At 61.1% G+C, this 88,645-nt stretch carries 81 protein-coding genes and 4 pseudogenes; 40 read left to right on the plus strand and 45 right to left on the minus strand.

Translation table 11 applies throughout. The annotated features are described in order from the left end of the window. Positions 1 to 218 precede the first annotated feature (218 nt). The 3 genes from OS035_RS28035 (at position 219) to OS035_RS28045 (ending at position 3,563) form a co-directional block, all read left to right on the plus strand. Positions 219 to 1,040 carry a DUF1206 domain-containing protein gene (locus OS035_RS28035; protein WP_331814272.1) on the plus strand — a complete coding sequence of 274 codons (822 nt, stop codon included), beginning with the start codon at positions 219 to 221 and terminating at the stop codon, positions 1,038 to 1,040. A 199-nt stretch (positions 1,041 to 1,239) separates the two neighbouring features. Next, positions 1,240 to 1,923, plus strand: coding sequence for an MHYT domain-containing protein (locus OS035_RS28040; protein WP_331814274.1), 684 nt, complete (start codon positions 1,240 to 1,242; stop codon positions 1,921 to 1,923). Beyond that, the gene (locus OS035_RS28045; protein ID WP_331814276.1) at positions 1,854 to 3,563 is read left to right on the plus strand and encodes a putative bifunctional diguanylate cyclase/phosphodiesterase; all 1,710 of its coding nucleotides are present in this window, start codon (positions 1,854 to 1,856) and stop codon (positions 3,561 to 3,563) included. The genes OS035_RS28040 and OS035_RS28045 overlap by 70 nt, the downstream gene beginning before the upstream one ends. A gap of 40 nt (positions 3,564 to 3,603) precedes the next feature. On the opposite strand, the gene OS035_RS28050 is transcribed toward OS035_RS28045, so the two are convergent. Then, the gene (locus OS035_RS28050) at positions 3,604 to 4,326 is read right to left on the minus strand and encodes a response regulator transcription factor (RefSeq protein WP_183778158.1); all 723 of its coding nucleotides are present in this window, start codon (positions 4,324 to 4,326) and stop codon (positions 3,604 to 3,606) included. A 13-nt stretch (positions 4,327 to 4,339) separates the two neighbouring features. After that, positions 4,340 to 5,578 carry a GAF domain-containing sensor histidine kinase gene (locus OS035_RS28055; RefSeq protein ID WP_183778160.1) on the minus strand — a complete coding sequence of 413 codons (1,239 nt, stop codon included), beginning with the start codon at positions 5,576 to 5,578 and terminating at the stop codon, positions 4,340 to 4,342. A gap of 279 nt (positions 5,579 to 5,857) precedes the next feature. Here OS035_RS28055 and OS035_RS28060 point away from each other — a divergent pair, with 279 nt between their 5' ends. The 9 genes and pseudogenes from OS035_RS28060 (at position 5,858) to ligD (OS035_RS28105) (ending at position 15,659) form a co-directional block, all read left to right on the plus strand. Next, positions 5,858 to 6,874 (plus strand): ABC transporter substrate-binding protein, encoded by a 1,017-nt coding sequence (locus OS035_RS28060; protein WP_183778162.1) that lies wholly within the window; start codon positions 5,858 to 5,860, stop codon positions 6,872 to 6,874. A 72-nt stretch (positions 6,875 to 6,946) separates the two neighbouring features. Then, positions 6,947 to 8,398 carry a sugar ABC transporter ATP-binding protein gene (locus OS035_RS28065; RefSeq protein ID WP_183778164.1) on the plus strand — a complete coding sequence of 484 codons (1,452 nt, stop codon included), beginning with the start codon at positions 6,947 to 6,949 and terminating at the stop codon, positions 8,396 to 8,398. Then, on the plus strand, positions 8,395 to 9,342 hold the full coding sequence (locus OS035_RS28070) for an ABC transporter permease (protein ID WP_183778166.1): 948 nt from the start codon (positions 8,395 to 8,397) through the stop codon (positions 9,340 to 9,342). Before OS035_RS28065 ends, OS035_RS28070 begins: the two co-directional genes overlap by 4 nt. After that, positions 9,339 to 10,286, plus strand: a complete 948-nt coding sequence (locus OS035_RS28075) for an ABC transporter permease (protein ID WP_183778168.1) — start codon at positions 9,339 to 9,341, stop codon at positions 10,284 to 10,286. Before OS035_RS28070 ends, OS035_RS28075 begins: the two co-directional genes overlap by 4 nt. Positions 10,287 to 10,303: 17 nt before the next feature. Then, positions 10,304 to 11,218 (plus strand): SMP-30/gluconolactonase/LRE family protein, encoded by a 915-nt coding sequence (locus OS035_RS28080; RefSeq protein ID WP_183778170.1) that lies wholly within the window; start codon positions 10,304 to 10,306, stop codon positions 11,216 to 11,218. Between the two features lie 332 nt (positions 11,219 to 11,550). Continuing rightward, positions 11,551 to 12,735: an MFS transporter gene (locus OS035_RS28085; RefSeq protein ID WP_331814279.1), complete on the plus strand. Its 1,185-nt coding sequence runs from the start codon at positions 11,551 to 11,553 to the stop codon at positions 12,733 to 12,735. 203 nt (positions 12,736 to 12,938) lie between these two features. Then, positions 12,939 to 14,144 (plus strand): MFS transporter, encoded by a 1,206-nt coding sequence (locus OS035_RS28090; protein WP_183778174.1) that lies wholly within the window; start codon positions 12,939 to 12,941, stop codon positions 14,142 to 14,144. 247 nt (positions 14,145 to 14,391) lie between these two features. After that, positions 14,392 to 14,538, plus strand: a pseudogene (locus OS035_RS28100) (transposase); the annotation flags it as partial. A 68-nt stretch (positions 14,539 to 14,606) separates the two neighbouring features. After that, positions 14,607 to 15,659, plus strand: a complete 1,053-nt coding sequence (ligD, locus tag OS035_RS28105) for a non-homologous end-joining DNA ligase (protein WP_183778176.1) — start codon at positions 14,607 to 14,609, stop codon at positions 15,657 to 15,659. Positions 15,660 to 15,679: 20 nt separating this feature from the next. Here the strand turns inward: ligD (OS035_RS28105) and OS035_RS28110 are convergent, their stop codons facing one another. The 6 genes from OS035_RS28110 to OS035_RS28135 are packed head-to-tail and all read right to left on the minus strand — an operon-like array spanning position 15,680 to position 20,722. Then, positions 15,680 to 15,988, minus strand: a complete 309-nt coding sequence (locus OS035_RS28110; protein WP_331814282.1) for a YciI family protein — start codon at positions 15,986 to 15,988, stop codon at positions 15,680 to 15,682. Continuing rightward, positions 15,985 to 16,833 (minus strand): dioxygenase family protein, encoded by an 849-nt coding sequence (locus tag OS035_RS28115; protein ID WP_183778180.1) that lies wholly within the window; start codon positions 16,831 to 16,833, stop codon positions 15,985 to 15,987. Before OS035_RS28115 ends, OS035_RS28110 begins: the two co-directional genes overlap by 4 nt. A gap of 21 nt (positions 16,834 to 16,854) precedes the next feature. Next, a complete protein-coding gene (locus tag OS035_RS28120; RefSeq protein ID WP_183778181.1) occupies positions 16,855 to 17,913 on the minus strand; it encodes a maleylacetate reductase in 1,059 nt (352 codons plus the stop codon). Between the two features lies 1 nt (position 17,914). After that, entirely contained in the window at positions 17,915 to 18,895 is a 981-nt protein-coding gene (gene tsdA, locus OS035_RS28125; RefSeq protein ID WP_183778190.1) for a gamma-resorcylate decarboxylase, read from the minus strand. Positions 18,896 to 18,939: 44 nt separating this feature from the next. After that, the gene (locus tag OS035_RS28130) at positions 18,940 to 20,172 is read right to left on the minus strand and encodes a flavin-dependent monooxygenase (RefSeq protein ID WP_331814286.1); all 1,233 of its coding nucleotides are present in this window, start codon (positions 20,170 to 20,172) and stop codon (positions 18,940 to 18,942) included. A gap of 10 nt (positions 20,173 to 20,182) precedes the next feature. Beyond that, positions 20,183 to 20,722, minus strand: coding sequence for a flavin reductase family protein (locus tag OS035_RS28135; RefSeq protein WP_183778194.1), 540 nt, complete (start codon positions 20,720 to 20,722; stop codon positions 20,183 to 20,185). Positions 20,723 to 20,923: 201 nt separating this feature from the next. Between OS035_RS28135 and OS035_RS28140 the strand changes: the two genes are divergently transcribed. From OS035_RS28140 to OS035_RS28155, 4 genes are all read left to right on the plus strand, one after another. Then, on the plus strand, positions 20,924 to 21,376 hold the full coding sequence (locus OS035_RS28140) for a MarR family winged helix-turn-helix transcriptional regulator (RefSeq protein ID WP_183778196.1): 453 nt from the start codon (positions 20,924 to 20,926) through the stop codon (positions 21,374 to 21,376). Positions 21,377 to 21,558: 182 nt separating this feature from the next. Then, positions 21,559 to 22,854 carry an MFS transporter gene (locus OS035_RS28145; RefSeq protein WP_183778198.1) on the plus strand — a complete coding sequence of 432 codons (1,296 nt, stop codon included), beginning with the start codon at positions 21,559 to 21,561 and terminating at the stop codon, positions 22,852 to 22,854. Beyond that, on the plus strand, positions 22,854 to 23,156 hold the full coding sequence (locus tag OS035_RS28150) for a hypothetical protein (protein WP_183778200.1): 303 nt from the start codon (positions 22,854 to 22,856) through the stop codon (positions 23,154 to 23,156). Before OS035_RS28145 ends, OS035_RS28150 begins: the two co-directional genes overlap by 1 nt. A 195-nt stretch (positions 23,157 to 23,351) precedes the next feature. Then, a complete protein-coding gene (locus OS035_RS28155) occupies positions 23,352 to 25,397 on the plus strand; it encodes an SPFH domain-containing protein (protein ID WP_183778202.1) in 2,046 nt (681 codons plus the stop codon). Between the two features lie 42 nt (positions 25,398 to 25,439). Here OS035_RS28155 and OS035_RS28160 read toward each other — a convergent pair whose 3' ends face one another. The 3 genes from OS035_RS28160 to OS035_RS28170 form a co-directional block, all read right to left on the minus strand. Beyond that, positions 25,440 to 25,721, minus strand: coding sequence for a hypothetical protein (locus tag OS035_RS28160; RefSeq protein ID WP_054184529.1), 282 nt, complete (start codon positions 25,719 to 25,721; stop codon positions 25,440 to 25,442). A gap of 173 nt (positions 25,722 to 25,894) precedes the next feature. Then, complete coding sequence (locus OS035_RS28165; RefSeq protein WP_331814292.1) at positions 25,895 to 26,359, minus strand: NUDIX domain-containing protein; 465 nt, start codon at positions 26,357 to 26,359, stop codon at positions 25,895 to 25,897. Between the two features lie 327 nt (positions 26,360 to 26,686). Further along, entirely contained in the window at positions 26,687 to 27,085 is a 399-nt protein-coding gene (locus OS035_RS28170; protein ID WP_179612893.1) for a RidA family protein, read from the minus strand. A gap of 157 nt (positions 27,086 to 27,242) precedes the next feature. Here OS035_RS28170 and OS035_RS28175 point away from each other — a divergent pair, with 157 nt between their 5' ends. Further along, positions 27,243 to 27,836, plus strand: coding sequence for a TetR/AcrR family transcriptional regulator (locus OS035_RS28175; protein WP_183778205.1), 594 nt, complete (start codon positions 27,243 to 27,245; stop codon positions 27,834 to 27,836). Between the two features lie 36 nt (positions 27,837 to 27,872). Here the strand turns inward: OS035_RS28175 and OS035_RS28180 are convergent, their stop codons facing one another. The 8 genes from OS035_RS28180 to ligD (OS035_RS28215) all read right to left on the minus strand — a co-directional run bounded on the left by OS035_RS28180 (position 27,873) and on the right by ligD (OS035_RS28215) (position 37,942). Then, entirely contained in the window at positions 27,873 to 28,553 is a 681-nt protein-coding gene (locus OS035_RS28180) for a redoxin domain-containing protein (RefSeq protein ID WP_183778207.1), read from the minus strand. 123 nt (positions 28,554 to 28,676) lie between these two features. Next, a complete protein-coding gene (locus tag OS035_RS28185) occupies positions 28,677 to 29,576 on the minus strand; it encodes a carbohydrate ABC transporter permease (protein ID WP_183778209.1) in 900 nt (299 codons plus the stop codon). A gap of 10 nt (positions 29,577 to 29,586) precedes the next feature. Beyond that, entirely contained in the window at positions 29,587 to 30,519 is a 933-nt protein-coding gene (locus tag OS035_RS28190) for a carbohydrate ABC transporter permease (RefSeq protein ID WP_097629031.1), read from the minus strand. A gap of 143 nt (positions 30,520 to 30,662) precedes the next feature. Next, positions 30,663 to 31,967, minus strand: a complete 1,305-nt coding sequence (locus OS035_RS28195) for an ABC transporter substrate-binding protein (RefSeq protein WP_183778213.1) — start codon at positions 31,965 to 31,967, stop codon at positions 30,663 to 30,665. A 157-nt stretch (positions 31,968 to 32,124) separates the two neighbouring features. Further along, complete coding sequence (locus tag OS035_RS28200; protein WP_183778215.1) at positions 32,125 to 33,192, minus strand: ABC transporter ATP-binding protein; 1,068 nt, start codon at positions 33,190 to 33,192, stop codon at positions 32,125 to 32,127. Positions 33,193 to 33,338: 146 nt separating this feature from the next. After that, positions 33,339 to 34,328, minus strand: coding sequence for a D-erythronate dehydrogenase (gene denD / locus OS035_RS28205; RefSeq protein WP_183778217.1), 990 nt, complete (start codon positions 34,326 to 34,328; stop codon positions 33,339 to 33,341). Between the two features lie 50 nt (positions 34,329 to 34,378). Beyond that, positions 34,379 to 35,104: a FadR/GntR family transcriptional regulator gene (locus OS035_RS28210; RefSeq protein ID WP_331814298.1), complete on the minus strand. Its 726-nt coding sequence runs from the start codon at positions 35,102 to 35,104 to the stop codon at positions 34,379 to 34,381. Positions 35,105 to 35,299: 195 nt separating this feature from the next. Next, positions 35,300 to 37,942, minus strand: a complete 2,643-nt coding sequence (ligD, locus tag OS035_RS28215) for a DNA ligase D (RefSeq protein WP_331814299.1) — start codon at positions 37,940 to 37,942, stop codon at positions 35,300 to 35,302. A 192-nt stretch (positions 37,943 to 38,134) separates the two neighbouring features. On the opposite strand from ligD (OS035_RS28215), the gene OS035_RS28220 reads away from it, so the two are divergent. Then, positions 38,135 to 39,901 carry an SLC13 family permease gene (locus OS035_RS28220; protein WP_183778223.1) on the plus strand — a complete coding sequence of 589 codons (1,767 nt, stop codon included), beginning with the start codon at positions 38,135 to 38,137 and terminating at the stop codon, positions 39,899 to 39,901. 66 nt (positions 39,902 to 39,967) lie between these two features. On the opposite strand, the gene OS035_RS28225 is transcribed toward OS035_RS28220, so the two are convergent. After that, positions 39,968 to 40,207, minus strand: coding sequence for a hypothetical protein (locus OS035_RS28225; RefSeq protein WP_183778225.1), 240 nt, complete (start codon positions 40,205 to 40,207; stop codon positions 39,968 to 39,970). Between the two features lie 179 nt (positions 40,208 to 40,386). Here OS035_RS28225 and OS035_RS28230 point away from each other — a divergent pair, with 179 nt between their 5' ends. Then, positions 40,387 to 40,872 carry a DMT family transporter gene (locus OS035_RS28230; protein WP_183778227.1) on the plus strand — a complete coding sequence of 162 codons (486 nt, stop codon included), beginning with the start codon at positions 40,387 to 40,389 and terminating at the stop codon, positions 40,870 to 40,872. Continuing rightward, positions 40,869 to 41,309, plus strand: a complete 441-nt coding sequence (locus OS035_RS28235) for a DMT family transporter (protein WP_183778229.1) — start codon at positions 40,869 to 40,871, stop codon at positions 41,307 to 41,309. The genes OS035_RS28230 and OS035_RS28235 overlap by 4 nt, the downstream gene beginning before the upstream one ends. 42 nt (positions 41,310 to 41,351) lie before the next feature. On the opposite strand, the gene OS035_RS28240 is transcribed toward OS035_RS28235, so the two are convergent. From OS035_RS28240 to OS035_RS28290, 11 genes and pseudogenes are all read right to left on the minus strand, one after another. Beyond that, positions 41,352 to 41,570 (minus strand): hypothetical protein, encoded by a 219-nt coding sequence (locus tag OS035_RS28240; protein ID WP_097629041.1) that lies wholly within the window; start codon positions 41,568 to 41,570, stop codon positions 41,352 to 41,354. Positions 41,571 to 41,641: 71 nt separating this feature from the next. Then, positions 41,642 to 42,487 (minus strand): pirin family protein, encoded by an 846-nt coding sequence (locus OS035_RS28245; protein WP_183778230.1) that lies wholly within the window; start codon positions 42,485 to 42,487, stop codon positions 41,642 to 41,644. A gap of 179 nt (positions 42,488 to 42,666) precedes the next feature. After that, entirely contained in the window at positions 42,667 to 43,827 is a 1,161-nt protein-coding gene (locus tag OS035_RS28250; RefSeq protein WP_183778232.1) for an amidase family protein, read from the minus strand. Positions 43,828 to 43,837: 10 nt separating this feature from the next. Continuing rightward, complete coding sequence (locus tag OS035_RS28255) at positions 43,838 to 44,545, minus strand: ABC transporter ATP-binding protein (protein ID WP_183778234.1); 708 nt, start codon at positions 44,543 to 44,545, stop codon at positions 43,838 to 43,840. Then, the gene (locus OS035_RS28260) at positions 44,538 to 46,295 is read right to left on the minus strand and encodes an ABC transporter permease subunit (RefSeq protein WP_425517700.1); all 1,758 of its coding nucleotides are present in this window, start codon (positions 46,293 to 46,295) and stop codon (positions 44,538 to 44,540) included. The genes OS035_RS28255 and OS035_RS28260 overlap by 8 nt, the downstream gene beginning before the upstream one ends. Continuing rightward, entirely contained in the window at positions 46,288 to 47,121 is an 834-nt protein-coding gene (locus OS035_RS28265) for a branched-chain amino acid ABC transporter permease (RefSeq protein ID WP_131710811.1), read from the minus strand. The genes OS035_RS28260 and OS035_RS28265 overlap by 8 nt, the downstream gene beginning before the upstream one ends. 51 nt (positions 47,122 to 47,172) lie before the next feature. Continuing rightward, complete coding sequence (locus OS035_RS28270; protein ID WP_131710810.1) at positions 47,173 to 48,321, minus strand: substrate-binding protein; 1,149 nt, start codon at positions 48,319 to 48,321, stop codon at positions 47,173 to 47,175. Between the two features lie 30 nt (positions 48,322 to 48,351). Beyond that, positions 48,352 to 49,197 (minus strand): nitrilase family protein, encoded by an 846-nt coding sequence (locus tag OS035_RS28275; protein WP_097629047.1) that lies wholly within the window; start codon positions 49,195 to 49,197, stop codon positions 48,352 to 48,354. Positions 49,198 to 49,391: 194 nt separating this feature from the next. Beyond that, on the minus strand, positions 49,392 to 50,015 hold the full coding sequence (locus OS035_RS28280) for an ANTAR domain-containing response regulator (protein ID WP_097629048.1): 624 nt from the start codon (positions 50,013 to 50,015) through the stop codon (positions 49,392 to 49,394). Position 50,016: 1 nt separating this feature from the next. Next, positions 50,017 to 51,150 carry a transporter substrate-binding domain-containing protein gene (locus tag OS035_RS28285; RefSeq protein ID WP_097629049.1) on the minus strand — a complete coding sequence of 378 codons (1,134 nt, stop codon included), beginning with the start codon at positions 51,148 to 51,150 and terminating at the stop codon, positions 50,017 to 50,019. A 142-nt stretch (positions 51,151 to 51,292) separates the two neighbouring features. Continuing rightward, positions 51,293 to 52,165 (minus strand): annotated as a pseudogene (locus OS035_RS28290) (amidohydrolase); the annotation flags it as partial. Here OS035_RS28290 and OS035_RS28295 point away from each other — a divergent pair. Further along, positions 52,145 to 52,714: pseudogene (locus OS035_RS28295) on the plus strand (MmgE/PrpD family protein); the annotation flags it as partial. The pseudogenes OS035_RS28290 and OS035_RS28295 overlap by 21 nt on opposite strands. A 68-nt stretch (positions 52,715 to 52,782) precedes the next feature. Here the strand turns inward: OS035_RS28295 and yghX are convergent. Next, positions 52,783 to 53,670 (minus strand): YghX family hydrolase, encoded by an 888-nt coding sequence (gene yghX, locus OS035_RS28300; RefSeq protein WP_097629058.1) that lies wholly within the window; start codon positions 53,668 to 53,670, stop codon positions 52,783 to 52,785. Positions 53,671 to 54,000: 330 nt separating this feature from the next. On the opposite strand from yghX, the gene OS035_RS28305 reads away from it, so the two are divergent. The 5 genes from OS035_RS28305 to OS035_RS28325 all read left to right on the plus strand — a co-directional run bounded on the left by OS035_RS28305 (position 54,001) and on the right by OS035_RS28325 (position 59,414). Next, positions 54,001 to 55,158 (plus strand): Gfo/Idh/MocA family protein, encoded by a 1,158-nt coding sequence (locus OS035_RS28305; RefSeq protein WP_116409423.1) that lies wholly within the window; start codon positions 54,001 to 54,003, stop codon positions 55,156 to 55,158. A 13-nt stretch (positions 55,159 to 55,171) separates the two neighbouring features. Then, positions 55,172 to 56,056, plus strand: a complete 885-nt coding sequence (locus tag OS035_RS28310) for a carbohydrate ABC transporter permease (protein ID WP_049735830.1) — start codon at positions 55,172 to 55,174, stop codon at positions 56,054 to 56,056. Continuing rightward, on the plus strand, positions 56,053 to 56,910 hold the full coding sequence (locus tag OS035_RS28315; RefSeq protein ID WP_003594798.1) for a carbohydrate ABC transporter permease: 858 nt from the start codon (positions 56,053 to 56,055) through the stop codon (positions 56,908 to 56,910). The genes OS035_RS28310 and OS035_RS28315 overlap by 4 nt, the downstream gene beginning before the upstream one ends. A gap of 73 nt (positions 56,911 to 56,983) precedes the next feature. Further along, on the plus strand, positions 56,984 to 58,189 hold the full coding sequence (locus OS035_RS28320; protein ID WP_097629061.1) for an ABC transporter substrate-binding protein: 1,206 nt from the start codon (positions 56,984 to 56,986) through the stop codon (positions 58,187 to 58,189). 91 nt (positions 58,190 to 58,280) lie between these two features. After that, positions 58,281 to 59,414, plus strand: coding sequence for an ABC transporter ATP-binding protein (locus OS035_RS28325; RefSeq protein ID WP_331814308.1), 1,134 nt, complete (start codon positions 58,281 to 58,283; stop codon positions 59,412 to 59,414). A gap of 364 nt (positions 59,415 to 59,778) precedes the next feature. Here OS035_RS28325 and OS035_RS28330 read toward each other — a convergent pair whose 3' ends face one another. From OS035_RS28330 to OS035_RS28355, 6 genes are all read right to left on the minus strand, one after another. Then, positions 59,779 to 60,570, minus strand: coding sequence for an SDR family NAD(P)-dependent oxidoreductase (locus tag OS035_RS28330; RefSeq protein ID WP_097629063.1), 792 nt, complete (start codon positions 60,568 to 60,570; stop codon positions 59,779 to 59,781). Between the two features lie 156 nt (positions 60,571 to 60,726). Continuing rightward, positions 60,727 to 61,836, minus strand: a complete 1,110-nt coding sequence (locus tag OS035_RS28335; RefSeq protein ID WP_331814309.1) for a sulfite oxidase — start codon at positions 61,834 to 61,836, stop codon at positions 60,727 to 60,729. Between the two features lie 190 nt (positions 61,837 to 62,026). Then, complete coding sequence (locus tag OS035_RS28340; RefSeq protein WP_183778248.1) at positions 62,027 to 62,698, minus strand: DUF938 domain-containing protein; 672 nt, start codon at positions 62,696 to 62,698, stop codon at positions 62,027 to 62,029. A 254-nt stretch (positions 62,699 to 62,952) separates the two neighbouring features. Then, the gene (locus tag OS035_RS28345; protein ID WP_183778250.1) at positions 62,953 to 64,053 is read right to left on the minus strand and encodes a D-TA family PLP-dependent enzyme; all 1,101 of its coding nucleotides are present in this window, start codon (positions 64,051 to 64,053) and stop codon (positions 62,953 to 62,955) included. After that, a complete protein-coding gene (locus OS035_RS28350) occupies positions 64,054 to 65,529 on the minus strand; it encodes a M81 family metallopeptidase (protein WP_097629739.1) in 1,476 nt (491 codons plus the stop codon). It abuts the gene before it with no gap. 30 nt (positions 65,530 to 65,559) lie between these two features. Further along, a complete protein-coding gene (locus OS035_RS28355; RefSeq protein WP_183778252.1) occupies positions 65,560 to 66,042 on the minus strand; it encodes a hypothetical protein in 483 nt (160 codons plus the stop codon). A gap of 111 nt (positions 66,043 to 66,153) precedes the next feature. Here OS035_RS28355 and OS035_RS28360 point away from each other — a divergent pair, with 111 nt between their 5' ends. The 5 genes from OS035_RS28360 to OS035_RS28380 all read left to right on the plus strand — a co-directional run bounded on the left by OS035_RS28360 (position 66,154) and on the right by OS035_RS28380 (position 70,937). Further along, complete coding sequence (locus OS035_RS28360) at positions 66,154 to 66,543, plus strand: RidA family protein (RefSeq protein WP_054184612.1); 390 nt, start codon at positions 66,154 to 66,156, stop codon at positions 66,541 to 66,543. Positions 66,544 to 66,564: 21 nt separating this feature from the next. Then, complete coding sequence (locus tag OS035_RS28365) at positions 66,565 to 67,428, plus strand: MurR/RpiR family transcriptional regulator (protein WP_097629737.1); 864 nt, start codon at positions 66,565 to 66,567, stop codon at positions 67,426 to 67,428. Positions 67,429 to 67,453: 25 nt separating this feature from the next. Beyond that, complete coding sequence (locus tag OS035_RS28370) at positions 67,454 to 68,230, plus strand: SDR family oxidoreductase (protein ID WP_183778254.1); 777 nt, start codon at positions 67,454 to 67,456, stop codon at positions 68,228 to 68,230. Between the two features lie 205 nt (positions 68,231 to 68,435). Then, on the plus strand, positions 68,436 to 69,659 hold the full coding sequence (locus OS035_RS28375) for an MFS transporter (RefSeq protein ID WP_183778256.1): 1,224 nt from the start codon (positions 68,436 to 68,438) through the stop codon (positions 69,657 to 69,659). Between the two features lie 75 nt (positions 69,660 to 69,734). Next, the gene (locus OS035_RS28380) at positions 69,735 to 70,937 is read left to right on the plus strand and encodes an ROK family transcriptional regulator (RefSeq protein ID WP_097629734.1); all 1,203 of its coding nucleotides are present in this window, start codon (positions 69,735 to 69,737) and stop codon (positions 70,935 to 70,937) included. Between the two features lie 13 nt (positions 70,938 to 70,950). On the opposite strand, the gene OS035_RS28385 is transcribed toward OS035_RS28380, so the two are convergent. Further along, a complete protein-coding gene (locus tag OS035_RS28385; protein WP_183778258.1) occupies positions 70,951 to 71,973 on the minus strand; it encodes an SAM-dependent methyltransferase in 1,023 nt (340 codons plus the stop codon). A 304-nt stretch (positions 71,974 to 72,277) separates the two neighbouring features. On the opposite strand from OS035_RS28385, the gene OS035_RS28390 reads away from it, so the two are divergent. After that, complete coding sequence (locus tag OS035_RS28390) at positions 72,278 to 72,946, plus strand: haloacid dehalogenase type II (protein ID WP_183778260.1); 669 nt, start codon at positions 72,278 to 72,280, stop codon at positions 72,944 to 72,946. Between the two features lie 174 nt (positions 72,947 to 73,120). On the opposite strand, the gene OS035_RS28395 is transcribed toward OS035_RS28390, so the two are convergent. Genes OS035_RS28395 through OS035_RS28420 form a run of 6 tightly spaced genes read right to left on the minus strand, consistent with a single transcriptional unit; the run spans position 73,121 to position 80,540 of the window. Further along, the gene (locus OS035_RS28395) at positions 73,121 to 75,142 is read right to left on the minus strand and encodes a beta-N-acetylhexosaminidase (protein WP_183778261.1); all 2,022 of its coding nucleotides are present in this window, start codon (positions 75,140 to 75,142) and stop codon (positions 73,121 to 73,123) included. Between the two features lie 52 nt (positions 75,143 to 75,194). Further along, the gene (locus OS035_RS28400) at positions 75,195 to 76,139 is read right to left on the minus strand and encodes an ABC transporter ATP-binding protein (RefSeq protein ID WP_131710797.1); all 945 of its coding nucleotides are present in this window, start codon (positions 76,137 to 76,139) and stop codon (positions 75,195 to 75,197) included. Next, a complete protein-coding gene (locus OS035_RS28405; RefSeq protein ID WP_131710796.1) occupies positions 76,136 to 76,951 on the minus strand; it encodes an ABC transporter ATP-binding protein in 816 nt (271 codons plus the stop codon). Before OS035_RS28405 ends, OS035_RS28400 begins: the two co-directional genes overlap by 4 nt. After that, on the minus strand, positions 76,948 to 77,850 hold the full coding sequence (locus OS035_RS28410) for an ABC transporter permease (RefSeq protein ID WP_097629729.1): 903 nt from the start codon (positions 77,848 to 77,850) through the stop codon (positions 76,948 to 76,950). The genes OS035_RS28405 and OS035_RS28410 overlap by 4 nt, the downstream gene beginning before the upstream one ends. Beyond that, positions 77,850 to 78,830, minus strand: a complete 981-nt coding sequence (locus tag OS035_RS28415) for an ABC transporter permease (RefSeq protein ID WP_097629728.1) — start codon at positions 78,828 to 78,830, stop codon at positions 77,850 to 77,852. The genes OS035_RS28410 and OS035_RS28415 overlap by 1 nt, the downstream gene beginning before the upstream one ends. An 18-nt stretch (positions 78,831 to 78,848) precedes the next feature. Beyond that, positions 78,849 to 80,540 (minus strand): ABC transporter substrate-binding protein, encoded by a 1,692-nt coding sequence (locus tag OS035_RS28420; protein WP_331814313.1) that lies wholly within the window; start codon positions 80,538 to 80,540, stop codon positions 78,849 to 78,851. 337 nt (positions 80,541 to 80,877) lie between these two features. Here OS035_RS28420 and OS035_RS28425 point away from each other — a divergent pair, with 337 nt between their 5' ends. The 8 genes and pseudogenes from OS035_RS28425 to OS035_RS28460 all read left to right on the plus strand — a co-directional run. Next, a complete protein-coding gene (locus OS035_RS28425) occupies positions 80,878 to 81,786 on the plus strand; it encodes a flagellin N-terminal helical domain-containing protein (RefSeq protein WP_183854434.1) in 909 nt (302 codons plus the stop codon). A gap of 211 nt (positions 81,787 to 81,997) precedes the next feature. Continuing rightward, the gene (locus OS035_RS28430) at positions 81,998 to 83,530 is read left to right on the plus strand and encodes a DHA2 family efflux MFS transporter permease subunit (protein WP_331814315.1); all 1,533 of its coding nucleotides are present in this window, start codon (positions 81,998 to 82,000) and stop codon (positions 83,528 to 83,530) included. A 430-nt stretch (positions 83,531 to 83,960) separates the two neighbouring features. Then, positions 83,961 to 84,521, plus strand: coding sequence for an ABC-three component system protein (locus tag OS035_RS28435; RefSeq protein WP_331814317.1), 561 nt, complete (start codon positions 83,961 to 83,963; stop codon positions 84,519 to 84,521). Beyond that, positions 84,522 to 85,046 carry an ABC-three component system middle component 5 gene (locus tag OS035_RS28440; RefSeq protein WP_331814319.1) on the plus strand — a complete coding sequence of 175 codons (525 nt, stop codon included), beginning with the start codon at positions 84,522 to 84,524 and terminating at the stop codon, positions 85,044 to 85,046. It begins immediately after the preceding gene. Beyond that, positions 85,030 to 86,955, plus strand: a complete 1,926-nt coding sequence (locus OS035_RS28445; protein ID WP_331814321.1) for an AAA family ATPase — start codon at positions 85,030 to 85,032, stop codon at positions 86,953 to 86,955. Before OS035_RS28440 ends, OS035_RS28445 begins: the two co-directional genes overlap by 17 nt. 198 nt (positions 86,956 to 87,153) lie before the next feature. Beyond that, positions 87,154 to 87,810: a hypothetical protein gene (locus OS035_RS28450; RefSeq protein ID WP_331814323.1), complete on the plus strand. Its 657-nt coding sequence runs from the start codon at positions 87,154 to 87,156 to the stop codon at positions 87,808 to 87,810. Then, complete coding sequence (locus tag OS035_RS28455) at positions 87,807 to 88,418, plus strand: GIY-YIG nuclease family protein (RefSeq protein ID WP_331814325.1); 612 nt, start codon at positions 87,807 to 87,809, stop codon at positions 88,416 to 88,418. Before OS035_RS28450 ends, OS035_RS28455 begins: the two co-directional genes overlap by 4 nt. Then, a pseudogene (locus OS035_RS28460) lies at positions 88,415 to 88,519 on the plus strand (cupin); the annotation flags it as partial. The gene OS035_RS28455 and the pseudogene OS035_RS28460, both read left to right, overlap by 4 nt. Positions 88,520 to 88,645 lie beyond the last annotated feature (126 nt).

Genomic DNA, 88,645 nt, shown 5'->3' on the forward strand with positions numbered 1-88,645 from the left:
ATCAAACCATGGCTCCCGAAAAGCAGGCAGCTTAGCGCCTTTGTTGCAGTTCGAGATAGAATGTACCGCGGCTCCGCACAAATGTGGCGTAATCTATCTTATGGAACCAGCTTTATGGAACTGGTCCCTGGTAGCCACCACGCCCCCGAACCCTTTCAGCAAACTTTCGGAAGGCTGGCGCGTTAATCTCGCGCGGTGGCGACGGAGAGGAAATGCTGATGAGCAAAGGCTTTCGATTTGATGTGCTCGCCAAGGGCGGCTACACGGCGCGGGGTGTCGTTTTCCTGCTGATAGCCGGGCTCGCGCTCTTCTCCGGCGTCGCCGGCGGCCGGCCGGAAACGAAGTCGGCGCTCTCGACGCTGCTGGCGCAGCCGTTCGGTCGGATCTGGGTCGGAATGATCGGTCTTGGACTTCTCGGATTTGTCGCCTGGAGGCTGGCCCAGTCCTTGGCGGATAGCGACGGCCACGGCCGGGACGGAAAGGCTTTGGCGATCCGGGCGGCACTGCTTGGCAGCGCCATCACCTATCTCGGGCTTGCCGGATATGCCCTCGGTGGTGCCATCTTCCTCGGTGGAGGGAGCGAAGGCTCGGGTGAAAAGGGGTTGGCTGGATGGATCATGTCGCAGCCGTTCGGATCCTACCTTGCGATCGCCGTTGGGGCTGGCTTTGTCATCGGCGGCATCGTGACGGTCGCAAAGGGCATCACCCGGAAGTTCGAGCGCTACGTTAAGATACCGGACAGCAAGGGTATCGTGACCTTGATATGCGTTTACGGTCTCGTCGCCCGTGGCATAGTGTTTGCGATCACCGGGATACTGTTCGCCTATGCCGGCTTCCGGGTGGATCCGCAACAGGCCGGCAGCATGGGCGACGCCCTGGAATGGGTCCGCCAGCTTCCGTTCGGATCCTTCCTCTACATCGCCGTCGCCGCCGGATTGGCAGCCTTCGGAATATACAACCTTGTCGAGGCACGGTACCGCGTCATTTCCAACCCGTCATTGGCAGGCGCCAGGCGTTCGATCCCGCTGGCGGGCTCCTGATACGCTTTGTCAGAAGCCGGCTTTCTTCGGTTGAAGCAGCAGAACTGCGGTCGCGGCCGCCTCCATCCGCGGTTTGTCGAGCGATATTTTATTTCGTCTTTTCGTTGTGGTTTTTCCCTGGATAACTGGCATTTTAACGAAGCCCGTATGATTTCGTTAGGCCCGCTTTGGCACCCTCCCCGCACCTTCGGGAGATGCCATGTTCACTGTGCTTTCATGTATCGCCGACCAGCATGACTGGACGTTGCTTTTCGTCGCCCTGTCGATCTGCTGCTTCGGCAGCCTGACGGCGGTTTTCATGCTGACACGTGCGCAGGAATGCGTGCGGCAGCATCACCACTCCTGGCTCATCGCCGCTGCCGTCGTTCTCGGCGCCAGCACCTGGGCAACCCATTTTATCGCGATGCTGGCTTATGCCGGTCCGGTGCCGATCGGCTACGACGGTCCCCTGATCATTCTGTCGATCATCGCCGCCGTCGTACTGTTTGCAGTGGCGGTTGAAATCGCTTTTATGGAAGGCGGCCAGCTTGTCCAGGCATCCGGCGGGGTCCTGTTCGGCGTTGCGATTGCGGCAATGCATTTCGTGGGGTTGCTCGCCATCACGCCGTTCAGCATGGTTTCGCTTGTCCCGGACAAATCGATCGTCGCCTGTGCGTTGGCAATCGGCTTCGGCATCGTTGCGGTTGCGGCCCTGCGGCACAGCGCCAGCAGGCGTTTTCATATTTTCGCCGGCGCGGCCTGCATCGTCCTGGCGATCTGCAGCCTCCACACCGTGTCGATGAGGGGGTCCAGATTACCCCTTCCGCCGAGCCCGTGCATGCCGATCTCTCCTCCGTCGATCGGATCGCCATCGCCATCGCCGTCTCGGTCATCTCCACCTTGATCCTGCTCGGAGCGGCCGCAGCGCTGTTCCTCGATCGTCATTTGACCGATCTGCGCGGGCTGGCGAATGCCTCGTTCGAGGGGCTTGTCATCGCCCAGGAGAATGTCGTCATCGATCTTAACGAGAAATTCGCTGCGATGGCCGGTAAGGCAGCCGCGTTTCTGAAAGGGCAACCGGTCGAGGCGGTGCTTGCGATCGAAAGGCGCCTCGGCATCGACACTTGCCAGGGAGCGGTGTGGCGCGACGGCCAGGACATGATTCCGGTCGAGATCCTGGCTCGAACGATCGAATATCGCGGGCGCGAGTGCCAGGTGATTGCCGTACGCGATCTGACGGAGCGCCATGAGGCGAGCCGCAGGATCGAGCATATGGCGCGCCACGACCCACTGACCGGTCTGGCGAACCGCCGCGAGTTCGACCGGCGTTTCGAAATGGCGATCGCCGGCGCTGCCGAAACCCCAAGCGGCCTGGCGCTGTTTGCCCTCGATCTCGACCGTTTCAAACTCGTCAACGACACATTCGGCCACGCCGCGGGGGACGCGGTTCTGCAGCGTGTCGCCCAGGTCTTGGTCCGGACTTTGCCGGCCGATGTTACGATCGCCCGCATGGGAGGAGACGAATTCTGCATCATCCTGGAAAACGCGTCCCGCCAACAGACGGAAGCGTTGTCGGCCGATCTGCAGCACGCCTTCGCGCAGGAGTTCGCAGATCTCGCCACCTCTTCGGGATTCGGTGCCAGCATCGGCATTGCGTTGTACCCGGAGCATGGCGTCACCGATCGGCGCCTGCGAAACAACGCCGATATGGCTCTCTACCGGGCCAAGAGCGGCGGCCGCGGCAGAGCCTGCACATTCGAGGCGGCGATGGACATTGAACTGCATGCCAAGCGGCAGCTCGAGCACGATCTGCGGCACGCAGTCGCCAAAGGAGAGCTGTTCCTGGTCTATCAGAGGATCGTCGACACCTCCTCGCAAGAACCGTGCGGCTACGAGGCGCTGTTGCGCTGGCGCCATGCAAGCCGAGGCGTCCTTGCACCGGCGGATTTCATCGCTGCCGCCGAAGAAACCGGCTGCATCATTCCCATCGGGATCTGGGTTCTGGAAGAAGCCTGCAGCGAGGCAGCGTCGTGGAAGGCCCCGCTGACGATCGCGGTCAACATCTCGCCGGTTCAGTTCCTGATGCCGAACCTGGTGGAGCAGTTCTCGCAAATTCTTGCGAAAACCGGGCTGCAGCCGGACCGCCTGGAGCTTGAGATCACCGAGACGGCGCTGTTCCGCGATCGGGCCGCCGTGCTTTCCACGCTTGGTCAACTGCGGGCGATGGGAATCCGGGTAGTGCTGGACGACTTCGGGACCGGTTATTCCTCGCTCGCCCATCTGCGGGATTTTCCGTTCGACAAGCTGAAGATCGACAGACGTTTCCTTGCCGGCATCGGCGTCGATCCCACCATCAGGGCACTGTTCGAGAATGTCATCGAGATGGCGTCGACGCTCAACCTGCCGGTGATTGCCGAAGGGGTCGAGACGCAGGAACAGCTTTCGATACTTCATGCAAGCCAGCCGGCGCAGATGCAGGGCTTCCTGTTCGGCAAGCCTGAGGCCGCGCCAAGCAGCCGGGCGCCGTTGAAAGCGATCGCCTGACCCGCCTGGGCAGAATTGTGGGTTTTCCAGCCGCTCCGGACTACTTTCCGTCGAGCCATTCTTGCAGTTCCGCCTCTGCCCGCTCCAGTGCGCTGTAGTTCAAGAGCTTGCGCAGGAAAGCCACGGTGACGGCGCGGGCGCGGAGATTGAAGCGGCCGTCCTCGTGATCGTCACCGGCGCTCTGGTAGACGTCGAGCTTGTCGTAGAGCTGCTGCAGGCGGTTCTGCACGCTGCGCAGCGACAGGCCCCGGCGTTTGGCGATCGCCCTGTCCGTCAGGCCGAGCGCGATATCGACGAGGACCTCGTATTCGGAATCGGTAAAACCGTTGGTCTGGCCGAGACTTTTCTGCTGCAGGCCGCGCACCTCGCGGTCGATGACGCACTGGCTCTCGATGAAGATCGAGCGCAGCGCCAGCTTCAGCCGCTCGTCCGAGGCGGATTTCAGCACATAGCCATAGGCGGCGCCATCCGGCACGATGCGCGAGACGCCGCGCACATAGGCCTCGTCGGAATAATTCGACCAGAACAGGATGCGGGTCTCGGGCCGCTCCTTCCAGATGGTGCGCGCCGCCTCGATGCCATTGCGGCTCGCCATTTGCAGGTCCATGACGATATGCGCCGACTTGTGGTCGCGGGCGAGCTTCTCGCCGACCGTTCCGTTCTCGGCCTCGATCACCGTGTCGCATTCCGGCAGGGCGGCGTTGACCGCCTCGTGCAGGTAGGAGCGGTGCAGCGGGTCGTCCTCGACGATCAGAACCTTCATTGCGCGTTTCTCCTCAGTCCGGCCCGCTTGCCGGGTTGTGCGGGGTCAGCGGCAGCACGACGCGCACCACGGTCCCGCGATTGTTGTGGCCGGGCCCGGTGGTGAAGCGCGCCGAGATCAGCCGCGCACGGGTCTTCATATTGTCGATGCCGCCGCCGATCCGTCCCCGCGCCTTGGCAAGCCCCGTTCCGTCGTCGAAAATTTCGATCGACAGCCGTTCCTCATCGGCCTCGAGCCGCACCGTCACGGCGAGGGGCGCGGCATGGCGCACCGCATTGTTGATCGCCTCCTGCGCGATCCGGAACAGCGCGACGCTGACGGTCGGTTCCAGCCGCTCCAATGCGCCGTGCGTTTCGTCGACCAGACCCCATTCGATGGCCGATCCCGTGTCGCGGGTCGAGCGGTCGAGATGATGCTCGATTGCCTGCGCGAGACCGAAGAGCTGGAGCACAGATGGTTTTGCCTGTTCGATGATTTGCCGCAGATCCTGCATGCAATGCTGCAGCGAACGCGAGACCGGCTCCAGCGCCTCCGGTGTCACCTCGCCGTTGCGCGACAGCCGATCGATCCGGCGGGCGAGCCGCGTCAGGTCGGCAAGCGTCTGGTCGTGCAGGTCCATGCCGATCCGCTGGCGTTCCTGCTCCAGCGCCTCGGTCAGCTTCAGCGCGCCCTGCCGCAGCCCCTCCTCGCGGGCGCGGGCCTCGGCCTCGACGATCGCCGAGCGTTGCGCCTGTTCGGCAGCCTGCAGCGCGAAGAAATAGGGCGTCAGCAGGTCGGCGATGATGCGGGCGCGTTCGATATCCTCCATCGTATAGACACCAGCCGTTCGCGATGAACAGGAGAGCGCCGCGATGATCGTGCCCTGCACCTTCATCGGCACATGCAGACGGCTTCTCAGCGACTCCTCGACGATCGGCCGCTTGAACGCACCCTCGAAATGGAAACGCGGGTCCGTCATGGCGTCTTCCGCCAGCAGAAAGTCCACCTCGCCCCAGAGCAGCGAACGGATCGGGCTGTTGACCACCGGCGCGCCGGCAAGATCGCCCCAGGCGGTTTCGATGCCCGTCTCGTAGGCCGTGTGGTAGTTGCCGCCCTCCAAGAGCACGCAGACATCGAGGTGGTCGTGCGGGATGATATGGGCGACCTCGGCCGCAACCGAACGGATGGCCGAGCGGAAGTCGAGCTGGCCCGCGAGCAGCCGGGAAATACCGAGATAGTGGTCGAACATCGCTGCGGGTGTGAGATGCAGCATTGTGATTCCTCCCTGAGACGGCACAGGCTCCTCAACCCGCCGCGATCCCTTCGCAGTAAGCGCCCGCGGAAGCGCCGCCGTCTTGCGTAAACCCGCAGCTAATTGCGCAAAACCCGCAAACGACTTGCTGCCTTGCCCCTGTACAGGCCGGTCGATCTCCCGCATCCTGCCCTTACTGAGAGGAGGAAGCTCAGTGCAAGAACAATTTTCACTCGGCCCCGATTGGGCAGGCAGGAGTGAAGCGATCCGCCGACCGGCGCGATCATCAGGGAGGAAGACATGACAATCCGCAAGATGCTTTTGGCATCGGCCGCTATTGCTTGCGCCGCGATGCCCGTTTCTGCCTTTGCCGACACGTCGGCCAAGAAAATCGCTCTTTCCAACAACTATGCCGGCAACTCATGGCGCCAGGCCATGCTGACGAGCTGGGGCAAGGTGACGGGCGAGGCCGTCAAGGCCGGCACCGTTGCCGCAGCCGACCCTTTCACCACCGCCGAGAACCAGGCAACGGAACAGGCCGCGCAGATCCAGAACATGATCCTGCAGGGTTATGACGCAATCGTGCTCAACGCCGCCTCGCCGACGGCGCTGAACGGCGCGGTCAAGGAAGCCTGCGACGCCGGCATCACCGTGGTGTCCTTCGACGGCATCGTCACCGAACCTTGCGCCTGGCGCATCGCCGTCAACTTCAAGGAAATGGGCCGCAGCGAAGTGGAGTACCTGTCGCAGAAACTCCCGCAGGGCGGCAACCTGCTCGAGATCCGCGGTCTTGCTGGTGTCTTCGTCGATGACGAGATCTCGGCCGGCATTCACGACGGCGTCAAGCAGTACCCGCAGTTCAAGGTCGTCGGCTCCGTTCACGGAGACTGGGCGCAGGACGTGGCGCAGAAGGCGGTTGCCGGCATCCTGCCGAGCCTGCCCGACATCGTCGGCGTGGTGACGCAGGGCGGCGACGGTTATGGCGCCGCGCAGGCGATTGCGGCGACCGACCGGAAGATGCCGACCATCATCATGGGCAACCGCGAAGACGAACTGAAGTGGTGGAAGGAGCAGAAGGACGGCAAGGGCTACGAGACCATGTCCGTGTCGATCGCGCCCGGCGTCTCCACGCTCGCCTTCTGGGTCGCTCAGCAGATCCTCGACGGCAAGGAAGTCAAGAAGGACCTCGTCGTGCCCTTCCTGCGCATCGACCAGGACAATCTCGAAACCAACCTCGCCAATACCCAGGCCGGCGGCGTCGCCAACGTGGAATACACGCAGGCAGACGCAATCAAGGTCATCGAGTCGGCAAAGTAACTCTCCCGGCGACTGCCGCGCGGCCGCACATGGCCGCGCGACATTCTTTGTGAAGCGGATCTGGCGGGCAGGATGAATGAGGTTTTGAAGGCGGTGATCGCCGTCGATGACGCCAAGGTGAGCTTCGGCGCGGTCAAGGCGCTCGACGGCGTCACGCTCCGCGTCATGCCGGGCGAATGCGTCGGGCTCGTCGGCCACAATGGCGCCGGCAAATCGACGATTGTCAGCGTGATCAACGGCGGTCTCACCCCGCACGAAGGAAGCGTTGCGAGCGACGGCGAACGGCTGGAACGCTATGGCATCAATGCCGCGCGTGCCCGCGGCGTGCGCTGCGTCTTCCAGGAGCTTTCGCTCTGCCCCAACCTTTCCATCGTCGAGAACACGCGCATCATGCATCGCCATCTCGGTGGCTTCGGCTGGCGGCGGCGCGCCGCAAAAATCATCGAGACGAGCCTCGACGCCGTCTTTCCCGGCCACGGCATCGACAGCGGCCGGGCCGTGGGCGATCTGTCGATTGCCGAGCGGCAGATGGTCGAGATTTCAATGGCCTTTTCCAACGCCGGCGTGGCGCCGCGCCTGGTGATCCTCGACGAGCCGACCTCGTCGCTCGACGCAAGCCTTGCCCGCCAGATGCTCGATCATGTCCGCCGCTTCGTCGCCGCCGGCGGCTCGGTCATCTTCATCTCGCATATCCTGCACGAGATCCTCGAAACCTCCGACCGCATCGTCGTCATGAAGGACGGCCGCGTCGTTGCCGAGCGTCCGGCGCCGGGCTTCGACCATCATGGTCTCGTCGAAGCGATGGGGACCGTTGCGAAGGAGGAGACCGCGCAGCGCTCGACGCGCGAACAATCCACCGCTCCGCTCATTCTGTCCCATCAGACGAAAGGCCTTCCCTTCACGGCGCTGAAGGGTGAGATCATCGCACTGGCGGGACTGGCCGGCCACGGGCAGACCGAATTGCTGCTCGCCCTGCATGCCGCCCAGTCCGGCAACTGGCTGCCCGAGCGCGATCCGCTCGTCACCTTCGTCGCCGGCGACCGCCGCCTCAATGGCGTCTTCGAACTCTGGAGCATCCTGCGCAACTTCTCCATCGCCTCGCTCGGTGACCTTACCCGGCACGGCCTTATCCTCGCCGATGAAGAGCAGACGAAGGGCGTCGATTGGAAGCGGCGGATCGAGATCCGCACACCCGATATGGCCAACCGCATCCTGTCGCTTTCCGGCGGCAACCAGCAGAAGGTGCTGTTTGCCCGCGCGCTGGCGACGCGCGCGCCTGTCGTCCTGATGGACGATCCGATGCGCGGCGTCGATGTCGGAACCAAGCAGGAGGTCTACGCGATCATCCGCGAGGAAGCGGCGCACGGCCGCACCTTCATCTGGTACTCCACTGAGATGGACGAGGTCCGCCTCTGCGACCGCGTCTATGTCTTCCGCGAAGGCCGCATCACCGCCGAACTCGCCGGCGACGCCGTCAACGAGACGAATATCATCGCCGCTTCCTTCGAAGGGGTCGCCGCATGACGTTCCGGATTTCGTCCGACGCCTTGCGTCTTACCATCCCCGCTCTGTCGCTGACGCTGCTGCTTGCCGCCGTCTTCTGGCTGCAGCCGCGCGCCATGAGCTATGTCGGGCTCAACCTGCTGTTCAACCTGGCTGTGCCCATCGCGCTTGCGACAATCGCCCAGATGCTGGTGATGGCGGTCAACGATCTCGATCTGTCGATGGGCACCTTCGTCAGCTTCGTCGCCTGCGTCACCGCGACCTTTCTCCGCGATGCCCCGGCGGTCGGCATCCTGATCCTTGCCGGCGCAATCGCCATCTATGCGGGCCTTGGCGTCGTCATCCATCTGCGCAACCTGCCCTCCATCGTCGTGACCCTCGGCATGAGCTTTGTCTGGGGCGGCCTTGCCGTGCTGCTGCTGCCGGCACCGGGCGGCCAGGCGCCGGATTGGGTACGCTGGCTTATGACCGTCAAGCCGCCGCTGGCGCCGATGGCGATCGTCGCCAGCATCGCCATCGCCGCCGTCGCCCATCTCCTCGTCATGCGCTCTTCGCTCGGCGTGCTGATCCGCGGCATCGGCGGCAACCAGCGCTCGGTCGAGCGCGCCGGCTGGTCGATCGTCGCTGCACGCGCCGGCGCCTACGGCCTTGCCGGCCTGTTCGCGGTGCTTGCTGGCATCGCCCTCGTCGGCCTGACGACCTCGGCCGATGCCAATATCGCGCTGCGCTACACGCTGCTGTCGATTGCCGGCGTGATCCTCGGCGGCGGCGAGTTCATCGGCGGCCGCGTCTCCCCTGTCGGCGCCGTCATCGGCGCGCTGACCCTGACGCTCGCCGGCTCGTTCCTGTCCTTCCTGCGCATCTCGCCGGACTGGCAGATCGGGGCGCAAGGCGCGATCCTGATCGTCGTGCTCGCACTTCGCCTGATGCTCAACCGCCTGGAGAAGCGGGAGAAACGCCGATGACCCCGCTGTTCGGTCTGTTCGGCAAACCCTGGATATGGTCGTGGCTTGCCGCCTTCACCGTCTGGTTCCTGACGATCATGGTGACACTCGGCGCCAGCACGCTTGGTCTGTCGCAGGCAGCCCTCACCTTCGCCGCCTTCTCGGTCATCGTCGGCATCGGCCAGATGTTCGTCATCACGCTGGGCCCCGGCAACATCGACCTCTCGGTTCCCGCCACCATGACGCTGGCCGGCACGGTGGCGCTGAAGCTGATGAATGTCGAAAACGGCATGATCCTGCCCGGTCTTCTCATTGCCATCGTCCTCGGCCTTGTTGTCGGCCTCGGCAATTATGCGCTGATCAAGGTCCTGCGCATTCCGCCGATCATCGCCACGCTGTCGATGAGCTTCATCGTCCAGTCCGCGGCGATCTGGACGAACCGCGGATTGCGCATCAAGCCTCCGACCATGCTGGCGGAGTTCACCACGTTGAACACGCTCGGTGTGCCGAATGTGGCGATCGTAGCACTCCTCATCTCGCTGCTTGCCTGGTTCCTGCTCGAAAAGACGATCTACGGGCGCTGGATCTCGGCGATCGGCCAGAGCATGCCGGCGGCGCGCATGGCCGGCATACCGGTCGACGGCACGCGCTTCGTCACCTACCTGTTCTGCGCCGTGCTTGCCGCGGTCGCGGGCTATCTGCTCGCCTGTTTCTCCGGCGGCGCGGCGCTCAACATGGGCTCCGAATATCTCTTGATGTCGATCGCCGTCGTCGTGATCGGCGGCACCGCCGTCGCCGGCGGCGATTCCAACGTGCCGGGCATCTGGGGCGCATCGCTCTTCATGTTCCTGGTCGTCTCCATGCTCAACACCTACGGGGTCGGCGCGGGCATCCGCCTCATCATGACCGGCCTCATCATCATCAGCGTCATCATGCTCGCCGGCGGCCGCCGGGCCGGCATGTGATAAACGGGAAGACCGCCATGGCCGAGGCCAGCATCTACGAAATCCACGACCCGCGCTTCCGGCAGATGATCGTAACAAGCGCCGGCCTCGACGAACTCTATTCCGGCTGCCGCTGGGCCGAGGGTCCCGTTTGGTTCAACGATGCGAACCAGCTGCTCTGGAGTGATATTCCCAACCAGCGTATGATGCGATGGACGCCCGAGAGCGGCGTCTCCGTCTATCGGCAACCGTCCAACTTCACCAACGGCCATGCGCGCGACCGGCAGGGTCGGCTGATCTCCTGCGAGCACGGGACGCGCCGCATCACCCGCACCGAGATCGACGGCTCGATTACCGTGCTCGCCGACCGTTTCGAGGGCGCAAGGCTCAATTCGCCGAACGACGTGGTGGTGAAATCCGACGGCACGATCTGGTTCACCGACCCGACCTACGGCATCATGTCGGATTATGAAGGCTACCGCGCCGTGCCGGAGCAGCCGACCCGAAACGTCTACCGGCTCGATCCGGCGACCGGGGGGCTTGCGGCTGTCGTCACCGATTTCATCCAGCCGAACGGCCTTGCGTTCTCCCCCGACGAGACCATTCTATACGTGGCGGATTCGGCGGCAAGCCACGATGAAAGCCTGCCGCGCCACATAAGGGCTTTCGACGTGGCCGACGGCCTCAGGCTTGAAAACGGCCGCGTCTTCTGCCTCATCGACAACGGCATTCCGGACGGCATCCGCACCGACGTGAACGGAAACCTCTGGTCGAGTGCCGGTGATGGCGTGCATTGCTTCGATCCGGCCGGCAAACTGATCGGCAAGATCCGCGTGCCGCAAACCGTCGCCAACCTCACCTTCGGTGGTCCCAAGCGCAACCGGCTGTTCATTGCGGCGACGCGTTCGATCTATTCGGTCTATGTCGCCGTCAGCGGTGCTCAGATGCCGTGAGAGCGTGATTCTACTCGGCGTCTCGCTATCGTCGGTGGAACGGCGGGCCGCTAAAATGGAGCCGCGGTTGCGGTTGGCGCTTTAGACCGCCAGCATCGGCCAGGCAGAAGCGCCCGCATGGCGCTTGATCCGGAACGTCCCCGCCGGCAGCGGTCGAGAAAGCCAGCCGCCCTCCCTATGGTTTGGCAGCCCAGGCAAATCGCCGGTCCCCAAAATCGCTTGCTCCGTCGCATCTCCTCAGAAAAAAGTTTTGATCTCCGGCCCTGTGAGTTAGATATCACAAGTCCAAAAGCGCGCGTTCGGCTTCGAGCGTCAATTCCCGGAGTTGCATCATGAAAATCGCGCCGCAGCAGCGGATCTATGTCTGCTTCTTTCTCTTCGCCGTGTCGCTGGGGGCGCTGTTGTCGAGGATGCCGGATTTGCAGGTTGCGCTTGACGTCGACAAGTCGGAGCTTGGGTTGACATTGATAGCGGCTGCGATCGGCGCCTTGATTTCGTTGGCTTTGTCTTCGCCCGTGATCGCCCGGCTTGGCGCGCGGACAACGGCATTCATTACTGTTCTCGGCACGTCTGCGCTGCTGTCGCTGGTGCCGTGGATTGGTGCGGCGCCGGTCGTGTTCTGTGTGCTTTTCGTCGAGGGGATGCTCGCTGGGGCGCTGGAGATCAATCTCAATGTCGAGATTGATCGCATCGAAGCACAGTTAGGACGCGGCGTGATGAACAGGGCGCATGGTTTCTGGAGCCTCGGCTTCTTCGTCACGGCGCTTGTCTCCTCGGTCGTCCGCCAAGCCGGTATTTCGATGCAACTCCATCTCGCCGTGACCTTTGCAGCGGTACTTGTGCTCGGCGTCTGGGCGATTTCAGGTATGCGCAATGCGCCCGCGCGGACCCCGTTGAATGAAGGCAAGGCGCCACTGGTGGCGCTTCCCACCCGGAGCCTCATGCCGCTCTGCGTGATCGGCATCGCGGCCTTTCTCGTCGAAGGTGCCGGGATCGACTGGTCGGCGATCTATATGCGCGACGTGTTTTCAGTCGAGCCCTTCATTGGCGGACTAGGATTGACCCTCTTTACTTTCTGCATGGCACTGGCGCGCCTGTTCGTCGATCCGCTGGTCGATCGGTTTGGCCCGCGGGCCGTCGCCACGATGTTGCTTGTCCTTTCGGCTATTGGCATTTGCGCTGTCTGGGGCGCTCCGCATGCCTATGTGGCACTGGCGGGCTTTGCCGCGATGGGCGCGGGCTGCAGCGCGGTCTATCCTCTCGCCGTCTCGGCGGCGGCCCAGCGCACAGATCGCGCGGCGCATCTCAACGTCGCCGCCCTTGGCCAGATGACCTTCGTCGTCTTCTTCCTGGCGCCGCCGCTGCTCGGTTTCATTGCCGAACATGCGGGCATCAGGACATCCTATCTCGTCTGCCTTCCGTTGATCGTCTACGCGCTCTTTTCGGTTAAGGTGCTTGCTCAGCGCCGGGCGGCCTGCGGCGGCAGCGTTGCGAGCGTTCGGAGCGTCAACGGGTGATCGATCGAGCTGGCTGTTTCGGCGGCTTGATTGGTTCGGCGAAAAGCATAGGCCAGCACGCCGTAGCGCATGCTCGGCGCTCCCATTTGTATGCGTTTTAGGCCGCCGGCGTCGCAGATCCGACAGTCCGCCGACTGCTCATGCTAGATGATCATCGCGTCGAGCCGGAGCGCGAACACGGTTGCCAACAGAGGTCGATCATCATGACTAGCGTGCGTATCCATGATAACGTCCTCCTAGCCGTCATGATCGCCTGCGTCGGCACGTGTTACGGATTCGGCCTCAGCCTTTTTCCTCAGATCATCCCCGACATGCGGAAAGATCTTGCCTTCGACTATTCCTTCGTCGGCACGGTCACCGGCCTGGTGCAGTTTTCCACAGTGGCATTCGCCGTGCTCGGTACCTGGCTCGTCCATCGCATCGGCGCCGCACGGACGGTGGTGGCGTCCGTGTCGCTCTGCGGGCTCTGCCTGTCGAGCATCCCCATTAGTGACAATCTCTATGTGGTTGCCGGCCTGCTGATGGTCGCCGGCGCGACTGGCGCATCGACTTTCGTGCCGATGATTAATCTTGCCTCGCGGGTGGTAAGAGCAGACCAGCGCGGCTTTGCCATGAGCCTGATCTCCAGCGCCCCGGCCTTTGGCGTCCTCATCAACAGCGCACTCGTGGCGGCATACGCCGGAAGCGGTCACTGGCAGATGGTCTGGTTCCTCACAGGCGCGGCCACGATCGCACTGGCGGTTGTCACTCACATTCTCTTCGGGCGGGCCGGCCTCTTCGACAGCGGGACAAGTCACCAAACGCTGGCGCCAACTGCTGGCGGTTCAGCAAGCCTGCGCTCCATCATGCCATGGGTGACGCTGATCTTCGCGCTCGGCTTCATCAACGGGCTGATGCCATATCCCTATCTCACCTATCTCTCGCCGTTCCTGCGCGAGGAACTCGGCTACTCCGTCGGCTTTGCCTCATGGCTCTGGGCAACGATCGGGGCGGTGGGGATAAGCGCAGGCTTCGCCATTGGCACGATATCGTCGCGTCTCGGATCGCGCTATGCCATGCTTACCTGTTACTCAAGCTTCCTCGCCGCCGGCGCCCTCGTCGTCCTCGATCCCTCGATGGAACTCTCGACTCTGTCCGGCATCTTCTTTTCGCTGGGCTTTTATCCGATCTATGGCTTGCTGCCGGCCTACGTCTCACATCGCGCCACGCCCCGCGTCGCGGTCACTGTCTTAGGCATCTGCACCGTGCTCCAAGGCATCGGCGGCACTGCTGGGAACTTCTTTGGCGGCGTGATCCAGACCTCGACTGAGAGTTTCAGCGGCATCTATCTCGCCGTTGCAGTTACGGCCGCCGTCGCCGCGGCGATGACGATCTCGCTGCCGAAGGACCAGAGTGTGCAGGCCGTATAGCGTCTGCCGATGCTGCCTTTGCCCGGCGCAAAGGCTATTCTATGTTGGCATCCTGGCAGCACTCGCCAACTGATTTTTTGCCGGGCAGGGCTTTTCGAAGAGCGGCGAGATTACCATTTCCGGCATCTGGCGCGAAATGCTGGAAGTCCGGCAGGCCTTCACCAAGCTGACGACGGAGCCGGGGCCGGACATCGCGCCACACCCCGACCGGCAGATCGTCGTCCTCGAGCGCAAGGCTTGGGCCGACTTGATCCCAACCCTCAGGCCCGGCGACATCGTCATTCTCGACAATCTCGGTTCTCACAAACAAGGCCATCCGCGATGCCATCAAAGCGCCGGCGCCAGGCTATGGTTCTTGCCGAAATACTTGCCGGACCTAAATCCGATTGAGCAGAGTGGGAAAGGCGACATCGTGTTTGGAGAAGACCCTGAAAACCAGTCCGGGAAGGACAGACAACGATCATGACACGCTCGCGCCGCCCCTCATTGCCATTCCTCAACGAGTCCAATGCAACGCTGCAGTCTCGTCCGATCCGCAAGCGCGATCCCGACCAGCCAAGCCTTCCGTTCGATCCAATGCCGGCGAGGGTCGAGCCATGCCTCGCACTGCTGAAGCCCCGCGTGCCGATCGGGCCGGATTGGCTCTACGAGGCGAAGTGGGATGGCTACCGGCTTGCGATCCACATCGAGCCGAAGGGCGTTCGTGTCATCACCCGCGGCGGCCATGACTGGACGCATCGTTTTCCCACCATCGCCGCGGCCGCCAAGGAACTCGGTGTGGCCACCGCCATACTGGATGGAGAAGCCGTGGTTATGGATGATCACGGCCGGTCGGATTTCGGCGCGCTGCAACGTTCGCTCGGCGGTCGCGGCGGCAAGCGGGCCTCGAACGAGTCCATTCTCTACGCCTTCGACCTTTTGTATCTTGACGGGCATGACCTCACAGGCACCGAGCTCGCCGTGCGCCGGCACCTTCTTGAAGACCTGATACCGGAAGGTAGTGGGACGATCCGCTTTTCCGAAGAAATAGACCTGCCGGGTGACGAGCTCCTCGATCACGCCTGCCATCATGGGCTGGAAGGCATCATCGCCAAGCATCGCGATCAGCCCTACCGCAGTGGCCGCACGGGCGACTGGCTGAAGATCAAGTGCGTCGAGAGCGAGAGCTTTATGATCGTCGGCTACGAACAATCGGCGGCCGCCCGCGGCGGCATCGGCAGCCTGCTGCTCGCCGGCAAGAAGGGTTTCGACTGGGTTTCCGTGGGGGCGGTCGGAACTGGTTTCAGTGCCAGCGATGCCGAAGACCTGAAAAAAACGCTCGACCGGTTGAAGACGAACCGGCCGGCCGTCCCCTTGAGGGGCAAACGCTACGTCTTCGTGCAGCCGACCCTCATCGCCGAGATCGAGTTTCGCGGCTGGACGGATGACGGCAGCCTCCGTCATGCGTCGTATAAGGGGCTGCGCGAAGTTCAGGACAACGCCGCCGTGTTCGATATGACCGGCTTTGGCAGTTGAGGTCGGCGATCGTCAGGTTTTCAGCTGCCGTCGGAGAGTCTCTCCAGAAGAAGCCCAAGCGTGGGGCGCCATTCGAAGATCTCGACGCTCGCGTAAACACCGGAGCGGACGAAGGGGTCTCCTGCGCTGAACGCCTCGAACTCGGCGAGCGTCTCGACCTCCGCGATCACGAGGGCGGTTGAACCCCCGCCCGCCGCCGGCGGCGCGGAAGGGCCGGAAAGCAGGATGCGGATCGCTGTGCCCTGCAGATAGGCCTTGCGTTTCTCCAGCAATCGCGAGCGCTCGGCGCGCTTGCCAGGGTCGGATACCGCATAGCGGGCAACGATCATCGTCCGTCCTCGATCGGCGTCAGCACGAAATCGAAATCGGAGCGCCAGATGGTTGGACGATCTATGCGCTCGAAAGGTGCGACAAGGCTGTGTTTGACGCCAAATACCGTATCGGATTCCAGGTAGGGATCGTCGCCGACGAAAGTGTGGGTTACGAGCTTCTGATAACCCGGAGCCGTGATCAGGTAATGGGTGTGGGCGGGACGATAGGGATGGCGGCCGAGGGATGCCAGCATCTGGCCGACCGGGCCGTCATCCGGGATCGGATAGGAGACCGGCTTGATGCCGACGAAACTATAAGCGCCATCGGCGCCGGTGACGAAAATGCCCCGGTTGTTCCATTTCGGCTGGATATCCGGCTGCTGGACGTCGTAGAACCCATCGGCATTATCCGACCAGACATCGATCCGGGCTCCCTCGATCGGATTGCCGTTAAGATCGAGCACCCGCCCGATGAACAGACAACTCTCGCCCTTGCCGTCGAGCGAGATGTTTTCACCCATATGCCGTATGGGCGCCCCTTCGACATGGAACGGCCCGAACACGGTATTCTCCGTGGCGCCCGGCGGACGCCGGTTGTTGATCGCATCCACCAGCATCGAGAAACCCAGCGTATCGCTGAGCAGGATGAACTCCTGTCGCTCGTCATGACAGAGATGGCCGGTTCGGGTCAGGAAGCCGATGGCCAACGCCCATTCCTCCTGGCTCAGGCTGACATCCCTGGCAAAAGCATGCAGATGCTTGACCAGCGACGACATGATTTCGGCCAGGCGCGGATTAATGTCCCGCCCCATGCGCGCGTTGACGGCTTCCACGGATCTCTCTTCGCTGAAATATTCAGGCACGTGGCCATCCCTCCTGAGGCGTTAACGCGGCCGCGCGCCCTCCCAGGCGCTCTGCAACAAAGCCCGGATCGCTTTTCCTTCGATCGGACGCGGGTTCCAATAGGGATTCCGAGCGGCGATTTCGGCCGCGCGGTCCAAATCGGCCTCCTTCATGCCGAGATCTCGCAGCGCCAGGGGGGCGCCGATTGAAGCGGCAAAATCATAAAGACCGCGGCCGAGCGAGCCGCCGAAAAGCTCGGCGGCAGGCCTTAACGCATCCGTTGCGGCTGCGGCGTTATAGTCGGCGGAATGGGGAAGAACGACCGCATGGGTTTCGGCGTGCGGCAGATCGAAGCTGCCGCCGAGCGTGTGGCAAAGTTTGTGATGCAGGGCCATCCCGACCGTTCCGAGTACCGTGCCGCACAGCCAGGACCCGTAAAGCGCTTCGCTTCGCGCTTCGATGTCCCGAGGGGCTTGGACGATCTGAGGCAGAGCGTGCTTCAGCGCCCGCAGGCCCTCGATCGCCATCATCGACGAGATTGGATTGCGGTCCTCTGCGTAGAGACCTTCGACCGCATGCGCCATTGCATTGAGCCCGCTGCTGACGCTGATCTCGACCGGCAGGCTCAATGTCAATTCAGGATCGTAGATCACCACCTCGGGCAGGATGCCCGCTCCACGCACTGTCGTCTTCTGGCCGTTCTCCGTCTGGCCGAGGATCGGTGTGACCTCCGAGCCCGCATAGGTCGTCGCCACCACGATTTGCGGTGCGTCGTTGCGATAGGCGATCGCCTTGCCGAGCCCGATCGTCGATCCGCCGCCGATTGCGACGACGCAATCGGCGCCGGCTTGGTTGTATCTAGCCATTGCACGTTCGGTCACATCGACCGGCGTATGCATTGCCGCCTCGTGAAACAGTCCCGCCGCGAGCGGGCCGAGGGAGGCGGCGATCCGTTCTGCCTCTTGCTTCTGGTGCCGGGTCGAAAGGATCAGGGCGCGTTTGCCGCCCTGCCCTGCAACCGCCTCGGCGAGACGGCTCAGTGAACCGCTCCCGAAGATGATCTCAGCCGCGCTGGCCGTGTATCTGAAAGGTGCGACCATGCTATCGATCGAGTTTGAATAGTGAAACCGCATTGGTGCGACCGATCTTCAGCCGATCGGCTTCGGAAATGGTGGCGCTGTCGAACCAGTTTGCAGCATGGTCGATGTTTTCGAATGGCCAGTCTGTCGAAAACAGAATTCTGTCCGCGCCGATTTCCAGCATAGCATCGATCAGTGATTGCGTGCGGAAATTCCCCGACGTCGTGATGTAGAAATTCTGGTTGAAATAATCGGCGATCGGGCGTTTGGCCGGATAGTTCTTTTCCACCTTGACCCAGGCATTCCGGTTGTCGATGCGCCACATCATGAAGGGCAGCCCCTCCCCCATGTGACCGACGATGATCCGCAAAGCCGGATGTTCGTCGAATAGGCCGGATCCCATCAGGCGCAGCGCATGAACTGCGGTCTCCTGCGCGAACGCCCATGTCGGACCCATCAGCCAGGAGTGGCCGGCATAGATGCGGCTATCCTGCGGCAGCGGGTTGCGCGGGTGCAGATAGAAGGGAATGTTGAGTTTTTCGACTTCGGCCCAGAACGAACGGTATTGCGGCAGATCGTAATAGAGCGGCGTCGTTCCGTCGCCCTCCTGCGAGAAGCCGTTGACCAGTGCGCCGACGAAGCCCAGCGTCGTTACGCAGCGCTGCAGTTCCTGCGTCGCCGCATCCGGATCCTGCAGGGGTAAAGCGGCAAATCCCAGAAAACGGTTGGGGTTCTTGACGCATTGCTCCGCCAGAAAGTCGTTGGCGCGCCGGGAAATCTCCAGGGCCTTGGCCTTGTCCGGGATTGCCTGCACGGCCGGAGCGTTCAGCGACAGGATCATTTTTTCGATGCCGTGGGCATCCATCAGCCGCAAACGCTTGTCCTGGATATCGAGAAGGCGGGCGGATAGTTCAGTCCAGTAGTCGCCCGGCACGAATCCAGCCGAATCCTGCAACGTCTCGGGAATGGCGAAATGTTCTTCAAGCGCGATCTTGCCTTGCACGATATGCTCTCTTTCCTGTCTTTCGAAACAATGACGGTGGCGGGTCAGAATTGTCCCTTGGGCGGAAGACCGAGCAGCTGCTGGCCGACCATGGTGCCGACGGCATCCCAGTTCATGGAAATGTGGCGCCCGACGGCATTGGTATCTCGCCATGCGCGCTGGACGGGATTGGACATCTGCAGGCCAAGGCCGCCTGTCGACGCGTTGAGTGCCTCCACGGCCCGAAGCGCCAAGCTGACCGCAAAGGACTGGCTGCGGCGGGCGAGTATCCGATCTTCCCCAGTGATCTCGGCGGCGCCATCCTCGCGGGCCTGGGCCAATTGCTGCGCCCGGGCAATATCGCGCAGAAGGATTTCGCGGGCGGCATCGACGGATGCGGAGGCTTCCGCCACGCGAAGCTGGATCGTCGGAAATTCCGCGATCTTGTTGTTGCCGCCGGCAACCGCACCCCGCGTCACACGGGTCCCGATGTGGTCGATATAGCTATCCAATGCGCCCTTCGCCGCACCGACGGCGGCGCTGCCGAGGCAGAAGGGAATGCCCATGAGGAGCGGAATGTTGAAAAGGCCGATGCCCTGGTAGCCACGCCCGCCCGGTGTTCTGCCGGAGGTCGCATCCGCAAAGCTCAGCATGCGGTATTCCGGAACGAAGACCTCCTTGAGGATCAGGCTCTTCGAGCCGGTGCCGGCGAGGCCGACGACATCCCAGGTCTCGGCAATGGTATAATCGCCGGCCGGAACCAGAAGAAACGCCGGCACCGGACGCTCGCCCTCGCCTTTTGGCGGAATGATCGCCGCACAGAGCGCCCATCCTGCATTTTCGCATCCACTGGCAAAGGCCCAGTCGCCGGATAGCCGGAAACCACCGTGGACGCGCTCAGCCATGCGGACCGGCGCATAGGAACCGCAGAGCAGCGCATCCGGATTGTCGCCCCATACTTCCTGCTGAACCCGTTCGTCGAACATGGCAAGCAGCCATTGATGCGCGGAAAGCAGGCCGGCAACCCAGCCGGTGGAGGCACAGGCCGACGACAGTTCGATATTGGCATCGACAAGCTCCGCAAACGATCCTTCGGCGCCGCCGAAACGGCCAGGCTTGACGATGTCGAAGTAGCCGGCCGAGCGTAGCAGATCGATATTGCGCGCCGGCACTCGGCCCGATTTTTCCGTATCGCGCGCACCGGCACGGATTTCATTCAGCATCGGGGCGATGCGGTCTGCAAGACATGCGGTCTCGACCCGCGCCGAGGCGGGAAACAGGGCGGCTGTATTGTTCATGGAACGACCTTCAGTTCTGGGATGCGGGAAGTGCGTGCTGTGGCGCGCAATATTTCGAGTTCTCGTACATCAATGCGACGGTGTCGTTGGAAACGCGTGTATCCACCACCTGCCCGATGAAGATCGTGTGCGTGCCATAGGGAACGACGCCCATGCGGCGGCAGACGACCGAGGCATGGGCGGTGCCCAGCACCATCATTCCACGCTCATGGCGAACCCAATCGGCAGCGTCGAAGCGGCGCTCGGGCGCAATCTTGCCGCTGAAACCTTCCGATACGGCGGCCTGCCTGTCGGTCAGAATGCTGACCGCGAATTCCGGCACCTCGAGCAGCATGTCATGCAGATAGGTGCGATTGTTCAGGCAGATGAGAAGAGAGGGCGGATCCATTGAAAGTGATGTGACGGCCGTTGCCGTCATTCCATGATCCGCACCGTTGCGGCAGGCGGAAATGACCGTCACCGTCGCAGGGAAACGGCGCATGGTCGATCGAAACGCATCGCTGATCGGTGCGGGGGCCGGCGATATGCCGAGGGCAGCAGTGGCAGACATGATTTCCTCCCGTGTCTCCTCGGGCTTCAAATTATTGCATATGCAACTATTGTCAATGCAAATTTATAATTCAGGCGGAAAAATGTTTGTTCTGCCAAGCCGTTCTCAACGGCTGAAAGCCTATCATGTTGTCATCCCGGCAATTTAGGTGCATGTCGGAGGAAGCCTTCAGGAAGCCGAATCCCGCCAGCAGACAGAGACATGTACAAACTTACCGATTCCGTTCCTTACCTTCTCAACCGCGCCGGCGTGCGGATAGCCGAGGTGTTCTCGCAGAGAATTGCCGAAGACAATCTCAGCGTGGCGATGTACCGGGTTCTGGCCATGCTCAAGGAGCGCCGGGAGAGCACGCTTGGAGATCTCGCCGACGTCGTCTCCGTCGAGATCTCGACGCTGTCACGCCTCGTCGGCACGTTGGCCAAGCGCAAGCTGGTGTCGAGAACACGCCCGGAAGACAATGGCCGTATCGTCATCGTCAGGCTGACCCCGCAGGGCGAGGCGCTGACGGAAAGGCTGATGCCGCTTGCCGTGGAGCTTGAACGCACTGCGGTTCAGGGCATGTCGGACGAGGAGGTAGCAGCCCTGAAGAATGCGCTGCGCCGCATGCACGCCAACCTGCCGGCAATATCCCAAAAGGGAAAAGCTGCCGGCTGAGAAGTTTGCAGTTGCAAATATTTTATTCGCAAGTATTTAATAGCGTGTCGTCATTGTCTTGGCATCGCCCGCTCGTGGGTGAGTCTGGCGCTGGGAGGAACCACGCCGGCAATGATCGAGGAGGATTTGTACATGGATTGACGCGGACCTGCCGTTGGCAGGAGCGGACTTCCTGTACTCAAATGTATGGGGAGGGAAAATTGGCCATACAAGATCTCGCTATTTTCAAGGAACGCGTTCGCAGCCCGAATATCATCATCGTGCTTTGCGGTCTGCTGATCCTGTTCGACGGCTATGACCTGATCGTTTACGGCGCAGTAGCCCCGGCATTGCTCGCCGAAGCCAGTTGGGGCCTGACGCCCGGCATGGTCGGACGCGCTGCCGCCATCACCCTGTTCGGCATGCTGCTCGGGGCTCTCGTTGCGGGAACGCTCGCTGACAGGATCGGACGCCGCAAGGTCATCATCGGCAGTCTGCTGAGCTTCTCGATCATGATGATCGGCAGCGGGCTGGCGCCGAACTTTTCCGTTTTCGAGGGCACACGCTTTCTTGCCGGTCTGGGCCTTGGCGCTCTTTTTCCGACGGTAACCGCGTTGATCATCGAGTTTTCTCCGCCGAAGCGGAAGGCGATGGCCTATTCGATTGCGCTTCTCGGTTATCTCGCCGGCGGCATCATTTCGGGCATCCTCGGAATGCTGCTGATACAGAAATACGGATGGCGTCCGCTGATGATCATCGGCGGCGCACCGATCCTGCTTCTGCCTTTCTTCATCCGCCTCATCCCTGAATCTCCCGAATGGCTGGCAACGAAGAACCGCCAGAGCGAAGCCAACCAGATCGCAGACCAGTACGGGCTGCCCAATCCTATCGCCAAGCCTATTGTACAGGTCGGCATCCGGTCGCTGTTCTCCGAAGGTCGCCTGCTGCCGACCTTGAACGCATGGGGCATCCACTTTTGTTCGCTGCTGCTGACATTCGGTATGGTCAACTGGCTTCCGACCATCATGAACAAGATGGGCTATGACCTCGGTTCCGCCCTGCTGTTCTCGGTAACCCTCAATCTCGGAGCCGCAGTCGGTCTGCTGATCGGCGCGAGGATTGCCGACCGCGGCAATGTCAAAATTGTCGTCGCAGGCATGTTTCTGCTCGGAGCCTGCTCGATCTGGCTGCTGACGCAAGTGGATCAGGGCCTGCAGGTCTACGGCCTCGTCGCACTTGCGGGTACGGGAACGATCGGCACGCAAATCCTCGCCAATATTCTCGTTGGAAACCTCTATCCGGTCGAGATCCGTGGAACCGGCCTTGGCTTCTCGCTCGGCATCGGCCGTATCGGCGGCATGATAGGACCGGCCATCGGCGGTGCTGTTCTGGGTGCAGGCCTGGCTCCGCAGTGGAATTTCTACATCTTCGCAACTGTCGGAGCCGTAGGATGCGTCCTCGCACTCCTGACAATGCTCTATCGCAAAAAGGCTGCCTGATGGCCGGATTGCCGGCAGGTGTGGAATCCAAACCTGCCGGCAATGCAAATTTCGAAAAGCCAGTTGATCTTGATCAGCGAGGTCGCTCAAGTCGCGTTGCTGCAACGTCGGACAGGTTCATCTCAAGCAAAACGCTGGCCGAAACAAACAGGCTGACCCAGCTTAATTCAGTAGAATTGAATGCTCGAAATATCGAAATCGTTGGAAGTACTTGCCTGATTTCCCCATCGAGCATCTTTAAACCTCAAGGCGCAATCCTTACGTCCCCTATCGTCATGTCTATCAAGGCGACACCGATGTGAGATCACTCACGACCACGCCGCCCCTCATCGGGGACTCGGGACGCGCGGTCGTTTTTCCCAGACAATGAGCAGCCCAGGTTAGATACACCTTTAGTGCGTCGAACGAGCAGGCGCGCCATCTCCCCGTCTTATCAACCAAACACCAACCGGCGGCCATCGGGTGGAACGAACCCGTGCGCCCATATGAGAAAAAAGATGGAAACCCTACAATATCTGAGCCCGATGGGATGGAAGGCGATCGAAATCTCCGTCACGCTCATCGTGCTGGCAATCCTGTTCCGGTGGAGCGGCGTGATCCGCTATATCCCCAACGACAGGCTCGGCATTCTCGAAAAGCTCTGGAGTTTTCGCGGCTCTGTCGATAACGGCTTCATTGCGCTCTATGGCGAGGCCGGCTTCCAGCCAGAAGTCGTGCGCGGTGGCCTGCATTTCTTCATGCCGTTCAAGTATGCGATGCATCGCGCCAATCTCGTGACCATTCCACAGGGCCAGATCGGCTATGTCTTCGCCCGTGACGGCGAGCCGCTGCCGCCGACCCAGACGCTTGCCTCGAATGTCGACGCCGATGATTTTCAGGATGTGCGCGGCTTTCTGACAAAGGGCGGCCAGAAGGGGCCGCAGCGCAAGATCCTGCGCGAAGGCACCTATGCCATCAATCTGGCGCAGTTCATCGTGCTGACCGCACAATCGACCTATGCCGTCAACTTGAACGCGTCGGAACAAGGACTGTTTGCCGACATGTCGACGCTGATCAGTGAGCGGAACGGTTTCGAGCCCGTCGTCATCCACGACGCCGAGGACCTGATCGGCGTCGTCACCATCCATGACGGTCCGGCGCTGCCGGATGGCGAGATCATCGCGCCGACCGTTGCCAACAACCCCAAAGATCCGAACTTCCACAACAACTTCCAGGATCCGGAGAAGTTTCTCAATGCCGGCGGTTATCGCGGCCGGCAATTGCAAGTGCTTGCCGACGGCAGTTATTTCCTCAACCGAATCTTTGCGACCGTCGAACTTGTGGAGAAGACGATCATCGACGTCGGCACGGTGGGTGTGGTCGTATCCTATACCGGCCGCCGAAGCGCTGATATCTCAGGCCAGTCCTATCGCCACGGCGAACTGGTCGAGACCGGCGCACGCGGTGTCTGGTCGACGCCGCTCCTGCCGGGCAAATATGCGTTCAACACCTATGCCGGCAATATCATCATCGTGCCGACCACCAACTTCGTGCTCAAATGGACGAAGGAACAGTTCGGCGAGCACAGGCTGGACGAAAATCTGTCCGAAGTGTCGCTGATCACCAAGGATGCGTTCGAACCGGTGCTGCCGCTCTCGGTCGTCGTGCATATCGACTACATGAAGGCGCCTCTCGTCGTGCAGCGTTTCGGCGATATCAAACGGCTGGTCGAACAGACGCTCGATCCGATGGTCTCGGCCTATTTCAAGAATATCGCCCAGACCAAGACCCTGATCGAACTGCTGCAGGAGCGCAGCGAAATCCAGCGCAAATCCGGCGACGAAATGCGCGAGAAGTTCAACTCCTACAGCCTCGAACTGCAGGAAGTGCTGATCGGCACGCCGCGGGCCAGCAATGGCCAGAACAGCATCGAGCAGATCCTGATCCAGCTGCGCGAACGTCAGATCGCCGTTGAAAAGGTCGAGACCTATAAATTGCAGGAGGCGGCGGCGATCCAGGAGCGCACGTTGCGCGAGAAGGAGGCGCTCGCCGAACAGCAGGCCAAGATCACCACATCAGCGCTGACCATCGAGATCAGCGAGAACGAAGGCAAGGCGCAGCTCGCCCGCACCCGCCAGCAGGCAGAAACCATTCAGGTCACCGCCAAGGCAGAGGCCGAGAAAGTGCGTCTCGCCGGCCTCGGTGAGGCCGATCGGATCAAGGCCGTGGCGCTTGCCGATGCCGAACGCATCAAGGCGACCGGTCTTGCCGATGCCCAGAAGGTGCGCGCCATCGGTCTGGCGGAAGCCGAGGCCACGGAGAAGAAGGTCGCGGCCTTCGGTGGGCCGGACTATCAGCTCCACTCGCAGGTGCTCATGCGCTTTGCCGAGGCGATCGAAAATGGCCGGCTGCCGCTCGTGCCGCAGATCCAGGTCGGCGGCGCCGGCGGCGAAAAGGGCGCCGCCAATGGTCTTGTGGAAATGATGCTGTCGATGCTGGTCGCCGATCGGCTTGGACGGTCGGCGTCACCGGCTGCAGTGCCGGCGCCGATCGAGCAGCAGTGATGACGGACGGGCCGGCTCTGCCGGCCCGATTTGCGCTTTGCGTTAATGCTTCATTCCGCCTGGTTTCACCCTGCTGGAGAATTGGTGGACGAGCATGATACCCTGCTCGAGGAGCAACTCGGCTGCCCGCAGATCGCGCGGTGCAAGCTCCCCGGATAATCCGCGGATGGTATTGGCGATACAGATGGAATTGGCGACGAAGCGGGCGTCGCCCTCCCCTTCGGCCTCCTCGGCGGTTGCCTCCAGGGCGTCGGCGACGGTGTCGAGCAGGCTCGACCGCTCGACCAGCGTCATGTCGTTCAGCGTTTTCGATATGCCGTTCATGATTGTCTCCTCGCGCGTGCCCAAGACGGGTCGCAGCGCCGGTTGTCTCGATTGAGTGAGGCGGCTGTGACTGTCAGATGGAGATGGATGTCTGCAGAAGCAACGCATGGCTGCCGCGCGCTTCACGCATGCGTGCAGCGAAACGGGCGGTTCAAGCAATCATTTCGCGCCGATCACCCCTGATGCTTCAGAAGGTCGGCAAGCATCGGTCGCTGCCCTTTCAACAGCTTCGTTCCCGCCTCGGCCAGGGAAAACCATCCCGCGCGGTCAACCTCCGGAAAGCTCTTCATCTGGCCTGATCTCGGCGGCCATTGCATTTGAAATTCAGAGCTTCGTACTGCGTTCACGTCCAATACCGGATCGGCTTCGATCGACCACGCGACGACGATCTTGCCGCCAGGCTGCCGATATTCGCCGAGCGGCGTCACTCTGCCGTCGATGGCGACTCCAAGCTCTTCTGCCGTCTCCCTCATCGCCGCCGCAAGTTCATCCTCATCCGGCTCGACCAATCCCTTCGGGATCGACCAGGCAGCCTCGTCTTTCCCAGCCCAGAAGGGGCCGCCTGGATGAACGAGAAGGACTTCGAGGTCGTTGGATACGCGCCGATAGATGAGAAGTCCGGCGCTCCAGATTGCCATCGCGCTACGCCCTTGCCGCGTTCATCATGGGGCCAGACATTCCTCGCAGATACCGCAGCCGTCATCGTCCATCCATCGACACCGGCGTTTGCAGCATAGGCAAGCACGGCCATCGGGCTGGTCTTCTCTGTCTTCCGGAGGAATGATCTCGATCGTCGTATCGAAGAGAGTGTCAACCACAAGTTCCACCATCTCGTCGCTCCATCAAGTCTGTTCGACATGAGATAGGGGCGGCTAGCGATCTCGGCAAGTTCTTGACACGACCGGCGGCGCAAGTTGCATGTTTTCACCTTGAGGGCGTTTCCCGTGCCGCCGGGTGTGGCGCTGTCATTTGCTTGCCGGAATGCGGGCGATAACCTTTATCTCGAAGTCGAAGCCGGCGAGCCAGTTGACGCCGAGTGCAGTCCAATTCGGGTAAGGTGGCTTGCTGAAAATCTGCTGCTTGACGGCCATGATGGTTGCGAACTGATTTTCAGGGTCGGTGTGGAAGGTGGTGACATCGACGATATCGTCGATCGTGCAGCCGGCTGCGCTGAGCGTCGCCTGCAAGTTTTCAAAGGCCAGCCGGACTTGGCGTTCGAAGTCGGGCTCGGCTGTTCCATCCGGACGGCTGCCGACCTGTCCGGAGACAAACAGCAGATCGCCGGATCGGATCGCGGCGGAATAGCCGTGCTCCTCGTAAAGGGCGTGCCTGTCGGCCGGAAAGATTGCTTCGCGTTGCGTCATCCTCATCTCTCTTTATCGTTGGCAACGACCGATCAGCGCGGCGTGGCGCTTCACAGGCTTGCGCAATATTTGATATACGGTACGTATGTGTAATATTCTACATACGTGGCGTATGTCAATCTGGTATACGCGACGTATGTGAATGCAAGAGGGCTGGATGGCGAGGACACGTAGCGAAACGATGCAGGAAAACCGTGGCAAGTTGATCGCGGCTGCACGAAAGGCTTTCGCGGAAAAGGGGTATACCGCAGCATCGATGGACGAGCTGACGGCGGACGCCGGTCTGACACGGGGGGCGCTTTACCACAATTTCGGCGACAAGCGCGGGCTGTTGGCAGCGGTTGTTGAGCAGATCGACACTGAGATGGCGGCCCGCGCTAACGCGATCGGGGCTGGGGTAGGCAACGATTGGCAGGGCCTGCTCGCCGAGGGTGCGGCCTATATCGAGATGGCGCTCAATCCGGAAGTCCAACGCATCGTTCTGCTCGACGGGCCTGCGGTTCTTGGCGATCCCTCGCAATGGCCGAGCCAGAACACCTGTCTGCAGGTGACCAAGAGCACCGTCGAGCGCCTGATCGCACAAGGCGTCCTGAAGCCGCTTGACGCGGAGGCGACGGCCCGATTGCTGAGCGGCGCAGCGCTTAATGCGGCACTCTGGATCGCCGCCAGCGAAAATCCGCAGAGCGTGCTGCCAAAGGCGGTCGAGGCCTTTCATGCCTTGGCGGCAGGTCTGCTTTTGGAGCCTCTGTGATCCGCTAGCAGCGCTGGCGGCAGAATTCGCTGCAGGTCAGCGTCCAAGGCTGCCGGCGGCGGCGATGATCTCTGCCCCGGTCGGGAAGACGGAGAGGCTGTTTGGTCCGTCGAGTGCCTCGATCCGTGCCCAGCCTATAGTGCCGTTCGCATTCACCAGGAAGTGCCCGACGAGCTGGGTCGCATGGTCAGCGAAGATCGCACGATCGGCTTCGACAAGCTCGAAGCCGTCCTTGGCGTTGAGTATCGTGTTGGCTTCCATCGGGTGCAGCGGTTCCGGCAGTTCGCCGGTGGGGTTGATGCGTGCCGTCTGGAACTGCGCCATCGTTGTTCTATAGGGCCATTCGGGCTGCTCGCGACTCCCATCGGGTAGGAACTCGGCATGCGGCACACCGTAGGCCCGGTGCGTGCGGCAATCCGGGTCACATAGAAGCGTTATCGGCGTCGGCCGGTGGCGGAAATATAGACGGGCACGTTCCGCCGGCGTGTTAATAACAGCCACGGTCTCCACCCCGGCGGCGCGCAGGGTTGGCTGTACCGCCGCAAGCTGTTCCAGCTGCCGCCGGCAGAATGGGCAGTACAGCCCGCGAAAGAAGCCGATCAGGAATGGGCGACCGCTCAAATCGGCGAAAGAGACGGTTCCATCGAAGTTGGCCGTGGCCAGTGCGAATCCGGGCGCGGCTTCTCCAGGTTGCAGCGGGCGTTTCTGGTCTCCCATGGAATAATTCCTTTATCGTATCGTCCGGAGGACGACCGAAATTTAACTATACCACGTGTCGCAAGAAGGCCCAGTGCTCGATGTCGAGACGCTGAACGCGGTTCGGCATGCCATTTGCGGCTGTCACTCCTTCACCGCCCCGGTCATCGACGACACGTAATAGTCGACGAAGAACGAGTAGAGGATGACCACCGGCAGCGAGCCGAACAGGGCGCCCGCCATCAGTGCCCCCCATTCGAAGACATCGCCGCGCACCAGCTCGGTGAGCACGCCGACGGGAATGGTTTTATTCTCCGATGACTGAATGAAAGTAAGGGCATAGATGAATTCGTTCCAAGAGAGCGTGAAGGCGAAGATCCCGGCCGAAATCAGCCCCGGCACGGCGAGCGGCAGGATGATCTTGGTGAGGATCTGCCATCTGTTGGCCCCATCCACCAGCGCGCTTTCCTCCAGCTCGAACGGGATCGAGCGGAAATAACCCATCAGCAGCCAGGTGCAGAAGGGAATGAGGAAGGTCGGGTAGGTGAAGATCAGCGCCAGCCGCGAGTCGTAGATCCCGAGCTTGAAGACGATGAAGGCAAGCGGGATGAAGAGGATCGACGGCGGCACGAGATAGGCGAGAAAGATCACCAGGCCGACCGAGCGCGAGCCGGTGAAGCGGACGCGCTCGATGGCATAGGCGCCCAAGACCGAAGCCACCAGCGAGAGGAAGGTGGAGCAGACCGCCACCAGCATCGTGTTCCACAGCCAGCCCGGATAGGATGTCTCGAGGAACAGATATTTGATGTGTGCAATGGTCGGCCCGACCACCCAGAACGGGCTGTAATTGGTATAGTCGGTCAGCTGCTCGTTGGGTTTCACCGCGGTGATCGCCATCCAGTAGAACGGGAAGAGCAGCACGAAGACGAAGACGGCCATCGGCAAATAGAGCATCACGATCCGCCGCGGCAGGCGGTTCAGATAGCTCATGCCTTCGGCATTGTCGGTCACGATCTGATCGGCGGTGTTGGAATGTGTCGACATCGTCATTCTCCTAATCTTGGCCGCCCTGCTGCCACTTGCGCCGCTGCAGGCCGAAGAAGCTGAACATGATCGCGCCGAGCAGAAAGGGCACCATGGCGACCGCGATCGCCGCACCCTCGCCGAGCTGGCCGCCGGGAATGCCGCGCTGGAAGGAGAGCGTCGCCATCAGATGCGTGGCATTGACGGGGCCGCCCTTGGTCAGCACGTAGATGAGCTGGAAATCGGTAAAGGTGAAAAGCACCGAGAAGGTCATCACGACGGCGATGATCGGCGTCAGCATCGGCAGCGTCACATAGCGGAAACGCTGCCAGCTCGTGGCGCCATCGAGCGAGGCTGCCTCCTGCAGCGAGGCCGGGATCGTCTGCAGCCCCGCAAGCAGCGAGATCGCCACGAAGGGAATGCCGCGCCAGACATTGGCGACGATGACGGATATGCGGGCATTGATTGGATCGCCGAGGAAATTGATCGGCCCGCTGATCAGCCCCAGTTTCATCAGCGACCAGGAGATGATCGAAAACTGGGAATCGTAGATCCACCAGAAGGCCAGCGCCGAAAGCACGGTCGGCACCACCCAGGGAAGCAACACGATGGCCCGGAAGAAGGATTTGTAGGGCAGATGCTGGTTGAGCAGCATCGCCAGCCAGAGGCCGAGCGCGAATTTCAGCACCGAGGCGACGGAGGTATAGAGAATGGTGTTGAACACAGACAGCCAGAAGACGGAATCATCCATCAGGAACTGGTAGTTCTCCAGCCCAATGAAGATGCCGTCGCGGCCGATCCGGGTATCGGTGAAGCCGAGCCAGACGCCGAGCCCCAGCGGATAGGTGAGAAAGCAGACCAGGAAGACCGCCGCCGGCAGCATGAACAGGAAGCCGAGCACATTGTTGTTCTGCAGGAGCGAAGAGACCGGCCCACGCCTATTCCCCGAATTTGCCATCGACATTGCTTATCTCCAGATCGCGTTTGGACTCCCGGAGGAGCTTGCGGCATGCCGAAAGGCCGGCACGCCGCGTCCTTTTTTGTTTCCATGCATGTCGTTGTCCCGGAACCGCTACCCACTTCCGGGCGACATGCATTAAGCGGGGCTCAGACGCGATAGTAGCGGTTGGCCCGGCGTTCGGCTTCCTTCATCGCATCTTCCGGCGACATCTGGCCGGTAACGGCGGCGGCATACATGTCGACCAGAACATAGTCGGCCATGGTTGCCGCCGAGGCGTAGCCGAGCGGGCCGGCATAGCCGTTCGGGCGCAGCTTCTCCGAAGCGCGCGCATAGGGCGCGTGGACCGGATCGGCCGTCCAGATGGGATTCTTGGCGAAGGCCTTGAGCGGCTGGCAGCAATAGGCGCTGGATCCCTGGATCCAGGCGTTCATCTGGTCGGCTTCCATCATGAACTTGATATAGGCCTTGGCCGCCTCAGGATATTTTGTGTGCTTGAACAGAAGCAGCGAGCTCGTCTGGCAAAGCTCGACACTCTTGCCGACGGGGCCGATCGGGAAGTTCGTCGTGCGGATGTCCTTGGCGATCTCGGCGAGCTTCGGATCGTTCTTGGCGGTGTAATAGACCGAGACGCCGTTGGCGATCAGCGAGACCTGGCCTGCGAGGAAGGCGCGGTTGTTGTTGACGTCCTGCCAGCTTTCAGTGCCCGGAATGAAGGTCGCGTAGAGCTCCTTTGCATAGTTGATCGAAGCGAGCGTCTCCGGGCTGTTGATCGTCACCTTGCCGCTTTCATCGACCATCATGCCGTTATGGCTCCAGAGCAGCCAATGGGCGTAGTTGTTGCCGTCGCCGACCGCCTTGCCGTGCGGGAAGCCGGCCGGCGTGCCCTTTGCCTTCATCGCCTTGCAAAGCTCGAGGAACCCTGCGGTGTCATTCGGGAATTCAGCGAAACCGGCGGCCTTCACATGGCTGTCGCGATAGACGACGGCGTTGCCGATTGCCGTCAGCGGCATGGCGATGAAGGTGTCGCCGCGCGTCGCATATCCCTTTACGCCGTCGTACCAGCCCTCATACTTGTTGCCGAGATAATTGCCGAGCTCGGTGAGATCGACCAGCTTGTCCGGATATTGGTGGGCATCGTCGAACCAGCACATGATGAGATCCGGGCCGGAGCCGACATTGGCGGCAACCGCAGCCTTCGGGCGGATGTCTTCCCAGCTTTCCTTGTCGATGCGCACTTCGACGCCGGTCGCTTCGGTGAATTTCTTGGTGTTGGCGATCCAGGCCTCCTCATCGCCCTTGACGAAAGGCGTCCAGCGCAGCAGCCGCAGGCTTGCGCCGCTTTCCGGCGTGTAGGTCGGTTCGGCCTGCGCAAAGGATGGCTTGATGCCGAAGCCGGCAGCGCCGGCAACGGCTGCCGATGCCGCAAGAAATTCACGTCTCTTGATCGTCATGAGATTCCTCCTCATTGAAACAGCGGAAGCAATTCTCCGGCGTCCACCTCCCGCTTGGGTGGACGGCGGCCTGGCATCCCCGGAGCGGAAGCGCCCACGGAATGCTTGCGCTCCGGCGGCGCGGAAGGCTCCTCCCCTCCCGCGCTGCCGGATGGCATCAGTCGGTCAATCTCTGTCCGCCATCGGCATCGAAGAGATGGACGTGCGAAGCGTCGATCGCGACGCGGATCGCCTCGCCCGGGCGAGCATTGACGCGCTCCCGGAATACGCAGCTGACATCGCTGCCGCCGAGGCGAACGGTCAGATGGGTCTCATAGCCAGTGGGTTCGATCACCACGATCTCGGCCGGCACACCGTTCGGATCGAGCGAGATATATTCGGGGCGCAGCCCATAGACGAGTTCACGGCCCACCGCACTTGCCGGTGGATTGGCGACTGGCAGCCGCGTGCCGTTGGCGGCGACGAACTGCCGGGCGTCTTCCGGGTCGAGCCTGCCCTTGATCATGTTCATCGCCGGCGAGCCGATGAAGCCGCCGACGAAGAGATTGGCGGGCTTGTCGTAGAGCTCGAGCGGCGAACCGATCTGCTCGACGATGCCGTCATGCATGACGACGATCTTGTCGGCCATGGTCATCGCCTCGATCTGGTCGTGGGTGACGTAAACCGTGGTGGTTTTCAGCCGCTGGTGCAGCTCCTTGATCTCGGCGCGCATGGCGACGCGCAGCTTGGCATCGAGGTTGGACAGCGGTTCGTCGAACAGGAAGACCTCCGGATCGCGCACGATCGCCCGGCCCATGGCGACACGCTGGCGCTGGCCGCCGGAAAGCTGGCGGGGATAGCGGTCGAGCAATTTGTCGAGGCCGAGGATGCCGGCGGCATATTTCACCCGCTTCTCGGCTTCCGCCTTCGGCGCCTTGTTGAGCATCAACGAGAAGCCCATGTTCTGCTCCACCGTCATATGCGGATAGAGCGCGTAGTTCTGAAAGACCATGGCGATGTCGCGGTCCTTCGGCGGCAGCGTGTTGACCACGCGCCCGCCGATCTTGATCTCGCCGCCGGAAATATTCTCGAGCCCCGCCAGCATCCGCAGAAGGGTCGACTTGCCGCAGCCCGAGGGGCCGACCAGGATGACGAATTCCCCATCGGCAATGTCGATGTCCACCCCCTTGATGACAGGATGCACACCGAAGGATTTCCGCACATCCGCGAATTGAACGCCTGCCATACTCACTCCTCCCAGAAATCGAGCGCTACATGCTTTAAATATTCGTATCTCACTCTGTCTTGCCGGCGGCTGCCATCTCTCCCAAGTCCGTCAGCCACCGCAATCCCGCATCTGTGGGGGTGCCGCGCGGGGCCTCCGCCCTCTCCTCAATCTCCTTGCGCCGCCGGAGCGTCCTCGGCGAGGTAGACCTCGATCAGCTCGTCGACGCTGGTTTCGGCGGAAAAACCCAGTTGCGTCGCACGATCGGGCGTAAAGGATTTCGGCCATCCGGCGACGATGCCTTCGATGACCTCGTCGCGGCGGCGGTCGATCAGATCGACGGCCTCGGGGCCGGCGGCACGGCGCAACGCGGCGATCTGGTCGGCAACGGTGGCGGCAACCCCCGGCATGGTCAGTGTGCGCCGCGCACCCAGCGACGATGTGTCGAGCGTCGCGGCGTGAATCAGAAATTTGACGGCGGAACGCGGGCTTGCCAGCCAGTGCTTGACCGTTTCCTCCACGGGGAGGACCGCCCGCTGGCCGGCCAGCGGCTCCCGCAGGATTCCGGAAAAGAAGCCGGACGCGGCAGCATTCGGTGCACCCGGCCGGATCACGATGGTCGGCAGTCGAATTCCGACGCCGTCGATGAAGCCGCGGCGCGAATAGTCGGACAGCAGAAGCTCGGATATCGCCTTCTGCACGCCATAGCTCGTGAGCGGCGCCTGGATGTAATCGTCGGGGATCGGATCGGGAAACGGCGCGCCGTAGACCGCGATCGACGAGGAGAAGACGAGCCGGGGAACATAGGCTTGCCGGCTTCCCTCATGGCGGATCGCCTCCAACAGCAATCGCGTGCCATCGAAATTGACTCGGTAGCCCAGTTCGAAATTGCGCTCGGCCTCGCCGGAAACGATCGCGGCGAGATGGAAGATTACGTCGGCCCGGCGAGCCGCCAGGGCTTGCGCAGCATCGCCTTCGGATATGTCGGCAGCCAGCGCTTCGACCGAGGCAACGTTGCTCGCCGGCACCGGCGGCGGCGCGATATCCACAAGTGTCATGCGCGTGATCGTTCGAGCGCCGAGGGAACCGCTGCGCGCCAAGCTGGCGGCGAGCTTCCGGCCGATCATTCCTCCCGCCCCGATAATGAGAATATGCATTCTATTCCCCCTGTCTTCGATGTCTCGTCTCTGCGCTCTTTGCCTGCGAACTACGCTAGGAGCAGATTGGTTGTCGTATAAATGCGGGTTTCATGGATCGCGAAGGCCGCACATGCGGCGTCTGGATCCCGCGTCTCCAGGCCGGCGAGGATCAGCCGGTGATCGGCGATGCTGGTGGCGATCGTGCCGGGCTGCGATACGACGCGCCTGCGGTGGCTGAGAAGATAGGAGTAAAGATCGGCGGCGATGTCGGCCAGCACCGCATTGCCGCTGGACCGGTAGATGGCGGTGTGAAATTCGCGGTCGCAGATCAAAAACCGGACGGGATCGTCACAGGCGGCTTCCTGTGCGGCGATCGACTTGCGGAGATAATCAAGTGTCGACGCTTCCATCTTGACCGCGGCGGCCCTGACGACCTGCGCTTCGATCAGCAGCCGCGCCTCATGAACATTGTCGAGACTATAGGCCGCAATGTCGCGATAGCGCGCCGCCTGGACAGCCAATTCGCCGACATCTTCCGATGCCACCACCGTGCGCGTTCCCTGCGCAACCGAGAGAATTCCATGCGTGGAGAGGATGAGAATCGCACCGCGGACGGTCTCGCGACTGACCGAAAGCGCGCCAGCCAGTTCACGTTCGCTGGGCAGCGGATCGCCTATTTTGAGGATGCCGGTGGCGATGAAGGTCGCAATCTTCTGGACGACGAAGTCCTTCATCGACTTCTTCGGAGCGCCGCCCAGCGTCGCAACCTCTTCGAGAATGGCTCGCACATCCATCCCCATGCCCTCCCCCTGAGGTCTACTGGTCCGGTAAGTGGGCCAGTAGACCTCAGGGGAAGAGGATTGTCAAACGCTTGATGTCGGCGATCCACTCCGCTGTAATTTGGAGCCGCTTTCCGGAGGGCAAGATCGGCACGCGGAAAAAATTCATTCCGGCAAAACAGCCCGCCACGGGCGGATTGTTGTTCGCGCTCAGGCCGCGTCGGAGACTTTGCCCAGGCGTTTGATCGCCTGCTCCAGCGGGCGCTGGCCGTCGCTATAATCTTGCCAAGCCGATGATTTCGACAGCAGGGCCGGCACGGTGCGGATGGTGAAGCGTTTCGGGTCGAGATCCGCTTTGACCTGGCTCCAGCTCAGCGGCATCGAGACGGTGGCGCCGGGTCGCGCACGAGGCGACAAGGGTGCCACCGCCGTCGCCATCCGGTCATTGCGGAGATAGTCGAGGAAGATGCGGCCGTTTCTCAGGCTCTTGGTCATCTTGATCAGATAGAGATCGGGATTGTCACGCGCCATCTGCTGGCAGACGTCGTGCGCGAAGCTTTTCGCCTGCACCCAGGAAAGCGGCTTGCGTTTGTTGAGCGCAAGCGGCGTGACGACGTGCAGGCCCTTGCCGCCGGTGGTCTTGCAGAAACTGATGAGACCGAGCGCGTCGAGACGGTCGTGCATCTCGCGGGCGGCGGAAACGACTGTCGAGAACGGTACGTCGGGGCCAGGGTCGAGATCGAACACCAGCCGGCCCGGCACCTCCGGCTTATGCGGTTGGCAATTCCAGGGGTGCAGCTCGACAGCGCCGACCTGCGCCACGGCTGCCAGGCCCTCGACCCGGTCGATCTGCAGATAGGGCTTTTTGTCGCCGAAGACCTTGACCAATTCGAGCAGGTTCGAGGTGCCGGGCATCGCATGGCGCTGGAAGAACTGCTCGCCGCCGAGCCCATCGGGCGCACGGATGATCGAACAGGGGCGTCCCTCGATATGCGCGATCATCCAGCCGCCGACGGCTTCATAATAGCGGGCCAGATCCTCTTTGGTCACCGGTTTGCGGTCATTGGCATCCGGCCACAGCGGCTTGTCCGGATTGGAGATCATCACGCCCATGACCTCGGCTTTGGCGCCCTTTCGGCGGGCGGCCTTGGCCTTCTCAGCCGCCGGCTCCGCCACGTCGGTTTCTGCTGGCTTGGCCGGCCGTTCGGCCTTGACCTCCTTGGCAGGCTTGTCCTCCCGCAGGCCCTTGAAGGCGGCCTGGCGGACGATGCCGTCGGCCGTCCAGCCCGCGAACTCGATTTCCGCCACGAGCTTGGGCCTCAGCCAGGTGACATCGGCCTCCTTCTTCGGCGCGCCGATGCCGGTGAAGGGCGACTTCGCCGCCTCGAGCGCCTGCAGCTTCGGCAGCAGCGTTTCGACTTTCCTGGCGCCATATCCCGTGCCGACGCGGCCGACATAGACGAAGTGGTCGCCGCGGTAGACGCCGACCAGCAGCGATCGGAATTTGCCGTTGGTCTTGGCATAGGCGCCGATCACCACTTCGTGCCCGGCGCGGCATTTCGACTTCGCCCAGCTGTCGGTGCGGCCGGATTGATAGGGTGCATCGCCTTGTTTGGAGACGATGCCTTCCAGCGATAGCTTGCAGGCGGAGCGCAGGACCGCATCGCCGCCGGTCTCAAAATGCTCGACGAAACGGATCCGAGGGTCATTGCCGGCATCCGCAAGAAGGCTCTGAAGCCGCGCCTTGCGCTCGACCACAGGCAGAGATCGCAGGTCCTCGCCGCCGTCGTAGAGAAGATCGAAGGCGAAATAGACGAGATCGCCTGTCCTGCCTTCCGAAATGGCGGCCTGCAGGGCTGCGAAATCCGGTACGCCATGGTCGTCGAGAGCGCAGATCTCGCCGTCGATGATGGCGTCGGGCAGCGCCGATGCCGCTTCGGCGATCTCTGGATATTTGCCGGTCCAGTCGAGCCCTTTGCGGGTCTTCAGCGTCACCTCGCCCTCGAGTATGCGCATCTGGATACGGTAGCCGTCGAACTTGATCTCGTGAATCCAGCCCTCGCCGGGCGGCGGACGCTCCAGGGTCTGGCAAAGCTGCGGCGCAATGAAGTCCGGGAGATCGATCCTTGCCACCGTTTTCGGCGTCTTGCCGACTCGGCCCTCCTCTTTCCTCTCTTCGGCGGCCAGCCCGTGATTGCTGTCCCAGACCGCGTCCGCCTTGAGATCGCCGCCCTTGAGCATGAACGGCTTTGGCTTGCGGCCCTTGCCGGCGGCGATTGCGTCCATCGTCCGGCCGGAGGCGACGGAGGTGTCGTTTTCCTCCAGGACCGCTGCGCCGTCCTCCTCGACCGAGAATGCGTCGTGGTGCTTGATCAGCAGCCAGTTGGTTCGCTTGCCGCCATCGCGATCGTTGCGCATGCGCACCAGAACGAAACTGCCGTGCAGCCTTTCGCCTTCCAGGATGAACTTGAAGTCGCCCTTGGCGAGCGCCTGCTGCGGGCTCTTCTTTCCCTCGGGCTCCCAATAGCCGCGGTCCCACAGCATCACCGTACCGCCGCCATATTGGCCTTTCGGGATCGTGCCTTCGAAGTCGCCATAATCGAGCGGGTGATCTTCGACCTCGACGGCCAGCCGCTTGTCGTGCGGATCGAGCGATGGGCCTTTGGTGACAGCCCAGGATTTGAAGACGCCGTCGAGTTCCAGTCGCAGGTCGTAATGCAGCCGAGTGGCGTCATGTTTCTGGATGATGAAGCGACGGCGATTGCTGCGCGCGATCTGCTTCTCGCCGCTCGGCTCCGCTGTTTTTTTAAAGTCGCGCTTCGATCGGTATGTCGAGAGGTTGTCACTGGCCATGGTCGTTTCCGAATCAGCATCCCCAAAGCACGAAATGCCGGCTGGCGGCATAGAGTTCCATGATGGTCTCAATGGAGGGCGGGCTTGTCAGCCCATCCGATTTGCCGGCGACCGGAGGCGATGAAAAAAATCGCCATCGTGTCGTATCGTTCTCCTGCTTCAAACGTTAATTCCTACCACCGGGATGCAAACATGCGCGTTGACCAATGGCTCTCTCTTCTCATCATCGCGCTCATGATGGGCGCCTTTGTGTGGGGGCGTTACCGATACGACGTCGTCGCCGTGAGTTCGCTTCTCGTTGCCGTCATTGCCGGCATCGTCCCTGCCAAAATCGCCTTTTCCGGTTTTTCAGATGACATTGTCATCATCGTCGGCAGTGCGCTGATCGTCAGTGCGGCGATATCGCGATCCGGGATCATGGATCTGGCGCTGCGCCGATTTTCTCCCGAAAGACGCGGGCCGCGGATGCAACTGATCATCTTGGTTGCCATCGTCGCGGCCCTGTCGGCTTTCGTCAAAAATATCGGTGCACTGGCAATCATGATCCCGGTTGCCGTGCAGATGGCCCGGAAATCACGCGTATCACCGTCGATGTTCCTGATGCCGATGTCTTTCGCCTCGCTGCTCGGAGGGCTTATGACTCAGATCGGCACATCGCCGAATATCATCGTTTCCCGGGTGCGCGAGGAGATTACCGGGCAGCCGTTCACGATGTTCGACTATACGCCTGTCGGCCTGGCGCTGTCGGTCGCCGGCATTGTCTTTCTAGGGCTGTTCTACAAGCTGCTTCCTGAAAGATCGCGGGTGGAAACGTCGATGGACGAGGCGGTGGCGATCAAGAACTACACGACCGAGGCGAAGGTCATAACGCCGTCGGGGGCGATTGGCCGGTCCGTCAGCTGGCTGCAGAAGCCGGCCGGCGGCGATGCGATGGTGACCGCGATTATCGGCGGCAGCGGCCAAAGACGAACGCCTCTTCCCGACACCGTGCTCAAGGATGGCGACCTTCTTATCATCGAGGGCGAGCAAAGCGCCCTCGACAAGATCGTCAGTGAAGCCAAGCTTCAACTGTCCGATCGTAAACATGAGTCCGAGATGCGCCAGGATATCAGTTCCGTCGAAGCCATCGTCGGCGAACATTCCCGCCTGATAGGCGTCAGCGCAAAGGACGTCTCCCTCTTCCACAATACCGGCCTCAATCTTCTTGCCGTCAGCCGCCGGGACAGGCGCTTCACCGAGCGTCTGGGCGAGATCAAGATCCGCAACGGCGACGTTGTGGTGCTGCAGGGCGACTTGCAGAAGCTGCCGGATCTCCTGCGTGAATGGGGCTGCCTGCCGCTGGTCGAACGGGATCTGAAGCTCGGCAACGCGCGCAACGGCATGATCCCCGTCATGATCCTGCTGGCGACGATGGCGGCGACGGCCTTCGGCGGCATTCCCGTGGCGACGGCATTTTTCGCCGCCGCCTTTCTGATGGTGATGACCGGGTCCATTCCCTTGCGCGAAGTCTATCATCATCTCGATGCGCCCATTCTGATCATGCTGGCCGCCCTCATCCCGATCAGCGATTCGCTCCGAACCACCGGAACGACCGACATCATCGCCGACCTCCTGTCGCGCACCGCCGAGATGCTGCCGCCGTTCGGCGCTCTGGCATTGATCCTGGTTGCGGCCATGGCCGTGACGCCGTTTTTGAACAATGCCGCGACCGTTTTGGTCATGGCGCCGATTGCCGCGACCTTTGCCGCCAAGCTTGGCTACCGGCCCGATGCCTTTCTGATGGCGGTGGCAATCGGCGCCGGCTGTGATTTCCTCACGCCGATCGGCCACCAGTGCAACACGCTGGTCATGGCGCCGGGCGGATATCGATTTGGCGACTATGCGCGATTGGGCCTGCCACTCTCGCTCATCGTCGTGCTCGTCAGCGTGCCTGCCCTGCTGGCCGTCTGGCCGATTTGACCGGGCCAATTTGACTAACCCCTGCGAGGCAATTCAGGCTGCGCCCCTTGGCGCAGCCTGGCAGCATTACTTCCACTGCGTCCCGTCGGCGCCGGCGCAGCCCAAAGGTGGCAGGGAGCCGGCGAAGGTGGTTTTCAGCTTGGCGCAGCCCCAGTTGTTGATCGGGCCGGGCATGGCATCGTTGAGGGTGATGCCGATTTCATCATAGGGGCTGTCGGTGTTGCTGACATAGCGATACCAGCGAAAACCTGTAAAGACGACGACGGCCAGAGCGATTACCAGCAGCAGGCGAAGCAATTTTCTCATCATATTTCCTTTAAGTGCAAACGCCGCCGTTTAGCACTCCGATGTCGAAGCTGAAAGGTCCGGCCGGATGCAAGATGCTGCGATTCTGCAGCGTCTTTTGCGCCTCCTGAAAAGCTGCGCCTGCTGTGGTAGCAATCTGAAAAATACCGGCCGCAATCGATTCTTTGACGGGATCTGCAATGACCATCGAAGCAGGACGTAATTCGCATCCCATACATTTCATCGGCGCTTTTGCGACCGGTGGGCTTCTGACATTCATGGTGCATCTGAATGGGGAGCTGGCACGTTACGGCAATCCGCTGTTTTCATCCTGGACCGCGCACGGCACAGGCATGGTCGCCGCCGTCGTTCTTCTTTTGGCGCTCTACCGCCGACGCACGCCGATGGCGGGAAAGCCCGGCCGCGCACCTTTGTGGGCCTATCTCGGTGGGGTATCCGGCGCCGCAACGGTCATTTTGACCTCGACAGCGGTCAACTCGCCGCTCGGGCTCTCCGGCACCTTGGCTTTGGGTTTGGCAGGTCAGGTCGCTTTCAGCCTGGCGGCCGACAATTGGGGACTGTTCGGTCTGCCAAAGCGGCGCCCGGATGTCCGGGACATCGCCGCGCTCGGCCTGGTGGTTACCGGCGGCGCGCTGATTATCCTGTTTGGGCGAGGTGGGGCATGACGGTGTTCATTCTCATTGCTTGCCTTGGCGGCGTGCTCGTCGGCCTCAGCCGTCAGCTCAATGGGCGGTTGAGCATATCGACCACGCCGCTCATCGCATCCTTCTGGAACCATGCCGTCGGCTTTGCTGTGCTGAGCTGCCTCGGTCTCGTTGTCGGAGGCCTGCTTCCTGCCGGCGCCGGCGAGGCGCCTTGGTATATCTATCTCGGTGGTCCGATCGGCGTCGTTTTCGTGGCGGCAGGCAGCTGGGCGATTGCGCGCATCGGCGCGGTCAATACGGCTCTGCTGATCATTGGCGGCCAGATGGTCACCAGCGTGGCGCTGGATTATGCGCGCGCCGCTCCGACCTCGTTCTGGGCGAACGCGACCGGAATTCTTCTGATCGTCGGCGGAATGATGGTCAGCCGGAGGCGACGCAAAAGCGGCGGCTCGCAATAGCCGCCGGCAATTTTGCCGAAGCTGTCAGGGACGGAATCTGGGCTAATTTGTGCGTCCCAGGGTGGAAAGGGCGTCCTGCAGTCTGAGTGCCGCAAGCGCCTCCGTCGCCTCATCCGGAGACCATCCCGCCTCCAGCGCGGCAGCCAGCACCAGCGATTCCGTTTGAAGCTCGAGCTTCTCATAAAGCGGCTCAAGGGCTTCGCGCGCTGTGACAAGATGCTGGTCCGGGGGAGTTATGGATGTCGCGGCAACCGTAGGCATGAAATGCTCCTCCTATTGAACGCTAAGGTTCGAAACCCATTAGGGGCATCCTTGTTCCGTCTTGTTTCGCTTCACATCGCCTTTTTGCCCTTCGGGCGGCGTTGCGAAAAAAGACGATACCACATATGGCGAAATTTCCTCCACCTTAGAAATGCGCGGATGAAAATTGCTGACGGGATCTTCCTGTGATCGCCGATCGTCCCCTGCCTAGTGACCGGGGCGTCCGGATCGAGCAGAAAGGCGACCAGCATGCTCGGGACCGCCGCTTCGGCGTCGAGCCTGCCACCCGATAAAGACAGCCCCTGCTCGCCTTCGGCGAACACCTGTGAACCGACGACAACGGACCCAGTGAAGACGTAGAAATAGAGGTCCCGGTCCTGCCTATAGGGGAATTCCACCTTTGCGCCCGCCTCCAGCCGGATGTCGAAGACGTCGACCGCGCTGCGGACATAAAACGGCGCGTCTTCCCCCTCGGGCCCGACCAGGTGCCGCCAGGCGTTTGCCGCGGCCGCCGGCAGCGGTCCGTACTGGATTTTCGGCTCGAGATCGGCTGCACGCGGTCGAATAAGGATCTGCAGCATCCGCAGCGGCCGATCGGATGCCAGCGTCTCTTCGGAATGCCAGAAGCTTGCTCCGGCATTTATCACCATCAGGTGGTCGCGGTCGATCACCAGCCGGCCGGTGGCCCTGTCGTCGTGACGCATGACGCTGTCAGGCACCCAGGAAATGATCTCGTCGTTCCGGTGCTCGTGCATCGCGATCTGCCGGCCGGGATCAAGGAGAGATTCGACGACCATGGCGAGAGGGCCATGGCCGTGATCGGTCGGCTTCGGCCTCAGCCATCCCGGCATGTTGACGTGCACGACGAAGCCGCCCGAGTCCCGCACCACGAATGTCCGTTCGCCCTTAAGCAGCATCGCATCCTCCGTGCTTGCAAGGCAGTGACGACACTAGGCCATGACAGCGCCGCGCCTCCATTGAGAAACGGCCGTTTTGAATTGCTGTCGAGGATAAATTATACGGCAGTCTTGCACCAGAAGAGCACGACCGATGCGATCGCCGACCACGCGATCCTCCCCGCCCGTAGCATGCTCGTTCACTCAGCTCTTATTTGTCGAGCCACATAGACAAGCATCCTGTCGGTGCTCCTTGCGCCGAGCAACGAAAGCGAAATATTGCCCGCGCAATCGGTGATTGGGAACGCCAACTGCGTGCAGCCGCTGAGGCCCGAGAGACACAGAAGCTTGACACAAGCGGAACGAAATGCGGCAAAACTTTCCGGTTCGGCATCGCGGGTTGGCGCGCTCATGGCCAAGGTCGGAAGAGCGACGACTACATTTTCGCCCAGCAATCGGTCGATTTCCCCGGAAAAGAGCTTGGCAATCGCACGCGCCTCGCGCACTTCCCAGTCTTCGAGGCGAGATCCTGACAAAAGGCGCGCGGCAATATCGGGCGCAATTGCCTCCGGGGCCTGCTCGAAGAGCGTTTTGTTGCTTTCCCAGGCCTCCTTTTGCAGGATGGTGATGAACGCCACAGCAAGATCCGCGAGGCTGAATGAGGAAATAGAGTCGATCTTGCGAATAGGCATGACCGCCGATCGAATGCTGGCGATCATCTCATCGGCGATCGCGCCGTCGATGGTTTCGAAGATATCTGCGGGAATGAGAATGGATATTGGTCGGTCATTTGCCGCGGGCATGCCGACGGCGCTCATCACCGCGTCCATGGGTTCCAGACTTCTCGTCATGAAACCCGGCACATCGAAACTTGGCGCCAGCGCACGCAATGCCCTGTTGTCGAGGCTTCCATGTGTCGGCCGCCAGCCGATGAGGCCGTTGATGGCGGCGGGCAGCCGGATGGAGCCGGACGTGTCTGTTCCAAGCCCGATATCCGCAAGGCCGGCGGCAACTGCGACGGCCGAACCGGAAGACGATCCACCGGGAATAAGGTCAGGATCGCGCGGGTTTCTCGGCATGCCGAAATGGACGTTGCCGCCGATGAGGGAATAGGCGAGTTCGTCCGTATTGGTTTTGCCGACGAAACAGGCGCCGGCATCCAGAAGCGCCTGGACCAAAGGCGCCGTCGCTGCCCTGATGCCCGATGCAGCGAGCACCGCGGCATTGCCGGCCGCAGTTGGATAGCCGGCAACGTCGAAAAGGTCCTTTACCGCCAGGCGAAGGCCGGAAAGTGGGCCGGTGGACGCATGGCCGACATCGACGTCGGGATAGGGCATGAATGCATTCCACCGGTCCTGCACTTACCGCTCCCTAGATCTTCAGATGTTGCAAGACACGGCTGCGGCTGTCCGGACCATTGGCGCTTTCGTCTTCGATCGCTCCAAGTTTGAGAATGGCCCAGCGATCCGCTACCGAAAGGGCGAAATCCAGGTTCTGTTCGACCAGCAGGATGGTCGTGCCGCGTTTCTCACGGTCGTCCCTCAACGCCTTGGCAATGTTCTGGACGACGGAGGGCTGCAGGCCTTCGGAGATTTCGTCGATTAGCAGCAGCGTTGGCCGCAGCATCAGCGCCCGTGCCAGGATCAGCATTTTCTGCTCACCGCCCGATAGCGTGCCGGCATTCTGGGTCAACCGGTCCTTTAGGAACGGGAAATAGCCGTAGACCCTCTCCAGGGCGGATGCCAGGTCCCGGTCGCCCTTTAGCGCCAGGCGCAGATTGTCGCGGATGGAAAGATCCTGAAACAACGGCAATTCCTGGGGCGCATAGCCGATTCCGGAAGCGATCAGCTCCGCCGGTTTCCTGTCGGTGATAGGGGCGCCATCGACCTCGATCTTGCCTTTGCCGACCCGCAGGAAGCCGAGGATCGTCTTCAGCAGCGTCGTTTTGCCCATGCCGTTTTTGCCCATGAGGGTGAGGATCTCGCCGGGCCGGATGGCGAGCGACACCTCATTGACGACATCGACCGCGCCATATCCGCTCGACACAGTGCTGAGCTCGAGTTTGAACGCGTCAGCCATGTGCGCCTCCTGCGTAGATGGTGCGAACCGTTTCGGAATTGACCACGTCATTCACCGTGCCGTCGAGAACCAGTTTGCCCTGATGGAGAACCACGATGCGGCTCGATATCTCACGCACGAAATCCAGATCGTGTTCGACCAGGATGGCGGCGAAACCCATCTCGTCCGTCAGTTTCTTGAGGATGGTGCCGATGGTCATGCGTTCGGTCTTGGTAAGACCCGCCGTTGGCTCGTCGAGAAGAATGATGCGAGGTTCCAGAGCGACGACCATCGCCAGTTCCAGAGCCTGCCTTTGACCGTGCGACAGCAGCGAGACCGGTTTGTCCAGCATGCCTGCCATGCCGGTGAGCGTCAGGATTTCGGCCGCAGCGGCCGGCAGCATGATCTCGGCGGACGATCGCATCGGGTTGGGCGTCTCGCGGCTGAGACGCGCCATCTTCAGGCATTCGCCGATGGTCATGCTGTCGAAGATGCTGGCGACCTGGAATTTCCGGCCGACGCCGAGTGCGACGATCCGTTCGGGTGCACGACCGGCGATATTGGTGCCGATGATATCCACTTGACCTTCGATCTGCTCGGTACCGTCCGAAAGACAACGCATCAGCGTGGTCTTGCCGGCGCCGTTCGGGCCGACCAGGCTGACGAGTTCTCCGGCGCCGATTTCCAGGTCGATGCCCTTCAGCACGGCCAAGCTGCCATAGGACTTGCCGAGACCGCGGATCGACAGAAGGCTTTTGCCTGCCACCGCACCATTCCTGGCGACGATGCGCGTCGGCAAGGACTTCAGGGCGCTGTTGGAGCTTGCGGACTTGAGGAAACGCGTCACCAGGGAGGCGAGGCCGCCCGGCAGAAGGATGATCATGATGACGAACAGCGCACCGACGATCAGCTGCCAGAGGAAGGGCAGATCGCCCGAAAGACTAGCGCTCAGATAGTCGATACCGATTGCGCCGAACAACGGCCCGATGATCGTTCCCCGGCCACCGAGCGCCGTCCAGACGACGAGTTCGGTTCCGAAGACGAAACCGGTATTCTCTGGTGCGACGACACCGGATGCATTGGCATAAAGGAAGCCCGCAAGGCCGCATACGCCGGCAAGAACGCCCGTCAGGACGATCTTCAACCGGGCCGGATTCATGCCCAGATAGGCGACTCGGGCTTCATTGTCGCGGATTGCCACAAGCAGACGGCCGGCATCCGACCGGACAAAGACGATCGCAACAATCGCCAATGCCAGTAGACAGGCGCCCGACAGGCGGAAGTAGCCGGGAAGCCCGAGCGGCAGAGTGTCGTAACCGACAAGGCCGCTCGATGAACCGGTCCAGGTGCCGCCCGAAAAGACGAGCTGTGTGACGACGATCGGCACAACGAGCGAGATCACGGTGGCGTAAAGCGGTGTCGATCCGTGATAGAACGACAGCCAGCCGACGGCGAGGCCAAGCACGAGCGGAACGAGCACGGCGGCCACAAGGGCGACGACGAAAAGCGCCGGGCTTGCGCCGATATGGGTGAGAACCATGGCGGTGGCATAGGCGCCGACGCCAAAGAATGCCGCCTGCCCGAAGGTGAGAACACCCGTATAGCCCCAGAGCAAGTCGACAGTGATCGCCAGCATGGCGTAGATCATCGAACGCGTCAGGACGTTGAGGCTGAAGCGGCCGAGAAACGTCGGTCCCAAGACGATCAGCAGGAGGGCTGCAAGCGCCAGCGCCAGTAGAAGGACAAGCCGGAGTTTTTGTCTGTCACGCACGGGCAAATCCTTTCGGACGTATGCGCAGTGTGATTGCGCAGAGGACGGCCACGGTGATGCCGCCGAGGATTGGGCTGAAATAGGTGCTGACGAGCACCTGGGCGGCCCCGAAGATGAGGCAGGCGCCGGCAAGCGCGGCGAACGAAGAGCCCGCGACCATCACCAGCATGAAGGCGCCCGTCAGCCAGGCGACGCCCATATTGGGATCGACGCTGGTCAGCGGCGCCAGCAGTACGCCTGCCAGGGCGGCAAGGCCGGTGCCGATCATGAAGGTCGCGAGCCGCACCTTTTCGGTGTCGATACCGAGTCCGCGCGCCAGTGTTTCATTCATGATGACTGCCCGGGCGGAAAGGCCAAGCCTTGTCCCATCGAGCAGCAAGGTGAAACCGAGGCCCAGACCGATAGCCGCGGCAATGGCGAAAAGGCGGTAGGCCGAGTAGCCGGTGCCAAAGAGATCGAAGGTGCCGGGCAGCAGCGCCGGCGTGAACTGCACGTCGCGGCCGAACCAGAGCGTGATCAACTGGCCGATGACGATGCCAAGGCCCCAGGTTGCGAGAATGGCGTCGAGCGGCCGGCGATAGAGAGGCCGCACGATGAAGCGTTCGGCGATACCGCCGAGGATCGCTCCGACTAGAAACGCGAAGGGAATGGCAAGCCACGGATTGAGGCCGAACCCGCTGACGACGACAGCGCAGTAAGCCCCGATGGTCAGCCACGCGCCGTGCGCGAAATTGATGATCTTCAGCACGCCGAAGATCGCAAGCAGCCCGGCGGCAACGATGAAGAGAATGGCCGCGGTGCTGACGATATCGAGAAAGAGGGTCATTTCTAGAACTCCGATGCTGGAGGCGGGGCACCCTGCCCCGCCTCGCTGGTTTCAGAGATTCGGGCACTGATCGCCAGGATCGACATCTTTGAAGCTATCGACGACTGCAACGCTGCCGTCGTCCTTTACCTGGCCAAGATACATCGTCAGCGGCGCGTGGTGCTGCTTGTTCATGGAGATCTTGCCGCGCGGACCGGTGAAGGAGACGTCGGGAAGGGCTTTGAGCACATCAGCCGTATCGGTGCTGCCGGCCTTCTCGACGGCCGCTTTATAGAGGTAGATCGCCTCATATTGCGGCACCGAAAGATCGTTCGGCGTGCGCAGTTCCTTGCCGAACTTCTTTTCCATGGCCGAGAGAAATGCCTTGTTCTCGGGGCTGTCGATGCCGGTGACGTAGGAAGCGGAGAGGAAGATGTCCTTGGCATCCGCGCCCATGCTCTTGGCGGTGCCTTCGTCGACCGCCAGATTGCCGTAAGGCAGGGTGACGCCGGACGAACGCAGCTGCTTGGTCAAGGTCACGTTCGGTGCGCCGCCGGCCGTCGAGGTGATGATGGCGTCGGCGCCGGAGGAGCGGACCTTGGAGATGATGGCCGTCCAGTCGCTGCCGTCCATCGGCAGATATTCCTCGCCAACGACCTCTCCGCCGGCTTTTTCGATATAGGCTTTGGCGAAGGTCAGCATACCGCGCCCGAAAGAATAGTCCGAACCGATCAAGAAGAACTTCTTGGCGCCCTGTTTGCCGATGAAATTGTCGACGACAGGCGGCACCTGCTGTTCAGGCACCCAGGCATTGACGAAAAGCTTGGCGTTGCAGGATTTGCCTTCGTAGAAAGACGTGTAGATATACGGCACGTCACCCTTGGAAATGATCGGCAGTCCGGCATTGCGTGCAGCACTCGTTTCCATGGAGATGACGGCGTTCACCTCCTTCTGGAAAACCAGGGAATCGAAGGCCTTTTGCGCGCCGGCGGCCCCGGATGCATCGTCGGCGATCTCAAGCGCCAGTGGCCGCCCGAGCACGCCGCCTTTGGCATTGATTTCTTCGACGGCGAGTTCGGCAGCCTGGACGACCGACGGGGCGACCACGCTGTTTGCGCCTGACAGCCCCACCGGCACGCCGATCTTGATTGGATCCTCGGCAAAAGCTGCGGTGGCGAATGCCGCTGATGCCAGTGTCAGGATGATGGTTTTCATTTGCATTTTGTTCCCCTTTCTTGAGTTGGGTCGAGATTACCCGTAGACATCGGCTCGGCGGTCGCTGAGCAGATGATTGAAGCTGTTGAGCGTGCGGGTCTCCGTGACGCTCGACAGATCGATTTTTGCAATCAGGATTTCCTCGCGATCGGCACTGGCCGGACCGGAGATGGGCCAGCCTTGCGGGCCGACGATAAAGCTGCGGCCGATGAAGGATTGGCCGCGCTCGACGCCGATCCGGTCGGCGCAGGCGATGTAAAGGCCATTGGTGTGAGCGGCTGCCTTGTGCAGGATGTTGGCCATCGGCTCCGCAACGCTTTCCGCACCGGGCATCGGCACCCAGTTGGTGGGCACACAGACCAGTTCCGCGCCGGCCAGCGCCAACTCGCGGAATGTTTCCGGAAACCATCCGTCGTAACAGATGGCGATGCCGATACGGCCGAAGGGCAGGTCAAATACCGGCAGCCCGATATCACCCTTTTTAAAAAGACGGTTTTCGTTGTTCCAGAGATGGAGCTTGCGGTATTTGCCGATATATCCCTCCGGACCGCAGAGAAGAGCGCTGTTATAAAACCGCTCGCCATCCTGCTCGGCAACGCCGCTGACGATGTAAAGGCCAAGTTCCCCGGCAAGGCGGCAGAGCGTCTCGGCAGTCGGGCCGCCGGGTACCGGACCGGCCAATGCGGCAACCTCGTCGCCGTCACGGAAGCTGTAGCCGCTGTCGGCCAGTTCCGGCAGAACGACGATCTCTGCGCCCTTGGCCTTTGCTGCCCTCGCCAGCCGCTCGATGGCGGCGAGGTTATGGGCACGATCGCCGACGATGGGTTCGAACTGGACGGTTGCGACGGTTGCCATCCGTGCGGTCGAGGTCTTGATGCTCAATCTCGTCTCCAAACGCAAAAAACCTCTGGCACGGAATTCAATCCGTGAACCAGAGGCTACATAGCCATGATGTTAATACGGCAGCCCTGCCGCTGAGCAAACCTGCTCGTTATCTTTAGGCTGGCACGAAAGAATACGACCGTCAAGCCGCTCTATTCAATATTTTCAAGACGTGCGCGACCACAACTCAAGGCTTAAATTTGCGTTTTTGCGCCGATCGACAGTCCAAGGCTTTTCATCGTGTCTTGCGCGGCAATGATCGATTCGGCGATCGTCGCCATCGGAACGCGCCTTGACGTCGCCTGATCGCGCAAGAGCTTATAGGCCGCCTCTTCATCGAGGCCATTCATGACCCGCAGCGCCGAAACGGCCTTTTCGACCAGCCGCCGGCTTTTCAACGTTTCCTCGAGTTTTTGCACCTTGCCGGCGAGCCGTTTTTCGTAGCTTTGCCGATAGCGTGCAAGCGCAAATTGCGTCAGAATGCCGAGCGGCCGCAGCGGTTTGCTGATAACGCCGTGGGCGTTGAGATCGATGATCGCCTGGAGTGCCGTCGGGCTCTCATATGTCAGGATGGCGATGACCGCCGTCTGTTGGAGATCGATGATCTCGAGCGCATGCTCGAGTTGGACATCCTCGACATGCAGGAAGACGGTGTCTATGTCGGGCGGCAAGGCAGGCGGGAGCGGCCAGGTCGCGCGAACCTCGCAGCCGAGGCGTTTGAGGTGGGCGATCAGCAAATTGCCGTCCTCGTCGCGCGGATGGACAACCAGAACGCGTGCGCGCCGCAGATCCTGAACGATCCGGCTTGGTCCCGCCATCTCAGGCCCCCAACCAAACATCTTCGAACCGCGAAGCGGTCAGGTACGGGTCCGGCCTGATCGGGCCGGGCGCCTGCCAGGCAATATCGAAAAGCCCGTCGGCCCGCGCCACGCCGATGCGGGGATGCAGCCAGAGATGCCGGGTATCGGCGTCAAAATTGATCCGCCCTTCCGGAGCAGAAAAATCCTCCAGGAGAATTTCCTCGGAAATGCGATGGGTCTCGAGCGAGCCGGCCCGGGCGAGTGCGCGGGCGAAAAGGTGAACCTGCGCATAGGCCGGCTGCGACCATACGCTGGTGGTGAAGTCCTGGCCGAAGCGGGCTTTAAACGCCGCCACGAAGCGCTCATTCGCCTCGTTTTCGACCGTCTGGAAATAGGTCGCCGAAAGAATATGGCCGGTGCAAGCGTCGGCTCCGATCTCGCGAATCTCGCTCTCGGCCATGGTCAGGCTGGCAATCGGAACCCGTTTGCGATCGATCCCCGCGTCGGCATACATGCGGTAAAAGCGCTGTGCCGGCCGGCCGACGATCGTCGAGAAAATGGCATCGGGCTCAAGACGGACGATATCGGAAATAACCGACCGCAAGGTTTGTTCGTCGGCATGAAGAGGAAGATATCGCTCGCTGACGACTTCACCGCCTTTTGCCTCGAGCACATCCCGCATCACCCGATTGGATTCGCGCGGATAGATGTAATCCGCGCCGACGAAGAGGATGCGGCGTCCATGGTGGCGCAGCAGATATTCTGCCAGCGCGAAAGTGTTCTGGTTGAGGGTGGCGCCGGTATAGACCACATTCTCCGAATATTCGAAGCCTTCATACATCGACGGATAAAACAGCAGTCCGTTGTGCCGCTCAACAATCGGCAGCACCGCCTTTCGGCTGGCCGACATCGACGCGCCGAAGATGATGTTGACGTCGTCGTCTGCGAGCAGCCGCCGCGCCAGGTTGCGATAAGCGGCCTGGTCCCCGCCCGGATCATAGGCGATCGGAACGATAGGCTTGCCAAGCACGCCGCCTGCTGCATTGACTTCCTCGATCGCAAGCGCGGTGCCAAGAAAGTGCTCGGTTTCCGTGATTTCGCTAATTCCGCTTCTGGAAAACAGCACTCCCACCCGCCATTCGGAGCTTGTCATCTTTGCCTTTTCCGAAATGTTGGAGGTTCGAACGCGGTGAATGCCTCAGTTCCGCGCTTTCGACTCCCATACCCTTAGTGCTTTTCCATGGGATCCTGCAAGCGGGTGCGATGCAGGTCGTTGCCGCAGACGGAGACGGGAACTACCGGCCATGAACCGTTGCGGGCATCACATTGCCGGGGATCGGACATGTATAGGCTTTGCCGCCGGTCCTTTCCCGCCACTCGGCTTTCGCGGCTGCCAGGAGGTCCGATGACGTCATCAATGCGAGCCCCGTCGTCGCAAGCGTCTTGGCCGCATGCGCCATGGCTTTGTGCGCGGCCGGGCTTTTTCCCTGTGCGACGACCTGCCATGTATGGGGATTGGTGCCGATCGCCCAGGCTGGCGCCCAGCATTGCGCGGTCGGCGTCACCCAGCTGACGTCGCCGACATCGGTCGATCCGGCCCGGAAATGCGATTGTCCCTCGAAATCGCGCAGACCGGTGTGCAAGGGCGTCGAGCCATCGACCTTGGCATTGGAGAACACATCGCCCCTGATCTGATAGAGGCGGATGCTGCTCTTGATCGCTTCCTCAGTGAAGGTGTCCTGGATTTTCCGGGCGAAGGCGATGTCGGCCTCGTCGAAGGCTATCGGCCCGAGCGTGACCATGTTCTCGTGCATTGCCGTTTCAAGCGTGATGTTGGGAAGAAGGTTCGTCGAGGCGGTGTCGAACACGCTCTCGACTTCGGTTTCGGTCATCATCGCAGCACCTCGTGCAACTTTCTCGACGCGCCCGGCAAGCGCAAGCGCCTGCGGCATGTCAGGCGCCCTGATCAGATAGAGAACCTCGGCGCTGGCCTGCACGACATTGGCGGCCCTGCCGCCGGTGTCGGTAATCGCGTAGTGAACGCGACAATCCTGCGGCATGTGTTCACGCAGGAAATTGACGCCGACATTCATGAGTTCGACCGCATCGAGCGCCGAACGGCCGAGATGGGCGCTGTTGGCCGCATGTGCCGCGACACCCATCGCGCGATCGATGCGCTTCTGGATCTGAAGCAGGAGCATGGACTTTTGGCGGGCGACATTGCCAGGATCGAGGCGAAAGTCGGCATATCCGCCGTCCGCAACCTCGCTTATCCCGAGCCCACCGATGAGATGCAGGCCCGCTTCTCGATGCAATACTGCCTGGCGACAGCTTTCCTCAATGGGGCTCTCAGCCTTTCGGACTTTACGCGGCAGGGGATCGGACGGCCGGAAATCCGGGAATTCATGCCGCGCATCGGCATGGAGTCCTATTCGGCCGAAGAGGAAAAAGGCGTGGAGCGGCTCCCGCATGTCGTCACGGTCACGTTGCGCGACGGGCGCATATATTGGAAATCACGTTTGCACGCCAAGGGGTCGCTCGAAGCGCCGATGAGTGATCACGAACGTGAAGTTAAGTTCATGGACTGCTTGCGCTGGGGAAATCGGAATGGGTACGACGCTGTTTTTTTCCTGCAACTTCGCAAGCTTGCCGATTTTGAAAACCTGTCCGGCGACGATCCCTTCTGGAGCCTGATTGCAGGCCATCAGTCGCTCTGACAAGCCACGACACGGATAGAAGGCGGGGAACCCGCCCCGCCCACTGCATCGTTCAGGCCACGCCCCTCTCAAGCAAGGTATTTCGTAAACCAGTCGACGGTTCGCTGCCAGGCGAGCTTGGCGGCCGCTTCGTCGTAGCGCGGCGTGGAATCATTGTGGAAGCCGTGGTTGACGTCGGGATAGACATAGGCCTCGTAGGTTTTCTGAGAGGATTTCAGCGCCGCTTCATAGGCCGGCCAGCCTTCGTTGATGCCCTTGTCCAGCCCGGCATAATGCAGAAGCAGGGGCGCCTTGATCTTCGGCACATCTTCGGCGCGCGGCTGCCTGCCGTAGAACGGCACGGCGGCGGCAAGTTCCGGATAGGCGACTGCCGCGGCATTGGCGACGCCGCCGCCATAGCAGAAGCCGGTGATGCCGACCTTGCCGGTGGTGAGGTCGCTCTTCATCAGAAACTCGACGGCCGCGAAGAAGTCGTTCATCAGCTTTTCCGGATCGACCTTCTGCTGCAGTTCCCGTCCCTTTTCGTCATTGCCGGGATAACCCCCGACCGAAGTGAGGCCATCCGGCGCTAGCGCGATGAAGCCGGCCTTCGCCACACGCCGTGCCACATCCTCGATATAGGGGTTCAGGCCTCTGTTCTCGTGCACGACCACCACGGCCGCGACTTTGCCGGTGGCGTTCTTAGGACGGACGAGATAGCCGCGGACGTCGCCATTTCCTTTCGGCGAGGGATAGGTGATGTATTCGGCCACGATGTCCGGATCGGTGAACTCGACCTGGGTTGCCAGCGCGTAATCAGGGCTCAGCGACGAGAGGATGGCGGCTGCCGTCAGCCCGCCGACGGCGAATTTGCCGGCCCGGTCGAGAAACTCGCGCTTGGTGATTTTCCCGTGCGCGTAGTAATCGTAGAGTTCGAGAATTTCCTGCGGGAAGTCCTTGGCTGTCATGCGGGTCATGATGGCTCCTCCTTGGCTTTGGGTTTCGCACCATCCTACACACGCAAAATCGTGACTCTTTTCAACATTTCGCGAGTTTGGCGTGAGCTTGCCGCAGCGATCGCCACTTGCGGCGGCAGAGGCTGATTTCGCCGCCGCCGCCTCAAGCGGTGCGCGCTTTTCCATTTGCAATCCGCGCCCTGCCTGTCGCAGCCGGCAATCGGCAGCCGCCTACCGATCTATGAAAATAAATTTCATACTCGTGCTGTGAGGCCCGTTTTCTATTGACGCCTCTCGTTTTTTGTCCCAACTTAAAGAAAATAAATTACCTAAACTGGGAACTTGATCGGCATGAAAGTGGGAATCATCGGGCTCGGATTCCGGCTCGGCTATCTCGGCTACGTCTTCAAAGCGATCGATAGCAGCTTCGACATTGTCGGCTATGTGGATCCGGATCCCGCCGGGCTTCCCGGATTGACGGAAAAGGGAATTTCGGTCGGCAAGGCATATGGCTCGCCGCAGGAACTGCTCGCCTCCGAAAAGCTCGATCTGCTGATGATCGGCTCCCCCAATCACCTGCACCTCGATCATATCAGGCTCGGGCTGCAAGCCGGCCTCAAGGTCTTCTGCGAAAAGCCGATCGTCACATCAATCGCCGAGAGCATCGAGCTTGCCCATCTGATGGCGAAGTTCGGTCACGAGCGGCTGATGGTTGGTCTGGTGCTGCGTTATTCGCCCCTCTACAAGGATCTGCGCGCCATCCAGGCCGAGGGCAAACTCGGCCAGATCGTCTCGATCGAGGCTTCCGAACATATCGAGCCCTATCACGGCGCCTTCTTCATGCGCGATTGGCGCCGCTACGAGCGCTATTCCGGCAGCTTCATGCTGGAGAAATGCTGCCACGACCTCGACCTTTATAATGGCGTCGTCGGCGCAAGGCCGGAGCGGGTCGCCAGTTTCGGCGGCCGCAAGAGCTTCATTCCGGCCAACGATCCGGCCCGCGAGGGTATCAACGATCTCGAGCTTTTCCACCGCAAGCCGAGCGGCTGGATGGGCTCCGACAAGGTCTTCGACAGCGATGCCGACATCATCGATTACCAAGTGGCGATCGTCGAATATGAAAACGGCGTCGGCATGAACTTCCACACCAATCTGAATGTGCCCGATCAATTCCGCCGCTTCGCCATCATGGGCTCGCGCGGCATGGCCGAAGGCGATTTCGTGCGCGGCTATCTCGATGTGCATGAGCAGCTGACCGGCAACAAGGTGGTTGAAAACAAATATGCCGCCACTGAGCTCTCCCAGCATTACGGCGCCGATGAGCAGATGGCGAGCGACCTTTTGGAAAGCGTGCGCACCGGGCTCGAACTGCCCGTGTCCACGCTGAATGCGCTCGAAGCCGGCATCCTGGCGCTGGCGATGGACGAAGCGAGGATGAAGAAAACCGTCGTCGACCTGCGTCCCATCTGGGACCGCTTCGACGAGGCCCTTCACGCAAGAGCGGCTTGAGGACGACGGCAAGATGAGTGTCCAAAGAAGCGCCTTCATCTTCGCCTGGATCCTCCTCCTTCCGGCCGTTCTCTATGTTCTCGCCATCGTCGCCTATCCCCTCGTCGATACCTTCATTCTCTCCTTCACCGATGCGTCGCTGAAGAAGACCACCAACTGGGTCGGCTGGGTCAATTACGAGAAGATCTTCAACGCCACCTTTGCCGAGGTCATCTTCCGCACCTTCGTCTGGACCTTCTTCTCGGTCGCGCTGAAAATGGTGATCGGCACCTTCGGCGCGACGATGCTGAATGCCGCCGTACCCGGCCGCTCGCTGTTCCGGCTATTGACCATGCCGCCCTGGATCGTGCCGATGGCGATCGGCATCTTCATGTGGGGCTGGATGTATAATGGCCAGTTCGGGATGATATCGGGCGTTTTGCAGCGCTTCGGTCTGGTCGACGGTCCGGTCGCCTTCCTCGCCTATGGCAGCACCGCCTTCTGGGCGACGATCGTCACCGACGTGTGGATCGGCGTACCGCTGGTGACGATCTACTTCCTGGCGGCGATCCAGTCGATTCCGAAGGATCTCTACGAGGCCGCCTGGACCGACGGCGCCGGCCGCTGGTACCGCTTCCGCCGCATCACTCTGCCGCTGATGGTGCCCGCCATCATCACCATGTCGATGCTGTCGCTGATCGCCACTTTCAACTCTTTCGACATTATCTGGATCCTGACGCAGGGCGGGCCGAGCGGCGAGACGACGACGATGATCATCGACACCTATCAGACCGCCATCGGCTCGAAAAAATACGGCGAAGGGGCAGCGCGCGCCGTGCTGATCTGCATCTTCCTGTCGCTCTTCTGCTTTGCCTATTTCCGCGTCACCCGCCGCCTCAACCCGGAGAAGCGCGCATGAGCAGTGCTGCCATGATCGACCGTTACCGCTGGTGGGAAATCATCCTGATCTATTGCGGCATCGCCTTGTTTCTGTTCTTCGTGCTGGCGCCCTTCTTCGAAGGTTTCATGGTGTCGCTGAAGCCGCTCAGCCAGCTCTTCTCCTCGCCCTACCGCTTCTGGCCGGAGAACGGTTCCTTCGAAGCCTATCGGACGATGTGGGTCAGCGTGCCGGGTTTCGGGCGCTATATCTTCAACTCGTTCTTCATCTCGATCATCGTCACGCTGATCGTGCTCTGCCTCGTCATTCCGGCGGCCTACGCCTTCGCGAAGTTCGAGTTCAAGGGCATGGGCATCCTGCTCGGCGCCTTCCTGACGGTGAACATGTTCTCCGGCGCCGTGCTCTTGATCCCGCTCTTCCGGCTGATGCGCAGCATGGGCGTGCTCAACACCTATCTCGCCATGATCGTGCCTGGCGTGGCCTTCCTGATCCCCTCGGCGATCTGGCTGCTGCGTACCTACATGATCCGTATCCCGCAGGAGCTCAACGAAGCCGCCTATATGGATGGCGCCAGCCACTTCTACACGCTGCGCCGCGTCATCCTGCCGATTGCGATGCCGGGGATCATCGTCGTCGCCATCACCACCTTCATCGGCGCTTACGCCCAGCAATTCATCTTCGCGCTGACCTTCAACTCGAAGACCGAATACATGCCCCTTCCGGTGGGTCTCTTTGCTTATTTCGGCAAGCAGGAGGTCATCTGGAACGAACTGATGGCGGCTTCCTTCGTCGGCATCGCGCCGGCGATGGTCGTCATCTTCTTCCTTCAGCGCTACCTTGTCGGCGGGCTGACCGCCGGTGCGGTGAAACAATAAGACCAAAAAACGAGTGAACAGCTAACACAAGAACGGGAGTCACGACGTGAGCATAACAATCAAGACAGGCCTTATGGCGCTCGCTTTGCTCGGTTCGACGGCATTGACTGCGGTCACTGCCCATGCGGCCGACAAGGAAATCAGCTGGATCTATTGCGGCGACACGATCGACCCGGTCCATACCAAATACATCAAGCAGTGGGAAGAAAAGAACGCAGGCTGGAAGATCACGCCTGAGGTGGTCGGCTGGGCGCAGTGCCAGGACAAGGCAACGACGCTCGCTGCCGCCGGCACGCCGGTGGCGATGGCCTATGTCGGCTCGCGCACGTTGAAGGAATTCGCGCAGAACGACCTTATCGTTCCGGTGCCGATGACCGATGATGAGAAGAAGACCTATTACCCCCACATCGTCGATACGGTGACCTTCGAGGGCAACCAGTGGGGCGTTCCGATCGCCTTCTCCACCAAGGCGCTCTACTGGAACAAGGATCTCTTCAAGCAGGCCGGCCTTGACCCCGAGAAGCCGCCGAAGACCTGGGCCGAAGAAATCGAAATGGCCAAAACCATCAAGGAAAAGACTGGCATTCCGGGCTTCGGTCTTTCCGCCAAGACCTTCGACAACACGATGCACCAGTTCATGCATTGGGTTTACACCAATAACGGCGCGGTGACCGATGCCGACGGCAAGGTCACGCTCGACAGCCCGCAGATTCTCGCCGCGCTGAAGGCCTACAAGGATATCGTCCCCTACTCCGAAGAAGGCCCGACGGCCTATGAGCAGAACGAAGTCCGCGCCATCTTCCTCGATGGCAAGGTGGCGATGATCCAGGCTGGTTCGGGTGCCGCCGACCGCCTGAAGAAGACGCAGATCAGCTGGGGCATCACGACGCTGCCGCTCGGCCCCGATGCCAAGGGCCCCGGCACGCTGCTGATCACCGACAGCCTGGCGATCTTCAAGGGCTCCGGTGTCGAGGACAAGGCGACCGAGTTCGCCAAGTTCATCACCTCGCCCGACGTCCAGTCGGAATACGAGCTGCAGGGCGGCGCCGGCCTCACCCCGCTGCGTCCTTCGGCAAAGGTCGACGAGTTCGTCGCCAAGGATCCCTATTGGAAGCCGCTCATCGAGGGCATCAGCTATGGTGGTCCCGAGCCGCTGTTCACCGACTATAAGGGCTTCCAGAACTCGATGATCGAGATGATCCAGTCGGTCGTCACCGGCAAGGCCGAGCCGGAAGCAGCGCTGAAGAAGGCTGCCGGTGAAATCGAAGCCTTCAAATAAGCCCTCCTGAGGCTCCCTGGGGTCGCGGCACGAGCCGCGGCCCCTCCCCTCTATTGAATGTGCGACGAAGACCGCCGGCGGAGACAGATTTTTGGGACAGCTCCTTCTCAACAAAGTTCAGAAATTCTACGGCGACTACGAAGTTCTGAAGGGCGTGCAGCTCGAGGTGAAGAACGGCGAGTTCGTCGTCTTCGTCGGGCCGTCGGGCTGCGGCAAATCCACGCTCTTGCGGATGATCGCCGGCCTCGATGCGACGACGGCTGGAGATATCGTCATCAACGGCATCAGGGTCAACGACCTGCCGCCGGTCAAGCGCGGCATCGCCATGGTGTTTCAGTCCTACGCGCTTTATCCGCACATGACGGTCTTCGAGAACATCGCCTTCCCGCTTCGGGTCGAGAGGATGGAAGAGGAAAAGCTCAAGGCCAAGGTGGAAAACGCGGCGCGCATCCTTCACCTCGAACAGCGGCTGCAACAGAAACCCGGCATGCTGTCCGGCGGCCAGCGCCAGCGCGTCGCGATCGGCCGCGCCATCGTGCGCGAACCGAAAATCTTCCTGTTCGACGAGCCGCTCTCCAACCTTGACGCAGCACTCCGCGCCGACATGCGCATCGAGCTTGCCAAGCTGCACCGGCAGCTGAAGGCGACGATGATCTATGTGACGCACGACCAGGTCGAGGCGATGACCATGGCCGACCGCATCGTCGTGCTCGATGCCGGAAATATCTCGCAGACCGGCGCGCCGCTGGAGCTTTATCACAAGCCCGCCAACCAGTTCGTCGCCGGCTTCATCGGCAACCCGAAAATGAATTTCCTGTCCGTCACCTGCAGGGGCGTCAGCGCCGCCGGCGTCGAAGTCGATTATCTCGGCCAGACCGCCGTCCTGCCGGTGAGGGCGCGCGACGGCATGGCCGGCAAAACCCTGACGCTCGGCATCCGCCCGGAGCATATCCAGCTGAACGGCGGCGATATCGTCTTCACCGTGACCCCGACCGTCATCGAGCGCCTCGGCGCCAATACGGTCGCCTATGCCTCGCTCAACGGCGAGGCCGAGAATTTCTGCGCGATGCTGCCCGGCAGCGTCGGCATCCGCGCCGATGCCCCGGTTGCCACGGGCATCAATGCCGCCGACTGCCATCTCTTCGACGAGGCGGGTATTGCGTTTGAGCGGCGGGTGGAATTGACTGAAATCGATATGAACGTCATCAACCCGACGGCGGCTTGAAGCTGACGGTGTGTCGGCGGTTCGGCTTGCCAGTCGGCCAAGCGGGGGGACGTGACACTCGAAGCAATTGCTTGCCCCGTCGGCAGGAGGGCTGTTTTTCACTAACGAACTTATTGGCGGATCTCCCGCAGATAGCAGAATCTCGCGTGCACATTTGGGATGTCATCGGGGGATATGACTGCATTGCGCCTCCTTATCAGTCGCAATGGCAGACCTTGCCATTGCCGCAGAGCGGACTTCCGTTCGTTTTGACGTTAGAGCATCTGGACACGATTGCGGTCATCCAATCGACACGCCAACGCTGCCCCGGTCGTGCTCCGACTTTCGCAGACCGGCAATCACGACCAGCAGGCGAGGCATCACCTCAGAGCGTGTCGATCAGTCCTCCATCGACGCGCATGGAAGCCCCGGTCGTCGCGGATGCCAAAGGCGACGCCAGATAGGTTACGAGGTTGGCGATTTCCTCGACGCTTGCAGCTCGTTGGATGATCGAACTGCCACGATGCTTCTTGACGAAGTCCGCCGCTACCTCCTCGATCGGCTTGCCCGTCTTCGCACGCTCTTCGGCAAGCATCGCCTCGACGCCTTCGGACAGTGTTGGGCCGGGGAGGACCGAGTTCACGGTAACGCCGGTACCAGCCATGCGCTTGGCGAGCCCGCGGGCAACCGCGATATCGGCGGTCTTGCTGACGCCGTAGTGAATCATCTCCACCGGAATGTTAAAGCCGGATTCCGACGCGATGAAGATGACGCGACCCCAGTCGACGTTCTGCATGCCCGGAAGGTAGGCACGCGAAAGCCTGACGGCCGACATGACGTTTACCTGCCAGTGGCGATCCCACACCTCGTCGTTCGCCTCGAAGAAGTCGAGCGGTTGAAAAATACCCGCGTTGTTGATGAGGATGTCCACATGAGGAACCTTGGCGACGAGAGCGTCACACCCTTCAGCGGTTGCGACATCGGCTGCAACGGCGGCTACGGTGCCCCCGGCACCTTCGCCTTTCAGGCGTTTGGCGGCATTTGCGGTCTTTTCTTCTGACCGCCCGTTGATCACCACGTCCGCGCCAGCCCTTGCGAGCTGGCGGGCGATCGCGTAGCCGATACCTTCGGTCGATCCGGTAATAAGAGCGGTCTTGCCTACGAGGTCGATCTGCATCTGCTGCTCCTTGTGAGGTTGGATAGAGAACGTTTGAACTTGCGGTCGGTCTCGGTCATCGAGCCACCCGTCGCTGTTGCTGCAAAGCGGACATGACGCAGTGACAACGCGGCTCGCCGTTGCGCCAAAAGCCGCCATTCCGCCCCATGCGGGTGCTTAGATCACGAATTCCTCCTCGTATGTCTGGGGCTCGGGAACGACCGTAACCTCCACCGGAACGATCCAATTGGCCGCGTAGCTCTCGCAGTCGGAACGCTGGAGGTCGGGCTGCACGCATCCAGCCCCATCGATCGCGCGACATCGCAGTATATATCGCCCCACTTTTTCAGGGGTCCACATGTATTCCCACAAGCGCCATGCGAAGGGACTTTCTGTTTCGAGGAGCCTTCCCTCGCGCCAGCCCCTGCCATCTCCGGTGCAGACCTGCACCTGCCGGATGGCAGCCTCTCCGCTCCAGGCGGCCCCGAAAATCCGATACGGTTGGCCGGCGACGAGACGCGTCCCCTGCACGGGACGCGCGATCTGCGCTTTGACCTCCATCTCCGCAAGGGGGACCAGCCTTGGTTCCCCGAGGCTGCGCTCCCAACGGAAATAGTCGCGCGCCTGCCAGTAGCCAAGGAATGGTTGCTCCACAACCGTGATATCAGTGATCCACTTGACCCAAGCCATGCCGAACCAGCCACCCACGACCGCGCGTAGCGGGTAGCCGTGATCGCGCGTCAACGGCTCCCCGTTCATCGAATAGGCAAGGATCGTGCTGTCAGCGATGGCCTTCTCAAGCGGTAAACTGCGCGCAAAAGCGATGGGGCCCGGAGAAGCCGTTTTCTTGCTCGTGTCGACGACGCCGCTGTCTGCGCCTACGAGCAGAACCTCACGTGCGGTTCGCTTAACGCCCGCCATTTCTAAAATCTCGCGCAGAGGAACACCTGTCCACGCGGCATTGCCGACGGCTCCGTTCTGCCACTGCAAACCCTCCTTCGGCGGCACATAGTAGACGCGCCCGTTCCCTGCGCACTCAACGACGGCAGTCAAAGTCGTGCTCCGCATCGCCTTGATGCTGTCGAGGTCAAGTTCGATCGGCCGCTCCACCGCCCCGCTAACGCGCAATCTCCAGTCTCGGGCATCGAGGTCCGGCGACGGGAAATGGTTTCGCACGAAGAACAGCTCGGTTGGGATCAGCCAATCGGAGAGCGACGCAAACGGAAACTCGATATTCTCAGGGGATTTCTGTCGAACTATTAGGCTGGGCCGCTCTGGTGTCGGCATCGTCCTCGTCTCCCTTCCAAGAGGTCGCGCGAATTCCGGTGCGATCACACCGCCCCTCGCAGTGCATCTGTCGCATTCCGCCTTCGACCGCATTCTAGCAAATACCGCAAGTTCCTCGGATCAACCTCGAACGGCAGCAAGTGCCCGAATGCTGCAATAGGCCCACTCTCTGTCGCGCCCCGCTTACCGTTCACGCAATACCGCTGGAGAAGACCAGCAACATATTGTTGGTAGGCATCTCGATCGTCTCGCGGAGACTAAGTCCAGCGGCCTCACCCACTTTTTCAAGATCAGCCATATCACGCACCCCCCAGGATGGGTTGCGCTCCCTTAGAGCCGCATCGAAAGCAGCGTTCGAGGGGGCGTTGTGTGCCCCGTCGCGCATGAATGGGCCGTAGAGAAGAAGAAGCCCACCAGCGTGAAGCAAACGGCCAGCTCCTGCGAACAATCCTAAGCTTGCCCCCCATGGCGCGATATGGATCATATTGATCGACACGATGGCGTCAAAATGCCCCGTTTGTTCGACGCCCCATTGTCCCGAGCACACATCAATATCCCGCGGTGCCAGCACATTCTTCAGTCCTGCAAATTTGATCCAGCTAGACGTGCTGGTGCGGGCGTCGGCATCCGGATCGCTCGGCTGCCAAGTGAGGTCGGGCATTGCTCCCGCAAAACACACGGCGTGCTCGCCGGTCCCACATCCAATCTCCAGCACGACGCCATGAGTTGGAAGGACACGTTTTAGGACCGCGAGGATCGGCACCGAATTTCGCGCAACGGAAGGTGAGAACATGCGCTGGTCGGCGCTTACGTCGCGCTGTTCCAGCGCGACAGACGAACGGTCCTTCTTCTCTGGGGGCATTGGCCTTTCCCCTTTGGGCGATGTCTCCCACCCTATAGCTGAAATGATGAGACTGAAACCAAGAATTTCGGACTTACGAAGGGGGCGTCGACTCACCTGTCCACCTATCCTAGGCGCAATGAAGTCATCCCGCAGCGCGCACGTTTTTGCGATATCAGCAACTGCATCCTTGCTGATACCGAGATCGCCAACAAGTCACGAATACAGCGCCCTGCGCCGCTCAGAGGCATTTCGCCCTCAACCGCAGCGGCCCCCTACCAAACCAGCCCGCGGGCCGCGACTTCCTCGACCCGAGTCACCACCCCACCCCGATGAAACACCATCGTATCGAACAGGTTGGAAACCACGCAGGTGTGGTTCGGGACGATGAAGAGCTTCTCGCCAATCTGCGGCCGGGGGCCGATGCAGTTTGCAAGATCGATCACGCCGTGTTCTTCCGAGAGGCTGGTGATGCGCGCTTGGGGATAGCCGACGATCAGGCCGTAATCGCTGAACCCCTGGAGGTCCGAGGTCAGCGCCTTCGAGCCGGCGTCGATGACGGCGCGGTCGGCGGTCGGGCGGGAGACGACGGTGGCGAGCACGTGCATGGCGCAATCGTCCTCGCTGCAATGGCCCATGCGCACCATCTGGCGGTCGTTATAGATATAGGTGCCGGCGCGGTGTTCGGTGGCGGAGGTGACGAGATGCGCCTCGAACAGGCTCGGCGTTCCGCCATTGCTGACGATCGGGCAGGCGATGCCGTCGGATTGCAGGAGGTCCAGCGTCTCGGTGATGAAAGCTTCGACGGCGGCCGCCGCTTGCGGCTTGGGATAGGTGACGATGCCGCCGAAGGTGAGGCCATCGGCAGCGGCGATGCGCCGGGCGAGCGCGACGGCTTCCTCCGGTGTCTGCACGCCGCAGCGGCCGCCGCCGGTGTCGCATTCCACCAGCACCGTCAGCGCCTTGTGGCCGGAGAAATGCGCGGCGAGCCCGTCGACCGTCGTTTCGCTGTCGGCGACGACCTTCAGCCCCGGGATTTTCTCGTTCAGCTTTGCCAGGCGCTCGAGCTTCTGCTGTCCGAGAATATTGAAGGTGATCAGGATATCGCCGAAGCCGGCAGCGGCGAAGACCTCGGCCTCCGTGACCTTCTGACAATTGATGCCCTTGGCGCCGGCGGCGACCTGGGCGACGGCGAGCGCCGGGATCTTGTGCGTCTTGATATGCGGGCGGAAGTTCAGGCCGTGCTCATCCATATAGGATTGAACGCGGGCGATGTTGGCAGCCACCCGGTCCTCATCGATCACCGGGCGCGGCGTCGAGAGATCGGCGATCCTGTCGCCTGCCTTGGCGACGACGGCAAAGCTGGCATCAGGCATCTAGGCGGCTCCGCGTTCTCTTCTATGTGGATCGGCGACGATCGGCCATATCGTCTTCGGCGCCCGCCGATACGGCGTCGTCGCCGGATTATTGGGATAGGGCGTTCCGGCGGAGCAGTAAAGGATCTCGGCGGCGATCCTGGAGAAGGAGGCGAAGAAGTGATTGGTGGATTTGATCACCAGGATCTTCTGCTTCTCGGGATCGATGCCCATCACCGAAAACAGGCTGGGATCGAAGCTCTGGGCGCGCGTCGAATTGAGGATGATGTCGATGCCGTCGAGCACGATATGGGCGGCATCGCCGAAGGGGGCGAGGCTCTCGCCGAACTGCATCTCGGCATTTTTCACCAGCCTGACGACCTTGACCGTGCCGTCGATCGGATTGCCGGTGCCGGGCGCCGACTTGGCGCCGAAGCGCAGCGGAATTTCCGCCCCCTCGCCCGCCGCAAAACAGATCTGCACCGCCATCGGATCCCAAATGGTGCCGATCGCGGCACTCGTGACGCCGCGGGCCATCAACTCGGCGAGGATGACGGTCGCGTCGCCGGCCGTGCCGCCGCCCGGATTGTCCCAGACATCGGCAATGACGACCGGCCATGCGGTCGCAGCCATCGCGCGCGCGACGGCTTCCTTCTCGTCGATCTGCGGCACCATGAAAGTGCCACGTTTCGAAAACAGTTCGAGGCCGAGGTCGCGCGCCAGGGCGGCGCCCTTTTCCGGCTTGTTGTCGGTGACAACCAGCAGCTTCGTTCCCATTTCGGGAACGTCGCCGACCATGAAGCCGTGGATCACTGAGATCGACAGGATATCGGGATCATCCTTCTCGATCCGCATGATCTTGTCGACGAAGGAGCGCATCGGCTCGCGCGAGGTCGGGAAGACGTCGATCATCCGGCAGTCGAACACCGAGATCACAGGCTTGACCCGGCCTTCCAGCGTGTCGACGGCGATGCGCCAGAGATCCTCGGCGCGGTCGACGAAGTCCGTATGCGGAAACTCCTTGAAATAGACGGCGAAATCGAGGGCGGCGACGCGTTTGGCCGTCAGGTGGCTGTGCGGATCGAGCTCGGCGCAGATGAGAACATCGGGACCGACGATCTCACGCATGCGCTGGAGAAGATCGCCTTCCGTATCCTCATATCCGGCCGCCACCATGGCGCCATGCAGACCCATGACGACGGCATCGACCGGCATTGCTGCTCTCAACTGGTCGAGGATTTCATCGCGCAATTCCTCATAGGTCGCCCGGTTGACGAGGCCGGCAGGATCGGCCCAGGTGGCGGTTCCCTCGATCAGCTGCCAACCTTTTTCTTTGGTGACGCGCCTGCCGACGGTGATCGGCGCGGTGCAGAGCGTCGGCGTTTCCGGATGCTCGCCGGGCGGCGCATAAAGCGAGGCTTCGAATGCGCGGCGATCCACGCAGATCGGGGAGAAAGTATTGGTCTCGGTCGCCAATGCCGCCGTGAAAATGCGCAAGAAAGTGGCCTTCGTGTTGTCGGCCCCGCGTCACCCCATCGGGTTCGGCAGGTAGCCGGTGAAACCTGAGATCTTCCAGCGCCCCTGGTGCAGCCGGCAATAATAGAGCGTCTGCCATTGCAGGACGTCGCGGGTGCCGTCAGCCTTGGTAATGCTGCCGTCGAATTTCTTGCGCACCAGCGCCATCTCGCCTTCGATCTCGATATCCTCGAGCGTCGTCGTGGTGAAGATCGCCGTGCGCGCATCTTCTGCGAGGCGCTGCTCGGCAAAATCCTTCGCCTGTCTCAGCCATTCCTGGCGATAGGCCGACAGCGTCGGAAAGGCCAGGCGCCACCTGTCGGGGCTGACCTGCTTCTGGGCGTCGATGCCGATGAAACCCTCTTCGACGAAATCATGCTCGACCTTCGACCAGTCGGCGGCGAGAAAAGCATCGATATCGCGCGGAACGAGCATTTCCCAGATCGCCTGCCGGGCGCTGTCGGAGGGGAAGGGATTCTGGAAAGGGTCGCGCATATTAGCCCCGGATTGAAATTCTTTTCATAATCCATGTTTTTCACTGGTCAAATTCTGCTTTCTATGGTCATTTGTCAACTTATCAAGAAAATAATTTGCAAGGACTTCAGCATGCCCATCAAGCGCTATGGCACTGTTCAAACGGGGGCCGGCGGCAAGGCGCTGCCCTTCGCGCGTGCGGTCGAGGCTGACGGATGGCTCTATGTTTCCGGCCAGGTTGCAATGGAAGATGGCGAGATCATCGACGGCAACATCATCGCCCAGACCCACAAGACGATCGCCAACGTGCTGGCGATTCTCGATGAGGCCGGATACGGCGTCGAGGATGTCGTGCGCGTCGGCGTCTGGCTCGATGATCCGCGCGACTTCTGGACCTTCAACAAGATCTATCAGGAGTATTTCGGCGAACATCCGCCGGCGCGCGCCTGTGTGCAATCGTCGATGATGGTCGATTGCAAGGTTGAGATCGACTGCGTGGCCTATAAGAAGAAGGGTGCATAGAGAATAAGGGCGGGAGCGGCTTTGGATATCTTTTCGACATTGCAGGAAGACAAGGGCCGGCTCTCTCCCTCCGAAAGCCGCATCGCCGAGATCATCGTCAACGATTTCGAGTTCGCCGTGAATGCCTCGATCATCGAGCTGGCCGAACGCGCCGAGGTATCGCCACCGACCGTCACCCGCTTTTGCCGGCGGCTGGGCTGCGAGAGCTTTTCCGATTTCAAGGTGCAGCTCGCCCGCACCGCCCATATCGGCGTGCGCTATCTGAAGCCAGAATCGAAAAGCACCGATCCGGCCGATGTCGCCCAGGATATCATCACCAAGGCGCAGAATGCGCTGTTTCTGCTGCACCGGTCGCTCGATCTGGCCGCGATCGAAGCCGCCGTTTCGTTTATCGCCAAGGCCGATATGATCTACGCCTTCGGCTCGGGCGGCAATTCGTCGATGATTGCCGACGAGCTGCAGAACCGCCTCTTCCGTCTCGGGCTTCGCATCACCGCCAGTTCCGATCACAGCATGCAGCTGATGATGGCGGCTGCGGCCCGGCCGGGCGATGTGCTGATCGGCTCGTCCTTCTCGGGGCGCAATCTGGAGCTGGTGCGGGCCTTCGAGCTTGCCCGCGGCGCCAAGGTGAAGACGATCGCGCTGACCCAAACGGCAAGCCCGGTTGCCAAGGCGGCCGAAATCGTCGTGCCGATCGACCTGCCCGAAGGCAACAACATCTATCGCCCGACTTCGACGCGCATCGCCTACATCGCAACGGTCGATATCCTGTCGAGCTTGGTCGCCTACGCCGTTCAGCCGAAGGCGACGACCACGCTGCGGCGTATCAAGCAGCAGCTCGTCATCCACCGCGACGGCGACGACCGGCAATTGCTTGGAGATTGAGGCTCATGAACGGGAGCGACGGAAAATGACCCAGTCGATAGCCATCGTCACCGGCGCGGCCGGCGATATCGGCGCGGCGATTGCCGCCCGCCTCGCCGATGACCATGATGTCGTGCTGCTCGCCGATATCGATGCCGCGGCGGCGGCGGCCGTCGCTTCGAAGCTCGGCCCGGCCGATCGCTTCGTCGCTGCCGGCTGTGATGTGACCAGCGAGGCGAGCATAGCGGAATTGGTCAGCCGCGCCGCCGAGGCCGGCGTGGTGCGAACCGTGGTCAACAATGCCGGTGCGGCGCGGGCCACCAGCCTGCACGAGACGACGCCGGAGATCTGGCGGGCGGACAATGCCCTCAATCTCGAAGCCGCCTTCCTGTGTTTCCGCGCCTTCGAACCGATGCTGAAGGCGTCGAAGGGCTCCGTCGTCAACATCGCCTCGGTCAACGGCATGAATGTCTTCGGGCACCCGGCCTATAGCGCCGCCAAGGCCGGCCTGCTGCATTTCACCCGGCTGGTCGCCGTCGAATACGGCAAGTTCGGCATCCGCTCGAATGCGGTCGCGCCCGGCACGGTGAAGACGCAGGCCTGGGAGAAACGCGCCGCCGCCAATCCGAATGTTTTCGAGGAAGCGCGCCGCTGGTATCCGCTGCAGCGGGTCGTCGATCCCCGGGATGTCGCCAATGCCGTTGGCTTCCTGGCCGGTCCGCTCGCCGCCGCCATTACGGGCGTCTGCCTGCCCGTCGATTGCGGCCTCACCGCCGGCCAGGCCGAACTGGCGCGGACCTTCTCGCAATCGGAGCATTATTGAAATTCAGGGCTGCGATCTCCGAGCCGAAACGACAGCATGTCGCGCAAAAGTGGGCCGCGGTTTTGCGGCAACGACATGCGGAAAAACAAAGAGCTAAAGCGCGACAAGCGAATCTGACAGATTGAGACGCGCTTTAGCATGACATGACCTTCCGGACTGCCCGCCGCGGCTGCGCCTGCCGATTTCCCTGACGATTGATGACTCCATGAGCCGCCTCTTTCCTGATGTCTTTCGCAATCCGGCGATCCGCGCCAGCATGATCGCCATTTTCACCTTCGGGATGGCGGGGGCGATGACCGCACCCTATCGTTCGATCGTCGGCATCCGCGAACTGGGCTTGAGCGACAGTCTCTATTCCTTCCTGGCCTTCGCCTCGGCGGCGGTAAACGTCGTCATTAGCGTTCTGCTCGGCAACCTCGCTGATCGGCTCGGCGAGTATCGTTCGGCGATGATCGGCGCCTGCATTTTCGGCATCGTCGGTTACGGCATGGTCTATGCCTTTCCAAGTGCGGCGATCTTCGCCATCAGCGGGCTGCTGCCGCTGCCGATCTTCGGAGCGCTGAATTCGCTGCTGTTTGCCAATGCGCGCGCCGCGATGCAGGGCATGAACCGCAATGACATGGTGACGGCCAACTCGGGCGTGCGCGCCATGATCTCGCTCTCCTGGGTATTGATTCCGGGCATTACCGGCCTTGTGCTCTCCGGTGCGTCGAGCATGCTGCCGGCCTATCTCTTCGCCGCCATCGCCTGCCTTCTGTGCCAGGGCATCATCCTCTTCGCGCTGCCGAAACGGGCCGGAGCGAAAATGGCCGCGGCTCATCACCTCACCTATTTCGGCGCGCTCAGGCAGGTGGTTTCGCCGCGGATTTCGGCGCATATCGCAGGCGTGGCGCTGATCACCAGCACCCTGCATCTGAACGACGCGCTTCTGCCGCTGATCGCGACCGGCGCCGCCCATGGCCGGCTCAGCGATGTCGGTATTCTGGTCGGAATCGTCGCCCTGCTGGAGGTCGTCTTCATCATCGTCTGGTCGCGGATTGCGCGGAAGACCGGCCAGATGACGGCGCTTGCCGCCGGCACCATCATCTATGCCTTATTCCTCAGCCTTCTCGGCCTTGCCTCCGAGCCATGGCATCTTTATGCGCTGACCTTGCTCGCCGGCATCGGTGCTGCGGCGATCATCAGCTTTCCGATCACCTATCTGCAGGATCTCATCGCCGATCGGCCGGGGCTCGGCAGCGCGCTGATCTCCGTCAATATCTTCGCGAGTGCAGGGATCGGCGCATTGGTTTTTGCCGCCGGCACTTGGGCGACCGGTTATTCCGGAACCGCCATGCTGAGCGCCGTAACCGGCCTCTCGGGCATCGCCATCCTCGGCCTCCTGCAGCGGCGCAATGCCGTTGCGCCCGCCGATGCCGAGGTTCAATAGACCTGACGAAGAATGTGGCTTTCATCACTATCGGTCTTATGACAAGGGTGAGGCACCATTTCCTTTGAAGGCGACATGAAGGCGATCTCCGGCACCAATCTCGAGCAGGCCAAGTCTCACAACCGGCGTGTGGTGATCGAGGCCGTGCGGACCAACGGTCCCTTGTCGCGTGCGGCGATCGCCCGGATGACGGCGCTGACCGCCCAGACCGTGTCGAATATCGTTGAGGAATTGGAACGGTCGCATCTGCTCGTTCCGGCCGAGGCGCAAAAGCTGGCGCGGGGACAGCCGATCATTCCCTATTCCATCAATCCCGCCGGCGCCTATTCGATCGGTCTCGAGCTTGGCCGCCAGCGCGCCAGCGGGGTTCTGACGGATCTCTCCGGCGCCGTCCGCGCCCGTATCGAGCGCCCTATCGAACATCCCGATCCGCAGCGGGCGATGCCGGTTCTGCAATCGATTGTCGAGGACATTCAGCAGGCCTTCACATTCGACCGAAACCGGCTGCTCGGCGTCGGCATGGCCCTGCCCGGCCGCTATGCCGACGGCGGCATCACCTCTCTCAGCCCGCAGAACCTGCCGGGCTGGCAGGATTTTCCGGTCGGGCATGAGCTGGAACAGCGGGTCAAGGTACCGGTGCTCGTCGAAAACGACGCAACAGCAGCCGCGATCGGCGAGCGCCTTCACGGCGTCGCGCGCGGTTTGAGCAGCTTCGTCTATTTGTTTCTTGCCGGCGGCGGCGGCATCGGCGCCGGCATGTTCCTCGACGGCCATCTCTACAAAGGCAGCCGCAACAATGCCGGCGAGATCGGCCATATCATCGTCGAGCCGCACGGCAAGCTCTGCAGTTGCGGTAAGCGCGGCTGCCTCGACCGCTACATCTCGCCGACCGTCGCTTACGAATTCATGGGCATTGCCAACGCCGAGGAACTGTCTTCAGACGATCTCGACACGCTGATCGCTGAGGGCGGCGAAGGTCTGGATGCCTGGCTCGATCAGGCCGTCCAGCCGCTGCGGCAGACGCTCGACTTCCTCGAACTTGCCTTCGATCCGCAGACCATCGTGCTCGGCGGCAGCATATCGACATCGCTGATGCGCCGGCTGGCCGAACGGCTGGAGCCGCTGCACGTTCCGATCGATCCCAACCGGACGCGTAGTCTGCCCCGTGTGATGATCGGCATGACCGGCAAGGACACGGCCATCCTCGGCGCCGCCGCCCTGCCGATCTTTTCCGAAACCAATCCGCGCTTCGACGTTCTGCAAAAGCCGGTCGGCTAAGCGACGGTCGCGGCTATTCAAACAGAATGAGACTTGCCGGCGTTGGCGGCATCGGTTTGACTGTGACGCCGGCAAGACCGGCCAGTCTTGCCATCTCGCTCAGCTCATTTCGCGTATAGGCCTGGCCCGCCGGCGTGCTGGCGAGCATCTCCCAGGAGAAGGCCGCCGGGAAAGGCGGCGACACCCGATCTTCGTTCGGCACGAAATCGACCGCGACGATCCTGCCGCCCTCTACAAGGCTCGCGATGATCTTTCGCAGCAGCCCTGCGCATGTCGGCAGATCGAAGTGGTGCAGGAAATTCGGCAGCAGGACGAGATCGTAATCCGTGCCCCAGTCGACATCGAATGCACTGCCGGCGATCGTCCGATACCTGTCAGCGACGCCCGCTCTTTCCGCATTCTGCCGCGACAGCTCCAGGACCGCGGCCCAATCGACGGCGACGATCTCCGCCGACGGAAGGGCCTTTGCAATTTCGATCCCAAACAAGCCCGGACCTGCCGCAATGTCTAAAACCTTTTTGAAGGGCTTTCCCAAGCCAGAGATTTCGTCAGCCAGTAATTTGGCGCTGAGGCCGGTAAAGGAGCCCATGCCGCGCGCAAACTTCAACCAGACGGGATTGTCCGGCGACATGTTCGCGAGCCCGGGCGAACCGCCGTTTCGCACGACGGCGGCCGGATCGCGCAGGAAATTATCCAGTATTTCGGGTGCGGCGACGAACTCGACTGCGGAGCCCATATAGCCCGGAGAATTGCGATCGAGGAACATTCTGGTCGCCGGGGTCATCCGGTACTCTCCGCTCTCCTTTGTCAGGAAACCGTGGACCACGAGGTAGTCGCAGAGGATGCGCACCCCCCGCTCCGCAGCACTTGTTGCCGATGCCAGCAAGGCTGCCGTTTTGCCCTTGCCGATATGGGTAAAGAGATCGAGCTCGATGGCCGCCCTGATCGCTGCCGTCTTGCGGCAGGCAAACAGTGCATCGACCACGAGTTCGGGTGACACGACGCCAGCATCGGCGTCTTCGGCGATCGTTTCCATGGTATCCCCCAACAGCCCTCGATCGGTCTTGCCTGGCAGCGCCAGCCGCGGGAATTATGCGTGCATTCGCATATTCTACAATACTTACCGCGTTAACCCGATCGGGTGCCCCAACGGCCGACCGTCACCGACAGTCAGGGCCGGAGATTCACTGTCCATCGCAATCAAAAACGCATTCGGACCTGCAAATTCAGAATTTCCTGCTCAAGACGTCGGGGAATTCAGCCTTCTCAGCGACCGACGCTGACCTATGCTTTCTCTCGAAGCAGACGGCTTTCCCGAAGCCAAATCAAGGACGAAGCGCATGGCTATTTTCCGCCCGAAATACATCACGTTCGACTGCCACGGCACGCTGATCAACTTTCAGATGGCGGAGGCCGCACGCGACCTTTATGGTGACCGCATGAACGAGCAGAAGATGCTCGAGTTCATCAAGGACTTCTCCGCATACCGACTCGATGAAGTCATCGGGGATTGGAAGCCCTATGCCGACGTGGTCCATAACGCGCTCTCAAGAACCTGCAAACGCAACGGCATCGACTTCAGGGACGAAGACGCAAGGCTCGTATACGAACGCGTACCGACCTGGGGACCGCACGCCGACGTTCCGGCTGGTCTTGCCAAGGTCGCCAAGGAAATTCCGCTTGTCATCCTTTCGAACGCCATGAACGCGCAGATCATGTCCAACGTCGGAAAGCTCGGCGCCCCCTTCTACGCAGTTTATACCGCCGAAGACGCTGGTGCCTACAAGCCGCATTTCCGCGCCTTCGAATATATGCTGGACATGCTCGGCTGCGGTCCGGAAGACATACTCCATTGCTCCTCCTCGTTCCGCTACGATCTGATGAGCGCCCATGACCTCGGGATCAAGAACAAGGTTTGGGTCAATCGCGGTCATGAGCCGGCCAATCCCTATTACGGCTACACCGAGATCGCCGATATCTCGGAATTGCCAAGTGTCGTCGGGCTCTAACGAGGGCCGAACCTATCTCGTCTCGCAGCTCAATTTGCAAGCCATGGAAGGCGCGCTTCAGCAGGCCGTCGCGAACTGACCGCCGGGATTGACCAATAGTTCAGCGTCGTCGTGCGCGCACCTTTCTCGGCGCGCGCGACGATCCTCAAATTCCATGGCGGTGCCAGGCCCGGTTTACGACTCCTGCAACCCATAGAGCAGCGGCATCAGCCCGGCCAGCGCCTTGAAGCGCTCCCATGACTTCGCCGACGGCTTCGTCCAGCCGGTTTCGGCAAGCCCGGAAAGACGCGGGAAAACGAGGCGGTCGAAAACGGCGCGATCCGTCATCGGCTCGGACCAGATGCAGGCCTGGATGCCGAGGAGCTTGCCTTTCTGCGCGGCTGTCCAGCCACCGACCGGATCGAAATTATAGAGTTTTTCCGCGTCCGACGTTCCCGCCCAGCTGGCGCCCGGCTCATCCCAATCGGGCCTCAGCGCCATGTCGAGGTAATAGACCTGGCCGGGGCAGACGACCATGTCATAGCCGCGTTCGGCAAGTTCGGCCGAGACTTCGACATTGCGCCAGCTGCAGAGATAGCTCTTCGCTTTGTCGATGACATCGCCGTGGGCCGCCTCTTCCCATCCGCCGGTGATGCAGCCCTTGCTCGCCAGGAAGCGCTGGACCCGCTCCAGGAATTCCGCCTGCAGGATGGCCGCGCCCGAGCCGTGGATATCGTCGGCGCCATGGGTATTGGTCACGACGTTCAGCCGCTTGGCATGGGCGTCGGCAACCGCGTCGCCGGCGACAGCGCGCAGCCGGTCGAGCGCTGCCGGCGAGCCGGACCACGCGCCGAGCGGCACTTCGTCGGCGCCGAGATGGATTGTCTTGAATGGAAAGAGCTCGATGAGTTCGGTCAGGATGGTCTCGACGATCTCGTAGGTCTTCTCGAGGGCGGGATTGATGCAATTGTCGGGAAAGCCCTGAACCGAATAATAGCTGCCGACCTCGGCCGGATCGCGCAGTTCGGGTATCGCCTGCTGCATGGCGTAGCAATGGCCGGGCATGTCGATCTCCGGCACGATCTCGACGCCGAAGCTCTTTGCCTCAGCCACAATCTCGCGGATGACCGATTTGGGATAGTAGCCGCCTGTGCGGGCCGGGCTCGAACCGAGGAGTGGCGGCACCGCAAGGCCGTGGCCGCGCCAGGCGCCGACCGCGGTCAGCGCCGGATAGGCGTCGATCTCGACGCGCCAGGCCTCGTCGTCGGAAAGGTGCCAGTGGAAGCGGTTGAGCTTGTTCCAGGCAAGCACCGCGATCAGCTTCTTGACCTCGGCCGCGCCGTAGAACTGGCGGGCGACATCGAGATGCAGTCCGCGCCAGCCCATCGCCGGCTCGTCGACGATCTCGCCGGATGCCGGAAACTGGAAGACGCCGGGATGCAGCCTTGCACCGCGCCAAATCTGGCCGAGGGTGACGAGGCCGTAGAGAAAGCCGGTCCGGCTGCTCGCCTCGACCGTCAGCCTCTCCTCGTCAAAGCTCAGCCGATAGGCCTCGGGGGCGAAGCCGGCGGCATCCTTCAGGGCGACGGGCACGGCACCTTCCGCTTCGGTGCGCACGATGCCTTCGACGGCGAAGAGATGGTCCACCAGTGCCGCGAAGCTCTGCGCTGCCGCCTCCCCTTCGGCGCTCTGCGCCCGCGGGGCAAAACCGGCCGGCAATGGACTGCGCGCGGCGACCGCCACATGGTTCGGCCAGGGAATGATCGACACCTGAACCGGCGCATTGACGGGAACCGGATAGATCTCGGCGCCTCGCTTCAGGGCCGCGTTGCTGACCGAAGAGCGCGTCGGCTCGATGCCGAGCACGATGGTGCCGCCGTCGGAAAGCGCGAGATAGGCGCTTGTCGCGCCGTCCGTCCAATGGCGGAACTGCCAGCTCAGCGCGTAGACCGAGATCGTCCAGGTCTCGCCGGCGGCGAGAACGAAATCGGCCGGGGGCTGGAATTCGGTGAAATTGGAGAGCCGCTTTGAGACCGTGGCGCCTTCGACCCGTCCGGCCGGATCGACCCGGCCCGGACCGCTGATGCAAAGCGAGAAGCCCGAAATCGGCGCGCTGCCGAGGTTCTTGAGACGCAGAACATAGGAGAACTCCTTGCCGTCGGCCGGCGGGTTCCAAAGGGTTTCAAGCCGCAGGGTTTTCGGTCGCGGTGTGGACATGGTCACTCTTTCCTTTTGAACATTGGCCTCTTGAGAAGCGGGCGTTTGAAAATCAGCTCTTGGGCAGTCTGGCATTGGAAACGCCGAGCGCGCGGATGAAGTGGTTGGGGCCGACCTGCTCGATGTCAGCCGATTCAGGGCGGCTCAGCGACCGCACCTTTTCCGCCTGTTCGAGGAAACGCGCGCTTCCGCCGGTCACGAACGGCCTGCTGCCGTCCGGAACGGCGGACAGCAGCAGCCTGGTATAGGGATGGCGCGGGTCGGAAAGAACGCTTTCGGTGTCGCCCCATTCGACCATCTGGCCGGCAAACATCACGACAATCTCCTCGGCCACATGCGCCGCCGTTGCGATATCGTGGGTGATATAGAGCATGGCGAGATCGTTTTCCCGTTTCACCCTGGCGAGCAGATCGAGAATATCCTTGCGGATGGAAACGTCGAGCATCGAGGTCGGCTCGTCAGCGACCAGCACGCTCGGTGCGACGGCTAACGCCCGGGCGATGTTGACACGCTGGCGTTGCCCGCCCGAAAGTTCATGCGGGAATTTCTGCCGGGTCACTTCGGGTTCCAGCCCGACGCTTGCGAGCAGCCGGGTAATCTCCTGGGCGAGATCGGCCTTCACGCCGCTCTGCCGATGCAGTTGCAGCGGCCGCGCCAGATGATGGCTGACGGTGAAGGCCGGGTTGAGCGACGAGAATGGATCCTGGAAGACCATCTGCACTTCCCGGCGGTAACTGCGTTCAGCCCCAGCCTCGCCGCGGGCGGTCAGCTCCTGCCCGCGGAAAAACAGCCTGCCGCCGGTCGGCTTGTCCAGCCGCGCGATGATGCGGGCACAGGTCGTCTTGCCGCAGCCGGATTCGCCGACGAGCGCCAATGCCCGGCCGGGAAAAAGCGAGAAGGACACGCCTTTCAGCGCCCGCACCGGGCCGAAATCGCGCTTGATATCCTCGAGCCGGATCACCGCTTCGGCGATAACGGGATTTGCCTCCGCTTTCATGCCACGACTCCCGATAGATGCCGATTGTCCGGAAGCTGCGGAATGGCATTCCATAGCTTCTGCGTATATTCGTGCTTCGGCGCATGAGCGACCTGGCTGACATCGCCCACTTCGACGAGCTCGCCCTTCAGCATGACGCCGATGCGCCGGCAGAGCTGTGCCATCAGATGCAGGTCGTGGGTGATGAAGAGCACGGAGAAGCCGTAGCTGCGCTGCAGGTCGACGACCTGTTCGAGGATTTCCCGCTGCACGACGACGTCGAGCGCCGTCGTCGGCTCGTCCATGATGATCAGTTCCGGTCTCAGCGCTAGGCAGATCGCGATGACGATGCGCTGGCGCATGCCGCCGGAGAACTGGTGCGGGTAATCGCCGAGGCGATGGGTGGAAATGCCGACGAGGCGGAACATCTCCTCGGCCCGTGCCCGGGATTCCGCCTGCGAGCAGCCGGTATGCCGGCGCAGAACGTCGTGGAACTGCGCCTCGACCCGCATCAGCGGATTAAGCGAATTCATCGCGCTCTGGAAGACCATTCCGATGCGCTTCCAGCGGATTGTCTGCAACTCGCGTTCCGGCAGCTTCAAAAGATCCTGCCCGGTGAGCCGGATGCTGCCGCCGCTGATCCAGGCGGGCGCCTTGGAAAGACGGGTGATGGCATAGGCGATCGTGCTCTTGCCGCAGCCGGATTCACCGGCAAGCCCGAAGATCTCGCCGCGGCCGATGGTGAAGGAGACGTCCTTCACGGCGCGGAATTCTCCCTTGTCGACGAGGTAATCGACATTGAGTTTTTCGATTTCCAGAAGATTGTCGCTCATCGGCCAAGCTCCAGTTCCCTGTTGCGGGCGCGGTTGAGGCGGAACCAGCGGCTCAGCGCCGGGCCGGAGCGGAGCTGCGGATTGGCGATCTCGTCGAAGGTGAAATTCAACAGCGCAAGGCCAAGGCCGGTCAGGGCGATGCCGAGTGCGGGCACCCCGATGTCCCACCAGGCGCCGACCATGATCGCGGAGGAATTCTGGGCGTTGTAGAGCATCGTGCCCCAGGAAACTTTCAGCGGATCGCCGAAGCCGAGATATTCGAGCGTCGTCTGGGCAACGATGGCGTAGATGATGCTGCCGACGAGGTTGATGCCGATCAGCGTCGTCAGGTTCGGCAGGATCTCCACGAAGATGATGCGCCAGGCCGGCTCGCCGATCATCTTCGAGGCGGTGACGAAATCGCGATTGCGCAGCGCCATCGTTTGCGACCGGGTCATGCGGGCGCCCCAGGGCCAGGAGGTCAGCGCGATGATCGTCATGATCGTCATCGGCCCCACCGTGCCGGCGAAGGAGGCGAGCAGGATCAGAAGCGGCATGTTCGGGATGACGAGCACGGCATTGGTCGCAAGGTCGAGACAGGCATCCGTTCTGCCTCCGGCATAACCGGCGACCAGCCCGATCGCCGTACCGAGAACGGTGATGGCAATGCCGGTGGCAAAGCCGACGGAAAGGGAGCTGCGGGCGCCCCAGACGAATTGGCGATAGACGTCCCGCCCCATTTTGGTGGTGCCGAGAACATGTTCAATCGACGGCGGCTGATGCGAGCGTCCGACACGCGCTCCGGGCTCTCCGGGAGCGACGAGCGGCGCAAACAGCGCCATCAGCCACAGGGCGGCGATGATGATCAGGCCGGCGAGCGCCTTCTTCTGCTTGAGGATCGGCCACAGCGTAAAGCTCATCACGCCGCCTCCCGCAATCTCGGATCGACAAAGCCGTAGATGATGTCGACGAGGAAGTTGGCGCCAAGGGTCGCAAGCGTCATTAGCAGCAGCTGCCCTTGGATAACAGGGTAATCGCGGGCGATGCTCGCGGTATAGAGCGTCAGCCCCAGGCCGGGATAGTTGAAGACGATCTCCGTGACGATCGAGCCGCCGAAGACGGCGCCGAGCATCAGCGCCAGATTGGTCAGAACAGGAAGCATCGCATTGCGCGCGCCATAGCCGAACATCACGGTGAGGTGGCTAAGCCCCTTGGCGCGGCCCATGGTCACATAATCCTCGCCGAGCACCGAGATCATCGACGATCGCATCGTCGTCTGGAACTCGCCGATCAGAAACGGCGAAAGCGTCAGCACCGGCAGGATCGCATGGGCGAAAACGCTGCCGATAAAGGTGAAATTGAAGGCGGGATCGAGATTGGGATCGTAGGCATAGCCCACTGGAAACCAGCGCAGCGAGACCGCGAAGACGAAAAGCGTCGTCAGCGCCACGATGACCGGCGGCACCGAAATCATGATCACCGAGAGCGGCGAGACGATCGTGTCGAAACGCCCGCCGCGGCGCCAGGCCGACACAGCGCCGAGCACGACACCGACACAGAGGGAAAAGACAATCGCTGTGGTGACAAGGAAGATGGTCCAGAGCGTCGAGCGGCCGAGCACCTGGACGACGGTCTGGGGGTAATATTTCACGGAGACGCCGAGATCGAGGGTCACGAGCCCCTTCAGATAATCGACGAATTGCCAAAGCATCGGCTGGTCGACCGCGCCGAAGCGCGCCTTGATCGCCTCGACGGCCGCCGGCGTTGCCCGCGGACCGAGCTGGGCAACCATGGCATCGACCGGGCTCCCCGGCATCAGCCGGGGAAGGATGAAGTTCACCACGATGGCAAAGGCCAGCGCGACCGCATAGACGCCGAGGCGCCGGCTCGAAATGCGCATTTCAGTCCCTCGCTGGGTTTAGCTGACCGGCTTGAGACGCAGCAGATGCATCAGGCGCATGCGGTTGTTATCGTGATCCTCGGGATTCATCACCGGATCCTTATCTGTGACCCAGCCGGTGAAGCGCTTGCTGGAGAACTGATACCAGGTCGGCCCGTTGAAGACGGGCACGACGGGGAAGTCGTCGGCGATCAGCAGCTGAATGTCGTTGAAGATCTTCTTGTGGTCGTCGTCCGACGTCGCCTGCAGGTATTGATCGAAAAGCGTGTCCAGTTTCGGGTTCGAATAACGCGAGGGGGCGCCGGTGATGCGTCCGCCATAGGGAGTCGACAGGCTCTGGTAGTAGCCGCGGAACGGCGTTGCGCCGTCGGCGCGGGAGTTCATGACGACCTCGAAGCTGCCGTCGATGATCTCTTTGCGCCATTGTTCATATTCAGGCGTGGCGACCGACGCATTGATGCCGGCGGCGCGCAGGCCTTCGACCGCGATCTGGACCGCATCGATCCAGTCCGTCCAGCCGTTCGGAACAATGATCGGGAAGGCAATCGGCTTGCCGCTCGGCGTCGTGCGGAAGCCGTCAGCACCCTTCTTGTAGCCAGCATCGTCGAGAATCTTACCGGCCTTCTCGGTGTCGAAGCCCATGAAGGCGTCCTTGCCGCCCTCGGCATCCTTGTTGCGCCAGCCTTCGAAGCGCGGCGGCAGGCCGGTCGCATGCTCATTGACGACGGGATAGCCGAAGCCGGCAATATCGACCATGGACTTGCGATCCATGGCGAGGCTGAAGGCATGGCGGAAGTTCAGGTCCTTATAGGCTTCGAGGTTGCCTTCATTGCCGCTCTTGAAGTTCATCTGGAAAGCGACGGTTTCGGCCGGCGGCTGCCAATAGCCGTTATGGTCGGCATCGAGTGAGACGAAGGTCTTGTCGATCTGTGGAATGAAGGATCCGATCCAGTCCATATTGCCCTCCGGCAGGATGGCGAGCATCTGGTCGTTGCCGGAGATCTGCGGCAGTCTCAAGCAATCGACATGCAGCGAGGCGGCATCCCAATAGTTCGGGTTGCGGCACTGCTCGTAGACCTGCGGCGTGAAGCGGCGCAGCTCGGTCATCGGGCCGGAACCGACCGGCTTCTCGTTCTTGAAGGCGACAGGATCGGAAACGTCCTTCCAGATATGCTCGGGAACGATCGCGAGGTCCGCCAGCGTTTCCGGGAAATCGGAGTTGACGGCCTTGAGATCGATCTTCACCTCGGTCGCCGACGGCGTCTCGACGGAGGCGACGGTCTCGCCGACGCCGACCGTGTCGAGGGCGGCGTTCTTCAGCATCAGGTCGATCGTATATTTCACATCGGCCGAGGTCAGCGGCTGGCCGTCGGACCATTTCACACCGGGTCGAAGGGTGTAGGTAACCGATTTCATGTCCTCGGAGAATTTATAGCCGGTCGCCAGGCGGAAGACCGGCTTGCCGCCATCCTCGGCATTGAAGATGACCAGCGGCTCGTAGATGAAATCCATCGTGCTCTGCCGGCGGCCGGCAAGATCGAACGGATTGAAATTTTGAACCCAGCTGGTCTGCTCCTCGATGTGCATCGTCAGCACCGATTCAGCGGCCGCACTGCCCGCCCCGAAAGCGACGAGCGCCGTCAGCGCGGTTGCCGCTGCCCAGCCGGCGTGCACGGAAATGTTGTGAAACATGCGTTTGCTCGATCTCATTCCAACGTTCCCTCGTTATTTATTTTTGAAGTCAATCAAATTGATTTAATATTGATAGTCAGTTTCCCGCCTTTGCGTCAATTGCCGATCTCAAATTTTTGCAGGGGGCAGCCTGAGCCGTTTTCGCAGCCATTGAGAGGCGCAATTTCATGGTGAACAAAAAAACAAGGGCCGAGCTCGCCGCGTTAACCATTAAGGTACTTTTAAGTACGATAATTATTCCAACGATGGCGAATTGATCGGAAACTCCAGGTCGATAAGCATGAGGCTGCTCGCCACGGCCGGGATGTTTCCCCGGGTTTCACCATATGCAACCACCGAAACAGGCGAATTTCCGATGACGAGCATCAATACCAACAACTCCGCGATGGCTGCCCTTCAGACGCTGCGCAGCATCAATTCCAATCTCGAAACGACACAGAACAGCGTCTCCACGGGCTATCGGGTCGATACTGCATCCGACAATGCCGCCTACTGGTCGATCGCCACCACGATGCGCTCTGACAACAAGGCGCTGTCTGCTGTCTCCGATGCGCTCGGCCTCGGTGCGGCAAAGGTCGATACGGCTTACACGGCAATGGACAGCGCGATCGACGTCGTCGACGAGATCAAAGCCAAGCTGGTGGCAGCGACCGAAGACGGTGTCGACAAATCAAAGGTCCAGGAAGAAATCAGCCAGCTGCAAGAGCAGCTGATGAGCATTGCCCAGTCGGCGTCGTTCTCGGGCGAGAACTGGGTCGCCGGTGCCGACGGCACGAAGAACGTCGTATCCTCCTTCGTTCGCGACGGCTCCGGCGCCGTTTCCGTCAAGATGACGGATTACGTTCTGGATACCAGCTCCGCCGGCAATGTGCTGTTCGGCATGAGCGGCGGTTCGATCGAAACCTCGACGGGTATCCTCGGAACGGCCGATGCAAACGGCGATTCCGTCTACTCGCTCGACATTACCAACTTTACCACCGGTCAGATCCAGTCAGCGCTGTCGACCATCGAATCGGCGCTGTCGGCGATGACATCGGCCGGTGCACAACTGGGTTCGATCTCGACACGCATCGATCTGCAGGAAGACTTCGTCGGAGCGCTGTCGGATTCGATCGACTCGGGCGTCGGCCGGCTGGTCGATGCCGATATGGAGGAGGAATCGAGCAAGCTGTCCGCCCTGCAGACGCAACAGCAGCTGGCGATCCAGTCGCTGTCGATTGCCAATTCCTCGTCGCAGAACATCCTGTCGCTCTTCCGCGGCTAGTCGCAATCAAAGACGCAAAGGGAGCCCGGCGCATAAAACGCCCGGCTCACCCCCGCTGATCAACGATCGAGCCTGGCCTTCCCGGTCAGGCTCGATCGCATTTGGGACCCCTCTTGCCCCGACATGCCGGTTGACATGTCGATCGTCTCCACAGCAAACATGATCGATCTTCTCAACCGCGGCAGAATTGCCGCGCGCGCGGGACCATCGCATGGAACGAGTTGAGCCTGCCCATCCCGATGCAAGGCCCGCCATCGTCTGGCTCGGCTTCCTCGCCATGTGCATCGGCATGTTCATGGCGATCCTCGACGTTCAGGTGGTGGCGACGTCGCTGCCGACCATCCAGTCGGCGCTGGGTATCGATCCGGATCAGATGAGTTGGATACAGACGGCCTATCTGATTGCCGAGGTGGTGGCGATCCCGCTCACCGGCTTGCTGACGCGGCTTCTGACCATGCGGTGGCTGTTCGTTACCGCCATCGGCCTGTTCGTGACGGCTTCCGCCGGCTGCGCGGCCAGCGGCAGCTTCGGCGAGCTGGTCGCCTGGCGGGTGCTGCAGGGTTTTTCCGGCGGAACCCTGATCCCCTCGGTGTTTTCGGCCGTTTTCATCCTGTTCCCGAACGAGCGGCAGGCGCTGGCGACGACGATTGCCGGCGTGCTGGCGGTGCTGGCGCCAACGGTCGGGCCGATCGTCGGCGGGTGGCTGACCGAGACCTATTCCTGGCATTGGCTGTTCCTGATCAACATCCTTCCGGGCATTGCTTCGGCAATCCTGGCGGCATTCTTCCTGCCGCGGCAGCCGGCCGACCCGTCCGAACTCAGGCATCTCGACGGTCTGTCGCTTCTCCTGATGGCGACCGCGCTGACGACGCTGGAACTCAGCCTGAAAGAGGCGCCGACCAGCGGCTGGACCTCGGCCTATGTGCTGAGCCTGCTGGCGATCTGTCTTGTCTCGGGCGGTGTGTTCATCGCTCGCACGCTCAGCCGGCGCTGGCCGATTGTCGATCTGGGCAATTTCGCCGATCGCAATTTTCTCGTCGGCTCGACCTTAAGCTTCGTGCTCGGCATCGGCCTGTTCGGCTCGGTCTATCTGATGCCGGTGTTTCTCGCTTTCGTCAGAGGCCACGACGCGCTGGAAATCGGCATGACGATGCTGGTCACCGGCATCGCCCAGCTGGTGACGGCGCCGATCGCGGTCGCGCTGGAGAAGCGCATGGATGCACGGCTGCTGTCGGCCGCCGGTTTCGCGCTGTTTGCGATCGGCGTCGGCATGAGCGCCTTTCAGGATCCGCGTTCGGATTACGATGCGATGTTCTGGCCGCAGATCGTGCGCGGCGTCGCCATCATGTTCTGCCTGCTGCCGCCGACGCGGCTGGCACTCGGCACGCTGCCGGCCGATCGCATTCCCGATGCGAGCGGGCTTTTCAATCTGATGCGCAATCTCGGCGGCGCCATCGGCATCGCGCTGATCGACACTATCATCTACACGCGCTCCGAACCGCTGGGCCAGGGCCTCTGGGCGCGTCTGCGGGCCGGCGACATCGATGCCGCCACATTCATCGGCGCACCTCTTCAGGCCATATCGGGCCACAATGGGGAATTCGATGCGGATACCGCGGCGCTGCTCGATCCGCTGGTCCAGACCGCGGCCAGCGTCCAGGCGATCAACGAAGCCTGGATGGTCGTCGCCATCCTCACCGGCTGCGCCCTGCTCTGCGTGCCCTTCGCCAGGCGGCCGGCATAGGGGTTTCAGATTCGTTTAGAGCGGATCGTTGCGTCTGCTCAACGGAGCTCTCTGGGCTATTCTGGTTTGGGCGCTACGTTATCTGCTTCAATCAACGTAGCGGATCAAATCTGGTCCAAATGGTCTTCAAGATCAGAGCGCCGCCGGATCGCGTTGCGCTGCGGTGAAAAAGCGACCCTCCACTAACGTCATGCTTGCAATCTCGATCAAATATGTTCTATCAAAGGTTCGGTTGGAGGGATTCTATTTTATGGATTGGACGAGCATTATTGGAGCGTTCCTTGGTGGAAGCCTCTTTGGTTCATTGATTACCTATCAGGTGACAAAAAAGAACCTTTCCTCATCAAATGGCGGGAGTTCAACGGACCAATCTGGGGCCAAAGCTGGTGGTGACATTGTTGGTCGCGACAAGCGCCACTGAGGAATCGCAGTGAATCGTGTCAGTCAATGGGGCGCGAATGCCGGCCGCGATATGGCTGGTCGTGACATTATCAACAATTATGGCTCTCCGCCTTCGGCGGGGGTGGTCGAGAAGCTGCTTCAGAAACTTGAAAAGCAGATCGCTGATAACGAGACGAGCGAACTCATCGAGGACCTTGTTCGCTATCACCGTGGCAAGGCAGTCGATGGCATTGTCGGTCTTGAGCAAAAACTGAAGGCCTCCGGTCAATCGGCATTTTACCTGGATGCTATCGAGAAAAAGGAGATGTTCGCGAAACTGCTGGAAAGGTATGCGCTCTACAGTTCCGCGCAACAGATTTTCGCGCATTTCCTTGCGAAGGTGGAAACCGAATTCAATTCGGTTATCTACCCCGACATTCCGACCCGTTCGATATCTGAGACCAACGCGATGGTTCTCGACCGTATCGTTCATCCAATCGTAGAAGAGTTTGGGTGCGGTGTTTTTACTGTCAATGCAAACCACGTTCTCGGCATGGTCTACTGGCTTGCTGAGCTTTGCTTCATTCGCTGGCATCAACCGGTGAGCTAGATGAACCAGATTGTCTATCAAGAAGCGCTCGATCCATATCACGCCGTATTTCGCATTCTGCGAATCTTGCAGTTGAATGAGCGCGAGGAGGCGCTCGCAGTTGATCATTTGCGCGTTCTCGACTTTTACGTATTGTTTCCTTTCAGGATAAGCACGTTTCGTTTTCGGCGAAAACACTCGGGTTTCAAGCAGTTAGGCGTGAGATATGAGCATGCCCGGCCGTACGGCGAATGGCCGGATGAAAAGGCATTGATCGCGAGAATGCAACCAATCCAACTCGCTGCACTCGCGACGTTGGGTCGAGTCGAGATCATTGATGCGCCGAAGCTGACACGCGGTCTGGTTCTCTTGATTGGAGACTTACCAAATGGTGAGTTGGAAGCGCGCGTCACGGACCAGAACGCGGCAAATCCAGAATTGTCGGCGTTCCTTAAGACATTGATAAATGAATACCCGACTGCAGGGCAGGATGGCATTAAGTCTCGGTCGGGTCTGCTGGAATATCGCTATGACGCAACTGCTTAAGCCCTCATTGGTAGTGAAGCGCCTCGTTGTAAAGCGGGGAAACCTCGTCGCGTACGACGAACGTTTTCACGCAGGAGTCAACGTCATCCGTGGCGAGAACTCTTCAGGCAAATCAACGATAATGAACTTCCTATTCTTTGGACTGGGAGGCGATCTCCAGCATTGGAGTGATCGTGCGCTGCTTTGCACCCATGTCTGGCTAGAGGTTGAACTGAACACCTTACCAGCGGTTTTGCGCAGGGAGATTGTCGATACCTCCAGGACGCCAATGGAGATTTTCAGCGGACGCTATGAAGAAGCGGTGATCGCACCACTGGAAGCTTGGACAAGATATCCTTATCAACGAACCGCAAACCAGGAAAGTTTTTCGCAAGCGCTGTTCCGCCTATTGGAAATGCCCGACGTTGCCGGAGAAGGCTCGGGCAACATCACGATGCATCAGATTTTGCGTTTGTTGTATGCGGATCAACTCAGTCCGATTGAGGATATTTTCCGCCAGGAACGAGTGTTTGATCGCGTGGAACTGCGCGAGGTGGTCGGAAACCTACTATGTGGAGCTTACGACACAGAGATTTACGAAACGCAACTTAAACTGCGGCAAGACGAGCGTGACTTCGATCAGGTCGAGGGCGAGTTGAAAAGTATTGTCACAGTGATCGGCGGAGGCAGCCAGGCAACAGGGGTTCAATGGGTCGAACAGCAGAAGCGGTCAATCGTCGATGCCCGCGAAGCTCTTTTGACACGCGTTGCGGCCGCTGAAGCGTCCTTTTACACAAAAACCGATCAAGACGAAGTTTCGCTTAAGGCCCAGCAAGAAACCTATGAACAGGTTCAGCAACTCCAGACTGAGCTTCGAATCCGAACAGATGAGATACGAGCGGTCGAATTCGAAATTGCGGACTCGGCGAAATTCATTTCGTCACTGGAAACGAAAATAGAATCCCTTCGGGATGCCGAGACGGTAGCAACCGCGTTCGGTGCGATCACGTTTTCAAGTTGTCCCGCATGCTATCAGGTCTTAGATGGAAGTGATGAGACCCACGCATGCCATCTTTGCAAGCAACCGCTGGACAGGCAACGCGCCAAAGAGCGTATCGTTGGCTTAATCAATGAGGCGGCTATTCAACTCAAGCAGTCTAAGCAGCTTCAGGACGTTCGGGCGGAACGCTTGTCTAGTCTTCAACGCAACTACCAGGCTTTATTCTCCAAGTGGAACACCGCCGCGAGGGAACTGGAAGCACTTCAAGTGCTACCATCTACGGAAGCCCGCGATGCACTGCGTAAACTGCATCGTGAACTTGGCTATGTTGATCGCCAGCTCGACGACATCGAGGAAAAGCTCACCCTCGCTCGGCGCATCGATGATTTGCGTGCTCGTAAAGAACAGTTGCAACTTGCGATCAATCGAGCATCCGAAAAGATCGATCAACTGAAAGCCGCGCAGGAGACCAGACTAAACGATGCACGGCGGCGTATTGAGAAAGAGACGATTCATTTCCTTCGTAACGACCTCCGCCGTCAGGATAGCTTCGAAAATCCCCAGGAAGTGCAGTTTTCGTTTAGGACGAATTCGATCACTGTGGACGGTAAGACCTACTTCTCCGCTAGTTCCCGCGTTATTCTGAAAAACAGCTTTTTGCTGGGCTTTTTGAAGGCCGCACTCGATGACCCGAAATTTCGGCACCCACGCTTCCTGCTTATCGACATCACTGAGAATATGGGGATGGAGCCCGAGCGATCACATAATTTTCAGAACCTGGTGGTTCAGCTGTCACAGCAGGCCTCGACTGTTCACCAGATCATTCTTGCCACCGCGATGCCCTCACCCGACATCGCAGACACTGATCTGATCGGCAAATTTTCGACAAGAGACGACGGAACCCTGAACATCGAAGGCTCCCTATTTTAGAGTATGAGTATTGGCGGAAGATAGTCGTGGCATCCTTGGTGTAGCGCAATGAGCCTTACGTCCAGACTTCCCTAGTTGCGAGAACCTCCAAACGAGTTTCCATGGAAAACTGCCTTCGCTCGTCTACAGGATCAGGTCGCCGGAAGATGGAGTGTCGAATCGCCTCAGCCTGTGATCGCAATACGGAGCGAATAGAAAATGACCGACAGCAGCGACCTGGACCTGATAGCGAACAACGTTCGCGCCGCTGCAGAAGAATGCGGGACGATGATCCTCGAAACCAGTTGGTCGAGCGAGCATCTTCCAGCCGCCGCTGTCGGTGCCGACATCTTCCCTGCTCTAGTCAGACACCTGAAGCCACGATTGATCTACATGCTCTTGACAGAGTTTGACGCTATCGAGGAAGTCGGGTCGCACTTCGAAGAGGCGGACCTAGACGCTGATCTAAGGAAATTTGCGATGAAATGGACCAATCGGGGTGGTCAATCATCGCGCCTGATCCTTGGCGTGATGGCTAATGGCATCATGCATCTTGCTGTCGAGACGACCGACTGGTTTGACGAGTTCGAAGAGGAAGTCGACGTGCTTGCAAATGTCCTAGCCGATGAAGGTAGGGCTGCATTTGATCGGGAGCAAGAAGTCGAACGGCAGAGGCGTGAAGCCGACGAGAAAAAGCGGCTCGCGCCAATCGTCAAAAGGCTGATAGCTGACCCTCGCTTCGTCGCGCCGAAAATCAGTACTGCCAAACGGGAGACCCTTGCGGAGGCATTGTTTCCTGATGCGGATCGCACCACGATTAAAAAGGCTGTCGAAAAGGCTGTTAGCGAAATTTGGTTGTTGGGCTCCGAAAGATGACCTCCAGCTTCGACACTGGCGGTAGCAGTACGACTATCTCGGCGCGCATTCGTGCACTCGCTGCTGAAGGTCTGGCGACGGCCGAGATCGCTCGCCGCTTAGGCATTCGGTATCAGCACGCTTACAAAGTTCTCAAGGTAAATGATCGACCTTCCGTTCCGGCTGTTTCTCGTAAAGGGCCCTCGGCCCCATCTCAGACTGCGAAGCCGCCCTTGCCGGTGTCCGTTCTCATCGACGGTGGCTTCGCGCTCGCCGGTCGCTGGATGATGTCGCCTGCAGACGAATTGGTTGTCGATTTGCCGTTGCCTAAAGAGGTGGGCGTCTACGCGTTCGTGAAGGACGGCATAGCCCACTATGTCGGCGTCGCGACTATGGGGATTTCAAAACGGCTCTATTTCTACGGCAGGCCGGGAATTTCCCAACGGACCAGCCAGCGGCTGAACAAAACTCTCAAAGCCGAACTGGCGGTCGCTGGCTCCATCAAAATTTATGTGGCCGTCCCGCCGGACCTCGAATGGAACGGACTCCCTGTTCATGGAAGCGCCGGTCTTGAACTCGGACTGATCAAGAAATACGACCTCCCCTGGAACGTGCGGGGCGCGGGATAGATCAGGATGCCGCGTCAAGCAAGATGCTGGCGAAAATCTCATCGGTACCCCTACCCGATACCGATCCCGTTCAGGGACCGTCGGGATTTCTCGTCGAGTAATGGCGGTAGCCATTCGCGCACCGTGACCTTGCCCCGTTGAAATAATCCATTTTGAAGTAAGCTCTGGCCCATTGTGAAGTGCTCCCCAATTTTGGGCCAGCGGGAGCTGGAATTTCCGGGATTATC

Origin of the sequence: Rhizobium sp. 268, assembly GCF_036571585.1 — a bacterium.
Taxonomy (GTDB): domain Bacteria; phylum Pseudomonadota; class Alphaproteobacteria; order Rhizobiales; family Rhizobiaceae; genus Rhizobium; species Rhizobium redzepovicii.

What these genes read in the sequence shown, in the direction of transcription:
- OS035_RS28035 (WP_331814272.1), top strand. Translation starts at nt 219, where the DNA reads ATGAGCAAAGGCTTTCGATTTGATGTGCTCGCCAAGGGCGGCTACACG.
- OS035_RS28040 (WP_331814274.1), top strand. Translation starts at nt 1,240, where the DNA reads ATGTTCACTGTGCTTTCATGTATCGCCGACCAGCATGACTGGACGTTG.
- OS035_RS28050 (WP_183778158.1), bottom strand. Translation starts at nt 4,326, where the DNA reads ATGAAGGTTCTGATCGTCGAGGACGACCCGCTGCACCGCTCCTACCTG.
- OS035_RS28055 (WP_183778160.1), bottom strand. Translation starts at nt 5,578, where the DNA reads ATGCTGCATCTCACACCCGCAGCGATGTTCGACCACTATCTCGGTATT.
- OS035_RS28060 (WP_183778162.1), top strand. Translation starts at nt 5,858, where the DNA reads ATGACAATCCGCAAGATGCTTTTGGCATCGGCCGCTATTGCTTGCGCC.
- OS035_RS28065 (WP_183778164.1), top strand. Translation starts at nt 6,947, where the DNA reads ATGAATGAGGTTTTGAAGGCGGTGATCGCCGTCGATGACGCCAAGGTG.
- OS035_RS28070 (WP_183778166.1), top strand. Translation starts at nt 8,395, where the DNA reads ATGACGTTCCGGATTTCGTCCGACGCCTTGCGTCTTACCATCCCCGCT.
- OS035_RS28075 (WP_183778168.1), top strand. Translation starts at nt 9,339, where the DNA reads ATGACCCCGCTGTTCGGTCTGTTCGGCAAACCCTGGATATGGTCGTGG.
- OS035_RS28080 (WP_183778170.1), top strand. Translation starts at nt 10,304, where the DNA reads ATGGCCGAGGCCAGCATCTACGAAATCCACGACCCGCGCTTCCGGCAG.
- OS035_RS28085 (WP_331814279.1), top strand. Translation starts at nt 11,551, where the DNA reads ATGAAAATCGCGCCGCAGCAGCGGATCTATGTCTGCTTCTTTCTCTTC.
- OS035_RS28090 (WP_183778174.1), top strand. Translation starts at nt 12,939, where the DNA reads ATGACTAGCGTGCGTATCCATGATAACGTCCTCCTAGCCGTCATGATC.
- ligD (WP_183778176.1), top strand. Translation starts at nt 14,607, where the DNA reads ATGACACGCTCGCGCCGCCCCTCATTGCCATTCCTCAACGAGTCCAAT.
- OS035_RS28110 (WP_331814282.1), bottom strand. Translation starts at nt 15,988, where the DNA reads ATGATCGTTGCCCGCTATGCGGTATCCGACCCTGGCAAGCGCGCCGAG.
- OS035_RS28120 (WP_183778181.1), bottom strand. Translation starts at nt 17,913, where the DNA reads ATGGTCGCACCTTTCAGATACACGGCCAGCGCGGCTGAGATCATCTTC.
- OS035_RS28130 (WP_331814286.1), bottom strand. Translation starts at nt 20,172, where the DNA reads ATGAACAATACAGCCGCCCTGTTTCCCGCCTCGGCGCGGGTCGAGACC.
- OS035_RS28135 (WP_183778194.1), bottom strand. Translation starts at nt 20,722, where the DNA reads ATGTCTGCCACTGCTGCCCTCGGCATATCGCCGGCCCCCGCACCGATC.
- OS035_RS28140 (WP_183778196.1), top strand. Translation starts at nt 20,924, where the DNA reads ATGTACAAACTTACCGATTCCGTTCCTTACCTTCTCAACCGCGCCGGC.
- OS035_RS28145 (WP_183778198.1), top strand. Translation starts at nt 21,559, where the DNA reads ATGTATGGGGAGGGAAAATTGGCCATACAAGATCTCGCTATTTTCAAG.
- OS035_RS28150 (WP_183778200.1), top strand. Translation starts at nt 22,854, where the DNA reads ATGGCCGGATTGCCGGCAGGTGTGGAATCCAAACCTGCCGGCAATGCA.
- OS035_RS28155 (WP_183778202.1), top strand. Translation starts at nt 23,352, where the DNA reads ATGGAAACCCTACAATATCTGAGCCCGATGGGATGGAAGGCGATCGAA.
- OS035_RS28160 (WP_054184529.1), bottom strand. Translation starts at nt 25,721, where the DNA reads ATGAACGGCATATCGAAAACGCTGAACGACATGACGCTGGTCGAGCGG.
- OS035_RS28165 (WP_331814292.1), bottom strand. Translation starts at nt 26,359, where the DNA reads ATGGCAATCTGGAGCGCCGGACTTCTCATCTATCGGCGCGTATCCAAC.
- OS035_RS28170 (WP_179612893.1), bottom strand. Translation starts at nt 27,085, where the DNA reads ATGACGCAACGCGAAGCAATCTTTCCGGCCGACAGGCACGCCCTTTAC.
- OS035_RS28175 (WP_183778205.1), top strand. Translation starts at nt 27,243, where the DNA reads ATGGCGAGGACACGTAGCGAAACGATGCAGGAAAACCGTGGCAAGTTG.
- OS035_RS28180 (WP_183778207.1), bottom strand. Translation starts at nt 28,553, where the DNA reads ATGGGAGACCAGAAACGCCCGCTGCAACCTGGAGAAGCCGCGCCCGGA.
- OS035_RS28185 (WP_183778209.1), bottom strand. Translation starts at nt 29,576, where the DNA reads ATGTCGACACATTCCAACACCGCCGATCAGATCGTGACCGACAATGCC.
- OS035_RS28190 (WP_097629031.1), bottom strand. Translation starts at nt 30,519, where the DNA reads ATGTCGATGGCAAATTCGGGGAATAGGCGTGGGCCGGTCTCTTCGCTC.
- OS035_RS28195 (WP_183778213.1), bottom strand. Translation starts at nt 31,967, where the DNA reads ATGACGATCAAGAGACGTGAATTTCTTGCGGCATCGGCAGCCGTTGCC.
- OS035_RS28200 (WP_183778215.1), bottom strand. Translation starts at nt 33,192, where the DNA reads ATGGCAGGCGTTCAATTCGCGGATGTGCGGAAATCCTTCGGTGTGCAT.
- denD (WP_183778217.1), bottom strand. Translation starts at nt 34,328, where the DNA reads ATGCATATTCTCATTATCGGGGCGGGAGGAATGATCGGCCGGAAGCTC.
- OS035_RS28210 (WP_331814298.1), bottom strand. Translation starts at nt 35,104, where the DNA reads ATGGATGTGCGAGCCATTCTCGAAGAGGTTGCGACGCTGGGCGGCGCT.
- ligD (WP_331814299.1), bottom strand. Translation starts at nt 37,942, where the DNA reads ATGGCCAGTGACAACCTCTCGACATACCGATCGAAGCGCGACTTTAAA.
- OS035_RS28220 (WP_183778223.1), top strand. Translation starts at nt 38,135, where the DNA reads ATGCGCGTTGACCAATGGCTCTCTCTTCTCATCATCGCGCTCATGATG.
- OS035_RS28225 (WP_183778225.1), bottom strand. Translation starts at nt 40,207, where the DNA reads ATGAGAAAATTGCTTCGCCTGCTGCTGGTAATCGCTCTGGCCGTCGTC.
- OS035_RS28230 (WP_183778227.1), top strand. Translation starts at nt 40,387, where the DNA reads ATGACCATCGAAGCAGGACGTAATTCGCATCCCATACATTTCATCGGC.
- OS035_RS28235 (WP_183778229.1), top strand. Translation starts at nt 40,869, where the DNA reads ATGACGGTGTTCATTCTCATTGCTTGCCTTGGCGGCGTGCTCGTCGGC.
- OS035_RS28240 (WP_097629041.1), bottom strand. Translation starts at nt 41,570, where the DNA reads ATGCCTACGGTTGCCGCGACATCCATAACTCCCCCGGACCAGCATCTT.
- OS035_RS28245 (WP_183778230.1), bottom strand. Translation starts at nt 42,487, where the DNA reads ATGCTGCTTAAGGGCGAACGGACATTCGTGGTGCGGGACTCGGGCGGC.
- OS035_RS28255 (WP_183778234.1), bottom strand. Translation starts at nt 44,545, where the DNA reads ATGGCTGACGCGTTCAAACTCGAGCTCAGCACTGTGTCGAGCGGATAT.
- OS035_RS28265 (WP_131710811.1), bottom strand. Translation starts at nt 47,121, where the DNA reads ATGACCCTCTTTCTCGATATCGTCAGCACCGCGGCCATTCTCTTCATC.
- OS035_RS28270 (WP_131710810.1), bottom strand. Translation starts at nt 48,321, where the DNA reads ATGCAAATGAAAACCATCATCCTGACACTGGCATCAGCGGCATTCGCC.
- OS035_RS28280 (WP_097629048.1), bottom strand. Translation starts at nt 50,015, where the DNA reads ATGGCGGGACCAAGCCGGATCGTTCAGGATCTGCGGCGCGCACGCGTT.
- OS035_RS28285 (WP_097629049.1), bottom strand. Translation starts at nt 51,150, where the DNA reads ATGACAAGCTCCGAATGGCGGGTGGGAGTGCTGTTTTCCAGAAGCGGA.
- yghX (WP_097629058.1), bottom strand. Translation starts at nt 53,670, where the DNA reads ATGACCCGCATGACAGCCAAGGACTTCCCGCAGGAAATTCTCGAACTC.
- OS035_RS28305 (WP_116409423.1), top strand. Translation starts at nt 54,001, where the DNA reads ATGAAAGTGGGAATCATCGGGCTCGGATTCCGGCTCGGCTATCTCGGC.
- OS035_RS28310 (WP_049735830.1), top strand. Translation starts at nt 55,172, where the DNA reads ATGAGTGTCCAAAGAAGCGCCTTCATCTTCGCCTGGATCCTCCTCCTT.
- OS035_RS28315 (WP_003594798.1), top strand. Translation starts at nt 56,053, where the DNA reads ATGAGCAGTGCTGCCATGATCGACCGTTACCGCTGGTGGGAAATCATC.
- OS035_RS28320 (WP_097629061.1), top strand. Translation starts at nt 56,984, where the DNA reads ATGGCGCTCGCTTTGCTCGGTTCGACGGCATTGACTGCGGTCACTGCC.
- OS035_RS28330 (WP_097629063.1), bottom strand. Translation starts at nt 60,570, where the DNA reads ATGCAGATCGACCTCGTAGGCAAGACCGCTCTTATTACCGGATCGACC.
- OS035_RS28335 (WP_331814309.1), bottom strand. Translation starts at nt 61,836, where the DNA reads ATGCCGACACCAGAGCGGCCCAGCCTAATAGTTCGACAGAAATCCCCT.
- OS035_RS28340 (WP_183778248.1), bottom strand. Translation starts at nt 62,698, where the DNA reads ATGCCCCCAGAGAAGAAGGACCGTTCGTCTGTCGCGCTGGAACAGCGC.
- OS035_RS28345 (WP_183778250.1), bottom strand. Translation starts at nt 64,053, where the DNA reads ATGCCTGATGCCAGCTTTGCCGTCGTCGCCAAGGCAGGCGACAGGATC.
- OS035_RS28355 (WP_183778252.1), bottom strand. Translation starts at nt 66,042, where the DNA reads ATGCGCGACCCTTTCCAGAATCCCTTCCCCTCCGACAGCGCCCGGCAG.
- OS035_RS28360 (WP_054184612.1), top strand. Translation starts at nt 66,154, where the DNA reads ATGCCCATCAAGCGCTATGGCACTGTTCAAACGGGGGCCGGCGGCAAG.
- OS035_RS28370 (WP_183778254.1), top strand. Translation starts at nt 67,454, where the DNA reads ATGACCCAGTCGATAGCCATCGTCACCGGCGCGGCCGGCGATATCGGC.
- OS035_RS28375 (WP_183778256.1), top strand. Translation starts at nt 68,436, where the DNA reads ATGAGCCGCCTCTTTCCTGATGTCTTTCGCAATCCGGCGATCCGCGCC.
- OS035_RS28380 (WP_097629734.1), top strand. Translation starts at nt 69,735, where the DNA reads ATGAAGGCGATCTCCGGCACCAATCTCGAGCAGGCCAAGTCTCACAAC.
- OS035_RS28385 (WP_183778258.1), bottom strand. Translation starts at nt 71,973, where the DNA reads ATGGAAACGATCGCCGAAGACGCCGATGCTGGCGTCGTGTCACCCGAA.
- OS035_RS28390 (WP_183778260.1), top strand. Translation starts at nt 72,278, where the DNA reads ATGGCTATTTTCCGCCCGAAATACATCACGTTCGACTGCCACGGCACG.
- OS035_RS28395 (WP_183778261.1), bottom strand. Translation starts at nt 75,142, where the DNA reads ATGTCCACACCGCGACCGAAAACCCTGCGGCTTGAAACCCTTTGGAAC.
- OS035_RS28400 (WP_131710797.1), bottom strand. Translation starts at nt 76,139, where the DNA reads ATGAAAGCGGAGGCAAATCCCGTTATCGCCGAAGCGGTGATCCGGCTC.
- OS035_RS28405 (WP_131710796.1), bottom strand. Translation starts at nt 76,951, where the DNA reads ATGAGCGACAATCTTCTGGAAATCGAAAAACTCAATGTCGATTACCTC.
- OS035_RS28410 (WP_097629729.1), bottom strand. Translation starts at nt 77,850, where the DNA reads ATGAGCTTTACGCTGTGGCCGATCCTCAAGCAGAAGAAGGCGCTCGCC.
- OS035_RS28415 (WP_097629728.1), bottom strand. Translation starts at nt 78,830, where the DNA reads ATGCGCATTTCGAGCCGGCGCCTCGGCGTCTATGCGGTCGCGCTGGCC.
- OS035_RS28420 (WP_331814313.1), bottom strand. Translation starts at nt 80,540, where the DNA reads ATGAGATCGAGCAAACGCATGTTTCACAACATTTCCGTGCACGCCGGC.
- OS035_RS28425 (WP_183854434.1), top strand. Translation starts at nt 80,878, where the DNA reads ATGACGAGCATCAATACCAACAACTCCGCGATGGCTGCCCTTCAGACG.
- OS035_RS28430 (WP_331814315.1), top strand. Translation starts at nt 81,998, where the DNA reads ATGGAACGAGTTGAGCCTGCCCATCCCGATGCAAGGCCCGCCATCGTC.
- OS035_RS28440 (WP_331814319.1), top strand. Translation starts at nt 84,522, where the DNA reads ATGAACCAGATTGTCTATCAAGAAGCGCTCGATCCATATCACGCCGTA.
- OS035_RS28445 (WP_331814321.1), top strand. Translation starts at nt 85,030, where the DNA reads ATGACGCAACTGCTTAAGCCCTCATTGGTAGTGAAGCGCCTCGTTGTA.
- OS035_RS28450 (WP_331814323.1), top strand. Translation starts at nt 87,154, where the DNA reads ATGACCGACAGCAGCGACCTGGACCTGATAGCGAACAACGTTCGCGCC.
- OS035_RS28455 (WP_331814325.1), top strand. Translation starts at nt 87,807, where the DNA reads ATGACCTCCAGCTTCGACACTGGCGGTAGCAGTACGACTATCTCGGCG.